Here is a 113,265-nt window from a genome sequence, read left to right as displayed (position 1 = left end):
CGCCACGTCAAGGGGAACAGAGTTGGTCGGGCTGTTCGAAGCCGTGGTGGTCATCGAGCCAACTCCTCTCGGTGTAGTCGGGAACTTCTCGTGGTGCTGGCGAAACTCAGAGTGCGGCGGGCTCGGCCTTGCCCACGTACTTCACGTAGCCGTTCTCCTCGAGCTCGTCGGCGAGCTCCTTGCCACCGGACTCGACGATGCGCCCGTCGGCGAAGACGTGCACGAAGTCCGGGGTGATGTGCCGGAGGATGCGGGTGTAGTGCGTGATCAGCATGACGCCGACCTCGCTCGAAGCCTTGTACTGGTTGACGCCCTCGGAAACCACGCGCAGCGCGTCGACGTCGAGCCCGGAGTCGGTCTCGTCGAGGATGGCGATCTTCGGCTTGAGCAGCGCCAGCTGCAGGATCTCGTGGCGCTTCTTCTCGCCGCCGGAGAAGCCCTCGTTCACGGAACGCTCGGCGAACTCCTGCGAGATCTCGAGCTTGCCCATCTCCTCCTTGACCTCCTTGACCCAGTGGCGCAGCTTGGGAGCCTCGCCACGGACCGCGGTGGCCGCGGTGCGGAGGAAGTTGGACATCGAGACGCCGGGCACCTCGACCGGGTACTGCATGGCCAGGAACAGGCCGGCGCGGGCGCGCTCGTCCACGCTCATCTCGAGCACGTTCTCGCCGTCCAGCAGCACCTCGCCGGAGGTCACCTGGTACTTCGGGTGGCCGGCGATGGCGTAGGACAGGGTGGACTTGCCCGAGCCGTTGGGGCCCATGATCGCGTGGGTCTCGCCCGACCGGATGGTCAGGTTCACGCCCTTCAGGATCTCCTTCGCACCCTCCTCGGTGTTCACCGAGGCGTGCAGGTCCTTGATTTCCAGGGTAGCCATTCTCAGTTTCCTAAAAGTCTGGTGTGGACGGACGAGGGGGCTCAGGCGCCCACGGCTTCGAGCTCGGCCTCGATGGCGGCCTCGAGGCGCTCGCGCACCTCGGGAACGTCGATCTTGACCAGGATCTCGTGGAAGAACCCGCGCACGACCAACCGGCGCGCGGAGTCCTCCGGGATCCCGCGCGACAGGAGGTAGAACAACTGCTCGTCGTCGAACCTTCCCGTCGCGCTCGCGTGGCCGGCGCCTTCGATCTCGCCGGTCTCGATCTCCAGGTTCGGCACCGAGTCGGCCCGCGCACCCGGCGTGAGCACCAGGTTCCGGTTGAGCTCGTAGGTGTCGGTGGCCTCGGCGGCCGCCCGGATCAGCACGTCCCCGATCCACACGCTGTGGGCACCGTCACCCTGCAGCGCGCCCTTGTACATCACGCGCGACTTGCAGTTGGGCACCGCGTGGTCCACGAACAGCCGGTGCTCCTGGTGCTGGCCGGCGTCGGAGAAGTACACGCCCAGCATCTCCACGTCGCCGCCGCGCTCGGCGAAGGCCGCCGTCGGCGAGACGCGGACCAGGTCGCCGCCCAGGGTGATCACGATGTGCTTCAGCGCCGCGTCGCGGCCGAGCTTGAGGTGCTGCTCGGACACGTGCACCGCGTCGTCGGCCCAGTCCTGGACGCTGACCACGGTGAGCTTCGCGGAGTCGCCCACGACGAACTCGACGTTGTCGGCGTAGGTACCGGAGCCCACGTGGTCGAGCACGATCACGGCCTGCGCGAACGCCTCGACGCGGACCTGCAGGTGCCCGTAGGCGACCTTGCCCTCGCCGGGGCCGTGGATGCGCAGCGTCGAGGGCTTCGACGCGGCGGTCTCCTTCGGCACCGTCACGACTGTGGCCTGGGTGAAGGACGAGTAGGCCTGCGCCGCGATCCGGTCGCTCGGCACGCCGGCCTCGCCGAGGCGAGCGTCGTCGCGGCCGACGGTCTCGATCTTCAGCTCGGGCGCGGCGTCCGCGTCCAGCGTGATCTCGCCGGACGCGACGGCCGTGCCGTCGTGGAGGCCGCGCAGGCGCTTCATCGGGGTGAAGCGCCAGTTCTCCTCACGGCCGCCCGGGACCTCGAAGGCCTCGACGTCGTAGGAGGTGAACCGCTCGGCGCGGGAGGCCGCCGGAATGACGGCGCCCTCCCGCATCGACTCGGCAACGTTGTTCTCGGTAACCGACATGACTAGCCGACGGACCCTTCCATCTGGAGCTCGATCAGGCGGTTCAGCTCGAGCGCGTACTCCATCGGCAGCTCACGCGCGATGGGCTCCACGAACCCGCGCACGATCATCGCCATCGCCTCGGCCTCGTCGAGACCGCGCGACATCAGGTAGAACAGCTGCTCTTCGCTGACCTTGGACACCGTGGCCTCGTGGCCCATGGACACCTCGTCGTTGCGGATGTCCACGTACGGGTAGGTGTCCGAGCGCGAGATCGTGTCGACCAGCAGGGCGTCGCAGACCACGCTGGAGCGCGAGTGGTGCGCCCGCTTCGCGACGCGGACCAGGCCCCGGTAGGAGGTCCGGCCGCCGCCGCGCGCCACCGACTTCGACACGATGGTCGAGGAGGTGTGCGGCGCGAGGTGCTCCATCTTGGCGCCCGCGTCCTGGTGCTGGCCCTCGCCCGCGAACGCGACCGAGAGGACCTCGCCCTTGGCGTGCTCGCCCATGAGGAACACCGACGGGTACTTCATGGTGACCTTGGAACCGATGTTGCCGTCGATCCACTCCATGGTCGCGCCCTCTTCGCACTTGGCGCGCTTGGTGACCAGGTTGTAGACGTTGTTCGACCAGTTCTGGATCGTCGTGTAGCGGCAGCGGCCGCCCTTCTTCACGATGATCTCCACGACCGCCGAGTGCAGCGAGTCGGACTGGTAGATCGGCGCGGTGCAGCCTTCGACGTAGTGCACGTAGGCGTCTTCGTCGACGATGATGAGCGTGCGCTCGAACTGGCCCATGTTCTCGGTGTTGATCCGGAAGTAGGCCTGCAGCGGGATGTCCACCTTCACGCCCTTGGGCACGTAGATGAACGAGCCGCCGGACCACACCGCCGTGTTCAGCGCGGAGAACTTGTTGTCACCGGCCGGGATCACGGAGCCGAAGTGCTCCTGGAAGATCTCCGGGTGCTCCTTGAGCGCGGTGTCGGTGTCCAGGAACAGCACGCCCTGCGCCTCCAGGTCCTCGCGGATCTGGTGGTAGACGACCTCGGACTCGTACTGCGCGGCGACACCGGCGACGAGACGCTGCTTCTCCGCCTCGGGGATGCCCAGCTTGTCGTAGGTGTTCTTGATGTCCTCGGGAAGTTCTTCCCAGCTGGCCGCCTGCTTCTCCGTGGAGCGCACGAAGTACTTGATGTTGTCGAAATCGATCCCGGAGAGGTCGGCCCCCCAGTTCGGCATCGGCTTCAGCTCGAAGAGCTTGAGCGCCTTCAAGCGGGCTTCGCGCATCCACTCCGGCTCGGACTTCTTCGAGGAGATGTCGGTGACGACGTCCTCGTTGAGTCCGCGGCGGGCGGTCGAGCCCGCCTCGTCGGAGTCGGCCCAGCCGAACGCGTACTTGCCAAGGGACTCGATGGTCTCTTCCTGGCTCAGTGGCGCGGTGGTGGGAGTGCGCTGCTCGGCAGCGGCAGTCATGCGGGTTTCCCTCCATTCGGGATCCGTGCTGTACGCCCCCGGTCCGCCCGCGCCGGCTGCGTCGCCGCAACCGCCTCGGTCGTCCCGGAGGGCCTGGTGCTGTCCGGCTCGGGAAGGGCCGGGATACCCGACGTGCCGACGGGTACGTGTGTGGTGCACGCGTTGTCGCCGCGTGCGATCGTCGCCAGCCGCTGCACGTGGGTGCCGAGCAGCCGGGCGAACGCCTCGGTCTCGGCCTCGCACAGCTGCGGGAACTCCGCGGCGACGTGCGCGACCGGGCAGTGGTGCTGGCAAAGCTGTTCGCCAACCCCGACCTGGCGGGTCGACGCAGCGTAGCCCTCCCTGGTCAGGGCCGTGGCCAGGGCCTCGGCGCGCTCCGCGGGATCACTCGAACCGGTGATGGCGGAGCGGTGCGGGCCCACCAGCGCGTCGACGCGGCTCTCGGCGAAGGCGCGCACGGCGTCGGGGCCGGCGTGCTCGGCGAGGAACCGGATGGCCGACACGGCGAGGTCGTCGTAGGCGTGCCCGAACCGGGCGCGGCCCGGCTCGGTGAGCAGGAAGAACTTGGCCGGGCGCCCGCGCCCGCGCGGACCGCGCCGGGGCGCGTCGCGCGTCTCGGCCTCGCCGTCGGCCACCAGCGCGTCCAGGTGCCGGCGGACGGCCGCGGGGCTGATGCCGAGCTGTTCCGCGACCACTACAGCGGTCATCGGACCCTGCTCGAGAAGCAGGCGTGCCACCTCGTGACGGGTGCGTCCTTCGGCCACATTGGCCGGGCTGACCTGCACGGGAACGCCGACGTCCGCGGTGCGCGGCTGATCGCCGAACTCCTCGCAGACCTCGTCCTCGGGCGTCCCGTTCTTTTTCACAACACAAGTGTGTCTTATTTCCGGCGCAGGAGCAAAGGCGGGGTGTCCGGCAGTGACCCGAGTCACCACGGAAGGGACTCGATACCCTTCCTGACGTGGCAGTCGGCGAGCAACCCGTGCAACGGGACCCGGAAGTGGGCACACCCGGCGACACGGCGACGGCCGTGGCGCCACCTTCGCCCGTCCGCCCGCACGAGCCGCAGCCGCTCGACCAGGCCGAACGCCGCGGCCTCGACGTCGTCCGCCGCTTCGGCACGGTCGGCTCGCTGTTCCTCGCGCTTGGCTCGCTCGGCGCCGGCGCGGCGCCGGTGATCAACCCGGTGCAGGACCTGCCGGTCCTGCGCCTGTTCACCCGCATCCCGACGGTCTCGCTCGCCACCGCGTTCTCGGGCATGGGCATCCTCGTGCTGAGCTGGCTCATGCTCGGCCGCTTCGCCCGGCCCGCGAGCGCCCGTCTGGCCGGCCAGGGCCAGATGGCCCGCACGATCGCGATGTGGGTGGCGCCGCTGCTGCTCATCCCGCCCCTGTTCTCCCGGGACGTCTACAGCTACCTCGCGCAGAGCGAGATCGTGCACCGCGGGATGGACCCGTACACCCTCGGCCCGGCCCAGGCGCTCGGCGTGGCCGACCCGCTCACCGCGGGCGTGGCCAACATGTGGCGCGAGACGCCGGCGCCGTACGGGCCGCTGCTGCTGCGCCTGGGCGGCTGGCTCGCGCCGATCGGCGGCAACAACATCGTGACGGGTGTACTGCTGCAGCGCGGCCTGGCGCTCGTCGGCGTGGTCCTCATCGTGTGGGCCGTGCCGCGGCTGGCGCGCCGCTTCGGCGTGCAACCGGTCACGGCGCTGTGGCTGGGCGCGGCCAACCCGTTGCTGATCTTCCACTTCATCGCCGGCGCCCACAACGACGCGCTGGCCATCGGGCTGATGGTCGCCGGGCTCGAGGTCGGCATCCGGCGGCTGCCGGTGCGCATCAAGGGCGACACGCCGCCACCGCTGGCCCGGGGCGAACTGCTGTGCATCGGGCTCGGTGTCGCGATCATCACGCTCGGGGCCGCGGTCAAGGTGCCGGCGCTGCTCGCGTTGCCGTTCTTCGCCGTGATGGTGGCGCGGCGCTGGCACGGGCGGATCAAGGACCTCGTGTGGGCGGGCGTGCCGATGGCGGCGCTGTTCGGCGTGGTGCTCGTGGCCGTCTGCTACGGCACCGGCCTGGGCTTCGGCTGGATCGGCGCGCTCGGCACCCCCGGCCTCGTGCGCTCGTGGATCTCCCCCACCGCCGAGCTCGCGAACCTCACCGGGGTGCTCGGCATCGCGCTGGGCCTGGGCAACCACACCGACGCGCTGGTGCCCATCGTCGGCGCGCTCGGCTACCTGGTGACGGCGTTCGTCACCGTGAAATTCCTGTGGGCCAGCTTCAAGTGGCGCTACCGGCCCATCATCGGGCTCGGGGTGGCGCTCGGCGCCGCGATGATCCTGCAGATCAACCTGCAGCCCTGGTACGTGCTGTGGGCCGTGATCCCCCTGGCCGCGGCGGCGGGCACGTCGCGGTTCCGCGTGGCCGCGACCGTGATCAGCGCCGGGCTGCCGTTCCTGCTGCCGCCCACCGGGAGCACGTTCGACGGCCACGCCTACATCCTGCCGTGGGCCTACGGCGCCGCCGTGCTCGTGACGCTCGGCGGGCTCGCGTGGGTGTACCGGCTTTCGCCGCTCCTGCTCTCCAGGACGTCCCCGGAACGGCCCGCCGTGGTGGACGTCGTATCGTGATTCGTTGTGGACAACCCCGCGGTCGAGATCACCGGCCTGGTGAAAAGCTACGGCTCCACCACTGCGGTCGACGGGCTCGACCTGCGGATGGAGCGTGGCTGCCTGCTGGCCTTGCTCGGCCCCAACGGCGCGGGCAAGACGACCACGGTGGAGATCTGCGAAGGGTTTCGCAAGCCTGACGCCGGAAACGTCCGGGTCCTCGGCCTCGATCCCGTGAAGAACAGCGCCCGGCTGCGCCCGCGCGTCGGCATCATGCCGCAGGGCGGCGGCGCCTACCCGGGTGTGCACGCGGCGGAGATGCTCGGCCTGGTGGCCTCGTGCGCGGCGAACCCGCTCGACCCCGCGTGGCTGCTCGACGTGCTCGGGCTGGCCGGCGCGAAGCGCACCCCGTTCAAACGCCTCTCGGGCGGGCAGCAGCAACGGCTTTCGCTCGCGTGCGCGCTCGTCGGGCGGCCCGAGCTGGTGTTCCTCGACGAGCCGACCGCGGGCATGGACCCACAGGCGCGGCGCCTGGTGTGGGAGCTGCTGGCCGCGCTGCGCAGCGACGGCGTGAGCGTGCTGCTCACCACGCACCTCATGGAAGAGGCCGAAGCGCTCGCCGACCAGGTCGTGATCGTGGACCACGGCAAGGTCGTCGTCCAGGGCTCGCCCCACGCGCTGACGCTGGAAGAAGGAGACGCGGCGCAGCTGCGGTTCCGCGCGCGCACGCGGCTGGACCTGTCGCTGCTCACGGCGGCATTGCCGGAGGGGTATCGCGTGACCGAGTCCTCGCCGGGTTCGTACCTCGTGGAAGGCGCGGTGGATCCGCAGGTGGTGTCTACCGTCACGTCGTGGTGTGCGCAACAGGGCGTGCTGCCCGAACAGCTGCAGGTGGGGCGGCGCACGCTGGAAGAGGTTTTCCTCGAGCTGACCGGACGGGAGCTGCGAGCGTGAGCACGACGTTCCCCGAAGGCACCTTCACCCCCGCGCCGGGCCGCGGGCCGCTGGGCCGGATGCTGCGCACGCACGCGCGCGTCGAGGCCGCGTTGACGCTGCGCCACGGCGAACAGCTGCTGCTCACGCTGATCATCCCGCTCGCGCTGCTCATCGGCCTGAGCCTGCTCGACATCCTGCCCGCGAGCCAGCTCGGCTCGACGTCCAAAGTGGACTGGATCACGCCGCGGATCCTCGCGCTGGCCGTGATGTCGTCGGCGTTCACGGGACAGGCCATCGCGCTCGGCTTCGACCGGCGCTACGGCGTGCTCAAGCGGCTTTCGGCCACCGCGCTGCCGCGCTGGCTCCTCGTGGCCGGGCGCGTGGTCGCGGCGCTCGTGGTGGTCGTGCTGCAGTCGATCGTGATCGGCGTGGTGGCGGCGTTCCTGGGCTGGTCGCCTTCGGGCGCCGGGATCGCGGCGGCGATCGTGCTGCTGGTGCTGGGCACGGCCGCGTTCGGTGCCCTGGGCGTGCTGCTGGGTGGCGCGCTGCGCGCCGAAGCGGTGCTGGCGCTGGCCAACATCGTGTGGTTCGTGCTGCTGCTCGCCGGCGGAATCCTGCTGGCGCCTTCGGCTTTGCCGACGGGCCTCGGCGTGGTCGTCTCACTGCTGCCCTCGGGCGCGCTCGCGGAAGGCATGCGTGCGGCACTGGTCGACGGCCACTTCGCCTTCGGGCCGATGGCCGCGCTGGCGGTGTGGGCGATCGTGGCCGGACTTATCGCGACACGGACCACAAAACTTACCTGAGTGCCCGTGAAACGGGTGTGAGAAAAGCGTCTCCACGCACACAGCGGGAAAGCGCGGAATTGTGCGCGAGTACGATTCCCCCGTGTCTCTTCGCAGTTTGATCGCCCGCCTGCCCTATCCGTCCGTCGCGGTCCAGGGGGCCGTCGGGATCGCCTCCGTGGTGGCGATGGGCGGCATCGGCGTCACGGGGTCCGTGGTGCGGGTGACGGGTTCGGGCCTCGGCTGCCCGACGTGGCCGCAGTGCGTGCCCGGCAGTCTCGTGCCGGTGCAGCACCCCGGGATCCACGCGGTCAACCAGTGGATCGAGTTCTCGAACCGCATGCTGACGGGCGCGGTCATCGTCGTGGCCGCCCTGGCGGTACTGACGGCGTGGCGCATCCTCATCGACCACCCGAGCCGCAAGCGCCTGCTCGTGCTGGCGTGGACGATGCCGGGCGGTGTCGTGCTGCAGGCCGTGCTCGGCGGCATCACCGTGCTGGCGAAGCTGGAATGGTGGACGGTCGCGATCCACTTCCTCGCGTCCACGCCGTTGATCTGGCTCGCCGTGCTGCTGCTGCGCGCGTTCCGCGAAGGCGACGAACCCGCGCGCCCGCTCGTGCCGCCATTGGGCCGCAAGGTGCTGGTGCTGCTGACGGTGCTGATGTGGGCCGTCCTCATCGCCGGCACGACCGTCACCGGCGCCGGCCCCCACGGCGGCGACATCCACACCCACCGCCTCGACGTTCCCATCGAGAAGCTCGCCCAGGTCCACAGCGGACTCCTGATCGTCTACCTCGTGGTGCTCGCGGTCTTCGGCCTGCAGCTGCTGCGCGTGGGCGCGCCGAAGAGCGTGTGGCAGCGCTACGCGTGGGTCTGGGCGGTGGCGCTCGCGCAGGGCGTGCTGGGAACGGTGCAGTACGCGCTCGGCGTGCCCGAGGCGATGGTGTCGTTCCACGTGCTCGGCTCGGCCCTGGTCATCGTCGTCACCGCGACGCTGTGGACCGGCACCCGCGACCGCGGCCCGGCGGTCTCGCTGGAGCCGGCACCCCCGGCCGACCTCGAACTCACCCCGGCCGGCTGACGCCCCGGACGGCCACGCCTTCGTAACTCTCCGTCGGCTCGCCGTCGGCGCAGCGGACAGAACGGGCACCTACCCTTCGGCTCGGAACCGCCATCCGAAGCGCCGCGAGGTGACGCTCATGACGTCCGTCCCGTCCAGCACCGTGAAGCCGTTGATCTCCGGACGCCGGGGTCCGGCGGAGATGGTCGTGCTCAAGACGTTTCTGCTGGTGCCGTTCGTGGCGCTGGTGGCCGCCGTCCCGCTGCTGTGGGGCTGGGGGCTCAGCTGGGTCGACGCGGCGTTGTTCGCGGTCTTCTACACGTTCGGCACGCTCGGTGTGACCGTCGGGTATCACCGTTACTTCACGCACGGTGCGTTCAAGGCGCCGCGCGCGCTGCGGATCGCGCTGGCGGTGTCGGGGAGCATGGCGGTGCAGGGCTCGGTGATCTTCTGGGTCGCGAGCCACCGCCGTCACCACGCGTTCGCCGACCGCGAGGGTGATCCGCACTCGCCGTGGCTGTTCGGGACGTCGCCGGCGGCGTTGCTGCGCGGGTTCTGGCACGCGCACATGGGCTGGATGTTCAAGCGCGAGGTGACCAACGCCGACCGCTTCGCCCCGGACCTCGTCGGCGACCGCGACCTGCGGCTGGTGAACCGGTTCTTCGCGCTGTGGATCGCGCTGAGCGTCGCCCTGCCGGCCGCGCTCGGCGGGCTGATCACGTGGTCGTGGTGGGGCGCGGTCACGGCGTTCTTCTGGGCGGGCCTGGTGCGCATCGCGTTGCTGCACCACGTGACCTGGTCGGTCAACTCCGTGTGCCACCTGATCGGCGAGCGCCCGTTCGCCAGCCGTGACAAGGCCGCCAACTTCTGGCCGCTCGCGATCCTGTCCATGGGCGAGTCGTGGCACAACTCCCACCACGCCGACCCGACCTGCGCCCGCCACGGCGTGCTGCGCGGCCAGGTCGACGTGTCGGCGCGCGTGATCTGGCTGTTCGAGCGCTTCGGCTGGGCCACCGACGTGCGGTGGCCCCGGGCCGATCGCCTGGCCGCCAAGCGGAAGCAGCCGGCCTAAGCCGCGAGCAGGCGCAGCAGGCGCGCGGTCTCCTCCTCGACGGCCGCGCGCCCGAGCCGCACGTACTTGCGCGGGTCGACGACGTCCGGCCGCTCGTCGAGGAACTGCTTGAGCGAGCGGGTGAACAGGCCGTTCAGGTGCGTCGAGATGTTGATCTTCGTCATCCCGCTCTCGACGGCGCCGCGCAGCTCCTCGTCGGACAGGCCGGACGAGCCGTGCAGCACCAGCGGCACCGCCACCGCGTCGCGCAGCCGCGAGACGAGCGCGCGGTCGACGCTGGCCGTGCGCGACACCATGGCGTGCGACGTGCCGACGGCGACCGCCAGCGCGTCGACGCCCGTGGCCTTCACGAACGCGGCGGCCTCGGCCGGGTCGGTGCGGGCGCCGGGAGCGTGGACGCCGTCCTTGCCGCCGACCTCACCCAGCTCCGCCTCCACGGCGATGCCCGCCGCGTGGCACAGGTCGGCGATCTCGCGGGTGGTGCGCACGTTCTCGTCGTAGGGCAGGCGGGACCCGTCGTACATGACGCTGTCCACGCCGAGCTCGACGCCCTCGCGCACCAGGTCCTGGTCCTCGATGTGGTCCAGGTGCACGAGCACCTCGACCTTCGCCCGCCTGGCGATCTCCAGCGACGCGAGCGCGATCGGCGCCAGCCCGCCGTGGTAGCGCACGCAGTTCTCGCTGATCTGCAGCACCACGGGCACACCGGCCTGTTCGGCACCGCTCGCGATGGCCTCGGCGTGTTCGAGCAGGATCACGTTGAACGCGCCGACCCCGGCGTTGCGCTCACGCGCCGACGCGAGGATCCGGGCGAGAGCCGGGCGGGTGATCATGCGGGTTCTCCGTTCGATTCGAGAAAACGTCGGTAGGCCTCGAGGTCGACCTCGCCCGCCACCGGCCGCAGCACGGCCGCCGCCCCGAGCGCGGCCGCGCGGCGAAGGGCTCGATCGAGCGGGACGCCGTCGACGAGCGCCTGTGCCAGGCCTGCGGTCGCAGCGTCGCCGGCTCCGGTCGGGTTTCCGGTGACGCCACGGATGGCGGGGATTTCAAGGAGTTGTTCGGCGGTGTGCGCGGCAATCCCTTCGGCGCCACGCGAAACGACCACCAGCCCGGCGCCTCGCCGCGCCAGTTCGGCGGCGCCGGCGGTTTCGTCCACAGTGGACGTCGCTTCGAGCAGCTCCGCGAGGTTCGGCTTCACCACGTCCGCCCCGGCGTTCGCCGCTTCCAGCAACGCGGGCCCGGAAACGTCGGCGAGCACCCGGACACCGGCTTCGTGCGCCGCCCGCACCCAGTCGCCGAGCAATCCCGCCCGCGCCCCTCGCGGCAACGACCCCGAGACCACCAGCAGGTCCGCGCCCGCCAGCCGCCGCCCGAGCAACTCCGCGAACGCCGCCCACTCGGCTTCGCTCGTCTCCGGCCCGGGCTCGGTGTAGACGGTCGGATGCCGCTGCCCCACGACCGTCACCGTCGTCCGCGTCTCCCCGGCCAGCGGCGAGACCTCATGCGGCACCGTCAGCTCCCCCGCGACCCACCGCCCGGCCGCACCGCCGAGCGGCAGCAGGGCCAGCACCTCGGCCCCCAGCCCCGCCAGCACCCGCGCAACGTTCAGCCCCTTACCGCCGGGCCTGCGCTGGACCTCGAGAACGCGATTCGTCTCCCCGGGCTCGTGCCGCGCCACGCGGTAGGTGACGTCCACCGCCGGGTTCGGCGTGACGACGAGGATCATCGAGCCACTCCCGCGGCGAGCATGTCCTGCGCCAGCAGCGTCGCGCCGATGACCGCCGCCGCGTCGCCGTGGTGGGCACGGACGAGGGCGGGGGCGCGGAGGATGCCGAGGCGCGCGGCGACCTCCTGGGTGAGGGGGTCGAGCAGGAGGGCGCCCGCCTCGGCCAGGCCGCCGCCGACCACGACGGTGGCGCAGCCCACGGCGGCGGTGGTCCAGGCGATGGACTCGGCGAGCACGCGGACGCACTCGCGCCAGGCGGCCAGCGCGGCGCCGTCGCCGCCGCGGACGCGTTCGGCGACGGTGAAGGCGTCGGGGGCGCCGGCGTGGCGGGCGAGGGCCGAGGCGGAAGCGACCTCCTCTACTCGGCCGCCGCCGGCCAGGAGCACCTGGCCGATTTCGCCGGCCCACGGGCTGTCGAGCACCCGGCCGTCGACCACCAGGGCGCCGGCCAGGCCCGTGCCGACGGCGGCGAACAGCACCGGTTCCGAAGACCCGGCCGCAGCACCCGTGCGGACCTCGGCGAGCGCGCCGGCGCGGACGTCCTGCCCGAACGCCACCGGCACGGCCACCGCAGCGGACACGAGCTCCCGCACCGGAACGTCGCGCCAGCCGAGGTTCACGGCCTGCAGGCACAAGCCGGCGCGTTCGTCGACGATGCCGGGCACGACGAGGCCCACCGCGTCGACCGGGTACCACTCGGTGGCGCGGCGCACGAGCCCCGCCAGCGCCTGCGGGTCGCCCGTCGGCGTGGGTTCGCGCCACTGCGCGAGCACCGCGCCGTCGTCGCCGGTGACGCGCGCCTTGACCGTGGTGCCGCCGACGTCGACACCCAGCACGGCCATCAGGTGAGGATGACCGAGCGCGTGAGCGAACGCGGGTGGTCGGGGTCGAGCCCGCGGCGCACGGCCAGCGCGACCGCGAACCGTTGCACCACAACCAAAGCCGCCATCGGGTCGAAGTCGTGGTGGACGAACGTCGCGCCGGTGCGGGCGATGTCGTCGGCCAGGCCCTCGGGCGTCGCGCCGAGCGACCACACGAGCCGGCCGGGCTGCGCGATCGCGATCGGGCCGTGGCGGTAGTCCATGGCCGGGTACGACTCCGCCCAGAACTGCGCGGCCTCGCGCGTCTTCAGCGCGGCTTCGAACGTGAGGCCCACGGCGGCGTCGCGGCCGATGAAGCTCACCTGCTCGGCGTCGAGCAGGTCGGTGATCGGCACCTGCAGCGCCTGCTCGGCCTGCGCGGCCAGTGCGTCGACGTCGTCGCCGAGCCCCGCGCGCAGCAGCGCGAGCGTGGTCGTCGCGAACCGCGTCTGCACCACGGATTCCTCGTCGGCGAAGGGAAGTTCGACGACCTCGCCGGCCACCGCAGCGGCCGGCGCGTCGCCGACGGCCGTGATCAGCACCGTGCGCTGCGAACCGAGCGCGCCGAGCAGGTCGACGATCTCGGTCGTGGTGCCGGAGCGCGAGATCGCGACCACTCGGTCGTACTGGCGCTCACGCGGGTACTCGGACCCGGCGAACGCGTCGGTCAGGCCGTGCCCGCGCTGCTCGCGCGCGACGGCGTAGCTCATGGCGATGAACCAGCTGGTGCCGCACCCGACGACGGCGACGCGTTCCCCCGGCTGCGGCAGCGCGCTCGCGACGGAGGGGAACAGCTCGGCCGCCGTACGCCACATCTGCGGTTGGGACGCGAGCTCACGGGACACGAAGGAGTCGGACATGGAGACCTTTCGAGCCAAGGGCGATCGACGTGATCGCAGACGTGAGCATAGACGATCATTCTTGATTGGAGTGAGCGATATACGTCATCTTCAATCATCCGGCTCAGTGGAGATGACCTCTAGGATGAGTCGGTCCTGCCCCTCGACCTCGAACGCGAGCCGCCCGATGACACCCCAGCAACGCCTCAACGCCCTGCTCGAGCTGGTGAGCGAACGAGGGAACGTGACGATCACGGAGATCGGCGAAACGCTCGGCATCTCCCCCGCCACCGCGCGCCGCGACCTCTCGATCCTCGCCGATCAGCGCCTGATCACCCGCACGCACGGCGGCGCGGCGGCCCTCGGCGCCGGCTACGAGCTGCCGCTCCAGTACAAGATCGCGCGCCAGGCCGAGGCCAAGACCGCGATCGCCCGTACCGCCGCCGAGCTGGTCCGGCCCGGCGAAACGGTGGGGATCAACGGCGGCACCACGACCACCGAGGTCGCCCGCGCGCTCGGCAAGAGCGAGCGGTTCATCCGCGCCGACGGCGAGACCGGCCTGACCATCGTCACCAACGCCCTGAACATCGGTTACGAGCTGTCGGTGCGCGCACACGTGAAGATCGTGGTCACCGGCGGCGTGGCCCGCCGCCAGTCCTACGAACTGGTCGGCTCACTCGTGTCCAACGCGCTCGCCGCGTTCGCCCTCGACACCGTGATCCTCGGCGTCGACGGGCTGAGCGCGCAGTACGGCGCCACCACGCTGCACGAGGGAGAAGCCGAGGTCAGCCGGCACTTCAGCCAGGTCGCGAGGCGCGTGATCGTGGTCGCCGACGCCACGAAGCTGATGAAGTCCACCTTCGCGCGCATCTGCCGCCTCGCGGAGATCGACGTGCTGGTCACGGACGCCGAAGTGCCCGCTTCGTTCGCCGCCGAGCTGGCCGCCGCGTCGGTCGAGCTCGTGGTCGCGAGCTGACCACGAGCCGGCCCCGAGCCGATCGAGGACCGGTCACGGCCCGAATAACGGTTCGCGCACGCGTCTGAGCAGACTTGTCATCGCGTGTTGTGCATTAGTGATTGGTTTGCCATCATGCAGATCAATATCACGCAGAGGTGAGGTGACCAGGTGGGAAACGGCGAAGCTGTCCGCGTGGGTGTGGTGGGAGTCGGCCAGCGGGCCGTCATCGCCCGGCACATCGCGGAGTCCGGGCTGGCCGCGACCGTGGTGGCCGCGGCGGACCCGACCGAGGCCGGCCGCGCCCGGGCCCGTGAGCTGTTCGGCGAAATCGACGTCGTCGACCAACACACGGACCTGATCGAGCGCAAACTCGTCGACGCCGCGATCGTGACCGCGCCGGACTGGACCCACGCCGAGATCGCGGTCGACCTGCTGCGCGCGGGCATCGCCGTCTACCTCGAGAAGCCGCTCGCGATCACGCTCGAAGACGCCGACGCCGTGCTGGCCGCCGCGCAGGAGTCGAACACACCGCTCTACATCGGACACAACTTCCGGCACTCGGGCGTGGCCCGGGCGCTGCGCGAAGTCGTGGCCCGCGGCGAGATCGGCGAGGTCAAAACCGTGTGGTGCCGCCACTTCGTCGGCAACGGCGGCGACTACTACTTCAAGGACTGGCACGCCGACCGCAGCAAGGTCAACTCCCTGCTGCTGCAGAAGGCCAGCCACGACCTCGACGTGATCCACATGCTCGCCGGCGGCTACACCCGCCGCGTGGTCGGCATGGGCCGGCTCGCGGTCTACGGCGACATCACCGACCGCGGCGGCCACGAGAACGAGCTGATGCAGGACTGGTTCTCCTTCGACAACTGGCCCCCCGCCACGCAGACCGGCCTCAACGAGGTGGTCGACGTCGAGGACGTCTCGATGGTGCTGATGACCCTCGACAACGGCGTGCTCGCCAGCTACGAGCAGTGCCACTTCACCCCGGACTACTGGCGCAACTACACCGTGATCGGCACCGAGGGCCGCGCCGAGAACTTCGGCGACACCGGTGGCGGCGTGGTGAAGGTCTGGAACCACCGCCGCGGCTGGTCGACCGAAGGCGACCGCGAGTACCCGATCTCGGGCGTCGAGGAAGGCCACGCCGACGCCGACCTGCTCACGATGACCGAGTTCCTGCGTTACGTGATCGACGGCGAGACCCCGACGCTCTCCCCGGTCGCCGCCCGCGAGGCCGTGGCCGCAGGCGCGCTCGCCACCCGGTCGCTGCGTACCGGCTCGGTCCCCCTCGACGTGCCCGAGCTGCCCGCCGCCGTGCGCGCGCACTTCCCCACCGGCACCCGCTGACCTCCCGATCCTCCCCCGCCCGCTGAAAGGAATCCCGATGGCCTCATTCCCCCGCCGAGCCCTGGCCGCCGTGGCCGGCACGGTGGCCGCCGCCGCCACACTCGCCGCGTGCTCGTCCACGGGTGCGTCCACAGCGTCCGATTCGGACACCCCGTACAGCCCGCCCGACGCGAACATCTCGGCGAACCTGACCTACGCGGTCTGGGACCAGACCCAGGTCAAGGCGATCAACGCCAACCTCGCCGAGTTCACCAAGAAGTACCCGAACGTCAAGGTGAACGTGGACGTCACGCCGTTCGCCAACTACTTCACCAAGCTGCAGACCGAGGCCTCCAGCGACAGCCTGCCCGACCTGTTCTGGATGAACGGCCCCAACTTCCAGCTCTACGCGAGCAACGGCAAGATCGAGCCCATCACCGGCGAGGTCAAGGCCGGCGCGATCGACCCGAAGAACTACCCGCAGTCGCTGGACCAGCTGTACACATTGGACGGTGTGCAGTACGGCGTGCCGAAGGACTTCGACACCATCGGCGTCTGGATCAACAAGGCGCTGTTCGCCGAGGCCGGCGTGCCGATCCCGAGCAAGGACTGGACGTGGGCCGACTTCCAGTCCACCGCCGCGCAGATCTCCCAGAAGCTCGCGAGCAAGGGCGTCTACGGCATCTCCGCCGGCATGGACGGCCAGACCACCTACTACAACACCATCTTCCAGTCCGGCGGCTCCGTGATCTCGCCCGACGGCAAGACCTCGACCTACGACGACCCGAAGACGCAAAAGGGCATCCAGTTCTGGACCGACCTCGTGAAGTCCAAGGCGATGCCGACCATCAAGCAGCTCACCGACACCACCGGTGACCAGTGGTTCGTCTCCGGCAAGTCGGCGATGTACCAGGGCGGCAGCTGGGCCCGTAGCGAGGTCGCGGCCGCGCCGATCGCCAAGGACGTCGCGGTGCTGCCCGTGCCGAAGGGCGACCAGCAGGCGACCGTGATCCACGGTCTGTCCAACGTGGTCGCCGCGAACAGCCCGAACAAGCAGGCCGCGCAGGCGTTGCAGGTGTTCCTGGCGAGCAAGGAAGCCCAGCAGCAGCAGGGTGACCTCGGCGCCGTGATCCCGGCCTACACCGGCACGCAGGACGCGTTCGCGAAGTCCATGCCGGGCGTGGACCTGCAGCTGTTCCTCGACGAGGTCTCCTACGCCAAGCCGCTGCCGGTGTCGAAGAACACCGCCGCGTGGAACACGCTGGAGACCAACCTGCTGCCCGACGCCTTCGACGGCACCAAGCCCGTCGACGCCGTGCTGAAAGACCTGACCTCGCAGATGAACGCGGACCTGGCCAAGGAATGAGTGCCGTGTCCGCCGACGTCTCCGAGTCCGCTCCGGCGCCCGCCGCTCCCGCCACCCGGCGGGCGCGGCGCGGCGTCCGGCGCGGGGACGGCCTGTGGCCCTGGGCGTTCGTGCTGCCGCTGCTGGCCGGGGTGCTCGTCTTCTACATCTGGCCGATCCTGCAGACGGCGTTCTACTCGTTCACCACCTGGGGCGTGTTCGGCGGCTTCAAGTGGTCCGGGCTGGACAACTACAGCCGGCTGTTCACCGACCCGCAGCTGTACCGGTCGCTGCTGAACACCCTGATCTACACGGCGGTGGTGCTGCTCGGCGTGCCGATCGCGGCCTGGCTCGCGAGCCTGCTCAACACCCCGGGCCTGCGGTTCGCGCAGTTCTACCGCGTGCTGTTCTTCCTGCCCTACGTGGCGATGCCCGCCGCCGTGGCGCTGGTGTGGCGGATCATCTTCAACGGCGACTACGGCATCCTCAACTGGGCGCTGTCGCTGATCGGGATCCCCGGCCCGTCGTGGGTCAACACGCCGGGCTTCGCGCTGGCCGCGGTGGCCGTGGTCGGCCTGTGGTCGTCGCTGGGCTTCTCGATGATCGTGCTCGGCGCGGGCCTGAAGAACATCCCGCCGGAGCTGTACGAAGCCGCCGAGCTCGACGGTGCGAGCCGCTTCCGCCAGTTCCGCTCGATCACGCTGCCGCTGCTGGCGCCCAGCGTGTTCTTCGTGGTCGTGGTGACCACCATCGCGAGCTTCCAGCTCTTCGACCTGCTGTACGCGTTGCTGGGCAACCACAACGCGGTGCTGCCGAAGACGATGTCGCTCGTCTACTACTTCTACAACGCGGGTTTCGTCGAGAACGACAAGGGTTTCGCCGCGGCGATCGCGATGGTCATCTTCGTGCTGATCGGTCTCGTCACGCTCCTGCAGTTCCGCTTGCAACGGAGGTGGGCCGGAAATGCCTAGAGCCCGACGCCGGCAGTCCCACGCCCTGATCCACCTCGTGCTCGCGGTGGGCGGCCTCATCATGGCCTTCCCGTTCCTGTGGCAGATCGTGATGTCGTTGTCCACCAACGCCGAGGTGCAGAGCGTCACCCCCACGTTCTGGCCCGCGCACCTGCAGTGGTCCAACTACGCGGTGGTGTTCCAGCGGCTGCCGTTCCTGTCGCAGCTGTGGACGTCGGTGCTCATCACGGTGATCCGCACCCTCGCCCAGATCGTGCTGTGCACCCTGGCCGGCTACGCGTTCGCCCGCATGCGCTTCCGCGGCCGCGCGGTGCTGCTGGGGCTCGTGCTGTCGATCCTGCTGGTGCCCTCGCAGGCCTACCTGATCTCGCAGTACCAGATCGTGCAGAACCTCGGCTGGCTCAACACCCTGGCCGGCATCGTCGCGCCCGGGCTGTTCAGCGCGTACGGCACCTTCCTCATGCGCACGGCCTTCCTCAACCTCCCGGCGGAGCTGGAGGAGGCGGCGCGCATCGACGGCAGCGGGCCGTTGCGGACGTTCTGGAGCGTGCTGCTGCCCGTGGTGCGCCCGAGCATCAGCGTGCTCGCCATCTCGGCCGTGCTGTGGTCGTGGAACGAGCTGCTGTGGCCGCTCGTGGTGTCCACGCGCGCCACGCAGATGCCGCTGTCGGCCGCGCTGGCCACCCTGGCCGGCGACGTGACGGTGAACTACCCCGTGCTGATGGCCGCGAGCCTGCTGGCGATGGCGCCGATCCTGATCCTGTTCATCCTGCTGCAACGCCGGGTGATCGACGGGCTGGCGTCCTCGGGCCTGAAGTAACCGGTGAACTGAACTAGGCCAGCTGCTGCCGCACCGCCGACGCGAACCTCAACGGGGCCCCCGCGTCGGCGTTGCGGAAGCCGAGTGACGGTTCGGCCAGCTCGAGCTCCAGCACGAGCGGGTGCCCGTCCTCGCCGCGCACGATGTCCGCGCGGGCGTAGAGCAGTTCGGCCCGCAGGATGCCCATGAGCGAGCACGCCGCGTCCAGGGCGTCCTCCGCGACGGCGCGCACACCGGACGCCGGGACGGCCGGCGCGAGCTTCTCCGTGAGGAACAGGCCCGACGGGTCGGTGCCGGCCCCGAGCATCGCGCCCTTCGTGAAGGCGTGCGAATAAACGCCGCCGAAGTACACGAGCGCGATCTCGCCCTGGCTGTCCACACTGGACTGGTACGGCTGGACGACGGCGGTGCGGCCGTCGGCGTGCAGCTCGCGCAGGTGCTCGGCCGCGCCCGCGGCGTCGGCGCCGAAACGGGCGGCGCCGCGCGAACCCGCGCCGACCGACGGCTTCACCACGAACGGCACCTTCGGCCACTTCGCCTGCTCACCCGGCTCGACCAGCGTGGTCGGCACCGTGGGCACGCCCGCGTCGAGCAGCTCGACGAGGTAGGCCTTGTCGGTGTTCCAGCGCACGACCGCGGCGGGATTGGCCAGCGTCGGCACGGTCTCGCACCAGTCGAGGAACTCGGCGCGGCGCTCGGGGTAGTCCCAGGTCGCGCGCAGCACCACGAGGTCGGCGGTGGAGAAGTCGGCGCCCGGGTCGTCCCAGACGGCCCAGCGGACGCCGAAGCCGAGGTCGTCGAGGGCGGCCGCGGCGGCGGTGTCGTCGCCGTCGCCCTCCGGCATCTGCGCGCAGGCGACGAAGATCGCTTCGCGGTTCACCGGCCGGCTCGCGGACCGGCCATCTTGCGGCGGTGGGCCGCGCCGATCTTGGTCGCCTTCACGGTCTCGCTGTCCCATTCGGCCGGTTCGAGGTCCTCGACCGCCTCGACGAGCGCCGTGCCCGTCTCCGGGGCCGGCACGATCACGTCGCCGAGGGCGCCGTCGGCTCCGACGAGCACCACGCGGGCGCCGATCCGGCCGATGTTCTCGACCACCGCGCGCGACGGTTTCCCGTGCCGCGCCACGAAGTCACGGGCGGCGGCCAGCTGCCGGCCGGTCGGTGCGGGGGGCGTCTGCTCGGTCTCCTCAGCCACGTCGGCGAGCTTAACCGGTCTCACCCGGTGACGCGGAACAAGCGTGGTGTCGGCCATAGTTGGCACCGGTGAGTGCCCAACCCGACGCGAGGAGGAAACATGCCGTCCGCTGTGCAGGTCAGGACGACCGGTGGTCCCGAGGTACTGGAGGTCACCGAGGTCGAGGTCGGCTCGCCCGGTGCCGGTGAGCTGCTGGTGGACGTGGCCGCGGCCGGCGTCAACTACATCGACACCTACCAGCGCCAGGGCATCTACCCGATCGAACTGCCGTTCGTGCTCGGCCTGGAGGGCGCGGGCACCGTGGCCGAGGTCGGCGACGGCGTGACGGCGTTCGCCCCGGGTGACCGCGTGGCCTGGCAGGGCTCGCTGGGCAGCTACGCGGCGCGCAAGCTGGTACCCGCGGCCGTCGCCGTGAAGGTGCCCGCCGGGGTGTCCGACGAGGTCGCCGCCGCCACGATGCTGCAGGGCATCACCGCCCACTACCTCGTGCGCTCGACGTACGAGGTCAAGCCGGGCGACGACGTGCTGGTCCACGCCGCGGCCGGCGGTGTCGGCCTGCTGCTGGTGCAGCTGGCGAAGGCGCGGGGCGCACGCGTGATCGGCACGGTGTCCACCGAAGAGAAGGCCGAGCTGGCCCGCGGCGCCGGCGCCGACCACGTGATCCGCTACGACCGCGAGGACTTCGCCGAGGTCACGCGCGAGCTGACCGACGGCGAGGGCGTGCACGTGGTCTACGACGGCGTCGGCAAGGACACCGTCGACGGCAGCCTGGCCAGCCTGCGCATCCGCGGCATGCTCGCGCTGTTCGGCGCGTCCAGCGGCCCGGTGCCGCCGATCGACCCGCAGCGCCTCAACTCGGGCGGCTCACTGTTCCTGACCCGCCCGACGTCCGGCCACTACGTCCGCACGCGCGAAGAGCTCGACTGGCGCGCGGACGAACTGTTCGCCGCCGTGACCGACGGTTCGCTCGACATCCGCATCGGCGGCCGCTACCCGCTGGCCGACGCCCGCAAGGCGCACGAAGACCTGCAGGGCCGCCGGACGACCGGGAAGCTGATCCTCGTCCCGTGACGCGATCCGCCGGGCCAGGTGGGTGCCTGGCCCGGCGGTTCAGCGCTGCTTGGGCTGCTTGGGCTTCTTGGGCTGCTTCGGGTTCTTCGGCGTCTCGGGTGGCCGTTCCGTGACGGAGACCGCCCGCCAGTGGAAGCCGTCCTGCTCGGCGCGCTCGACGGTGAACTCGACCTCGGCACCGGCGCTCAGCCGCCGGAACCCGGGCATGTCCACGTGCGAGTAGTGGGCCCAGACCTGCTCGGGCACCGTCCGCGACTCCAGCACGCCCCAGCCGTCCTCGTCGTGCCAGAGCACGACCCAGCCGCGGTGGACGGTGCGGGCCACGGCTCAGCTCTTGTCGTTCGGCACCGTGACGGCGTCGGTGACGAAAACGAGGGTCTCGTTCGGCGCGATGCCGTTGCCGCCCTGACCGTAACCGAGGTCGGGCGGGATGATCAGCAGCCGGCGCCCGCCCTGCTTGATGCCGACGAGGCCCTGGTCCCAGCCGGGGATGACCTCGCCCGCGCCGAGCGTCAGGTCGAAGGTCTGGCCGCGGTCGAACGAGCTGTCGAGCTTCTGCTTGTCCGACCAGGTGACCAGCGAGTAGTTCATCGACACTTTCTGGCCGGCCTTCGCGCCGTTACCGGTGCCCGCGACCAGGTCCTTCGTGATCAGCTTCTTCGGCGGATCGCAGTCGTCCGGGATGGTGATCGTCGGCGCCTGGCCGAAGGTCCCGGTGGTCTTGATGTCGTCCGCGGTGCACTCGCGGCCCTTGGTCCCGGCGGCCTGCGCGGCCGAGCTCGACGGCGCGGCGGGCGCGGACGGCTGGGACGGCTGCTGGGCGCTCGCGCTCGTCGAGTCGTCACCGCACGCGGACAGGCTGAACGCCGCGGCCACCGCCACGGCGCCCACGGAGGCGATCTTGCCGATTCTCTGCATGCCCGGCACCCTAGCCAAGCTCTGCCAGGGCCGGTACGACGTCACCGGTCTGGACCACGCCGAGCCGCTGGGTCGCCCGTGTGAGGGCCACGTAAAGGTCGTTGAGCCCCCGCGGTGAGGCCGCGACGACCTCGTCCGGTGCGACCAGCAGAACGGCGTCGAACTCGAGGCCCTTGGCGCGCTCGACCGTGAGCACGCTCACGCGTTCGTCAGGCGTCAGCACCGCTTCCACAGCCGCGAGCCGGGCCGCCGGTGTGAGCACGGCCACGGTGCCACCGTCCACTGCGGACAGCTCCTGCGCGACGAAGCCCGGCAGATCGGCGTCGAGGTCGCTGGTCGCCTTCGACCAGGGCGCCACCCCTGTCTCGCGCACCGACGCCGGGGCCGCGAGGTCCACGTCGAGCTCGGTCAGCACGCGCGCGGCCACGGCCATGATCTCGGCCGGGGTGCGGTAGTTCACGGTGAGCTGCTCCAGGCGCCAGCGGTCGGCGACGTAGGGCGAGAGGACCTCGTCCCACGTGCGGGCTCCCCCGGCCGCACCGGTCTGCGCGACGTCGCCCACGAGCGTCATCGAGCGGTTCGGCGAGCGGCGCATGAGCAGCCGCCAGTCCATGGCGGACAGTTCCTGGGCCTCGTCCACGATCACGTGGCCGAACGTCCACGTGCGGTCCTGCGCGGCGCGCTGGGCGGCGGTCAGCTCGCTGCGCTCCTGCTGGCGTTCGGCGAACAGCTCGGCGTCGAGGACGTCGGACACCCGCAGGATCTCCTCGTCCTGGATCTCCTCGTCCTGCTCCAGGATGTGGAGCACGCCCTCGGCGTACGCGCGCTGCACGCGGTCGCGGCGGCGGCGCTCGGCGCGTTCCTCGCTGTCGTCCTCGCCGAGCAGCTCGGCCAGCTCGTCGAGCAGCGGCACATCGGCAGGCGTCCACTTGGCGTCGCGGCCGCTCTCGAGGTGCGCGCGATCGGCCTCGGACAGCAGCTTGCCGGCGGCGCGATCGAGGTGTTCGCGCTCGGCGAACAGGTCGTCGAGCAGGCCTTCCGGGGTCAGTTTCGGCCACAGCTCGTTGACGGCGGCGGCGATGGCGGGGCTGGCGGCGAGCTCGGCGCGGATGTCCTGCACGTCCTGCGCGTCGAGCAGGTCCTCCCCCAGCTTGCGGGCGGCCTGGCGGGTGAGCGCGTCGAGCACGTCGGACACGAACAGGCGCCGCGCGAGGTTGTGGGGCCGGCGCGAGCGGCGGGCGCGGGTGCGGGCTTCGACGCAGGTCTTGCGGTCGAGCTTGAGGATCTCCCGCTCGTGCTCGATCTCCACCACGGGCTCGGGCACGCGCTGGCGGTCGCGCACGGCGTTGGCGAGCACGTCGGCCATCACCAGGCGCCCCTTGACCTCCGCGGCCTCCGGCGGCTCGACACCCTCCGCGTCGAGGCCCGGGTAGAGCTGCCCGATCGTGGCGAGGAGCACGCCGGTCTCGCCCAGCGACGGGAGGACCTGGCCGATGTAGCGCAGGAACGTGCTGTTGGGTCCGACCACGAGCACGCCGCGCGTGGTGAGCTGCTGGCGGTGCGTGTAGAGCAGGTACGCGGCCCGGTGCAGCGCGACGGCGGTCTTGCCCGTGCCCGGCGCGCCCTGCACCACCATCACCCCGCCGAGCGGCGCGCGGATGATCCGGTCCTGCTCGGCCTGGATCGTCGCGACGATGTCGCTCATCTCGCCCGTGCGCCGCCGTTCCAGCGCGGCCAGCAGCGCCGCCTCGCCCGCCAGCCCGAGGTCCTGCCCCTGGTCGGCGGCGGACAGGTCGAGGATCTCGTCGTCGAACCCCGTCACCTTGCGGCTCAGCGACCGCAGGTGCCGCCGCCGGCGCACCCCGTCCGGCGAGGCCGCCGTGGCGAGGTAGAACGGCCGCGCGACCGGCGCCCGCCAGTCCACCAGCAGCGGCTTGTAGTCGTCGTCCTCCTCGAACAACCCGAGGCGGCCGATGTAGGTCGTCTCTTCGGCGCTCTCCGGCACGAAGTCGAGGCGGCCGAAGCACAGCCCCTGCTCCACCGACCCGAGCTGCGCGAGGCGGTCGGAGTACAGCGTGGTGGCGACGTCCCGCTCGGTGCGCGCCTGCGGGGTACCGCCGGTCTGCCGCAACGTGGTGTCGAGGCGCCGCTGCGCCTCCACCCGCTCGGCGTCGAGCTTCGCGTAGAGCGTCGTGACATACGCCTGCTCACGCGCCAGCTCGGCGGCGTGCTCGGGCGTACCGTCCTCGAGGGCGCGGTCTGCTTCCCGGTCCGGGGACACGGACAAGTGAGATCCTGCTTTCGCATCGGGAGAAGGCGGCGGACAGCCGGAAAACCACAACGGCCAACCAGACTACGCCATTCCCGAGCGCGGCTCAGGCCGTTCAGGCGCCGTGGAGCGTGCGGAACAGCTCACTTTCGCGCGACTCCGGACTGACGAACACCGGCGAACTCACGTTGTAGACATCGCCCGGGTCGCCGTAGTAACCACCCGCGACGACGAGCACACTCGTGAACGACCGCGGCTGCAAGTACTCACGGATGTCGGCGTCGCTGCCGGGCCGCTCGACCAGCTCGACGCCCCGCCGCTCCAGCTCTGCGGCGACGTCGGCGAACGCCACCGGCCCGGAGAACGGCCCGTACCGCTCGACGAGCACGGGCTCGGGGGTGACGCCATGGGTGAGCCGGTGGGCCTGCACGGAGAGGTGGTGACCCGACCACGGCCGGTCCGCCGAGGCGCGGTCCCACGAGAACTCGACGAGACCGAAGTCGTACCAAAGCCGACGCGGGTGCCGGTTCTCCCCGGAGTCGTCGCCGAAGAAGGCGACGACCCGTTCGGGGGACCAGGTGACGTCGGCACCGAGCACGGCGCCGGTCTCGAGAACGTCGGCCAGGAAAGCAGCCGGACTCAGAACGGCAAGCCGAGCGTCGGCAGTCCGATCGCCGAGTCCACCGCCAGTGCGACGAACACGATCATCAGGTACGTGTTCGAGCGGTGGAACAGCGACATGGGCTTCGTCTCCTCGCCGCGGCGGACGGCGGCCTGGAGGCGGTGGGCGTAGAAGAGGAACCAGGCGCCCGCGAGGACGGCGAAGGTGGCGTACAGCCAGCTCGTCACGGGGAGCAGCAGGAGGGTCCAGGCGACCATCACCCACGAGTAGATGACGATCTGCTTGGCGACGTGCTGCGGGGTCGCCACGACCGGGAGCATCGGGACGCCCGCGCGTTCGTAGTCTTCGCGGTACTTCATGCCCAGGGCCCACGTGTGCGGGGGCGTCCAGAAGAAGATGACGCCGAACATGACGAACGCGGGCCACTGCACGGTGCCGGACACCGCGGCCCAGCCGATGACCACCGGCATGCAGCCGGCGGCGCCGCCCCAGACGACGTTCTGCGACGTGCGCCGCTTGAGGCCCAGGGTGTACACGAAGATGTAGAAGAGGATCGTCGCGATCGCGAGGATCGCCGACAGCAGGTTCACGGTGAAATACAGCACCGCGAACGAAGCGACGCCGAGCACGAGGCCGAAGATCAGCGCGTTGCGCCGCGGCACCGAGTCCTTCACCAGCGGGCGCTTCTTGGTGCGGTTCATCACCTTGTCGATGTCCGCGTCGATCACGCAGTTGAGCGCGTTGGCGCTGCCGGCCGCCATCGTGCCGCCCACGAGCGTGGCGAGCACGAGCCACGGCGACGGGATCTCGCGCCCCGCGAGGAACATCGCCGGGATCGTGGTGACGAGGAGGAGCTCGATCACCCTCGGCTTCGCGAGCGCGGCGTAAGCGCCGACCACCTGGCGGACAGTTCGCCGGGCACCACGCGGTCGTTCACCGGTCGGGTGTTCGGCGCTGGTGTTCTCACTGCGTCCGTGCGCAGCGTTCACCAACGACATTTCACTCCCAAGGTCAGTTCGGGGCCGGGTGGCGATCCGGAAGACCGCGATGGAACTGGTGAAGCTCCCGGACCAGGCCCGCGCTCGATGTTAGACGTGGCGAATCCGCCTGCGTGATCGAGGGTCCTCGACACGCCACGCCTGTCTTCTGCGTCACGCCACCGGGTTCACCCGCGACGACCACGGCGGCGCACGGTGTGTCCGGAAGGACCGGTCGTGGTGTCCGGCGGGTCCGGTCGGTCCCCTCGATCGTCCCTTTTGCACGGTCCGTGACCAGCGGCGGACGGCAAGCGACCCGCATGGGCGGGATCACCTGCCCGGTGGGGACGGGCACGGCTGTCGCGGCTGCCCGGAGCACACCCCACGCACTAGGCTGTCGCGGACGGGCCGCGTGGCACCCCGGCGCAGTGCTCCCAGCAGGAATATCGTCCCTTCGGGATCGATTGAGATTACTGGCAGTGCGCACCGGCTACACCATGACGGAAAGCAAGCGACAACCTCAGGACGGGGAGTTCGAGTTCAGTGTCCGAAACCGCCTCTACCAGCGAGAACAACCCTTTGCTCCGGCGTGACGTGCCCGCCGACTGGACCGGGACCGACTCCCGCGCCGTCGACACCGTCCGGGTCCTCGCCGCGGACGCCGTCGAGAAGGTCGGCAGCGGTCACCCGGGCACCGCGATGAGCCTCGCCCCGCTCGCCTACACGCTGTTCCAGCGGACCATGCGCCACGACCCGGCCGACCCGCACTGGCGCGGCCGCGACCGCTTCGTCCTCTCGGCCGGGCACTCCAGCCTCACCCTCTACATCCAGCTGTACCTCGCCGGCTACGGCCTCGAGCTCGAGGACCTCAAGCAGCTGCGCACGTGGGGCTCGCTGACCCCGGGCCACCCGGAGTACGGCCACACCAAGGGCGTCGAGACCACCACCGGCCCGCTGGGCCAGGGCCTGGCCAACGCGGTGGGCATGGCGATGGCCGCCCGTCGCGAGCGCGGCCTGCTCGACCCCGACGCCGCGCCCGGCGAGAGCATCTACGACCACCACATCTTCGCGATCGCCTCCGACGGCGACATCGAAGAGGGCGTGACGTCGGAGGCCTCGTCGATCGCGGGCCGCCAGGAGCTGGGCAACCTCATCGTCTTCTGGGACGACAACAAGATCTCCATCGAGGACGACACGAACATCGCGCTGTCCGAGGACACGGTCAAGCGCTACGAGGCCTACGGCTGGCACACGCAGGTCGTCGAGGGCGGCGAGAACGTCACCGCGATCGAGGAGGCCATCAAGGCCGCCAAGGCGGAGACCGGGCGCCCGTCGTTCATCGCGGTGCGGACGATCATCGGCTACCCGGCGCCCACGAAGATGAACACCGGCAAGGCCCACGGCGCCGCGCTCGGCGCCGACGAGATCAAGGCCGTCAAGGAGATCCTCGACTTCGACGTCGAGCGCACCTTCCAGGTCGACGACGAGGTCATCTCCCACACCCGCAAGGCCCTGGAGCGCGGCAAGCAGGAGCACGCCGCCTGGCAGGAGCGTTACGACGCGTGGGCCGAGGCGAACCCGGAGCGCAAGGCGCTGGCCGACCGGCTCGCCACCCGCACGCTGCCCGAGGGCTTCGCCGACAATCTGCCGCACTGGGACCCGGACCCCAAGGGCATCGCGACCCGCAAGGCCTCCGGTGAGGTCCTCAACGCGCTGCGCGACCCGCTGCCCGAGCTGTGGGGCGGCTCCGCCGACCTGGCGGAGAGCAACAACACCACGATGAAGGGCGCCGACTCGTTCGGCCCGGCGAAGGCCACCACGGCGGCCTGGAACGCCAACCCGTACGGCCGGACGCTGCACTTCGGCATCCGCGAGCACGCGATGGGCTCGATCCTCAACGGCATCGCCCTGCACGGCGGCACTCGCCCGTACGGCGCGACGTTCCTCATCTTCTCCGACTACATGCGCCCGCCGGTCCGGCTCGCGGCGCTGATGGGCCTGCCCACGCTCTACGTGTGGACGCACGACTCCATCGGCCTCGGCGAGGACGGCCCGACGCACCAGCCGATCGAGCAGCTCTCCGCGCTGCGCGCGATCCCGGGCCTCAACGTCGTCCGCCCGGCGGACGCCAACGAGACCGCCTACGCGTGGAAGGCCGTGCTGGAGGACGTGCACCACCCGTCGGGTGTCGCGCTGACCCGCCAGAACGTGCCGGTGCTCGAAGGCACGAGCGCGGAAGGCGTGAAGCGCGGCGGCTACGTGCTCGAGGACGCCTCGAACGGCGCCCCCGAGGTCGTGCTGATGGCCACCGGTTCCGAGGTCCAGCTGGCCGTCGCGGCCCGCAAGACCCTCGAGGCCGACGGCGTGCCGACCCGCGTCGTGTCGATGCCGTGCGTCGAGTGGTTCGACGCGCAGGAGCAGTCCTACCGCGACGCCGTGCTGCCGCCGGCCGTCAAGGCGCGGGTGTCCGTCGAGGCGGGGGTCGCGCAGTCGTGGCACCGCTTCACCGGTGACGCGGGGGTGAACGTTTCGATCGAGCACTTCGGTGCTTCGGCCGACGCCGCCACACTGTTCCGTGAGTTCGGGTTCACCCCGGAGCACGTCGTCGAGGCCGCCCGTCGCTCGATCGCCAACACCAAGAACTGAATTTCTGAAGGGACGGAAAAGAGTCATGAGCAGCACTGACCGGCTCGCGCAGCTTTCGGAGGCGGGCGTCTCCATCTGGCTGGACGACCTCTCCCGCGAGCGCCTCAGCACGGGCAACCTCGCCGAGCTCATCCGCGACAAGCACGTCGTGGGTGTCACGACCAACCCGACGATCTTCGCCAACGCCCTGTCCCACGGCGCGGCGTACGACGCGCAGGTCAAGGAGCTGGCCGACCGCGGCGCGGACCTCGACGGCACCGTCCGCGAGCTGACGACCACGGACGTGCGCAACGCCGCCGACCTGTTCCGCGACGTCTACAACGCCACCGACGGCGTCGACGGCCGCGTCTCCATCGAGGTCGACCCGCGCCTGGCGCGCGACACCGACAAGACGATCGCCGAGGCCAAGGACCTGTGGAAGGCCGTGGACCGGCCGAACCTGATGGTCAAGATCCCGGCCACCGACGAGGGTCTGCCCGCCATCACCGCGGCGCTGGCCGAGGGCATCAGCATCAACGTGACGCTGATCTTCTCCGTCGAGCGCTACGCCCAGGTCATCGACGCGTTCTTCGCCGGCCTGGAGCAGGCGAAGGCCAACGGCCACGACCTCAAGGGCATCCACTCGGTCGCGTCGTTCTTCGTGTCCCGTGTGGACACCGAGGTCGACAAGCGCCTGAACAAGATCGGCACCGACGAGGCCAAGGCTCTGCTCGGCGAGGCCGCGATCGCCAACACCCGGCTCGCCTACGCCAAGTTCGAGGAGCTCTTCGCGAGCGACCGCTGGAAGGCGCTGGCCGCCGCCGGCGCCAACGCGCAGCGTCCGCTGTGGGCCTCGACCGGCGTCAAGGACCCGGCGTACTCCGACACCCGCTACGTCGACCAGCTCTTGGTCCACGGCGTCGTGAACACGATGCCGGAGAAGACCATGGACGCGGTGGCCGACCACGCCGAGCTCACCGGTGACACGGTGACCGGCCGCGGTGCCGAGGCGCAGGGCGTGTTCGACAAGCTGAGCGCGGCCGGCATCGACGTGCCGGACGTGTTCGTGGTCCTCGAGACCGAGGGCGTCGAGAAGTTCGAGAAGTCCTGGCAGGAGCTGCTCGAGACGGTGACCGGCCAGCTGAACAAGGCGAAGGGCTGAAGCCAGACCATGACAGGGGACGAAACCGGCGTCGAGCTCGTCGACGCCGAACTGGCAGGCAAGGCGGCGCCGCTGGTCGAGCGCCTCGTCGCCGACCAGGCCGCGTCGAAGCTCGCCGCGCAGGACGCGACGCTGTGGGGACCGGACGCCGAGTCCGAGGCGTCGATCCGGCTCTCGTGGACGTCGCTGCACAAGTCGTCGCGGCCGCTGATCGGTGAGATCGAGGCGCTGCGCACAGAGCTGCAGTCCGAGGGCGTGGACCGCGTGGTGCTCGCCGGCATGGGCGGTTCGTCGCTCGCGCCGGAGGTCATCGCGGGCACCGCGGGTGTCGCGCTGACGGTGCTCGACACGACCGACCCGGGCCAGGTGGCCGACGCGCTCGCGGGCGACCTCGAGCGCACGGTGATCGTGGTGTCGTCGAAGTCGGGCGGCACCGTGGAGACCGACAGCCACCGGCGCATCTTCGCGAAGGCCTTCACCGAAGCGGGGATCGACGCGGCACGGCGGATCGTGGTCGTGACCGACCCGGGCTCGCCGTTCTCGGAACTGTCCGAAAAGGAGGGTTACCGCAAGACCTTCCTGGCCGACCCGCACGTCGGCGGCCGCTACTCGGCGCTGACCGCGTTCGGCCTCGTGCCGGCCGGTCTCGCGGGCGCGGACATCGCGCGCCTGCTGGACCAGGCCGCCGCGGTGGCCGAGACGCTGGGCTCCGACTCGGCCGACAACCCGGCGATCAAGCTCGCGGCCGCCTGGGCCGCCGCCCACGAGGGCGGCGCCGAGAAGGTCGTGCTGGCCGACACCGGTTCGGGCATCAAGGGCTTCCCGGACTGGGCCGAGCAGCTGATCGCGGAGTCGACCGGCAAGCTGGGCACCGGCCTGCTGCCCGTGGCCGTCGAGGGCCCCCAGGCCCCCGGCTTCGCCGACGCGAAGGCCGACGCGACCCCGGTCGCCGTCGGTGCTGCCGAAGGTGCCGCGAAGATCTCGGTGACGGGCCCGCTCGGCGCGCAGTTCCTGCTGTGGGAGTTCGCGACCGCGCTCGCCGGCCGGCTGATCGGGATCAACCCGTTCGACCAGCCCGACGTCGAGGCTGCGAAGAAGGCCGCGCGCGCGTTGCTCGACGAGCCGGAGAAGCTGTCCGGCAAGGAGACTCCGGCCACTGTGGACGGTGCCGTCGAGGTCTTCGGTTCGGAAGGCGTTGTCACGGAAGGAAAGCTGGTGGACGTGCTGCGCGCGTTCTTCGGCTCGGTCGCCGACGGCGGCTACTTCGCGGTGCAGGCGTACCTCGACCGGCTCGACGACGCGTCGACCTCGCTGCTGCGCGGCGAGATCGCCAAGCGCACCGGCGTGCAGACGACGTTCGGCTGGGGACCGCGGTTCCTGCACTCCACCGGGCAGTACCACAAGGGCGGCCACCAGAACGGCAGCTTCCTCCAGATCACCGGCGCGGTCGCCGAGGACCTGGCTGTGCCGGACCGCCCCTACACCCTGGGACAGCTGCAGCACGCGCAGGCTCTCGGCGACGGTCAGGTCCTCGCCGAGCACGGCCGCCCCGTGCTGCGGCTGCACCTGACCGACCGGGCCGCCGGGCTGGCCGAGCTCGTGCGGGCCGTACAGGAGGCCGGCGAGTGACGACCTGGCAGAACCCGCTGCGGGACCCGCGCGACAAGCGCCTCCCGCGCATCGCGGGCCCGTCGAGCCTGGTGATCTTCGGGGTCACCGGCGACCTGGCCCGCAAGAAGCTCATGCCCGCCATCTACGACCTGGCCCACCGCGGCCTGCTGCCCGCCGGCTTCTCGCTGGTCGGGTTCGCGCGCCGCGACTGGGAGCACCAGGACTTCGGCGAGCTGGTGCACGACTCGGTGCGCGAGCACGCGCGGACGCCGTTCAAGGAGTCGGTCTGGAACCGGCTCGCCGAGGGCATCCGCTTCGTGCAGGGCACGTTCGACGACGACGACGCCTTCGACCGCCTCGCCCAGACGGTCAAGGACCTCGACGCCGAACGCGGCACCGGCGGCAACACGGCGTTCTACCTCTCGATCCCGCCGGGCGCGTTCCCGGTGGTGACCAAGCAGCTGGCCCGCTCGGGCCTCGCCGACACCGACGCCACGACCTGGCGCCGCGTGGTGATCGAGAAGCCGTTCGGCCACGACCTCAAGAGCGCCAAGGAGCTCAACGGGATCGTGAACGACGTCTTCCCCGAGGAGTCGGTGTTCCGCATCGACCACTACCTCGGCAAGGAGACGGTGCAGAACCTGCTGGCGCTGCGCTTCGCCAACCAGATGTTCGAGCCGATCTGGAACGCCAACTACATCGACCACGTGCAGATCACCATGGCCGAGGACATCGGCCTCGGCGGCCGCGCGGGGTACTACGACGGGATCGGCGCCGCGCGCGACGTCATCCAGAACCACCTGCTTCAGCTGCTCGCGCTGACCGCGATGGACGAGCCGCTGTCGTTCGAGCCGAAGGCGCTGCGCGCGGAGAAGGCGAAGGTGCTGGCGGCGACCATGCCGATCCGGCCGTTCGACGAGACCACCGCGCGCGGGCAGTACGCCGGCGGCTGGCAGGGCGGCATGAAGGTGCCGGGCCTGCTGCAGGAAGCGGGCTTCGCGAAGGACTCCAAGACCGAGACCTACGCCGCGGTGACGCTGGAGGTGCAGAACCGCCGCTGGGCGGGGGTGCCGTTCTACCTGCGCACCGGCAAGCGGCTGGGCCGGCGCGTCACGGAGATCGCCGTGGTGTTCAAGCGCGCGCCGCACCTGCCGTTCGACTCCACCTCCACCGAGGAGCTGGGCCAGAACGCGCTGGTCATCCGCGTGCAGCCCGACGAGGGCATCACGCTGCGGTTCGGCTCGAAGGTGCCGGGGACCACGATGGAGGTCCGCGACGTCACCATGGACTTCGGCTACGGCCACGCCTTCACCGAGTCCTCCCCCGAGGCGTACGAGCGGCTGATCCTCGACGTGCTGCTGGGCGAGCCGTCGCTGTTCCCGGTGAACGAGGAGGTCGAGCTCTCCTGGGAGATCCTCGACCCGATCCTTGAGCACTGGGCCAAGGAAGGCGCGCCCGAGCAGTACGCGCCGGGTACTTGGGGCCCGCAGAGCGCTGACGAAATGCTCGAGCGTACGGGCCGGAACTGGAGGCGTCCGTGATCATCGACCTGCCATCCACCACGACTTCGCAGCTGAACAAGAAGCTGGTGGAGATCCGCGACCAGGGCGGTCAGGTCGCGCTGGGCCGGGTGCTGACCCTGGTCATCGTGGCGGACGACGACGCCAAGCTCGAGGAGGCCATCGAGGCCGCGAACCACGCCAGCCGGGAGCACCCGTCGCGCGTGATCGTGGTCGCGAAGGGCGTCCGCACGGCGGCTCCGCGCATCGACGGCCAGATCCGCGTGGGCGGCGACGCCGGCGCGAGCGAGGTCATCGTGCTGCGCCTCTACGGGCCGCTGGCCGCGCAGGGCCAGAGCGCGGTCGTGCCGCTGCTGCTGCCCGACGCGCCGATCGTCACCTGGTGGCCGGGCGCGGGCCCGAAGGCCCCGGCGGAGGACCCGCTGGGCCAGATCGCGCAGCGGCGCATCACCGACTCGGCCGCGGAGAAGAGCCCCATAAGGGCTCTGACCACGCGGGCCAAGGCCTACGTGGAGGGCGACACCGACCTGGCGTGGACGCGGCTGACGCACTGGCGTGCGCAGCTCGTGTCGGCGCTGGACCTGCCGCCGTACGAGAAGATCACGAGCGCGACCGTGACCGGTGAGGCCGACTCGCCGTCCACGGAGCTGCTGGCGGGCTGGCTCGCCGAGTACCTCAAGGTGCCGGTGAAGCGGATCAAGAGCTCCAGCGCGCAGGGCATCATCTCCGTCGAGCTCGAACGGCGTTCGGGCGCGGTGGAGCTGACCCGGCCCGACGGCCGCGTCGGCACGCTGACGCAGCCGGGCCAGCCCACGCGGCGCATCGCGCTGCAGCGGCGGAGCAACCCGGAGTGCCTCGTGGAGGAGCTGCGCCGGCTCGACCCGGACGAGGTCTTCGAGGCGGCGCTGCACGGGCTGCCCAAGATCGCCTCGCCGACAACGGCGGCGAAGGCGACTTCGGCTGCTTCTGCGGCGGCGAAGCCGAAGGCCGCGGCGGCCAAGGCCCCGGCGAAGAAGGCCGGCAAGGCCAAGGCGGAAAAGAGCGCTTCGTGAGCCGCACGGAGGTCGTCGTCTACGAGAACGCCGACCTCCTGGCGGCGGCCGCGGCGGCGCGGCTGGTCACCCGGATCGTCGACGTGCAGGCGGCCAAGGGCTCGGCCTCGGTCGTGCTCACCGGCGGCGGCACGGGCATCGCGGTGCTGGAGGAGCTCAACCGCTCCAGCGCGCGCGACGCGATCGACTGGTCGCGCCTGGACGTCTACTGGGGCGACGAGCGGTTCGTGCCGGCCGACTCCGACGAGCGCAACGAGAAGGGCGCGCGCGAGGCCCTGCTGGACCACGTGCCGCTCGACCCGAAGCGCGTGCACGTGATGGCGCCGTCGGACGGCGAGTTCGGTGCCGACGTGGACGCCGCGGCCGCGGCGTACGCGGAGGTGCTGGCCTCCCAGGCGGGCCCGGACGAGGGCGGCGTGCCCGCGTTCGACATCTGCCTGCTCGGCCTCGGCGGGGAGGGGCACACCGCTTCGGTGTTCCCGGACTCCCCCGCCGTGCACGAGACGCGGCTTTCGGCGGTGGCGGTGCGCGACTGCCCCAAGCCGCCGCCGACGCGCATCTCGCTCACGCTCACGGCCATCCGCCGCGCGCGTGAGGTGTGGCTGATGACCGCGGGCGAGGCGAAGGCCGAGGCCGTCTCGCTGGCTCTCGCGGGTGCGCCGGAGGTGCAGGTGCCCGTTTCGGGTGCCCGCGGCTACCGGCGGACGCTGTGGCTCCTGGACCGCACTGCGGCCGGGAAGCTGACGAAGGTGTACGAGCCGCCGACCGCGTGACGCTCGCTGGTTCTCGAAGGCCGCTCCGGGTTCGCCCGGGGCGGCCTTTTTCTGTCGCCGGGCAGCTGTTTCGCGACTGTTTCGCGGCCCTGACCGTGGGTTTCAGGGCCCGCTCGACCGGATGACGCGCGCCACCCGTAAGCGTGAAGATCATTCATCTGCCGAACGGAGCAGTGACCACTACTCCATCGAGCGGCTCACCAGTATGTGGGATCACCCGTAGGGTGAACGTAGGGTGTTGTGATCGACACGAGGTGACGTCAGACTTCTTTTCGTCACTCGAATGCCGTAGTGATGGAGATCAGACGACCAAATTTGTGGGTGCGGGTGAAACTTACCGTCGTCACACGTCTCTTCGTTAGCATCCGCACATTTGTTGCCCGCCGCGCGTCCCGATCGGGTGCCCGGCGCATCTCATCATCAAGTCCACAAGACGAATGGGGTCGCCGCATGAGCACTGAGGGACTCTCGATTCCAGGAATCTCGATGGGCAGCCCCGGCGCGGGGGCGGCCGATCGGGTCCGGCGGTTCAGCCTGCGCGGCGTGTTCGCTTCGCTGCGCCGGCCGATCGCGACGACGGTCGGGGTCGAGGCCGTCGCCGTGCTGCTGGCTGTGCTCGACGTGTGGCTGGTGATCCCGCCGAAGGCCCCGCCGTACTCGATCTACCTGTCGGCGGCCGCGTGTCTCGCGGTGGTGCTGCGGCGGAAGCTGCCGTTCCTGGCCGTGATCCTCGCGGTGCCCGGTTTCCTCGCCGGGTGGGCGCAGCTGGCGTCGATGATCACGCTCGGCACGCTCGCGACGAAGCGCCAGATCCACTGGCAGACCTGGGTGGGCGCGGGACTGGTCTTCACCTGCCGGTTCGTGCAGTGGCCGCTGGACGACTTCGCCCAGCTCAGCTGGCGCGAGCACGTGCTCGACGGCATCTACGGCGTGCTCGTGGCGGGTATGCCGATCGCGATCGGCCTGCTGATCGGCGCCCGCGCGGAGATCTCCGCCAAGCTTGCCGAGCTGGCCAAGAGCCGCGACCGGGAACGCCGCTTCCACGCCGACGCCGTGCGCGCCGAGGAGCGCGCCCGCCTGGCCCGCGAGATGCACGACGTCGTCTCCCACCAGATCACCCTCATCGCCATGCAGGCCGGCGCGCTGCAAGCCCAGGCCACCGACGGCCCGGCGCTGCAGACCGCGCAGGTCATCCGCCAGCTCTCGACCCGCACGCTCGAGGAGCTGCGTTCACTGGTGAGCGTGCTGCGCTCCGGCGCCGAGGACGACGGCCCGCGCCCCGGCATCGGCGAGCTCGACCACCTGATCCGTACCGCCGACGTCCCAGTGCACCTGACCGTGGAGCGCCTGCCGGACACCGTGCCGAGCCAGGTGTCGGCCGCCGCGTACCGCACCGTGCAGGAGTGCCTCACCAACGTCCACAAGCACGCCCCCGGCGCCACCGCCACCATCCGCATCCAGGGCGGCAGCGGCGCCCTGAACATCGAGGTCCGCAACGAACGCGCCGAGCGCGCCGGCGAACACCTCCCCTCGGGCGGCCACGGCCTCACCGGCCTCGCCGAACGCGCCCGCCTGCTGGGCGGCAGCTTCGAAACCTCGGACACCGAAGACGGCGGCTTCCGCGTGCGGGCCCGGTACCCGCTGGACCGCTGACCCACCGACCTTCCCCGGTCCCCCGTAGGCCGAAGGGGTGGCCCCGCGCGCGAGCCGCGATCCGGCTGCGGTCGGGTGCCACCCCTTCGCCGCGTCCTGGGTGCTTTGTCGCTCGCGACTTTCGTGGCTTGGGCGGCACGATCGCTGTGGCCTACCGCCTAATACTGCAACGACACTTCGTGATGGCCGCGTCGTCGGTAGTGGCTAGTACGTGCTCGGGCTTGGCTGGAGCGTCGCCATCGTGACCAGTGCATCGCATGCTGGATTGTGTGGCGGATCGGTGCGGTGACGCGGTTGAGCAGTTTGCGGATTTCGTTGGACGTGAGCGGTATCAGACCGGGTGCGGATCCCCTTTTTTCGCGGCGTCTCGGGTGATGACGAGGAATGCCGCCGCCGCCATGGAGAGGGTGATGTGCCGATACCATGCTTGGTATCGGCGGACCTGGTAGTGGTCGAGCCCTGTTTCGTTCTTCGCGGTTTGAAAACTTTCTTCGATTGCCCAGCGGGTTCCGGCGACGCGCACCAGTTCTTGGAGGTCGGTTGCGGCGGGGCCGAAGCAAATGTAGTAGGCGATCTCGGTGGGGTCGCTGACTGAGCGGCGGGCCAGCAGCCAGTGGCCGACTTCTGGTCGGCGCAGGGGGCGGATGTCGACGGCGGCCCAATCGTAGATCCGTTGCCCGTGGGCGCCATCGCCGCAGGACAGACGTTGCCAGGTGGCCGGGTCGACGTCCGCGATGACGGCGTGGACACGCCGCTGCCGCAGATCCATGGAAATCACCATCTGGGACTTGGGCACTGCGAGCACATGCGCGATGTCGTGTTCTTCCAGCCAGAGCCGTAGCCGCCCGACCTGCCCATAGGCTTCATCGGCGGTGAACCATGCAAACGGGATTCTCGCGGCGAGCGCGCGTTCCACCATCAGTTGTGCCAGTTCGGGCTTGGTCGCGAATCCGACGTCGTCGGGAATACCGGCTGCAGCGCACCTTCCCCGATCCGCGATCCACTCTTTCGGCAGGTACAACTCGCGATCGATCAAAGCCCGCCCCCGATCCGAGGCGTACGCCAAGAACACGCCGATCTGCGAATTCTCGATCCGCCCAGCCGTGCCCGAATACTGGCGCGCCACGCCGGCGGATTTCGTGCCCTTCTTCACGAATCCGGTCTCGTCGGCGATCAACACGCCACGTTCGGCGTCCCCGAGCACGTCGACCACCGCAGTGCGCACATCATCACGCATGCCCTCGGCGTCCCAGGCGTAGAAGTTCAGCAGCCGCTGCATGCCCTGCGGACCCGTCTCACCGGCCATCTCTGCCAGGGTCCAGCCGTTCTTGCGCTCGGCTTCCGCCAGCAGCCCCCGCAGGTAGGAAACCATTTGCCGCCGCGGCTCCACCCGCGAAAACCGCTCCGCGAACCGCCCCGCGAACGCAGCGAAACGCGCCGACCAGTCCGTCACCATCTCCAGCACACAAGATCAACTACACGACCGTCGAACCCGAGCCTAACCGACACGCCGGTCGATTCATAACGAAGTGTCGTTGCAGTACTAACCCGGTCGCGGCGGCGGGTTAGTGGACGCCGCGGTCCTCACCCAGCGCGAGCCGGCGAGCAACGGAACCGCCCTCGCCCATACCGCACCCACACGACCCCTACATCCGGCAACAACGCCTTCAGCGGGAACCCGCTCCACCCTGCGACGTACGGCCGGCGACGGCCTCACCCAGCCGCGGCTCGGGCGCTCCGCGGGATTTTGCCCCCAGGCCTCACATCTAGAGAAACCCCTCGCCCTCCCAAGGGGCTGCCCATGTCCGTTCTATCGAGCACTCCGACGAGAACCGACCAAAGGTCACTGAGGGCCCGATTTGTGCACAACTCGGGCATAGTGTGGATTACTGGCGCTTATGACCCAGAGGCTTTGCCTGAGAAGGGGTTCCGCCTGCTCCGCACCGGAGGCAGCCGCCCCGGACACAGGCACACCGGAACCATCCGCGCTGGACGCGACCGAACCGAAGCCAGGCGCACCGCACTCAGCCGCGGCCCGGCGCACCGCACCACCCGTCGCCGGTGTGCCGGAAAGGCCCCAGAAACGCGAAAACCACCGGCCAGAGCCGAACCGAATCGGCCTGGTCGGTGGTCTCCGACGGGGAAAAGCTAGATCAGTTCCCGGCGCTGGCGCAGACGCTCGAGGGCCTCGGCGAGGATCGCTTCGCCGTCGGCGTCGCTGCGGCGCTCCTTGACGTACGCGAGGTGCGTTTTGTAGGGCTCGGTGCGGGGCGCGGCGGGCGGGTTCTGCTCGTCCTGTCCGCCGGGCAGACCGCAGCGCGGGCAGTCCCACTCGTCGGGGATTTCGGCCTCCATCGCGAACGACGGGCGGGCCTCGTGGCCGTTTGCGCACCAGTAGGAGATCCGGCGCCGCGGCGCCGACTCACCCCGCTCCGATTCGCCCGAAGGACCGGCACCCACCCGGGTGCCTCGAATCGCGTTACCGCCAACCATGAATCCTCACACCTAGGAATCGGCGGCGCGCCCCCCAATAGGCACGCCGATGCACACGGAGCCCCTGACTCGCCGGCCCCGAGCGGGGAGTCCGGTCAGACCTTGAGCAGCAGGCCGAGGCCCACGATGCTGATCAGCCAGATGGCACCCAGCAGCAGGGTGATCCGGTCGAGGTTCTTCTCGGCCACGCTCGAGCCCGAGAGGCTGGACTGCATACCGCCGCCGAACAGCGACGACAGACCGCCACCCCGGCCGCGGTGGAGCAGCACCGCCACGACCAGCAGCACGCTGGAGACGATCAACAGAATTTGCAGGAACAGCTTCATGTCATCCTCTGTGCTCATCGGAGAATGCAGGGGTACGGCTCGAATATCACCGTACCCCTGGACTCGTCCACTGCTGTGTGACGGACCGGATACACAGGTTACCCGGTAGTGGCCTCGATCAGGGCAGGGGGCCACCCGCCGCGAGTGCGCAGAGTTTGGTGAACTCGTCACCGTCGAGACTCGCGCCACCCACGAGAGCACCGTCGATGTTCTCGCAGGCCACCAGCTCGCCCACGTTGCCCGACTTCACCGAACCGCCGTAAAGCACCCGAACGGCCGAAGCGACCTCGTCGCCGTACTTCTCCGCCAGCGCCGTGCGGATGGTCTTGCAGACCTCCTCGGCGTCGGCCGGCGTCGCCACCTTGCCGGTGCCGATGGCCCACACCGGCTCGTACGCCACGACGACGTCCTTGACCTGCTCGGCCTTGAGCCCCTTGAGGCCCTCGATGAGCTGGTTCGTCGCGTGCGCGTGGTGCTCGCCGGCCTCGCGGACCTCGAGCTTCTCGCCGACGCACAGGATCGGCGTGATCCCGTGCTTGACGGCCGCGCGCACCTTCTTGTTGACCAGCTCGTCGGTCTCGGCGTGGTATTCGCGCCGCTCCGAGTGGCCGATGGCGACGAAGGTGCAGCCCAGCTTCGCGAGCATCGGGCCCGACACCTCACCGGTGTAGGCACCGGAGTCGTGCGGGGACACGTCCTGCGCGCCGTAGGTGAGCGACAGCTTGTCGCCGTCGGTGAGGGTCTGCACGCTGCGGATGTCCGTGAACGGCGGCAGCACCGCCACGTCCACCTTCGCGTAGTACTTCTCCGGCAGCGCGAAGGCGATCTTCTGAACCAAGGCGATGGCCTCGAGGTGGTTCAGGTTCATCTTCCAGTTGCCGACGATCAACGGCTTCCGTGCCACTAGTGCTTCTCCTCCAACGCCGAGACGCCGGGCAGTTCCTTGCCCTCCAGGTACTCCAGGGAGGCGCCGCCACCCGTGGAGATGTGGGAGAAACCGTCCTCGGGCAGGCCCAGCTGCCGCACCGCGGCGGCGGAGTCGCCGCCGCCGACCACGGTGAACGCGTCGCTCTTCACGAGCGCCTCGGCCACAGCACGGGTGCCGCCCGAGAACGCCTCGAACTCGAACACGCCCATCGGGCCGTTCCAGAACACGGTGGCCGCGTCGGCCAGCTTGCTCGCGAACAGCTCGCGCGAGGCCGGGCCGATGTCGAGGCCCTGGCGGTCGGCCGGGATCGCCGTGGCCGCGACGACCTCGTTCTCGGCGTCGGCCGCGAACTCGGTGGCCGCCAGCACGTCGACCGGCAGCACGAGCTCGACGCCGCGCTTCTGCGCTTCGGCGAGGAAGCCCGACACCTGGTCGAGCTGGTCGGCCTGCAGCAGCGACTGGCCCACCTCGTGGCCCTGGGCCTTGAGGAAGGTGTAGGCCATGCCGCCGCCGATGAGCAGGCGGTCGACCTTCGTCAGCAGGTTGGCGATCACGCCGAGCTTGTCCGACACCTTCGCGCCGCCGAGCACCACCACGTAGGGGCGCTTGACGTCGTCGGTGAGCTTCTTCAGCACGTCGAGCTCGGCCAGCACGAGGCCACCGGCGTAGGCCGGCAGCACCGCGGCGATCTCGTAGACCGAGGCCTGCTTGCGGTGCACCACGCCGAACCCGTCGGACACGAACGCCCCGCCGGGGACGAGCGCGGCCAGCTCGGCGGCCAGCTCGGAGCGGTCCACGGCGTCCTTGCTGGTCTCGCGCGCGTCGAAGCGCACGTTCTCCAGCAGCGCGACGCCGCCGTCGGCGAGCCCGCCGACGAGCGCCTTGGCCGAGTCGCCCACGAGGTCACCGGCGAGCGGGACCTCGGTGCCGAGCAGCTCACCGAGCCGCTTCGCGACGGGCGCGAGCGTGTACTTCGGGTCGGGCTCGCCCTTGGGGCGGCCCAGGTGCGCCGTGACGACGACCTTGGCGCCCGCGCCGGCGAGCTTCTCGATCGTCGGCAGGGCCGCGCGGACGCGGCCGTCGTCGGTGATCCGGTCCCCGTCGAGCGGGACGTTCAGGTCGCTGCGCACGAGTACGTAGCGGCCGTGAACGCCTTCGCTCAGCAGGTTTTCGAGGTTCTTGACCGTCATCGGGTTCAGGAGAGCTTCGAACCGACGAGCTTGACCAGGTCGGCGAGGCGGTTGGAGTAGCCCCACTCGTTGTCGTACCAGCCGACGACCTTGACCTGGTTGCCGATGACCTTGGTCAGCGGCGCGTCGTAGATGCAGGACGCCGGGTCGGTGACGATGTCGGCCGACACGATCGGGTCCTCGTTGTAGCGCAGGTAACCCGACAGCGGGCCTTCGGCGGCGGCCTTGTACGCGGCGTTGACCTCTTCCAGCGTCGCCGACTTGGTCAGCGTGACGGTGAGGTCGGTGGCCGAGCCGGTCGGCACCGGGACGCGCAGCGCGTAACCGTCGAGCTTGCCCTGCAGCTCCGGCAGCACCAGGCCGATGGCCTTCGCGGCACCGGTCGAGGTCGGCACGATGTTCAGCGCGGCGGCGCGGGCGCGGCGCAGGTCCTTGTGCGGCGCGTCCTGCAGGTTCTGGTCCTGCGTGTACGCGTGGATGGTGGTCATCAGGCCCTGCTCGATGCCGAACGCGTCCTGCAGGACCTTGGCCAGCGGGCCGAGGCAGTTGGTGGTGCAGGAGGCGTTGGAGATGATGACCTGCGAGCCGTCGTACTTGTCGTCGTTGACGCCCAGCACGATGGTCAGGTCCTCACCCTTGGCGGGCGCGGAGATGATGACCTTCTTGGCGCCGCCGGCGATGTGGGCCTTCGCGGCGTCGGCGTTGGTGAAGAAGCCCGTCGACTCGACGACGACGTCCACGCCCAGGTCGCCCCACGGCAGGTTCGCCGGGTCGCGCTCCGCCAGGGCCTTGATGGTCTTGCCGTCGACGACGATGCCGTCGTCGCTCAGGCTGACCTCGCCCGGGAAGCGGCCCAGGATGGAGTCGTACTTGAGCAGGTGGGCCATCGTCGCGACGTCGCCGAGGTCGTTGAACGCGACGACCTCGATGTCGTGACCGCTCGCCTTCACGGCGCGGAAGAAGTTGCGGCCGATCCGGCCGAAGCCGTTGACACCTACGCGAACGGTCACTGCTGCCACTCCTCTTGTTTTTCGAACCGAGGCCCACGCCCCGGAAGACTTCCGGGCTCGGCGCAACCCTAGCGTGCGGGCGCGGTCGACCCTGACTGCCCCGACGAGACTTCCACCACTGCGCCGAACCGTCAAGAATCGATTAAGAAGCCAGCTCACGAGCTTGCGACAGGTAATCCGGCGGTGTCACAGGAGGGGTGCGGACCAGTCGCTTGATCGGTCTTGGTGCCGTGGTTCACGCGGCGGCCTGAGGGGTTGTGGAGTCCGGAAGGTCGGGATCGGGGTGGGGCGGGCCGGGCGCGTGGTGAGCGAGACACGCGGGGGCCGCCCCCTGGCGGTGGGTGTCAGGTGAGTGGGCGGGTCACCTAGGCACGGGTCGGCGTTGCGTCGGTCCGGAGGGCGGCGGGTCGCGCTGGAATCCGGGCGCTGCGGCCAGCCGACTCCGCCAGTGCCGACCGCCGGGCCCACCGCTCGCAGGCGCTTCGCGAGACAACCCGTCACGCCGGCGGCCATGCCCGCACACAGCGGGCCGAGCCGGGAAACCGGGCGTCGCGGCCAGCCGGCTCAACCGCCGCCGACGCCTGGGCCCCTGACTGTCCGGCACTTCACGAGGCGACCGGCCACGCCGGAGCCAATGCCCGAACACAGCCGGCCGCGCCGAAAACCCGGCGCCGACGCCCAGGAACCTGGCTGTCCGGTACTTCACGAGGCGACCCGCCTCGCCAGCGGAAAACGGCCGAACGCGGCGGGTCGCGCTGGGAATCCGGAGGCCTGCGGCCCGCCGACTCAGCAAGTGCCGATCGTCGGGCCCACCGCTCGCTGACACTTCACGAGGCGACCAGCCACGCCGGTGGCCACGCCCGCGCACAGCGGGCCGCGCCGGAAACCCGGCGTCGCGGCCAGTCGGCTCAGCAAGTGCCGACCGCCAGGCCCGCCGTCGCGGGCACGTCGCGAGACGACCCGCCGCGCCAGCGGCCACGGCCGCACACAACGGGCGCGCCGGAAACCCGGCGTCGCGGCCGGCCACGCCGGTGGCGATGCCCGAGCGGCCGGGGCTGATCGGCGGCGCGGTCAGGTGGACAGTTCGCGTTCGGCCGCGGTGCGGAACTTCGGGACCACGCGGGTCTCCCCCAGCCACGTCGTCAGCCGGGCGGCTTCGGCTTCCAGGGCGGCCGTGCGGTCGGCGCCGACGTCTTCCAGGAGGCGGAGCGCGACCTCGCCGGTGGGGCGTTGAGCCCAGGCGCCGACGACGCGGCCGTCGCACCAGGCGGTGGGGCCGATGTTGCCGCTGCGGTCGAAGAGGGCGGGGCGGTGGGGGCCGAGGTACCAGTCGCGGGTGGACCAGCCCATGGGTGTCGGGTCGAGGGCGGGCAGGAGGGCGACCCAGGGAGCCGGTTCGGGGACGGGCTCGAGGTCGTCGGCCAGTACGACGCCGGGTTCGCCGTCGAGGTCGACCTCGGCGGGGGCGACGGCGGCGAGGGCCTGTTTGGTCTGGGCGGCCGTCCAGCCGGTCCACCAGCGCAGGTCGGCGACGGGTGCCGGGCCGAAGGCGTGGAGCCAGCGTCGCGCGAGTTCGGCGCGGGCGTCGGCGGGCGGGATCGGGGGCAGGCCGCCGGGAAGCCAGCCGTCGAGCGGGGCCCAGTGGTACTGCGTGCTGAGCCAGCTGCCGCGCGGGCGCCCGCGCACGATGCGGCCGTCGACTGCGAGCTGGAAGAGCACGCGACTGGTGACGTTGCCGATCGCCGCGTACGGCTTGCCCTTGGCCATGTGAAGCTGCTGGCGCAGGCGCGGTTCGTCGTCGACCAGGTCCTGCGCCGTCGCGGATCCCCTGGCGCGCAAGGCTTTCTCGACGCTCGCGGCGACGTCGGCGAGCCAGCCCGGCGGATCCTCGACGTTGGTGGGGTGCCCGACCGTGCCGAGGTGCTGTTCGAGCAGTTTCCGTTGTTTCACCGCGATATCGCTCGCACAACCGGCCTGGACGACCGCCGCCGTGGCCACGTCGGCGACGAACATCGTGCGGCGCATGCCCAACAGCCGCACCAACGTCCGGTCCTCGTACAGCGCGCGCTCGACATCGGCCACGCCGACGTCCGGCACCCGCGCCCACGCCGCGAAGAACACCGACGCCGGGTCGGTCGCGTGCAGGGCGACGACCCCGGCGGCGGCCTCCTCGACGGTGGCCGCGGGCGCGGCGAGGTGGTGGCGCACGCCGAGCCGGGCGCGGCGCTGCGCGAGGGAGATCTTCACGGGTTCGTTGTACCAGCGGGGTCCGACAAAAACGTCTCGTCCCGGCCCGGCAGCGCGTTCTACGCTCGGGAGATGGTCACGCCTGCGCACTTCGCGGCCTTCGCCGCCCTGACGTTCCTCATGGTCGTGGTCCCCGGGCCCAGCGTGCTGTTCACCATCAGCCGCGCGCTCACCGTGGGCCGCCGCGACGCGCTGCTCACGGTGCTCGGCAACGCCACCGGCGTCTACACGCAGGTGGTGGCCATCGCATTCGGGCTCGGCGCGGTCGTCACGACGTCCGCCACCGTGTTCACCGCGATCAAGCTCGCGGGCGCGCTCTACCTCGTCTACCTGGGCGTGCAGGCGATCCGCAAGCGCCGCAAGCTCGCCGACGCCATGGCCGCCGCCGTGCGCACCACCCCGGGCCGCACCCTGACCGTGCTGCGCGACGGCTTCATCGTCGGCTTCGCGAACCCCAAGTCCATCGTCTTCCTGGCAGCGCTGCTCCCCCAGTTCGTCGACCCGGCCGCCGGCTCCGTGCCCGCGCAGATGCTGCTGCTCGGCCTTTGCCTGCCGGTGATCGCGCTCGCGTCGGACACCGCGTGGGCCCTGGTCGCCGGCACGGCCCGCACGTGGTTCGCCCGCTCGCCCCGCCGCCTCGAACTCGTCGGCGGCACCGGCGGCCTGGTGATGATCGGCCTCGGCGCGACGCTCGCGTTCACCGGCCGCAGGGACTAACCCAGCGCGGCCACCAGGTCGCCGTGCCACGAGGTGGGCAGGCCGTCCGGCGAGACCACCACCTGGTCGGCACCCGCGGCCAGGTATTCGCGCAGGCGGGTCACCACCGTGTCGAAAGAGCCGTGGACGGTGACGCCGTCGACGAGGCGGTCGGAGAGGTCGGTGACGTCCGCGTCGGTGAAGCCCATGCGGCGGAAGTTGGCGGCGTAGCAGGGGACGCCTGCCAGGAAGCGCAGTGAGCCGCCGCGCAGGGTGTCGCGGGCGCGGGCCGGGTCGGGATCCGCGGTGACGGTGACCAGCACCGCCAGGCGGGTGCCGGCGCCGAGGAGTTCGCGTGCCGAGGCGACGTAGTCCGGCGTGACGAGGAACGGGTACGCGGCCGAGGCGCGGTCGCGGGCCAGTTCGAGCATGCGGGGGCCCAGGGCGGACAGCACGCGCTGCGAGGCGGGGACCGCGGGGTCCAGCTCGTCGAGGTACGCCGAGAGCGTCGCGAGGGGGCGGGGGCCGTGGGCGCCGCCGAGGCCGGGGAGCCAGCGGCCGGGGTGTGTGGCCGCCAGTGAGCGGTAGGTCGCGGCCACGTCGGCGGCCGGGACGCGGTCCACCGAGAGGATCCCGTTGACGACGGTGATCCGCCGCGTCGCGCGGACGAGGTCGGGGACGAGCGCCAGGTTGTCGCCTTGGCCGCCCGGCACCCACAAGGTGGCGTAGCCGAGTTCCTCCAGCCGCACGGCCGCGTCGACCGCGGCGGCCGAGTCCGTGGTGTCGAACGCGGGTATCGCGGCGCCCAGTGGGCCCAGTTCGCTCATGCCGGGGGCAACTCCCGCGCCCCCGGCGGTGTTCCGCGTCACGCGGGCTGTTCGTCCACAGCGGAATCCTCGGCCGGCTCCGCGGCGGCCTCGACCTTCGCGAACATCCGCGTCGCCGAGAGCCGGGCGACGCCGTCCGGCTCGCCGAGGTCCTCCAGGGAGTTGCGGATGGTCGAGTCCACCGACAGGTACTTGCGCCCGGCGCGCAGATCGGCGTCGTTGCGCAGGCGGACGATCAGCGGGAACTCCGCGAGCGCGCCGGCGTCGAACAGGCCCGTCGTGTAGATCAGCTGCACGCCCAGCGCCTCCGCGACGGCACGCTGCAGCTCCAGGAGGTAACCCGCCGACGCGCGGCCGATCGGGTTGTCCAGGAACAGCACGCCGGAGTGGCGGTTGCGGGCCTTGCCGCGGTTGTTCGCGCGCAGCGCCGCGAGCGTGCAGTACAGGATGATCGCGGCGGTCAGCTGCTGGCCGCCGGAGAACACGTCGCGGATCTCGGACACGCGCTGGCGTTCGGTGCGCAGCACGGAGTCGGGCTTGAGCATGTCGACGCGGAACCCCTTGGGCGCGGCCACCTGCACGCCGCGCAGCACCAGGGAAAGGCCGTCGCGCTTCACGTCGCGGCCGTCGGCCGTCTTGCCCACCGCGGCCTCGTCCACGACCTCGCCGAGCTTCTCGGCCAGCACGTTGTCCTCGAGCTCGGTGAAGCGGATGCGCAGGAACTCCTGGCCCGACCAGTCGCCGAGGCCGTCGGGCAGCCGTGACACGCGCTGGGCCGAGCGCAGGGTGCGCAGCGCGCCGTCGACCATGCCCTGCAGGCGCGTGATGATGCCGCCGCGGTGCCGGTCGATCTGGGCGAGGTCGTCGGTCAGCGTGCGCAGCCGCGGCCGCAGCGCCTCGGCCCACTCGGCCGCGTGGCCGGGCAGCTGGTCGCGTTTCACCGCGATCACCTGCTGGCGCACGGGCGTGCTCAGCTTCTCGAACCGCTTCTCCGTGGCGTACTGCGCCAGCTGGTCGGCCGCCGCACGCACCCGGCGGTCGCCCGCGTCGGCGGCTTCCTGCGCGGTCGTCAGCACGGTGTTGAGCTGAGAATGCTTGCTGCGGGCCGATTCCACGTCACCGTCGTAGGCCTCGGCCGGGTCCTCCGGCAGCAGGTGCGCGAGCGATTCGCCGAGCAGCCCGAAGCCGGAGGCCGACGCCTTCGCCGCGTCCAGCGTCGCCTCCGCCGCCGCGCGCCGCTCCTGCAGTTCTTCCCACGTGCGGGCCGCCGCCGAGACCTCCAGCGAAGCGGCGTCGATCAGCTCCAGGCCGTGCTCGATGTCGCGCGGCCGCTCGGCGGGCGAGGCCGCGCCCGTCTGCAGCGGCAGCACGTCCAGCTCCGCCCGCCGCGTGGACACCTGCCCGATCGCCTCGGTGCGGTCCTCCTCCACGGCGTCGACGACGCGGCGCGCGCGGGCCAACGCGGCCGCGCGAGCCGAAGCGTCGGAGCCGTCCGGCGTCTCCAGCAGCTCCGCCGCCCGCGTGCGCACGGCTTCGTCCAGCGCCTCGAGCGCCGAGCCCGCCGCGGCTTCCGCCGACTCGGCCTGTTCCAGCTCTGCGCGCAGGTCGCTGCCGACTTCCACCTTCGCGTAGGCCTCCGAGGCCGACGCGAAGGTCCGCCGCAACGCGTCCACGGGTTCGGCCGGCGCCTCGGCGTCCTCGGTCACCTCCGCCGCGCCCGGGACCTCGGCCAGCTCGGAGCGTGCGGTGGTCGCCGTGCGGCGGTGCCCGTCGGCGGTCCGCTGCTCCTCCCCCGCCTGCTCGCGCAGCCGCGCCGCGCGAGCCGCCGCGTCGGCCGCCGTGGTCCCCGCGCGCTCGGCGATCTCCGTGGCCCGCTCCACTTCTTCGGTCCACTCGGCGACCCGCGTGGCCCGGGTCGTGAGCTCGCCCAGCTTGCGCGCCTTCTCCTCGGCCTCCGTCACGGCCACGCGCAGCGCCGGCACGCGCTCGCGCAGCGTCGCGGCCTTTTCGCTCAGCCGCGTGAACTCCGCCTCCGCCTGCCGCAGCGCCGTCTGCGCGGTTTCCCTTGCCACACGGGCACTTTCGGCCTGCTCCGCGAGCGTGGCGATCGCGCCGGCCGGGTAGTCCTCGCGCCAGGTCGTGAGCTTCCACGTGAGCGCGCCGTCGGTGGCGAGCGCACCGGCCAGCTGTTCCAGCCGCCGCTGGCGTTCGGCGTGCCGCAGCGCCACGGCCTCGCGTTCGGTGTCGGCCGCTTCCTCGTCGTACATCGCCGGGTTCGGCGGCACGAGGAACTCCACGCCCGCCGCGGCCTCGCCGTCGTCGCGCTGGAACGCCTCGGTGGTGCCCACCGCGATCACCGCGCTGGGCAGCAACCGCCCGGCCGCCAGCACCTCACGCGCCCGCGGCACCTGCGCGGCGTCGTTCAGCAGCACGCCCGCGACGAGCTGCGGCAGGCGCTCCAGCACGTCGGCGCGGCGGCCGGCGTCCAGTTTGGACAGGTAACGCCAGCCGGACCACGCCGTGATCCCGGCTTCCTCCAAGGCGTCCAGGGCCGCCTGAACGTCGTGCGGCGGCGGGAGCAGGCCGCCGGAGCCGAGCGCCGCCAACGCGCGCTCGTCGGCCGACTCCTCCATCCGCAGCGCCGTCTGCTCCTTCTCGACGGCCGCGCTCGCCTCTCGAAGGCGTTGCAGCAGCACGGGAAGGTCGCTTTCGAGGCGCACGTCGTCGGCGCCGAGCAGCTCGACGAGCCGGGGTTCCACCGCGAGCGCGTCCGTCCGCCGGTGCGCCCGGTCGAGGTCTTCCGCAGCGCGCACCAGACGGTCCTGAGTGGACCCGGCGAGCTGGTTGGCCTCGTTCACGGCCCGTTGCGCCGCCTGCAGATCCTCGGCCGCGCGGTCGAGCTCCTGCTCACGGCGGCCCAGCTCCGCGGCCGACTCGTCGGCGTGAGCTCGGGCCGCGCGCGAAGCCTCCGCGACGTCCGCGCCGGCCGTCAACAGTCCACTTCGGACGGACGTCGAGATTTCCTCACGCAGCTCCGCGATCCGCGACGACAGCCCCCGCGCCTCGGCCCGGCGAGACGCCGCCAGGTTCGCGGCCTCGTCCCGATCGGCCTGCGCCTTCTCCGCCTCCGCGCGCAACGCGTCCGCGTGAGCCTCGGCCTTGTCCGCCTGCCGTTGCGCGTCGCGGGCCAGCGCCGTGAGACCACGCGCCAGCGCCGACGCGGCGGAGTTGCGAGCCGCCAGCGCGGGCTTCGCCTTCTCCTCGCGGTTGCCGACGAGCTCACGCAGGTCCTTCGCCTTGCGGGAGGCGTTCAGCTGGTTCAGGACGGTCGCGGTCTCGCGCCACGCCTCGGCCGCCGTCTTCGCGTCGGCCAGCTCGGCGTCCACGCGCTGGCGCGCTTCCTGCGCCTCCTCCAGCCGCAGCACGGCGACGAGCCGGCGCAGCTCCGTGACCCCCGCGGCGAGCCGGCGGTGGTCACCCTCGGCCAGCTTCTCCGCCGACTTCACCTCGTCGACGTGTTCTTCGAGCCCCGAAAGCCGCGCGTTCTCCAGCTCGTTGCGCGCGTGGATGCGGCCGGCGAGCTCACGCAGATCCGCGCGGGCCGACTCGGCGATCCGGCGCGACGCGGCGGCCACGCCCTCCTCGTCGGCGAGCGGGCCGAGCAGTTCGAGGGCGCCCTCCACGAAGTCCTTCTCCGCCAGCAGGTCGCCGCGCTGCGCGAGGTTGTGCGCATACGTCGACACGACCTCGGCGAGGTCCTTCGGCTCGTCCTCCGACAGCACGGCGCGCAGCAGGAACTCCACGAACGCCTCGTCGGTGGAGAACTGGAACGCGTCGGCCGCCTCGCCCTCGCCCGCGTTCATCGCGCGCTGGTAGCGGAACAGCTCCGTGTCGAGGCCGAGCGAGTCGAGCCGGCCGGTCCACTCGTGGTGGCGGCGCGTCCACGACAGCTCCAGCTCCGGCTCGGCCATCGCGGCCGCGGCGATCCGGTCGTGGAAGCCGGACATCGTGAGCAGCCGGCCGTCCTCGGTCAGCGGCAGCGAGTCGAGGCCCAGCTCCTGCGTGGGACGGAAGCAGTACCAGGAGTCCACGAGGTTCTCCGAGTCCGCCGACGTCACGTGCCCGCGCCACTCCGAGACCTTGCCGGTGATCACGCGGTGCCCGGTCTCCACGTGCAGCCACTCCAGGGCCACGTGCGAGACGTCCTTGGCCGCCACGAACTTCTCCAGCACCTTCGTGCTCGTGGTCCCGACCACCTGGCGGCGGCCGGGCAGCATCACCGAGAAGATCAGCTTGATCAGCACCGACTTGCCGCCGCCGTTCTCCAGGAACAGCACGCTCGCGGGCGAAGGCCGGCGCACCGGTCCCCCGGCGTGGATGCCGGCGCTGAACAACGCGTCCTGCTTCGGCGCGGTGATGGTGGCGCCGACGCCGCTGAAGTCCAGCACCACGTCCTGGTAGCGGGCGCCCGCGGGGCCCACCGAGTGCAGGCGGACCCGCGAAAGCTCGTACATCGAATCCCCTCTACTGCAACGTGTCCGAAGAGGCCGCGCGCAGCGTTCCCCCCGCGCTCGCGACCGCGACGACGTCGAGCGCGAGCAGGTCGTCGAACGCCGCGTCGGCGGCCAGCTCGCGCACCTGGATCTGGTACCGCGGCGTGGTGCGGTAGGTGCCGCCCTGCTCGTCGCTCACCGGCACCAGGAAGCCCTGGTCGGCCAGGAACCGCAGGGCGCGCGCGACCATGCCCCGGGTGGTGTCGGCGGCCATGCGGCCGTCCTTCGTGGCCGCCGCGGCCGGGCGCCGGGCGTAGGCGCGCCACGCCTGCTCCAGCTCCGGCGCGTCGGCCAGCGGGTCGTTGTTGGCCTCGGCCTGCTGCGCGCGCTCGTCGAGCATGCGCGCGGCCTCGCGGACCATCGCGTCGACCTGCTCCACGCTCACGCGGCCGATGTAGGTGTCGTTGGCGAGGTCGTCGGGCCGCGGGTAGGCCAGCGCGGCGGCGGCGAGGTGGATGAGGCCGTGGATGACCTTCTCCGTCTCGCGGCGTTCGCGGATCTTGGCCTGGCGCGCGTAGCTGTCCATTTTGATCTCGAAGATCGACTCGTCCACGGCGGCCAGCACCGCGCCCGCCTGCTGGTTGACCTCCAGCACCATCAGCCCCAGGCCCGACGCGACGGCGTGGGTCAGGGCCTTGAACGCGTTGTCCTCGGCGTAGCGGCGCACCAGCTCGCCGTAGACGACGTCGCGGGCGGGCAGCTGCTTCGGGCGCATGCCGAACGCGACGAGGCGCGCGGCGGCCTCGGCGTCGACGCTCGTGTGGGTCACGGGCATCAGGCGACCTCCTCGCTCTCTTCGGCAGGTTCTTCGGCGCGCTCGACCTCGGCGGTGGACAGCAGCAGGTCGGCACCGCCGAACTCGGGGTCGTCCAGCAGCGTGCCGTCGTCGACGGCCAGCAGCACGTGGCGTTCCCCCTGGCGGCGCGCGGCGCCGATCTCGGGACTGTAGGCGTGCAGGGCGCGCAGCGCGACCAGGGTGGCCAGACCGGGTTGCTTCGTGCGGCGCGCGTCCTCCAGCAGACCCGACAGGCGGCGCGGCACGTCGGGCAGGTCGAGCAGGTCGTCGGCGAGGCGCCACACGTCGTCGCCGAAGCGGTCGGTGTCCTCGGCCGGCATCAGCTCGGGCTCGGGGATCTCGCCGACGAGCTGGTCGCGTTCCGGCGCGGGCCGCAGCAGCAGCGAGACGAGCGAGGACAACGCGGGCACCACCGGCGGCGTGATGCCGGCGACCGCGTGGAAGAAGTGCTCGGCGGGCGCGACGGCGTCGGCCAGTGGCAGGCCGAGCGTCGGGACGAGCAGCTGGCCGAACAGGTCGATCGTCGCGCGCTGCGGCGGACCCGAGAACTGCTGGCGGTCCTGCTCGGCGCGGAACACGGCGCCGGCGGCGGCCAGGCGCGACTGCAGCCGCGTGTGGCGGCGGATGCAGTCGGCGACGATGTCGACGAGCTCGGCCGCGCGCCGCTTGTGGTCGGGCTCTTCGGATTCATCTCGTGCGGTGGTGATGTTCTTGAGGATCGCGTTCTCCGCGCGGAAGCGGGATTCGATGTGCCCGAGCGCCGAGTCGATCAGGTCCGGCACCTCGAGCTCCCAGTCGACGGCGCGCACGTCGCGGCGCGTGGCGTCGAGCTTGGCGCGCAGGGTCTCGCCGTACTGCACGGTGCGGTAGCGCGCCTGCTCGGCCGCGAGCTTCGCGTCGGCGAGCCGGCCGCGGTTGATCAGGTTCTCGAGCTTCACCTCGGCCGCGATCTGGGCCGACTCGACGTCGGTGTCCAGCGCTCCGACGAGCACGTTGATGGCCTCGTCGGTGGCGCGCAGGTAGACCTCGCCGTCGGGCGCGGCCAGCTCGACGAGCAGCTTGAAGTCGAACTGGCGGCGCTGGTAGCCGCCGGGGCCCATCGAGCCGTAGACGCGCCGGAAGCCGCGGTCGGTGGTGCCGACGTTGATGAGGTTGTCCAGCACCCACTTCGCGACGCGCACGTGCTCCTCGGGCGTGCGCGAAGGCGCCTGCTGCGCGATGAACGGCAGCAAGCGGTCGATGACCCGGTCGTGGCCCGCGCCGGTGTCGAAGTCCATCGCGATGGTGACCTGGTCGATCGTGTGCAGCGCGATCTCGGCCATCTGGTAGATCGTCGCGTCGGCCCAGTCGAGCTTGGCCTTGCGCGCGTCGAGGTCGTGCAGCGGCGCGGTGCACGCGAGCGCCTTCAGCCGGCGGGTCAGCCCCTCGTCGGCCAGGCCCGCGAACCCCATGTCGTCGTCTCGCACAGCAGGCCAGGCTAGTCGGCCTGCTCAGGCGCCCGCACACGCGGACGGCTAGCGTGACCCACATGCGTGAGATGAGCAGGGCCGAGTGGTGGGCGTTCGCGACCGAGGGCACGCGGACGGGGATGCTGGGGATCGTGCGCGCCAACGGTGCCCCGATCGTCACGCCGATCTGGTTTCTGCTGAACGAGGGCCCCGACGGTGACGAAATCGTGTTCACCACGGGCACGGACACGCTGAAGGGCAAGGCACTGCGGCGCGACCCGCGGCTGTCGCTGGCGGTCGACGACCAGAAGCCGCCGTATTCCTACGTGCAGTTCACCGCCGAGGCGACGCTGCACCACGACCTCGACGAGATGCTCGACTGGGCGACCCGGCTCGGCGGCCGTTACATGGGCGCGGACCAGGCCGAGGCGTACGGCAAGCGCAACGCCGTGCCGGAGGAATCGCTCGTTCGGGCGAAGATCACGAAGGTGATCGCGCGGGCGGACATCGCGGGCTGAACGAGTCCGCGCCGCGCGGCGAGCCGAATGTCGTCCTGGTGCCGGACGTGACCCGGGAGTCGGTCGCGCGCCGGTGGTCGGCTCGCACGCCCCGGTGACCTGGACTGGTTGCTGTGGTTCGACCCCGGTGTGCGCCGGCCGAGCCACACTGCGCCGGCCGGACGTGGATCGGCGAGCGAGCGGGCGGTGGCGGAACCGGGCCGTCGCGGAGATTCGCCTGGCTGCTCGGCTGATCCCGGCGCTGGGGAGCTGCCGCGGTTGACGGACGGTGATCGAGCGGTCCGGTATTGACACCACCCCGTCCGGGATGGTGTCATTTCCGTAATAGATAGGAAAGTTTCCTAACTATCAACCTCGATCAGTCCACGACCCCGCCCCCGGCACCTCTCCGCTCCGCCCTCCCGGCCGCACTGCCGCCGCCGGATCCCCTGTCCCGCAGGGGTTCCCCCCGGCGCGACGGCCTTCGGCGGCGCGTGCTCGTGCCGGAACCCAGGACTGCGCCCGGGGGTGACCGGAGCGGCGCCGGTCACCCCCGGGCGCACACCAGCGCCGTCGCCTTCCCGGCGGCGCGCACCCCGGACCGCGGCCGGGACGACCGGAGCGGCGCCGGTCGTCCCGGCCGCGCCGGCGTTTCGAGCACGTATGTCCACAGCGGACACTTCACCAGCCGAAGAGCACCGCCATCATGCGCGCGCAGCGGTCGGTCATCGCCACGGCGGTCTCGGCCGGGCGGTCGATCCACCAGCTGATGAGCGAGTCCACGACACCGGTCCAGACGTGGGCGAGGGCCTCCACGTCCAGCGCGTCCGACAGCCCGTGCGAGCCCAGCAGCTGGCCGGCACCGACGAGGGCGAACGCGTCGAGCCGTTCACGATAGTCGCCGGCCGCGGCGGCGATGTCGCCCGCCGCGGGGACCGTCGGGTCGCGCAGGAGCTTCCAGGCGTAGCGGTCGTGGTCGAAGGTCGCGAAGATCGCCGCCAGGACCGCGAGCGGCATGCGCTCCGGGTCGCCGCCGGCCGCCATGGTCTCGGCCACGCCCTCCGTCAGCCGGTCGCCCGCGCGGTGCAGGCACGCGAGGTACAGCCCTTCCTTCGAACCGAAGTACTGGTACAGCAAGGGTTTCGTGACGCCCACGCGGCGCGCGATCTCCACCATCGACGCGCCCGCGTACCCCGCCCGGCCGAACTCTTCGGTGCCCGCCGCGAGGATCTGCGACTCGCGCTCGCCGCGCGGCACGCCCTTCGTCCCGACGGCCCTTGACCCTGTCACGGCGTTGAGCCTACCGTAAGTGACCCTTGGGTAAGTTACCTCGGAGTTAGTTCCGCGGGAGGAGACGACGTGGCCGACTTCCTGGCGCACCTGCGTGACCCGGTGCTCTACGCGATCCCGGTGTTCCTGCTGTTCGTGGCCGTCGAGATCGTGGCCGTGCACGTGCTCGGCCACGACGACGACGTGGTCGGCTACAGCCCGGCCGACACCCGGACGAGCATGCTGATGGGCACTGTCGCGCTCGGCGTGAACGCGCTGTTCCGGCTCGTGATGCTCGTGGTCTTCGCCGTGTTCTTCGAGCTGGCGCCGGTGAAGTTCGACCCACGCGACTGGTGGACGTGGGTGCTCATGCTGCTGGGCCAGGAGCTCGTGTTCTACGCCTACCACCGCGCGAGCCACCGCGTGCGGCTGCTGTGGGCCGGGCACCAGGTGCACCACTCCAGCGAGCACTACAACTTCTCGACGGCGCTGCGGCAGAAGTGGACCCCGTACTTCCAGCTGCCGTTCTGGTCCGTGCTCGCGCTGTGCGGGATCCCGCCGTGGATGATCCTCACCGGCCTGTCGATCGACCTCGTGTACCAGTTCTTCGTGCACACGGAGAAGGTGCGGAAGCTGCCGCGCTGGTTCGAGTACGTCTTCAACACCCCCTCGCACCACCGCGTCCACCACGGCAGCGACGCCGAGTACCTCGACGCGAACTACGGCGGCATCCTGATCGTCTGGGATCGGCTGTTCCGCAGCTTCGTCCCCGAGGGCAAGCGGCCGACCTACGGGCTGACCACCAACATCGGGACCTACAACCTGCTGAAGGTCGGCTTCCACGAGTACGGCTCGATCCTGCGGGACCTTCGCGGTGCGGCTTCGTGGCGGGACCGGGTGGGGTATGTGTTCGGCCCGCCGGGCTGGTCACCCGAGCAACTTCGCGACGAGCCGCGCAAGCCCCAGGGCACCCGCCGCGTCGTCGGCCCGGCGGGCAATGACGAACAGCGGACCGGTCCGGTCCAGGGCCACGCCGTCGCTGGTCAGTAGGTGATCGGCGACGAGCATCGCCAACCGGCCGTTGCCGTCGGCAAACGGGTGGAAGAAGCACACGTCGAGGTACGCCCGCGCGACCCGGCCCGGCAGCGGAGTGTGGTCGTGGGCTTCGGCGAGACGGGCTTCGAACTCCGCGGGTGTGGTGGGCCCGTAGCGTTCCCGGCCGCCCTTGGCGAACGCCGCCGTGGTGCGGAACGCGGTCGGCTCGCCGAGCACGATTTCCTGCCAGGCAGCCAGAATCTCGACGGTGAGGCGCCGTCCGACGTCCGCCCGCGACCTCGCGAGCGCGGCTGCCAACCGCTCGGCGCGCTCCTCGCTCCGGCGACGAACGGTGGTGCCGACGAACTCGGCCACGCCGTCCCGGCCGCCGGTTTTCGGTGACGCGCCGGGAACCTCGGCCCACGGGACGTTCGCGCGGACGGTGAGCCAGGTCCGCAGATCGTCACGCACCGGGCTCGGCCGCGGCGATCCGCCGCGCGAGCGCGGCGACCTCGCTTTCGGCCGGCGCGCACCAGCTCTCGAACCGGCCGCCGAGGGCGTGCTCGACGAGCTGCGGGTCGGCGATCCCCTGGTCGGCCAGGAACCAGTCCAGGACCTGCGCGCAGTGCCGGTACCACGCGTCGCCGGCTTCGGTGCGGTCCACGACTTCCTCCACGAGCGCGGGCACCGCCCGTTCCCACGCGGCGAGCCGCTCTCCGGCGGGACCGGCCGGCAGCGCGTGCGTGGCGAACAGGTCGACGAGCCGTTCGAGCCAGTCGCGCCATTCCCTCAGCGCGGTGAGGGCGCGGGTGGCCGTCTCGGCCGGGGTGGTCACGGAATCCGTGACACAGCACCAAGAAGCCACCGGGCCGCCGCCGAAGTCGCTTTCGCCGCGGCCCCAGGCCCAGCCGCGCGTCCACGGGCCGATGCGGCGGTCGAGCGCGGCCAGGACGCCTTCGGTCCAGTCGTCGTCCCAGGGGACGGCGGCGATGACCGCGGCGGCCGCGGCGGCGTCGAAGGGGTGCGCTCGGGGGTCCACCTCGGCCCAGGTGAGGCCGGCGGGAAAGTAGTCGTACAGCGACATGAGGAGTCGAGCATCGCGCACGGTCGTGGTGTGCCGCAACCGAATTACGCAGGTCAAATCGGTTGCGCCGCATGGTGTTCTGGAAGGGTGACCGAACCGAACCGCCCGCATCGCTGGGATCTCGTGCGCCCCGACCAGCTCGGGAGTCTGCCCACCGGGGCGCCCGTGCTGTGGTTCCTGGACGAGCTCACGGCGTGTGCGGCGAAGGTGCTGGCGCGCAGTGAGGACGGGGACCTCTTCTTCGTCGGGCGGTCGGCCGACAGCGTGTACGACCTGTTGAGCGGGGCGCTCACCGACCGCAGCCGGCTGCGGTTGCTGCCGTTGTCATTGGGCATGGTCGGTGACACGGATCCGCTCGCGGGTGCGGAAGCGGCGCAGCTGCGGGCGAACCTCACCGACGCCGGGCTCTCCCCCGCCGCGCTCGCGGGTGGCGGGGCGCCGGTGGTGTTCACCGACCTGGTGCACTCGGGCAGCACGTTCCGGACGCTCGTGCACCTGCTGCGAACCTGGGCCGCGGATGAAGACGTCGCGTGGGTGGAAGTTCGGCGCAGGATGCGGTTCCTCAGCATCACGTGGCGTTACGACACGAGCCCCAAGACCTGGCGCTGGCACCAGCACGCGGACTGGACCGCCGAGCTGCCCGCGAGCGCCGTCCGCAACGTCTCCCTCGACGGCGACGTCTGGGCGTACTTCGGCAATACGCAACCGAAGCTCACGCGGTCGTTCTCGCGCGAGAAGTGGGGCGCCGAGGACGCCCGCGCGCCCCGCCACGACGACAAGACCCGCGAGGCCCTCGCCGAAGCACTGGCCGTCGTCGCGGCCGGTCGCACACCCGAAGTGCGCGACCGGCTGGTGCACGGCATCGTGAAGGAACCGGCGATCGCGCGGCCGTGGCTGCGCGCGCTCGTCACCGAGCTGAAACTGCCGGCCCCGAGAAGGCCTTAAGCCTCCTCGTCCTCCAGCATCTCCGGCGTCACCGCGGACTCCGTGTCCGGGATGTTCAGGTCCTTCGCCCGCTTGTCCGCCATCGCGAGCAGACGCCGGATGCGGCCGGCGACCGCGTCCTTCGTCATCTGCGGGTCGGACAGCTGGCCGAGCTCCTCCAGCGACGCCTGCCGGTTGGACAGCCGCAGCTTGCCGGCCGCCAGCAGGTGATCGGGCGCGGTGTCGCCGAGGATGTCGAGGGCCCGTTCGACCCGGGCGGCCGCCGCGACGGCCGCGCGGGCAGAGCGGCGGAGGTTGGCGTCGTCGAAGTTGGCGAGGCGGTTGGCGGTCGCGCGGACCTCGCGGCGCATCCGCCGTTCCTCCCACTGCAGCACGCTCGCGTGAGCGCCGAGGCGCGTCAGCAGCGCGCCGATGGCGTCGCCGTCGCGCACCACGACCCGGTCGGCGCCGCGGACCTCGCGCGACTTCGCCTGGATGCCCATGCGCCGGGCCGCGCCGACGAGAGCCAGCGCCGCTTCCGGGCCCGGGCACGTGACTTCCAACGACGACGAGCGGCCGGGTTCCGTCAGCGAACCGTGGGCCAGGAACGCACCGCGCCAGGCGGCTTCCGCGTCGGCGACGCCGCCGGACACCACGGCCGCGGGCAGGCCGCGCACCGGCCGCCCGCGCTGGTCGATCAGCCCGGTCTGGCGGGCGAGGCCTTCGCCGTCCTTCACCACGCGCACGACGTACCGCGTGCCCTTGCGCAGGCCGCCGCTGGCGGTGATCACGTGCACGTCGGACTGGTGGCCGTAGAGCTCGTGGATCTCCTTGCGCAGCCGCCGGGCCACGGAACCCGTGTCGAGCTCGGCCTCCACCACCACGCGGCCGGCCACGATGTGCAGCCCGCCGGCGAAGCGAAGCAGTGACGCGACCTCCGCCCGGCGTGGCCCGATCTTCGTGATCTCGAGCCTGCTCAGTTCGTCCTTCACCGCGGCGGTCATCGCCATGTACTGCCCCTCCTGCCTTCCGCTGCGCGCCCGCCGTCAGCCACGGTGCCCGCTGTGTCCCCCATCGAGGCCGAGAGCCTCTCGCATGCACCGGGCGAGCGCATCAGGATCATGCCGTCCCTCCACGACCGGGTCGGCCACCGCCCCCAAATGGGCGCGGCCACCCAGCCGCTGCGCCGCCCGGCGCAGACTTGCCGGGTCCGGCACGGAATCGCGGTCCGCGATCACGGCGTCGACCCGCAGCGCGGGGGCGTGCTCGAAGAGTACGTCCAGATGCCGCTCCGGGGAGAACCCGGCAGTTTCCCCCGGCTGGGGGACAAGGTTGAGGACCACCACCTTGGTGGCCTTCGTGCGCACGAGCGCGTCGTACAGATCCGGCACGAGCACGTGGGGCAGCACGCTGGTGAACCACGAGCCCGGCCCCAGGAACACCACGTCGGCGCCGAGCACGGCGTCGATGGCCTCCGGACAGCCCTGTGGCGGCCGCGCCTGACGTCCGACCGGGTGCAGGCTGATGCGGTGCACCTGGCCCGGGGTGCTCGCCACGGCGACCTGGCCGCGGATCCGGCGGACGGCGCCCGGGTCCTCGCTGTCGAGGCCGCTCACCTCGGCCTCGATCTCCAGCGGCTCCGGGGACATCGGCAGCACCCGTCCGGAAATCCCCGTCAGGCGGCTCGCCTCGTCGAGCGCCGCCACGGGATCACCGAGCACCTCGAACAGGCCGGCCAGCAGCAGGTTGCCCACCGCGTGGCCGGCCAGCGCGCCGTCGCCCCCGAAGCGGTGCTGGAAGACCTCGGCCCAGAGCGTGCCGCCGTCTTCGGCCGCGAACGCCGCGAAGGCCTGTCGCAGGTCGCCCGGCGGCAGGAGACCCAGCTCGCGCCGCAGCCGCCCGGACGAGCCACCGTCGTCGGCGACGGTGACCACCGCCGTGACCTCCCGGGTGACCCGCCGCAACGCGGTGAGCGTCGCGTGCAGGCCGTGTCCACCGCCGAGCGCGACCGCGCGCACGTCACTCACGGCCAAGGTCGCGGTGCACCACCTTCACGGCCATTCCGTCCTCCTTGGACAGTCGGTGCGCGAGCTCTTCCGAGATCGCGACGCTGCGGTGCTTCCCGCCCGTGCAGCCGACGGCGAGGGTGAGGTACCGCTTGCCCTCGCGCTTGTAGCCGGCGCCGATGAGCCGCAGCAGCTGGTGGTAGCGGTCGAGGAATTCCTCCGCGCCTTCCTGCGACAGCACGTAGTTGCGGACCTCGCCGTCGAGGCCGGTGTGCTCACGCAGCTCCGGGATCCAGAACGGGTTCGGCAGGAACCGCACGTCCATCACCAGGTCGGAGTCCATCGGCAGGCCGTACTTGTAGCCGAACGACAGCACGGTCACCCGCGTCTGCGTGCTCGCCTCGGAGCCGAAGGCGTCCTCGATCTTCGCCCGCAGGTCGTGCACCGACAGCGCCGACGTGTCGAGCACCAGGTCGGCTTCCTCGCGCAGCGGCGCGAGCAGCTTGCGTTCGGCGGTGATGCCGTCGGCGAGCCGCCCGTCGCCCTGCATCGGGTGGCCGCGGCGGACGGCCTCGAAGCGGCGCACCAGCACCGCGTCGGTGGCCTCCAGGAACAGCACGCGCGGCTTGTACCCGCGCGCGTCGAGGTCCTTGATCACCGAGGCCAGGTCGTCGGTGAACGCGCGCGAACGCACGTCCATCACCACGGCCACCTTGGTGATCGCGCCGCGCGCCTGCGCGCCCAGCTCGACCATGGTGGCGATGAGCTCCGGCGGCAGGTTGTCCACGACGAACCAGCCCAGGTCCTCCAGGCACTTCGCCGCGGTGGAGCGGCCCGCTCCCGAGAGGCCGCTGACGACGGCGACCTCCATCCCGGTTCCCCGGTTGTCCTCTTGCGCACTCACGATGGTTCCTTCCCCGATCACGACCCCTTGTCCCCTCCCGAGCCGGCACCGGTCTCCCCGGCCAGTGCCGCCACCACGGCCTCCGCGGTGCGCCTGCCGAAGCCGGGCACCGCCTCGATCTCCTCGACCCTGGCTTGCTTGAGCTTCTTCACCGAGCCGAAGTGCTTGATCAGCGCGGTGCGCCGAGCCTGCCCCAGCCCGGGCACACTGTCCAATTCGGACGCCGACAGCCGCTTGGACCGCTTCTCGCGGTGGTAGCGGATGGCGAAGCGGTGGGCCTCGTCGCGCAGGCGCTGCAACAGGTACAGCGCTTCGGACGTGCGCGGCAGGATCACCGGGTCGGGGTCGGCGGGCAGCCAGACCTCCTCCAGCCGCTTCGCGAGCCCCACCACCGCGATGTCGGTGATCCCCAGCTCCGCCAGCACGTCGGCCGCCGCCGTGGCCTGCGGGCCGGCGCCGTCGACCACGAGCAGGTTGGGCGGGTAGGCGAACTTGCGCGGCCGGCCCGTCTCCGGGTCGATGCCCGGGCGGGCGGGTTCGATCGCCTCGCCGTTCGGTTCGCCGCCATCGCCGTCACCGCTGACGGTTTCGGCCGGGCCGTCCTCGGCGGTTTCCTTGAGGTAGCGGTGGAACCGGCGGCGCACGACCTCCGCGATCGACGCGACGTCGCCCTCTTCCGCCGCCTCGCGCAAGGCGAACCGGCGGTACTCGGACTTGCGCGCGAGCCCGTCTTCGAAGACCACGAGCGACGCGACCACGTCGCTGCCCTGGATGTGGCTGATGTCGATGCACTCGATGCGCAGCGGCGCGCTGTCGAGCGCGAGGAAGTCCTGCAGTTCCTGCAACGCCGCCGACCGCGCGGTGAGGTCGCCGGCGCGGCGCAGCTTGTGCTGGGTGAACGCTTCGGCCGCGTTGCGCTCCACCGTCTCGGCGAGCGCCTTCTTGTCGCCGCGCTGGGCCACGCGCACCCGCACCCGCGAGCCGCGCATCCCCGAGAGCCACTCCCCCAGCGCTTCCGCGTCCGCAGGCAGTTCGGGCACGAGCACCTCGCGCGGCACGACCGGGCCGCTGTCGACGCCGTCGCGCGCCGCGCGGTCGGACTCCTCGCCGTAGAACTGCGTGATGAACTGGTCGACGAGGTCCGGCACGGCCATTTCCTCGGCCTTGTCGATGACCCAGCCGCGCTGCCCGCGCACGCGCCCGCCGCGCACGTGGAAGACCTGCACGGCGGCTTCCAGCTCGTCGTGGGCGAAGGCGACGACGTCGGCGTCGGTCCCGTCGCCGAACACCACCGCCTGCTTCTCCATCGCGCGGCGAAGCGCGCCCAGGTCGTCTCGCAGCCGCGCCGCGCGTTCGAACTCCAGCTCCTCCGACGCCGCGGACATCTCCTGTTCGAGGCGCCGGATCATCGCGTCGGTGCGGCCGGCGAGGAAGTCGCAGAAGTCCTCGACGATCCCGCGGTGCTCGTCGGCGCTGACCCGCCCGACGCACGGCGCCGAGCACTTGTCGATGTAGCCGAGCAGGCACGGCCGCCCGATCTGGCCGTGGCGGCGGAACACTCCGGCGGAGCACGTGCGCGCCGGGAAGACGCGCAGCAGCAGGTCGAGCGTCTCGCGGATCGCCCACGCGTGGGAGTACGGCCCGAAGTAGCGCACGCCCTTCTTGCGCGCCCCGCGGTAGACGTGCAGGCGCGGGAACTCCTCGTTCAACGTCACCGCGAGCACCGGGTAGCTCTTGTCGTCGCGGTAGCGGACGTTGAACCGCGGGTCGAACTCCTTGATCCAGTTGTACTCGAGCTGCAGCGCCTCGACCTCGGTGGTGACCACGGTCCACTCGACGCTCGCGGCCGTGGTGACCATCTGGCGCGTGCGCGGGTGCAGGCCCATGAGGTCGGCGAAGTAGGAGTTCAGCCTGCTGCGCAGGCTCTTGGCCTTGCCGACGTAGATGACCCGCTTGGCGGCGTCGCGGAACTTGTACACGCCAGGGGCGTCCGGGATGCTCCCCGGCGAGGGACGGTAGGTGGTCGGGTCAGCCACGTCCCAAGCCTATGGCGCGGCCCCGACAAGTTTGCGAGGCCCCGGTGCACAGGGGACGTCGAGTGCCCGGCCAGTGCCCCGAACCCGACGGAAGTCGGGTGATCCGGGCAGAAGCGACGTTCGTCGGTTCCCGGCCGGGTGACGCGCTGATTACCGTCCGTTCCAGCCGAAACCCGGCTCTTCCGGTCCCCACCGAGAGGAACATCCCGTGAGCAGAACCCGAATCGCCGGCGCCGTCACCGCCGTCGCGGTCGCGTGCACCCTGGCCGGCGGTACCGCTGCCACCGCGCAGACGAACATCGTGGGCGGCAGCACCGCGCCCGCCGTCAGCTGGGGCGCCCAGGTCTACGTCAATACCCCGGGCCGCGACTTCCAGGGCTTCAACTGCTCGGGCACGGTCGTCGCGTCGCGCTGGGTGATGACGGCCGTGCACTGCCTCGACGAAGACGGCAGCGGCATGTACGTGCGCGTGGGCACCAACACGCTCTTCGGCGGCACCAAGATCGCCGTCGACCGCGAGGAGGAGTCACCCAACGGCGACATCGCCCTCCTGCACCTCGCCCAGGCCACCTCCGCCACGCCGATCACCCTCGGCAGCGCCGACCCGGCCACCGGCAGCACCAACCAGCTCTACGGCTGGGGCCGCACGACCCCGACCGGCCCGCCGGCGTCCGCGCTTAAGGTGACGAACGTGCAGGTCACCGGCCGCTCCACCGACGCGTTCGGCGGCCGCGCGATCCAGAGCGTCGGGATCAACGGCTCGGCCTGGAAGGGCGACTCGGGCGGGCCCGAGGTCTCCAACGGCGTGCAGGTCGGCGTCGCGTCGACCGTGCAGAACCAGAGCGGCACGAACACCCGCGGCACCAACAACTACGCGAGCGTCGCCACCAGCCGCTCGTGGATCCGCAGCACCGCGGGCGTCTGATCCGCGCCGGCCCCACCGAGCCGGGGGTGCGTGGCCGGGTGCCCCGGGCCACGCACCCCTATCCTGGCGGTCGTGAGGATCGCGACCTGGAACGTCAACTCGATCGTGCCGCGGCTGCCGCGCGTGCTCGACTGGCTCGAGCACTCGGCACCCGACGTGCTGTGCCTGCAGGAGCTGAAGAACACCACCGCAGCGTTCCCGGCCAACGAGGTGAAGGCGCTCGGCTACGACGTCGCCGCCTACGGCCTCGGCCGGTGGAACGGGGTCGCGATCGTCTCGCGGGTGGGTCTCGACGACGTGGTCCGCGGCCTCACGGGTGAACCGCAGTTCGAGGGCGCCACGGATGCGCGCGCCGTCGGCGCCACCTGCGGCGGTGCGCGGGTGTGGTCGGTGTACGTACCCAACGGCCGGGAGCCCGACAACCCGCACTACGCGTACAAACTCGAATGGCTCGAAGCCTTGCGGACGACCGCCGCGGCCGAGCTGGCAGGGCTTTCCGGGACACCGTTCGCCGTGCTCGGCGACTTCAACGTCGCCCCTACCGACGCCGACGTGTGGGACCGCTCGCTGTTCGACGGTTCCACCCACGTCACCGAACCCGAGCGCGCGGCGCTGGCCCGCCTGCGCGGCCTCGGGCTGGCCGACGTGTTCCCGCGCCCGCTGAAGTACGACGACCCTTTCACGTACTGGGACTACCGCGCCGGGAACTTCCCCAACAACCGCGGCATGCGCATCGACCTCGTGTACGGCAACGAGCCGTTCGCCAAGGCCGTGCGCGATTCCTATGTGGACCGTGAGGCCCGCAAGGGCAAGGGCCCGTCGGACCACGCGCCGATCGTCGTCGACCTGGAGCTGTGACGCACCAACCGTAAAGCCGCCCGGACCACGGTCGTCCGGGCGGCTTTCTCGTTTTGAAGATCAGGAAGCCGTGGCTGCCTTGTGCAGCTTGCGCAGCGCGCGCACCGCGGCGACCGCGCGGTCGCGGTCCACGGCCTGCACGGCCATCACGGAGAAGTACTCGTCCTCGGGCAGCTCCAGCCGGGCCCACGAAGCGCCGTCGGGAAAGCTGACCGACAGCACGTCGCTCCACAGGAACCGGCGGGTCGTGATCACGTTGCGGACCTCGATGCCGGTCGCGTCCGCGCGCACACGGGCGTTGGCGAACAGCATCGTGCCGAGCGCGAGCAGCACGCCGATGCCGATCATCGCGACCTGGTCCGACTTCTCGAACACGACACCGGTGTGGGAGTTGCGCAGCAGGATCGCCACGACGATGAACACGGCGAGCAGCAGCACGGCCAGCACGCTGCACATCACCAGAGCCCGCCGGGGGCGGATCACCAGGGTGGTCTCCTGCTGCTCGCTCACGGCCGGGCTCACACGAATCCCCGCTCGGTCCACGGCTGACGCAGGCCGCGCAGCACGTGGGCGGTGTCGAGCGCCGCGACCGTGGCCTCGTAGCCCTTGTCTTCCTTCGAACCCGGCAGGCCGGAACGATCGAGCGCCTGCTGCTCGTCGTTGACCGTCAGCACGCCGTTGCCGACGGGCGTGCTCTCGTCGAGCGCCACGCGCGTGAGGCCGGCCGTGACCGAGTCGCACACGTAGTCGAAGTGCGGGGTCTCGCCGCGGATGACCACGCCGAGCGCCACGACCGCGTCGTGGTGGCGGGCCAGGGCCTGCGCGACCACCGGCAGCTCGACGGCGCCGGCGACGTGCACGACGGTCGGCTCCTCTTCGAGCTCGGCCGCCTTCGCCGCGGCCAGGGCCCGCTCCAGGAGCGTGTCGGTGATGTTCGCGTTCCACCGCGTCGCCACGATGCCGAGCTTCAGCGCCTTGCAGTCACTCAGGTCGAGCTCGAACTCGGGCCGTCCCTCACCGCTCATCGGGTGCTGTCCCCTTCTCCGCCTGGTCGGCGGCACCCACCTGTTCGTAGTGCTCCAGCTGCGCGAGGTCGTGGCCCATGCGGTCGCGCTTGGTGCGCAGGTACCGCAGGTTCTCGGGATTGGGCGAGATGGGCAGCGGCACGCGGCCGGTGACCCGCAGGCCGTACCCCTCGAGACCGACGCGCTTGGCTGGGTTGTTCGTGAGCAGCCGCATCGACCGCACGCCGAGGTCGCACAGGATCTGCGCGCCGGTACCATAGTCGCGGGCGTCGGCCGGGACGCCGAGCGCGAGGTTGGCGTCGACGGTGTCCGCGCCGGCGTCCTGCAGCTGGTAGGCCTGCAGCTTGTGCAGCAGCCCGATGCCGCGGCCCTCGTGGCCGCGGATGTAGAGGACGACACCGCGGCCCTCGTCGGCCACGGCCTGCAGCGCGGCTTCGAGCTGGGGGCCGCAGTCGCAGCGCAGGGAGCCGAAGACGTCGCCGGTCAGGCACTCCGAGTGCACCCGCACCAGGATGTCCTCACCGTCGCCGATCTCGCCGTACACGAACGCGATGTGCTCAATGCCGTCCAGCAGACTGTCATACCCCACCGCGCGGAACGTGCCCGCCGCCAGCGGGATCCGGGCCTCGGCGACCCGCTCCACCTGCTTCTCGGTACGGCGGCGGTAGGCGATCAGGTCGGCGATCGTGATCACGCGCAGGTCGTGATCGGCGGCGAACACCTCCAGCTCGTCACGCCGCGCCATGTCGCCCTCGTCCTTCTGCGACACGATCTCACACAGCACACCGGCGGGGTTGAGCCCGGCCATGCGGGCCAGGTCCACCGCGGCTTCGGTGTGCCCGGGACGCCGCAGCACACCACCCTCCTTCGCCCGCAGCGGCACCACATGGCCGGGGCGGCGGAAGTCCTTGGCCGAGGCGGCCGGATCGGCCAGCAACCGCATCGTGTGCGCCCGGTCGGCCGCGGAGATCCCGGTGGTGATGCCTTCGGCGGCGTCGACCGTGACGCTGTACGCAGTCCCGCGCACGTCCTGGTTCGTGTGATACATCGGCGGCAGATCCAGCCGATCAGCCTCAGCCTCGGTCAACGCGACACACACATACCCCGAGGTGTAACGGACCATGAACGCCAGCAGCTCGGGCGTCGCCTTCTCGGCCGCGAAAATGAGGTCACCCTCGTTCTCCCGGTCCTCGTCATCGACCACCACCACGGCCTTGCCCGCCGCGATGTCCGCGACCGCCGCCTCGATGGCGTCCGCGTCGAACACCGTGCCGGTACCGCAGGGCGTCCAGCCCGTCCGCGGCTCGGCCGCCTTAGTCTCGCTCACGGCTGCTCCTTCGTACCGTCCGACCGAACGTCACACATTGTGCGCGCTCGCGGCCAGATGTGGGGTCGCCAGCTTCTCGACGTACTTCGCGACCACGTCCACTTCGAGGTTCACGAGATCGCCCGCTTCGCGGCGGCCGAGCGTCGTGGCCTCGAGCGTGGTGGGGATCAACGCGACGGAGAACTGCTCGTCGGTGATCGACGCCACGGTCAGCGAAACGCCGTCGACGGCGATCGAGCCCTTCTCGACGACGTACTTCGCCAGGCCCGTGGGCAGGGCGAACGTGGTCACACCCGTGTCGTCGCGGGACAGGAAGACACCCGTGCCGTCGACGTGGCCCTGCATGATGTGCCCGCCGAGCCGGCCGCCCGCGGGGGTGGCGCGCTCGAGGTTCACGGCGTCGCCCACGGCCACCTTGGCGAGGCTGGAGCGCGCGAGTGTCTCGTTCACCACATCGACGGTGAACCCACCATCCGAGACGTCCACGACCGTCAGGCACACCCCGCTGACGGCGATCGAGTCGCCGTGGTTCGCGTCGGACGTGACCAGGGGGCCACGCACCGTGAGCCGCGCCATGTTCGTGCCCTGCTCGACCGCGGTGACTTCGCCGATTTCCTCGACAATCCCGGTGAACACTGCTGCTGCCTCCTCGCCGCCGTCACCGTCCGAACCCGGTGATCCCTCCATCCAACACCCGCCCGTACCCCGATGTTTCCCGGGGCGCGGGGTCAGTTCGCACGGTGGCGCGCGGCCTGTTCACGCAGGGCCGCGACCGCCCGGCCGGGGTCGTCCGCACCGTAGACGGCGGACCCGGCGACGAAGCAGTCGACACCGGCTTCGGCGGCCTGCTCGATGGTCTCGGCGTTGATCCCGCCGTCGATCTCCACCACGAGCTTGAGGTGGCCGGTGTCGACCAGCCGGCGCGCGGTGCGCACCTTCTCCAGCACGTCGGGCATGAACGACTGGCCCCCGAACCCGGGCTCGACGGACATCACGAGCAGCGTGTCGTAGTGCTTGAGGGTCTCGACGTAGGGCTCGAGCGGGGTGCCGGGCTTCACCGACAGGCCCGCCTTCGCCCCGGCGGCGCGCAGGTTCTTCGCGAGCTTCACCGGGTCGTTCGCGGCTTCCACGTGGACGGTGACGTTGTAGGCGCCGGCCTCGGCGTAGCCGATCGCCCAGCGGTCCGGGTCGTCGATCATCAGGTGGCAGTCGAGCGGCACGTCGGTGGACTTCAGCAGCGCCTCGACCACGGGCAGGCCGAGCGTCAGGTTGGGCACGAAGTGCGCGTCCATCACGTCCACGTGGACCCAGTCGGCGCGGGTCTCCCCCGGGTGCGCGATCGCCGCGATCTCCTCGCCGAGCCGGGCGAAGTCCGCGGACAGGATGCTGGGTGCGATGAGGGGTCGATCGGCCACGCCCCGAGTCTAGGTCGGGCCGGTTAACCGTCGTGAACCGGCTGCGGCCGTCCGCTGTTCGCCTTTCGGACACACCGTGATCATCGGGATGACTCGTGTGGAACACATGCACACGGACTAATGGGGCGACCCGGAAGTTCCGGATTAATCCCCATCCGAGGAGAAACTGCATGAGAACGCTCTTCGCCGGCCGCCGCAAGTGGCTGACCGCGGGCGCGCTCGGCGCCGCGCTGATCGCCGCGGCCCCGGTCGCCTTGGCGACTTCGGACACCGCGACGTCGCGCACCGCCTCCGCGGGTGACCGCACGCAGGACGTCCGCAACGCGATCCAGGGCGGCACCGCGCGCAACGTGATCCTGTTCATCGGCGACGGCATGGGCCAGTCGGAGATCACGGCGGCACGCAACTACGAGCGCGGCGCGGCCGGGCGGCTCGCGATGGACGAGCTGCCGCTGACCGGCGACTACACCACGTACGCCGTGGAGCAGAACAACCCCGGCAAGCCGAACTACGTGACCGACTCGGCCGCGTCCGGCACCGGCTGGGCCACCGGCACCAAGACCTACAACGGCGCGATCTCGGTCGACGCGTACGGCAACGTCGTGCCGACCATCCTCGAGCTGGCCAAGCGCGGCGGCCTGCGCACCGGTGACGTCACGACCTCCGAGGTCCAGGACGCGACCCCGGCCGTGCTCGGCTCCCACGTCGTCAGCCGCGACTGCAAGGGCCCGGTCGAGACGACCGCCAAGTGCGCGCAGAACGCCAAGGAGAACGGCGGCGCCGGCTCGATCTCCGAGCAGCTGGTGCAGACCCGCCCCGACGTGCTGCTGGGCGGCGGCGCGGCGTTCTTCGCCCAGAAGGTGACGGCCGGCAAGTTCAAGGGCAAGACCGTGCTGGACCAGGCGAAGGCCGCCGGTTACAACGTCGTCAACACCGCCGCCGACCTGGCGAAGGCGAAGAACGGCAAGCCGGTCCTCGGCCTGTTCGCCGCGAACAACATGCCGGTGAACTGGACCGGCCCGGCCGCGGTCCACGGCGGCACCCAGCCGGCCCGCTGCACGCCGAACCCGGCGCTGCCGAAGACCCAGCCGAAGCTCGCCGACCAGACCCGCAAGGCGATCGAGCTGCTCGACGACCGTCACAGCGACAAGGGCTTCTTCCTCCAGGTCGAGGGCGCCAGCATCGACAAGCAGGACCACGCCGCCGACCCGTGCGGCCAGATCGGCGAGACGGTCGACTTCGACTCCGCGATCGCCGCGGGCCTCGCCTATGCCCGCAGCCACCGCGACACCCTCGTGCTCGTGACGGCCGACCACGGCCACAGCAGCCAGATCGTGGAGCCCACCGCCACCCCGGGCCTCACCGCGACGCTGGTCACCAACGAGGGCTCGAACATGACGATCGCCTACGGCACCGCGGAGCCGGGCGGCTCGCAGTCGCACACCGGCACCCAGGTCCGCATCGCGGGCTACGGACCGCAGGCCGCGAACGTTGTCGGGCTGACCAACCAGACCGACCTGTTCTCGACGCTCAAGCGCGCTCTGCACCTGCGCTGACGTTCGGCTGACGGGTGTGTCCTCGGGTTCCGGGGGCACACCCGTTTCTCATGTGCCGGGCAGCAGGTCCAGGACTTCCGACCAGGGCCGCCGGGGATCCAGGCGGTGCAGCCGCACGCCCGCCGACTTCAGCGTGTCCAGGTGGCGCTGCCAGGCCGGGTGGTACACCCGGGTGTCCTGGATCTGGTACGCCACCACGATCGTGATCCCGGGTGCGCCGAGGACGTCGCCGAGCAGCGTCAGCGCCTGGTTGTCGGCGATGCCCAGGGCGAGCTTGGCCAGCGAGTTGGCCGACGCGGGAGCGAAGAGGAACACCGCCGGATCCGGGTGCGGGCGCGGCTCGCCGGGCAGGCGCGAGACGCTGCGCACCGGCAGGTCGGTGGTGGCGGCCAGCTCGGTCAGCCCGCCCGTCGCCTCCAGCCAGCGGTGGGCGACGGGGGTCAGCGTGACCGCGAGGCGCCAGCCCCGCGCGGCGGCGGGACGGGCGAGCTCGGCGGTGAACCGGGTGTCCAGCCCACCGCACGAGCTCGCGACCAGGCCGAGGTCCCTCACGGCTTGCGCAGGGTGGCGCAGAACATCGCGTCGGTGCCGTGGCGATGCGGCCACAGCTGCACGTACGGGCCGTCGCCGAGCTGCGGCACGCCCGGGAAGACCTCGCGCGCGTCGAGGACTTCGGCCTTGGTGCGGCGGGCGATCTCGCCCACCACGCCCTCGGTCTCGGCCAGGTGCGGCGAGCACACGACGTAGGTGACCACACCGCCCGGCCGGACCAGGTCCAGCGCGGCGGTGAGCAGCTCGCCCTGCAGCTTCGTCAGGTCGGAGACGTCGCTGGGCTTGCGGCGCCAGCGCGCTTCCGGGCGCCGCCGCAGGGCGCCGAGGCCGCTGCACGGCGCGTCGACGAGCACGCGGTCGTAGCCCGGTTCGAGGCCGGACTCGCGGCCGTCGGCGACGCGCACGGTCACGGGCAGGCCGCGGGTGGCGTTCTCCACGAGCTTGGCGCGGTGCGGGGCCTTCTCGACGGCGTCGACGGTCGCACCGCTGATCGCCGCGAGGGCGCCGAGCAGCGCGGCCTTGCCGCCGGGGCCGGCGCACAGGTCGAGCCAGCGTTCGTCGGAACCCTCGAGCGGCACCTTCGTGGCGGCGATCGCGCACAGCTGGCTGCCCTCGTCCTGCACGGCGGCGAGGCGTTCGCGCACGGGCTCGGCGTCGGCCGGGTCACCGGCGCCGGCGGGCAGCCGGACACCGTACGGCGAGTACGGGGCGACGTCGCCGCCCGTGATCGCGGCCAGCTCGTCGGCGCTGATCTCGCCGGGCCGCGCGACCAGGTGCACCTCGGGGCGGGCGTCGTCGGCTTCCAGCGCCGCCTTCAGCTCCGCGCCCTTGTCGCCCAGCGCTTCCGCGAAGGAACGCGCCACCCAGCGCGGGTGCGCCGTGCGCATCGCGTACGAGCCGATCGGGTCGGTCGCCTCGTCGGGGGCCAGCTCGTCGAGCCAGGTCTGTTCGTCCTTTGCGGACACCGAACGCAGGATCGCGTTGGCGAACCCCGTTGCCCACGAACCGGCTTCGGCGCGCACGAGGTCCACAGTGGACCCGACGGCCGCGTGCTCCGGGATGCGCGTGCGCAGCAGCTGGTAGACGCCGAGGCGCAGCGCGTCGAGCACCACCGGGTCCGTCTTCTCGATCGGCCGCTCCGCGCAGGCGCCGATCACGGCGTCGAGCAGGCCCTGGGCGCGCGAAGCGCCGTAGGTGAGCTCCGTGGCCAGCGCTGCGTCGCGACCGGTGATGCGACGTTCGCGAAGCAGTTGCGGCAGCACGAGGTTCGCGTACGCGTCCTTCTCGCGCACCGCGCGCAGCACGTCGAACGCGACCTGGCGGGCCGGGTCGACCTCCGGCGGACGGCGCGGTCCCTCTTTGCGCGGAGCCGGCCGGCCCCGCTGCGGCCTGGACGGCCGCCGTTCCCCACGCTCGTTCACCGCAGGCGCTCTCCCTCTTCGATCCGTGTACCGCGCGCCCAGTCGGTGGCCGCCATCCGTTTCTTGCCCGATGCCTGGACCTCGCCCAGCCGCACCGGTTTCGTCGCCGTGCCCACGAGCACCCGCTTGCGCTCGACCACGAGCTCGCCCGGCGGCGGGCCCGGTTCGTCGACCACCGTGACGGGCCCCAGCTTGAAGCGCTCGCCGCGGAACTCCGCCCACGCGCCCGGCTCCGGCGTCACCGCGCGGATCTGGCGGTCGACGGCCGCAGCCGGGTCCGCGAACGATACGCGAGCGTCTTCGACCGTCACCTTCGGCGCGTAGGTCATGCCTTCGGCGGACTGCTCGACGGCCCGCAGCGTGCCGTCCTCGATGCCGTCCATGGTGGACAGCAGCAGGTGCGCACCCGACTCGGCGAGCCGGCCCAGCAGCGCGCCCGAGGTGTCGGCCGGGCCGATCTTCTCGGTGACGACACCGAACACGGGCCCCGCGTCGAGCTCCTTGACGATGCGGAACGTGGTGGCGCCGGTGATCTCGTCGCCGGCGCGGATCGCCGCCTGCACCGGCGCGGCGCCGCGCCACGCGGGCAGCAGCGAGAAGTGCAGGTTCACCCAGCCGTGGACCGGGATGTCGAGCGCGGACTGCGGCAGCAGCGCCCCGTACGCGACGACGGGGCACGCGTCGGGCGCCAGCTCCGTGAGGCGCGCGAGGAACGCGGGGTCGCCGGCGCGCGCGGGCGTGAGCACCTCGATGCCGTGCTCGTCGGCGAGCGCCCCGACGGGCGAGCGCACGACGTGGCGGCCGCGCCCGGCCTGGGCGTCGGGGCGCGTCACCACCGCGACGACCTCGTGGCGACCGGATTCGAGCAGAGCGCGCAGCGAGGGCACCGCGGGTTCGGGGGTGCCGGCGAAAACGAGCCTCATCACCGCACCTCCGGAAGCGATTCGTACTGGTTGGACATCACGGTCGAGTCTAGAAGACCCGCGCGTCGCCGCGGCGGTGGTGCCAGGATCAGGGGATGACCACGCTCAAGCAGACCCTCCACGACGACCTCACCACCGCCATCAAGGCGCGCGACCAGCTCCGCTCCGCGACCCTGCGGCTCACGCTCTCGGCCATCGGCTACGAGGAAACCGCGGGCGACACCCACCGCGAGCTCTCGGACGACGACGTGCGCAAGATCATCACCCGCGAAGTGAAAAAGCGCCGCGACGCCGCCGAAGCCTTCGCGGGCGCCGGGCGCGCCGAATCGGCCGACCGCGAACGCGCCGAGGCGGAGGTCCTCACCGGCTACCTGCCGGCGCAGCTCTCGGACGAGGAGCTGGCCGCCCTGGTGACGGACGCCGTGGCGAGCACCGGCGCGTCCGGGATGGCGGGCATGGGCGCGGTGATGAAGGCCGTACAGCCGAAAGTCGCGGGGCGCGCGGAGGGCGGCCGCGTGGCGGCGGAGGTGAAGAAGCAGCTGGCCGGTTGAGCGAGGTCGTCGAGCGGGTTCCTGCGCCGAAAAGAGAAAACCCGGTCCCCGCCAGGTGCGGGACCGGGTTCCCGGCCGCCCGGGAATCGTGGTGGGGCAAGGAGAACGCGGACGGCCTACCGGAGGGCGAGAACGGCCAGCGTCGTGAGTCCGCCGAGGCCGCCGACCGCCATGACGACGCCGGCCAGCGCCGCGGCCGACGCGGCCGTCTTCACGACGAAGCCGACGATCCGCCGCACGATCCGGACGGCGACGACGAACACGACGAGGGCAACCACCAGCACGACCGTCGACGGGTCCGGGCCGCTCCCGGTGGCGGCGGCCGCCAGCGCGTTCATCGGCGGCCTCGCCCGGCACCGATCCGTTCGGCCGGCGGGATTTCGCGTGCGGCATCGCGCCAGGCCTCGAACTCGCGGCGGGTTTCGAGCGCGCGGCGGCGTTCGGAACCCAGGCGCCAGGCCCAGCGCCAGCCGACGGCGAGCGAGACCACCGAGCCGAGCACGAGCACCAGAACCGCTTGCGCGACAAGGCCGCTCAAATCGGCGACGCTCAGGAGCACGAGCAGCGCCCACACCTGCGTCACGGTGAACGGGATGACCAACGCGGCCGCGTAGACCCCGCGGCGCCAGCGAATCGGTTGCGGGGCGGGAAGAAACGGGTCCATGGCTGCCTCCGTCGTGAGTGTGTACCACCAGGATTCCGCTGTGGCGCAGGGAAATCTGTGTCTGCAGACACGTTCGGGGAAACTCGCGGGCCTGATTTTCCGGTTTCAACCGGCGTTGAAAGCACAGGAATGCCCACTGCGCCGGGAAATCCACAGCCGCGCGCCCCCGAACCGGCCGTGGTGCAGGGAAATCCCCGCCGGTTGCGACGACTCAGCGCGCGAGCCGGCCGAGTTCCGCGAACTGGTGCACGACCACTTGGCCCCGCGAGGTACTGACCACTCCGAGCCGCCGCAGCTCCCGCGTGACCCGCGCCCACGACTCCCGCGAAATCGCCGCCGTGGTGGCGAGTTCGGCCTGCGTGCCGGGGATCGCGATGACGATGTCGTCCCCGCGGCGCACCCCGTGCTGCACGGCCAGCTGCATCAGCAACGCGGCGACGCGGCGGGTGATGGTGCCGCCGCCGACGTCGAGGCGCTGGCGGCCGGCGTCGCGCAGGCGTTCGGCCAGGACCAGCAGCAGCGCCCACGAGATGGTGGGCTCGCGCCGCGCCAGCGCGGCGAACCGGGGAGCCGGCACGACGAGCGCGTCGAGGTCGTCGAGCGCCGCGACGGTCGCCGAGCGCGGGCCGCCGTCGATGGCGCCGAGCTCGCCGACCACGTCGCCCGCGCCGCGCACGGCGATCACGACCTCGCGGCCGTCGGAGGTGGCGATGGTGATCCGGACGTGGCCGGCCAGCAGGAGCACCACCACGGCGGCGTGATCCCCCTCGCGGCACACCACGTCGCCACGGCGGTAGCTGCGCCGGACCGCGAGCTCCGCGACCTTGTCGCGCTCGGTGGCGCCGAGCGCGCGCCAGAATCCGGTCGTGTCCACGGGGTCACCTCCCGGGTCGTCAGGCGGTGAGCCCCGTTCTGGGGCTGCCGGCCCCGGCCCAGTCGGCGGTGCGGAGCCAGCCCCGCATCCGCCGGCCGCCCACTCGCACGTGGAACGCGTCGGTGAACGCGGCCCGGTCAATGCCGTCGTAGTCGTGGCGGACCACCGACCAGTGGATGGCCTCGGAGACCGCCAGCGCGAGCGGCGCGTCGGTGGTGCGCAGCCGGCGCCGCAGGTCGGCGGCGTCGAGCAGCCGGCAGGCGAGGTCGACGTCCTCGCCGTAGGGGCCGTGCAGGTCGTAGTGCACCTCGCCGGCGTGGATCGCCACCCGGAGCCGGAAGGCCTCGTCGGGCCCCTCGGCGTTGTGGCGCGCGAGGAGCTCCGCCAGCGCGGGCACCACCTCGGCGAGCAGGACCGTCTTCGGCGCCTCGTCGACCGGCCGGACCAGGCACAACGCGCCATCCCCGCGATCCACGAACGGGTCCCGGAACCCCTCCGCGATGCCGCCGGCGCGGAACGCCTCGTCGAGCAGGTCGAACAGAATCGCGCGCAGCCGCGCCCGAGCGGGGTTGGTGCGGGTGGTCGACCCCTCGATGTCGACCACCACGATCGCTCGATGCAGTGGCACGTGCAGAACGCTGGTGTCCATGGCCGACCCCCTGTTCAGGTGGTTCCTGAAATCCAGTAGACTTCCATAGATCGAACTATAAAGGCTGCGACTGAACCTGAACAGGGCCTTAGACTTAAGTTCTCCCTAAGAGTTTTGCCGATCCGCGAACTGAACAACCCCTCAATTCTCCGCCGGAGACGTCCCGACGAGCCTCCCACGCCGTTCCAGTACTCTCCGTGTACAATCTTCGTCACTCGCGTTCCAGTGGACTTCACTGAAAGGTCTGAAGTCGTGTCCCAGCCGAGCCCCGCCCTCGCCGGACGCCTCCGCGCGCTGCGGAAGGAGACCTGGCCCGGGGTGCAGATCACCCAACGCCAGCTCGCCGACGTGTTCGGGGTGAGCAACACGCTGCTCTCGTCCTGGGAGAACACCGGCAACCCGGTGTCGCCGCCGATGCTGCGGCTCGACGCGTACGCCACGTTCTTCGCCACCCGCCGGTCGGTCGAGGGGCCGTCCTTCCGCCTGCTGCAGGCTGAGCAGCTCACCGAAGACGAGCAACGCGGGCGCGAGGACCTGCTCGCCGAGCTGACCGAGCTGCGCGGCGGTTCCCACGAGGCGACGGGCTCGGCCGAGTTCGCGCCGGGCAACGTCTGGCGGTTCCCGCCGAACGAAGACGTCGTGATCGTCGACGCCCAGCTGCCCGAGGACATGCGGATCGGCTACGCGGATCCCGCCAGTCCCGACTACTCCCGGCTCTTCAGCTACGCCGACCCGGACGCGCTGATCGAGCTGTACGGCCACATCCGGGCCTGCAACCCCACCAGCAACGTCTCCTTCCGCACCGCGAACCCCCGTGTCCCCCTGCGGCCCAAGGACTACACGGCGCACCTCGTGCTGCTCGGCGGCGTCGACTTCAACCCGCAGACCCGTGAGCTGCTCAACCTGATCGACGCGCCGGTGCGACAGATCGGCCGCGGCGGCCCCGGCGAGGACGTGCCGGGCAGCTTCGAGGTGACGCACCCGGACGGTACGACCGAACGTTTCAACGCCCAGACGTCCCTCGACGACACCCTCGTCGCGGACGTCGCGCTCTTCTACCACGGAGTCAACCCGCTCAACCGCAAACGCACCGTCACCGTGTGCAACGGGATGTACGGCCGGGGAACCCTCGGAGCCGTGCGAGCGCTGACCGACCCGCGTTTCCGCGATCGCAACCAGGCCCACCTGGACGCGCGATTCGCCCACGCGGACTCCTTCAGCATCATCAGCCGCGTGCCCATCTTCAACAACCAGGGGCTCACCCCCGACTGGACGCTGGCGGAGCACCGGCTGCACGAATGGCCAGAAACGAGCTGAGATGACCACTGCCGTCGGAGCGCCGGCGCAGCACACCACCCACCGGCGCCTGCTGGCCGAGGTCGGTGCCGGGAGGACTCCCCAGGCCGAGCTGGACGCGATCGTGGTGCCTAACGGCCGTGACGAGCACGCGCTGGTCCACGTCTGGGACATCGCCCGCGAGCTCGATGTGCCGGTCCTCCTGCTGTGCAGCCACGCGGCAAAGGCCGACCAGGTCGTGCTGGCGGCGAAAAAGGCCGGCGTGCGGGCCTTCGCGATCGACACCGACGACCTCCCCGCGAAGGTCATGCCCCAGTTCGCCACGACTGAGCTGCTGCGGCGCCACGAGCTGCTCCGCGGCGCCGACACGAGCCTCAAGCGCAACCTGGGGCTGCTCGTCGCGGGCCTCGCGCGCTGGGACCGGGTGCTGTTCCTCGACGACGACATCACGCTGCCCCGTCCGGCCGACCTGCGTGAGGCCGCGGGCCTTCTGGGCGAGTACGCGGCCGTGGGCCTGAACAACATCGGCATGCCGGACAACTCCGTGGTCTGCCACGCCTATCGCGAGTCCGGCGGGTGGCAGGACACCTTCGTCGGCGGCGGGGCGCTGGTCGTGGGCGAGCAGTGCCTCGACTCGTTCTTCCCGGACATCTACAACGAAGACTGGTTCTTCCTGCTGGGCGACAACGGGTTGCGGCGCACGGCGCTCACCGGAAGCGCGTTCCAGGCGGACTACGACCCGTACAACCTGATCCGTGCCGAGAACGAGGAACTGGGCGACACCCTCGCGGAAGGCGTCTACGCCCTGCTCGACCGGGGTCTCGGCCTCCCCGACGCGACCGAGGACTACTGGGCCGAGTTCCTCGTCCAGCGCCGGAACTTCATCCGCAAGGCGATGCTGCAGGTGCAGGAAGCGACCGGGCTGGAACCCACCCGGCGCGACAACATGAGCGAAGCGCTGCGCACTGCCTTGCACCAGAGCGAGAACGTGCTCGAGGCCGAGTTGTGCGCGAGCTACCTGCGGGCTTGGCAGGAGGACCGGGCGACCTGGTGCGCGCACGTGACCGAGCTCCACGAGCAGCACGAGGCCGACGGCATCGGCGGCGCGTTCCGCACCCTGCGCATCACCGGGCTGGTGCAGCAGAGCTAGAGGTTCTTCACCAGCACGTGGCACACCTCGGCTTCGGACACGGTGCGGCCGTCGGCGGCCGTGCGCTCGGCGTAGCAGACGACGGTGCCGTGGCCCCAGTCCCGATAGCCGAGGCGGCGGTACAGGCGGGCCGCGTCGGTGTTGTCCGTTCGCACGGCCAAGGCGCCGCGGTGGTGGCCGAGCTCGGCCAGCCGGTCCTCGGCCGCGAGCATGAGCGCGCGGCCGACCCCTCGGTTGCGCACGGCCGGCAGCACCTCCAGGTGCATCAGCAACGGCACCCCCGGCAGGCGGCGCCGGATCTCGCGTTCCTCGGCGTCCTCGAGCCACACGTACAGGTCCCCGACCGGCCGGCCCGCCCACCACGCGGTGAACAGCACCCCCAGCCCCTCGGCCTGCCGCCCGAGCCGGTCCGCGAAGTACTTCGGCTCCCCCAGTGCGGCGCCAAGCGCCTCGACGTCCGCCGGATCGGCCTCCCGGATCGAGGGCGCGGTCGCCCCTTCACCGGCCGGGCAGCCGTCGGCGTCGCGCGGATCGGTCCTGAACATCGCGCCTCCAGCGTAAAGGGACCCGGAGGAAGCGTGCAGCCAGCGAACGCAGCAGTCCCGGAGCGCACACGGAGCAACGGAACCAAGGTCCGGGGCCCGATGGGCGTGGTTCGGCCGAGTCCTCCCCCCGACCGTTGTCCACATGCCCGATCAAGGCCGAAACGAAACGGTCCGAGCCCGCAATGGTCCGGACAACCCGCTTCCGGCGCTAGATCAGCTCCAGTGGGTCGAGCTGGATCCGGATCGGTTCGGACGCCTTGCGGGCGTCGCGGCGGGCGGCGGCGTCGTGGAGGAGGGCGGCCAAAGTCTTGCCCTCTGGGCGGGCGACACGGACCAAGGCGCGTTCGCGGGAGGCGTTGCCGTCAGGGTCGAGGTCGCCGAGGGGGACGGGGCCGAGGACTTCGCCGGTGTCGGGGAGGGGCAGGTCGTCGAGGACGGAGGCGACGGCGTCGGGCGTGCCTTCGACGCTGGCCATGCGCATGGCGGGCGGGAAGCCCAGTTCGCGGCGCTGGCCGAGCTCCAGGGCGGCGTGCCAGGCCGGGTCCCAGCGGACCAGGGCCTGGACCACGGACAGGCCGGCCTCGGCGCCCACCACGATGCGGCCGCCGGAAGAGGCCGGGCGGACCAGGGCGCCGGCGGCCATCCAGCGGCGCAGGGTCTCCTCGGCGGCCCGCAGGTCCTGGCGGCCGAGCAGGGCCCAGCCGTCGAGGAGCAGCGCGGCGCCGTAGCCGCCCTCGGCGACCGGTTCGGCGCCGGGGGTGCAGACCACCAGTGCGGGGCGGCCCGGCACCGTCGCCAAGACTTCCGCGGCGCCGGAAGTGCGCACGGGAACGCCCGGGAAGGCCCGGCCCAGTTCCTCAGCCGTCCGTTTCGCGCCCACGATCACCGCGCGCAGCCGCACGGAACCGCAAGCCTGGCAACGGAACGCGGTCTCCGGCACGCCGCACCAGCGGCACGCGGGCGGCTTCGGCGCGCCGTCCACCGAGCCGCCGGGCAGCGCCAGCGGGCCGGCGCAACGGCGGCAGTGCGCGGGCGTGCGGCAGTTGCCACAGGCCAGGCCCGGGACGTAGCCGCGCCGGGGCACCTGGACCAGGGCCGGGAGGCCCGCGGCGAACGCCTGGCGCGCCGCTTCGAACGCGACAGCGGGCAGGCGGGCCACGCGCGCAGCCTCGTCGCGGGCGACGTCGAAGTCCTCCCCCACCGGCGTCACGCGCGGGGCGGCCGCGCGCAGCTCGGCGCGGTCGGCCAGCACGGCCTGCGCCCAGCCCGACTCCACGAGCAGCTGCGCCTCCGCCGTCCGCGCGAAGCCGCCGACGAGCAGCGACGATTTCGTGGCGTGCGCGCGGTCCATGAGCACGTCGCGCACGTGCGGGTAGGGCGCGTGCGGGTCGAGGTGCAGGTCGTCGCCGTCGTCCCACACCACGAACAGGCCCGGGTCGGCCACCGGCGCGAACATCGCCGCGCGCGTGCCCACCACGACCCGGACACTGCCGCGCAGCACGGCGAGCCACCGCCGGTACCGCTCCGCCGGCCCCAGCCCGGCGATCAACGCCACCACCGACGAATCGCCCATCAACGCGACACAAGCCTCGTGCACCCGAGTGAGGTCCCGATGATCCGGCACCACGAGCACCGCACCCCGGCCGCACGACGCCGCCACCGCCGCGGCCTCCGCGAGCCGGCGCGGCCAGTCCTCGCCCGGCAGGGCCTGCCACACCGCGTTGGCCGGCTTGCCGTCGGCCACGGCGTCCAGGAACGCCGGACCCCGCTGGTACTTCGCCCACGCCGACACGTCCGGCACCTCCGGCGGCGGCGCCGGTTCGGCCGCAGGCTCGGCTTCGGCTTTGGCGTGGCGCGGCGGCAAAGCCAGGCGCAGCACGTCGGACAGGGTGCCGCCGTAGCGGTCGGCCACCGACCGGCACACGGCGTGCAGCGAAGGCGGCAACACGGGCTCACTCGACGTGACGCGCTCCAGGTACGCCAGCTTCCGCTCGTACTCCGTGGTGTCCGTGCGCTCCACGAGGTAGCCGTCCACGAGCTGCCCCGCGAACCGCACCCGCACCCGGCAGCCCGGCACCGCGGCCTCGTGCAGCTTGTCGGGCACCTGGTAGTCGAACGTCCGGTCCAGGTGCGCCAGCGGGATGTCCACCACGATCTTCGCCACGGGCAGCTCGGGCGCCGGCTGCTGCGCCCCCTTGCGCGGCCCGGCTTTCCGCGCTGCCGCGGCCTTCCCGGCACCCGCGGCCGGCTTCCTGGCGCGCGGCGCCGACGCCTTCGGCTCCGAGGCGGAGCGCGAAGGCTCCGGAAGGTCCCACAGCGGGGCGGGTTCGGAGCTGCTCACCCCGAGATCTCTACCAGACCCCACCGACGGTCCCACCGCCAGAACTCCCCAATGCCGCTTTCGGTGCGCGCACCGCCCCCAATGTGGCGTTGGGTGCGCTCAACGCACCCAACGCGGCGCTCGGTGCGTACCGCCCCCAACACGGCGCTCGGTGCACCCAACGCAACGAACGCGGCGTTCGGCGCCCAACGCACCCAACGCGGCATTCGGTGCGCACCGCACCCAACGCGGCATTCGGTGCGTCGAACGCAACGAACGCCACATTGGGGTGCGCTGCGCAAGAGCGGCGCCGCAGCCGGAAAGCCGTGAAGGGCCCCGCGAAGGAATCCGATTCCTTCACAGGGCCCTTCACGAACGGCAGAACAGGCGGAAACTCAGGCACCCGCGAGCGAACGCAGCGCGTCGGCGCGTGCGGTGCTCTCCCAGGGCAGGTCGAGGTCCGTGCGGCCGAAGTGGCCGTACGCGGCGGTCGGCGCGTAGATCGGGCGCAGCAGGTCGAGGTCGCGGATGATCGCGGCCGGGCGGAGGTCGAAGACCTCGCTGATGGCGTCCTGGATCTTCGTCGGGTCGACCGTCTCGGTGCCGAACGTCTCCACGAACAGGCCCACCGGCGCGGCCTTGCCGATCGCGTAGGCCACCTGCACCTCGACGCGCCCGGCCAGCCCGGCGGCGACGACGTTCTTCGCCACCCAGCGCATCGCGTACGCGGCGGAGCGGTCGACCTTGGACGGGTCCTTGCCCGAGAAGGCGCCACCGCCGTGGCGGGCCATGCCGCCGTAGGTGTCGACGATGATCTTGCGGCCGGTCAGGCCGGCGTCGCCCATCGGGCCGCCGATCACGAAGCGGCCGGTCGGGTTGACCAGCAGGCGGGTGCCGGAGGTGTCGAGGCCCAGTTCGGCCAGCTCCGGCTCCACCACGTGCTGCTTCACGTCGACGCCGAGCATCTGCTCGAGGTCGATGCCGTCGGCGTGCTGCGTGGACACGACGACCGTGTCGAGGCGCACGGGCTGCTCACCCGCGTACTCGATGGTGACCTGGGTCTTGCCGTCCGGGCGCAGGTACGGCAGCACGCCGTCCTTGCGGACCGCGGTCAGCCGGCGCGACAGGCGGTGGGCCAGCGCGATCGGCAGCGGCATCAGCTCGGGCGTGTCCGAGCAGGCGTAGCCGAACATCAGGCCCTGGTCGCCGGCGCCCTGGCGGTTGATCTCGTCCTCGTCGGATTCCACGCGCGACTCGTACGCGGTGTCGACGCCCTGCGCGATGTCCGGCGACTGGGAGCCGATCGCCACGTTGACGCCGCACGAGTTGCCGTCGAAGCCCTTGGCCGACGAGTCGTAGCCGATCCGCAGGATCACGTCCCGCACGATCGTGGGGATGTCGGCGTAGGCCTCGGTGGTCACCTCACCGGCCACGTGCACCTGGCCCGTGGTGATGAGCGTCTCCACGGCGACCCGGCTGCGCGGGTCCTTGGTGAGCAGGCCGTCGAGGATCGAGTCGCTGATGGCGTCACAGATCTTGTCGGGATGGCCCTCGGTCACCGATTCCGACGTGAACAGCCTTTTGGTGGACGCAGTCACGACCTCGTCACTTCCCTCGGTTTCGGCTCGGTACCCGCGAACTTAGGTACCCCTTACACGGCCCTACATTACCCAGAAGGCCTAGTGCTGGAGTCGACGTTCGCGCAAGCTTGTTACAGCGTCCCACACTGTGGCCGCGAGCCGCGCCTTCGCGCCGAGCGGGATCGCCTGCTCGGTGCCGTCGGCGGCCAGCAGCCAGCCGGAGTTGTCCTCCGTGCCGAACGCCTTGCCGTCGCCCACCGCGTTGACCACCAGCAGGTCGGCACCCTTGCGCCGCAGCTTCGTGCGCGCGTGGTCCAGCACGCTGCCGTGCTCGTCGCCCGTCTCGGCGGCGAACCCGACCACCGTCTGGCCCTCGCGCCGGCCCTGGACCAGCTCGGCGAGGATGTCGGCGTTGCGGTCGAGGGTGATCACCGGGTCGGGCGAGTCATCGGACTTCTTGATCTTGTAGTCGGCCCGGGTCGCCGGCCGGAAGTCGGCGACGGCGGCGGCCATCACGACCACGTCGGCGTCCGCGGCGGCCGCGTGCACCGCCTTGCGCAGCTCCTCCGCGCTCGACACGCGCTCCACGCGCGCACCGGTGGGTTGGGGCAGCTCCACGGTGTGGGCGGCGATCAACGTCACGTCGGCACCGCGCTGGGCAGCCACGCGCGCGAGCGCGAAACCCTGCTTGCCCGACGAACGGTTGCCCAGGTAGCGGACGGGGTCCAGCGGCTCCCGCGTGCCGCCCGCGGAGACGACCACGCGCAGGCCCTCGAGGTCGCGCGGCAGCGCGCGGGGCTCGTCGAGGAGCAGGCGGGCCAGGTCCACGATCTCGGCCGGGTCGGCCAGCCGGCCCTTGCCGGTGTCGACGCCCGTGAGGCGGCCGGCGGCGGGCTCGGTCACGACCATGCCGCGCGACCGCAGCAATGCGACGTTGTCCTGCGTGGCCTGGTGCTCCCACATCTCCGTGTGCATCGCCGGGAAGAAGGCGACCGGGCACCGGGCGGTGAGCAGGGTCGTGGTGAGGAGGTCGTCGGCGATGCCGTGCGCGGCCTTGGCCAGCAGGTTGGCGGTCGCCGGGACGATCAGCACGAGGTCGGCTTCCTTGCCGACGCGCACGTGCTGCACCTCGGGCACCTCCGTGAACACCCCGGTGTGCACCGGGTGTCCCGAGAGGGCCTCGAAGGTGGCCGCGCCGACGAAGTTCAGCGCGGCCTCGGTGGGCACCACGCGGACGTCGTGCCCGGACTCGGTGAGGCCTCGCAGGACCTCACAGGCCTTGTAGGCGGCGATGCCGCCGCCCACGCCCAGGACGATCCTGGGCTTGGTGTCACTCACCCTCGGTGTGCTCGAGCAGGCCACCGTGGATCTCGCGCAGCGCGATCGACAGCGGCTTCTCGCGGGGGCCCGGCTCCACGAGGGGGCCGACGTACTCCAGCAGACCCTCGCCCAGCTGGGCGTAGTAGTCGTTGATCTGACGCGCGCGCTTGGCCGAGTAGATCACCAGCGCGTACTTCGAGGAGACCTTTTCGAGCAGGTCGTCGATCGGCGGGTTGGTGATGCCCTCGAGCTCTTCAAGCATCGCCTGTTGAACAGCCACTCGTGCTACTCCGTCTCGTCCAGGATATCGGCGGCAGAGGAATCGCCACCGGTAATCAAGTCTAGCAACCGCGCCGCGGCGGTCCCCACGTCGGCGTTCACGAGCCGGTGGTCGAACTCGCCCGCGGCCGCCAGTTCGCGTTCCGCCTCGGCGAGCCGGGCCTGCACGGCGGCCTCCGACTCGGTGCCGCGCCCGGTGAGCCTGCCGACCAGCTCGTCCCACGACGGCGGCATCAGCATCACCAGCCGGGCCTCCGGCATGGCCGCCCGGACCTGCCGCGCGCCCTGCAGTTCGATCTCCAGCACGGCGGGCCGGCCCTCGGCCAGGGCCCGCTCCACGGGCTCGCGCGGCGTGCCGTAGCAGTTGCCCGCGAACTCCGCCCACTCCAGCAGCCGCCCCTCGGCGACCATCCGGTCGAACTCCGCCCGCTCCACGAAGTGGTAGTGGCTCCCGTCGACCTCTCCGGGCCTCGGCTTCCGCGTCGTGACCGAAACGCTGAAGTAGATGTCCGGTTCGAGCTTGCGCAGCTCCCCCACCACGCTCGACTTCCCGACTCCGGAAGGCCCCGAGACGACGGTGAGCCGGTGGCGGGAGGTGTCCCCCGCCACCGGCTCACCGTCGCGGTCGGTGCCCCGGATCACCGGGTAGTCCTGACCGACGCCGCTCACTCTCCGCTGAACTCGGCCAGCAGCGCCTTGCGCTGCCGGTCGCCGAGCCCGCGGAGCCTGCGGCTGGGCGCGATCTCCAGTCGTTCCATGGTCTGCTGGGCACGAACCTTGCCGACGCCGGGGAGAGCCTCGAGCAGGGCCGAAACCTTCATCTTGCCGAGGACTTCGTTCTCCTCGGCCTGCTTCAGCACGTCGACCAGAGTGGTACCGCCCCGCTTCAGCCGCTCCTTCAGCTCAGCACGGATGCGGCGGGCGGCGGCGGCCTTCTCCAGCGCCGCAGCACGCTGTTCCTCTGTCAGCTGGGGAAGTGCCACGTTTTCCTCCGGTAGTTCTCAAATCTGGGTGGGTGACGCGACGGTACCCACCCTTGAGCAGGCGCCACAATGCGGGGGTGGCTGGTGGAGGCCGATTCCGGGGCCTGCTATTGGTCTTTTTCGGCTGTGTGGCCCAGCAGCGCGGCGACCCGCGCGACCTCGCGGCGCATGGCCTCGGGGTCCGGACCGTGGCGCAGCAGGTCGCGCGAAGACGCCGGCAGCACCCCCGGCAGACCGGGCCCGAAGACTGCCCTTAAGTCCGCCACAGTTGCCCCCTGGGCGCCGAAACCGGGCGCCAGCACCGGTCCGTTGAGCCGCGAAAGGTCCAGCTCACCGGGGCTGATCGTGGCTCCCACGACCACGCCGACGTCGCCGAGGGGCTCGGCACCGGCGTTGTGGTCCGCGGCCGCGTCGACGATGCTCTGGGCCACCGTGCGGCCGTCCGCGAGCCGCGCGCTCTGCAGCGCGTGGGCCTCCGGGTTCGACGTGCGCGCGAGCACGAACAAGCCGTTGCCCGCCGCCGTGGCGGCCACCACGGCGGGATCGAGCGCGCCGAACCCGAGATACGGCGAAACGGTGGCCGCGTCGGCCGTGAACGCGGCCTTGTCGGCCACATACGCGGCCGTGTAGGCCGCCATCGTGGAGCCGATGTCGCCGCGCTTCACGTCCAGCAGCACGAGCGCACCGGCGTCGTGGGCCGCGTCCACGACGCGTTCGAGCACCGCCACGCCGGGCGGGCCGAACGCCTCGAAGAACGCCGACTGCGGCTTCACGATCGCAGTGACGGCCGCCAGGGCCTCCGTGGCGGCCAGCGCGAACCGTTCCAGACCACTCACGTCCAGGGGCAGGCCCCACGACTCGATCAGGCCCGGATGCGGGTCGATCCCGGCGCACAGCGGCCCGCGGGCCGCCACCGCTCTCGCCAGGCGCGCGCCGAACCGCTCGGGCCCGCTCACGACGTGGCCTTCAGCGCCGCCTGGAGGCTCTGAAGGCTCCGCACCCCGATGTCACCCCGGATGAGCGCCTCGATGCCGTGCACGGCCGCCGCGGCGCCCTGCACGGTGGTGATGCACGGGATGTCGCGCGACACCGCCGCGGTGCGGATCTCGTAGCCGTCGATGCGCGGGCCGCTGTTGCCGTACGGCGTGTTGATGACCATCTCGACGCCGCCGGCGAGGATCACGTCCACGATGTTCGGCTCGGCTTCGGTCGAGCCTTCGTAGTGCTTGCGCACGACCGTGCAGTCGACTCCGTTGCGCCGCAACACTTCCGCGGTGCCCGAGGTCGCCAGGATCTCGAACCCGAGGTCCGCCAGCCGCTTCACCGGGAAGACCATCGAGCGCTTGTCGCGGTTGGCCACCGAGACGAACACGCGCCCGGACGTCGGCAGCGAGCCGTACGCGCCGCTCTGGGACTTCGCGAACGCCTTCCCGAAGGACACGTCCACGCCCATCACCTCGCCCGTGGACTTCATCTCCGGGCCCAGCAAGGAATCCACCCCGTGGCCCTCCGGCGTGCGGAAGCGGTGGAACGGCAGGACGGCCTCCTTGACCGCCACCGGCGAGTCGGCCGGCATCCGGCCGCCGTCGCCCTCGGCGGGCAGCACGCCCGAGGCGCGCAGGTCCTTGATCGTCGAGCCGGTCATGACCAGCGCCGCCGCCTTCGCGAGCGGCACCGCGGTGGCCTTCGAGACGAACGGCACCGTGCGCGAGGCACGCGGGTTCGCCTCCAGCACGTACAGCACGTCGTCCTTGAGCGCGTACTGCACGTTCAGCAGGCCGCGCACGCCGACACCGCGGGCGATCGCCTCGGTGGAGCGGCGCACCTCTTCGAGGTCAGTGGCGCCGAGCGTGATCGGCGGCAGCGCGCACGAGGAGTCGCCGGAGTGGATGCCGGCCTCCTCGATGTGCTCCATCACGCCGCCGAGGTAGAGCTCCTCGCCGTCGAACAGCGCGTCGACGTCGATCTCGATGGCGTCGTCGAGGAAGCGGTCGACGAGCACCGGGTGCTCGGGCGTGACCTCGGTGGCGCGGCGGATGTAGCCGGCGAGGGACTCCTCGTCGTAGACGATCTCCATGCCGCGCCCGCCGAGCACGTAGGACGGGCGCACGAGCACCGGGTAGCCGATCTCGTCGGCGATCCGCTTGGCGCCCTCGAACGACGTCGCCGTGCCGTACTTCGGCGCGGGCAGCCCGGCGTCGCCGAGCACCTCGCCGAACGCGCCGCGGTCCTCGGCCAGGTTGATGGCCTCCGGCGGCGTGCCGACCACCGGCACCCCGGCGTCGGCCAGGCGCTTCGCGAGACCCAGCGGGGTCTGGCCGCCGAGCTGCACGATCACGCCCGCGACGGTGCCCGACTGCTGCTCCGCGTGCACGACCTCGAGCACGTCCTCGAAGGACAGCGGCTCGAAGTACAGGCGGTCGGAGGTGTCGTAGTCGGTGGAGACGGTCTCGGGGTTGCAGTTGACCATCACGGCCTCGAACCCGGCCTCGCGCAGCGCGATCGCCGCGTGCACGCAGGAGTAGTCGAACTCGATGCCCTGCCCGATCCGGTTCGGGCCGGAGCCGAGGATGAGCACCTTCAGCTTGTCACCCTGCGCCACGACCTCCGACTGCGCCGCGGGATCGGTCTCGTAGGCCGAGTAGTGGTACGGCGTGTCCGCCTTGAACTCGGCCGCGCAGGTGTCCACGGTCTTGAACACCGGCCGCACGCCGAGGCGGTGGCGCAGCGAGCGCACGCCGTCCTCCCCCGCCAGTTCGGGGCGCAGCGCGGCGATCTGGCGGTCGGACAGGCCCGTGCGCTTGGCGCGGCGCAGCAGCTCGCCGTCGAGCACCGGCGCGTCGCGCACCTCGGAACCGACCTCGCCGATCAGCGCGATCTGGTCCACGAACCACGGGTCGATGCCGCTGGCCTCGTGCACCTGCTCGACGGTGGCGCCCAGGCGCAGCGCCCGCTCCACCTCGTACAGCCGGCCCTCGTGCGGCACGCGCAGGGCGTCCAAAGTGGACTCCATGGTCGCGCCCTCGGGGTCCGGCAGGGTCCAGAACCCGGTCGCCTTGGTCTCGATCGACCGCATGGCCTTGCCGAGCGCCTCGGGGAAGCTGCGGCCGAAGGACATCGCCTCGCCGACGCTCTTCATCGTCGTCGTGAGCGTCGGGTCCGCGCCCGGGAACTTCTCGAACGCGAAGCGCGGGATCTTCACCACGACGTAGTCCAGCGTCGGCTCGAAGGCCGCCGGGGTCTCGCCGGTGATGTCGTTCTGGATCTCGTCGAGCGTGTAGCCGATGGCGAGCTTCGCGGCGATCTTGGCGATCGGGAACCCGGTGGCCTTCGACGCGAGCGCCGAGGAACGCGATACACGCGGGTTCATCTCGATCACGACCATGCGCCCGTCGTCGGGGTTGATCGCGAACTGGATGTTGCAGCCACCGGTGTCCACGCCGACCTCGCGCAGCACGGCGATGCCGACGTCGCGCATCACCTGGTACTCGCGGTCGGTGAGCGTCATCGTGGGCGCGACGGTGACGGAGTCGCCCGTGTGGACGCCCATCGCGTCGACGTTCTCGATCGAGCAGACGACCACGACGTTGTCGTGCTTGTCGCGCATCAGCTCGAGCTCGTACTCCTTCCAGCCGAGCACGCTCTCCTCGATGAGCACCTCGGTGACCGGCGACTCGCTCAGGCCGGTGGACGCCAGGCGCTCCAGCTCCTCGGGCGTGTAGGCCAGGCCGGAGCCCAGGCCGCCCATGGTGAACGACGGCCGGATCACCACCGGCAGGCCGAGCTCGGCGACCGTGGCGCGCACGTCCTCCATCGTGTTGCAGACGCGGCTGCGCGGGACCTCGGCGCCGATCGTGCGCACGATGTCCTTGAACTTCTGCCGGTCCTCGCCGCGCTGGATGGCGTCGATGTCGGCGCCGATCAGCTCCACGCCGTACTTCTCGAGCACGCCGCGCTCGTGCAGCGCGACCGCGCAGTTGAGCGCGGTCTGGCCACCGAGGGTCGCGAGGATCGCGTCCGGCCGCTCCACCGCGATGACCTTCTCCACGAAGTCCGGCGTGACCGGTTCGATGTAGGTGGCGTCGGCGAACTCGGGGTCGGTCATGATGGTGGCCGGGTTCGAGTTCACCAGGCTCACGCGCAGGCCCTCGGCCCGCAGCACCCGGCAGGCCTGCGTGCCCGAGTAGTCGAACTCGGCGGCCTGCCCGATCACGATCGGCCCGGAGCCGATCACCAGCACGTGCTGGATGTCCGTCCTCTTCGGCATCAGGCCTTCTTCTCCATCAACTCAACGAACTCGTCGAACAGGGGCGCCGCGTCGTGCGGTCCGGCCGCGGCTTCGGGGTGGTACTGCACCGAGAACGCCGGCACGTCGAAGGCGCGCACGCCCTCGACGGTGTCGTCGTTGGGGCAGTAGTGGCTGATCTGCGCCGCGCCGTAGGGCGACTCGAACCGCTGGCCGGGCTCGCCTTCGAGCGCGAAGCCGTGGTTCTGCGCCGTGATCGCGACACGGCCGGTGGCCACGTCGATCACCGGGATGTTGATGCCGCGGTGGCCGTAGCGCATCTTGTAGGTGCCCAGCCCCAGCGCGCGGCCGAGGATCTGGTTGCCGAAGCAGATGCCGAACAGCGGGATCTCGCGCTCCAGCACGGCCTTCGTCAGCGCGGTGGCGTGCGTGGTGGTCGCGGGGTCGCCCGGGCCGTTGGAGAGGAAGACGCCGTCGGCCTCGACCGCGAGCAGCTCCTCGACCGTGGTCGCGGCGGGCAGCACGTGGACCTCGATGCCCCGCTGCGTCATCAGGCGCGGGGTGTTGGACTTGATGCCCAGGTCGAGCGCGGCGACGCGGAACCGCCGTTCGCCCTGCGCCTCGACGACGTAGGGCTTGTCCGTGGAGACCTCGCCCGCGAGGTCGGCGCCCTTCATCTGCGGGCTCGCCAGGACCTCGGCCACCATCTGCTCGTCGCTGCCCAGCGCGTCGCCGGAGAACACGCCGGCGCGCATCGCGCCCTGCTCGCGCAGGTGGCGGGTGAGCGTGCGCGTGTCGACCTCGGAGATGCCGACGATGCCCTGGCGGGCCAGCTCTTCGTCGAGGCCGCGCTTGCTGCGCCAGTTGGACGGCGTGCGGGCCGGGTCGCGGACCACGTAACCCGAGACCCAGATGCGGGCCGATTCGTCGTCCTCGTCGTTCCAGCCGGTGTTGCCGATCTGCGGCGCGGTCTGCACCACGATCTGCCGGTGGTAGGACGGGTCGGTCAGCGTCTCCTGGTAGCCGGTCATGCCGGTGCAGAACACCGCCTCGCCGAGCGTCCGCCCGCGCGCGCCGTAGGCCGCGCCGCGGAAGACCCGGCCGTCCTCCAGAACCAGGGCGGCGGGGACGCGGGTGCCGTTCGCGGTGCTCACTGGGCACCTCCCTTGATGTCGTGATCCGAGTTGTCGGGGGAAAGCTGGTCGATCCACTGTGGATAGTCGTCGAGGTCGTCGCCGCGGAAGCCGGTGTCCAGGTCCGCGTCTCCCAGGCGCCAGGTGACGACGAGCAGCGCGTCGGTGCCCATCACCTTCCCGGCGATCTTCGAGTCGCGGCGGATCCCGGTGACCGCGTCGCGCGGGATCCAGAAGTCGGGCGCACCACCGCGTTCCACCGCGATGCCGCCCGGGTGCAGGCGCCAGACCGCGCCGGTGCGCAGCCCCGCGCCCCGGGTGACGACCCGGTCCTGCCAGTTGCCCGCGGTGGTGGTGCTGACGTAGAGCCCGGTCGACTCCAGCAGGATCTCACCGGGTTCCCCGGGAATTCCCGGGAACGGCGGCACCTGCGCGCTCTGCGAGCGCGACTTGCGCCGCCAGCCCACCCACATGCCCCACAGGCACAGGAGGAAGAAGACGACGATCCCCAGTGTGAGGAGGAACCGGTCCATCAGCAGATCTTCCCTTCGCGCGCGGTGATCCGCCCGCGCAGCACGGTGGCCGTCACCACGGCGGGCAGCCGCATTCCCTCGTACGGGGTGTTCGCGGAGATGCTGGCGAGCTCCGCGCCACGCACCGTCCACTCCGCACCCGGGTCCACGAGGGTCAGGTTCGCGGGTTCGCCGACCTCGAGCGGGCGGCCGTGGTCGGGCAGGTTGCCGATCGCGGCGGGCCGCTCGCTCATCACGCGGGCGACGCCGCGCCAGTCGAGCAGGCCCGGCTCCACCATCGCGCGGACGACGACCGACAGCGCGGTCTGCAGGCCCAGCATGCCCGGGCGCGCAGCGCTCCACTCCGTGTCCTTGTCCTGCACGGCGTGCGGCGCGTGGTCGGTGGCGACGCAGTCGATCACGCCCTCGGCCAGCGCCGCGCGCAGCTTCTCGACGTCGCCGCCCGTGCGCAGCGGTGGGTTCACCTTGTTGACCGGGTCGTAGGTCTCGAGGCGCTCGTCGGTGAGCAGCAGGTGGTGCGGCGTGACCTCCGCCGACACCTTGGTGCCGCGGTCCTTCGCCCACTTCAGCACGTCGACGGTGCCCGAAGTGGACACGTGGCAGACGTGCAGCCGCGCCTTCGCGTGCAGCGCGAGCAGGCAGTCGCGCGCGACGATCGACTCCTCGGCCGAAGCCGGCCAGCCCGGGTAGCCCAGGCGCGCGGAGTTCTCGCCCTCGTTGGCCTGCGCGCCGACCGTGAGCCGCGGCTCCTCGGCGTGCTGGGCGATCACGGCGTCGAGCGCGGTCGAGTATTCGAGCGCACGGCGCATCAGCAGCGGGTCGGCCACGCACACGCCGTCGTCGGAGAACACGCGCACGGCGGCGGTGCCCTTGGCCATCGTGCCGAGCTCGGCGAGCTTCTCGCCCTTGAGCCCCACCGTGACGGCGCCGACCGGGTGCACGTCGACCAGCCCGGCCTCCTGCCCGCGGCGCCACACGTGGTCGGTCACGAGCGCGTTGTCGGCCACCGGGTCGGTGTTGGCCATGGCGAACACGGCCGTGTAGCCGCCCAGCGCCGCGGCGGCCGAGCCGGTCTCGATCGTCTCGGTGTCCTCGCGGCCGGGCTCGCGCAGGTGGGTGTGCAGGTCGACGAACCCGGGCAGCAGCACCTGTCCCCCGGCGTCGAGGACCTCGGCGTCTTCCGGGACCTCGACGGCACCGATCGCGGTGATCACGCCGTCCTCGACGAGGACGTCCACCGGTTCGCCCTCCCCGTACGGACGGGCGCCCTTGATCACGAGGCTCACGCAGCGGCTCCTGTGTCTTGCGGGACACCCGCACCCGGTCGGCAACCGCGACCGGTAAGGCATCGATTGTCAGTCACGGTTGCCTCCTTCACTGGCCAGCAAGTGGTAGAGGACCGCCATGCGCACGTGGACGCCGTTGCGGACCTGTTCGGTGATGGCCGACGCCGGGGAGTCGGCGACCGCCGAGGCGATCTCCATCCCGCGCAGCATCGGACCGGGGTGCAGCACCACGGCGTGGTCCGGCAGCAGCCGCTGGCGCCGCTCGGACAGGCCGTAGGAGATCGAGTACTCGCGTGAGGACGGGAAGAACCCGCCGTGCATGCGTTCCGCCTGGACGCGCAGCATCATCACGGCGTCGACGGCCGGCAGTTCGGCGTCGAGGTCGTGCGAGACCGTGACCGGCAGCGTCTCCACGCCGACCGGCAGCAGCGTCGGCGGTGCGACGAGCACTACCTCCGCGCCGAGGGTGCTCAGCAGGTGGATGTTCGACCGGGCGACGCGGCTGTGCAGCACGTCGCCGACGATCGCCACCCGGCGGTCCTTCAGCGACCCGAGCCGTTCGCGCAGGGTCGCCGCGTCGAGCAGCGCTTGCGTGGGGTGCTCGTGGGTGCCGTCGCCCGCGTTGACCACTGCGGTGCCGGCCTCGGCGAGCCAGCCCGACAGCCGGTGCGCGGCGCCCGAGGCGGGGTGCCGGACGATCACGCAGTCGGCACCCGCGGCGGCGAGCGTCAGCGCGGTGTCCCGCAGCGACTCGCCCTTGTTCACCGAGGAGCTCGACGCCGAGACGTTGATCACGTCGGCGCTCATCCACTTTCCGGCGATCTCGAACGACACGCGCGTGCGGGTGGAGTTCTCGTAGAACAGGGTGATCACCGTGCGGCCGCGCAGCGTCGGCAGCTTGCGGACCTCCCGGCCGAGCAGCGTGTGCTTCAGCTCGTCGGCGGTGTCGAGGACGGCCGTGGCGGTGTCGGCGTCCAGACCGTCGGTGGCGAGCAGGTGCTTCACCGGGACTCTCCTTCCGGCGCACGGAGCAGGACCGCGTCGCGCCCGTCCGTTTCGGACAACAGCACGGACACGCCCTCGGCCCGCGCGGTGGGCACGTTCTTGCCGACGTAGTCGGCGCGGATCGGCAGCTCGCGGTGGCCGCGGTCGACGAGCACGGCCAGCTGCACGGCGCGCGGGCGGCCGTGGTCGCGCAGGGCGTCGAGCGCGGCGCGGATGGTGCGGCCGGAGAACAGCACGTCGTCGACCAGGATCACCACCCGGTCGTCGATGCCGCCGGGCGGCAGCTGCGTCTGCTCCAGCGCGCGCGGCGGGCGGCGGCGCAGGTCGTCGCGGTACAGGGTGACGTCGAGGGCCCCCGTCGGGGGGACGACCCCGGAGAACTCGCCGATCTTCCCGGCGAGCCGGGTGGCCAGCGGAGTACCGCGGGTGGGGATGCCCAGCAGCACCGGCGGGGCTTGATCACCGGGTGAGCCGGGGTCACCGGAAGCGCTCGCACCGAGTGCGGTCTTCTCGATGACCTGATGGGCCATCCGGGCTATCGTGCGCGCGACATCGCCGGCCGAAAGAAGCTCGCGCTCCCCGGCCGGTTCCGCCGCGCCACGCGGACGTGACGACAAGGCGGACCTCCTTCCCCGCCTCTCTGGACGGGTCCTTAAAGGACGTCGACTCCCAGCTCGTGCGGGGAAATCGCACCGACAGTAGCAGGAGCGGTCAATCAGCCTTCCGGGTGGTGTGCCCACGTCCGCGACCAGGTACGGAGACCTACTGCTTGACCTGGTGACAACTATGCGTAACCATTACTCTGAGTATTCGACTCGAGGAGTCCCCTGACCGGTCACCCCGACCGGCGTGGGGGTGAGGAAACGGAGAACCACCAGATGGGCGATTACGCCAAGGCGCTCGGGGCCAAGCTCCGCGGGATCCGCCAGCAGCAGGGCCTCTCCCTGCACGGGGTCGAGCAGAAGTCGGGCGGCCGCTGGAAGGCCGTCGTCGTCGGCTCGTACGAGCGTGGCGACCGCGCCGTCACCGTCCAGAAGCTGGCCGAGCTGGCCGACTTCTACGGTGTACCGGTGGTCGAACTGCTGCCGGAGGGCCGTGTGCCCTCGGGTGCCGAGCCCGCCACGAAGATCGTGATCAACCTCGAGCGGCTCCAGCAGCTGCCCGCGGAGAAGGTCGGCCCGCTCGCGCGGTACGCGGCCACGATCCAGAGCCAGCGCGGCGACTACAACGGCAAGGTGCTCTCCATCCGCACCGAGGACCTGCGCTCGCTCGCGATCATCTACGACATGACCCCCGGTGAGCTCACCGAACAGCTCATCGACTGGGGTGTCCTGCCGCCCGAGGCCCGTCCGTCCAAAGAAGACTGATGGGCGGCGGTTGCCCGACGCGGTGGGTGTTTTCGGCGGGGCACCGGAAACACCCACCGAGCTTCGGACACCGCCGGACCGGCTGCGGACGGTGATCAACATCGCTCCGGCCGTCCCCTCGCACCCGCGTCCGCCGTTCCGGCACGTGACCCGTTCGGGCTAGCGCTTCCGATTTGCGGTGACGGTGAACCCGGTTCACCGGGCGACGCCCGGGCGGGCCCGAGCACGGCCCCGAACCGGCCGGAGAACGCTGGGTGTGACGAAGACCTCTTCCGGACCCCACTCGTGAGGCTTCCTGGGGGCACCAGCACAACGCCGAAGGCCGCGGCTCCTTCACGGAGCTCGCGGCCTTCGGCGGTTTTCGCTTGTTTTCGGCTGTCTTCGAGACTGCGGCCGTCAGCGGGTCAGAGCACGGCCCGCAGGCGGTCGGCGATCGTCCCGATGCGCCCGAGCACGCCGTTGACGAACCGCGGCGAGTCGTCGGTCGAGAGCTCCTTCGCCAGTCCCACGGCCTCGTCGATTGCGACGGGGTCGGGCACGTCGGAAGACCAGAGCATCTCGTAGACGCCCACGCGCAGGACCGCCAGGTCGACCGGCGGCATGCGGTCCAGGGTCCAGCCCTGCGCGTGCTCGGCCAGCAGCTCGTCGACCTGCTCGCGGTGGGTCGTGACGCCCTCCACGACGGTGATCGTGTAGTCGGCGACCGGGTCGACGTCGGTGGACCCGACCCGGTCGGCCAGCAGCGTGACCGGGTCGGTGCCGCGTTGCGACGCTTCGTACAGCATCTCGACGGCACGCCGGCGGGCCTGCCGCCTGCTGATCGCACCGCCGCGGTTCGGGTGCGGCTTCTGTTTGTCCGCCATCAGCCGGAGACGCGGCCGAGGTACCGGCCGTCACGCGTGTCGACCTTGATCTTCTCGCCGGTCGAGACGAACAGCGGCACCTGGATCTCGGCGCCGGTCTCGAGCGTCGCCGGCTTGGTGCCACCGGTGGAGCGGTCGCCCTGCAGGCCGGGGTCGGTGTGCTGGATGAGGATCTCGACCGAGGTCGGGAGCTCGACGTACAGCGGCTCGTTCTCGTGCACCGCGACCTGGACCTCGGTGTTCTCGAGCATGTAGTTGGCGTTGTCCGACACGACCTCGGCCGGAACCGTGATCTGGTCGTAGGTGTCGCCGTCCATGAACACGAAGTCCTGGCCGTCCTTGTACAGGTAGGTCATGTTCCGGCGGTCCACGGTGGCCGTTTCGACCTTCGTGCCGGCGTTGAAGGTCTTGTCGACGACCTTCCCCGTCAGCACGTGCTTGAGCGTGGTGCGCACGAAGGCGCCGCCCTTGCCCGGCTTGACGTGCTGGAACGCGGTGACGGTCCAGAGCTGGCCCTCGAGGTTGAGGACGAGCCCGTTCTTCAGGTCGTTGGTGGTGGCCACGAGCTTTCGGTCTCCTGTGTCGATCTCTTCGTCCGCGGCCCGTCTCAGACGGCCACGAGGTCCTTGGTGCTCAGGGTGAGGAGTTCGGGCCCGGAGTCCCGCACGACGAGCGTGTCCTCGATGCGCACGCCACCGCGCCCCGCGAGGTAGACGCCGGGCTCGACGGTGACCGCCATACCGGCGGACAGTGTACCGACGCCCGTGGTAGCGAGGCTGGGCGCCTCGTGCACCTCGAGCCCGACGCCGTGGCCGAGGCCGTGCGCGAACTCCTCCGCGCGGCCCGCCTCGGCGATCACGGAGCGGGCCGCGGCGTCCACTTCGGACACGTCGGCGCCCGGGAACACCGCCGCCGTACCGGCCGCCTGGGCGCGGTGGACCAGGTCGTAGAGCTCGCGCTGCCAGTCGGCGGCCTTGCCGAGCACGAACGTGCGGGTCATGTCGGAGTGGTAGCCGTCGACCGTCGCGCCGAAGTCGAGCTTCACGAAGTCGCCTTCGCGCAGCTCGGCTCCAGTGGGCTGGTGGTGCGGGATCGCCGAGTTGGGCCCGGCGGCCACGATCGTGGCGAAGGACGGCTCCGACGAGCCGTGCTCCAGCATGCGATTCTCCAGGTCGCGCGCCACTTCCAGCTCGGTGCGCCCGGCGCGCAGGCCGCCGGCCGCCACCAGGTCGGCGAGCGCGCGGTCGGCCGCCGCGCAGGCCGAGCGCAGGGCCGCGACCTCGACCTCGTCCTTCACCGCGCGCAGCTGCTCGATCAGCCCGGGCGTGCGGACCAGCGTCACCTTGTCGAAGCACACCTTGAGCACCTCGTGGTCTTCCACGCTCACGTGCTGGCTCTCGAACCCGGTACGCCCGTAGGTCGAGTGGGCGCGGGCCGCGAAATCGGCGAGCACGCGGTCGCTGGCGCGGCCCATCACGCGTTCGAGGTCGGGCACCTCGGACGCCGACTGGGTCGTGTAGCGGCCGTCGGTGCAGAACACGGTCTGCGCCTCTCCGCCGGCGTGCACGAGCAGCGCGGCGTTCGACCCGGTGAACCCGGTGAGGTAGCGGATGTTGAGCAGGTCGGTGACCAGCAGCGCGTCGACCCCGGACTCGGTGATCAGGGACCGCAGCGCGCCGCGACGGTGAGCATGGGTTTCAGGCACCCGGCCAGCTTAGCCACGCGGATCGCCCGGTCCGGGGACGCTCGCGGTGGTCGCGGACCGCAGCCGGCCGGGCACGCGGGGCCGCTGATCCGGACGGACCACACGGCGTTCACCCGGTGGCACCTACACTCCGTCCATGCTGGGTGCCTGGTTGACTCGCGGGCTGGTCATGGCCGTCGTCCACGCCGCCGCCATGACGCTGCTCGCCAAGTGGTCCGTGTTCCACCCGACCGACCAGACGGTGATCACGTCCGTCACCCTCGCCGTGCTGGTGGGCGTCGCGGCGCTGTGGAGCGCGATCGACGGCTGGCGCGGCAAGCCGGACCGCGGCCGGGCCTGGTTCATCGCCTCGCTGGTGGCCGGCGTCGTCTCCGGCATCCTGTACGTGATCGGCCGCGCGGTGTTCGTCGACCAGACCGGAACCTCCGAGCTGGGCGCGGCGCTCACGGGAGGCGCGGCGTTCTCGGCGCTGCTGGTGCTGGTGCCGGCCGGGCTGGGGCTGTTCGTCGGCTCGCGCGTGCGGCGGCCCGCACCCGTGGACGAGGAGCCGGAGCCCGAGGAGTACGACGACAACGATGGTTCGGGCAGCCAGTCGGGTCAGCTGGAGCTGCCGGAACCCGAGGCCGAGCCGGCCGGCGCGCCGCGGCCGAAGCCGTCGCCCGTCAGCCGCCCAGCGGGAGCCCGGGGGCGTAGGCGTCCCACTGTCGCGGGTCGATCTCCGTCACCTCGGCCCCGTTGAGACCCACGATCGTGGTGTCGGGCAGGCCGTAGAGCTCGTTGCCGAGCACCACGCCGTACCCGAGGCCGTACGAGTGGACCACGTTCGTGCCCGACTTCAGCGTCGCCTTCACCGGCAGCCCGGCGACGGGCGCGAGCGGCCGGTCCACGACCTCGCCCGCGAGGGCGGCGGCGACCGAGCGGCGGTCGACGCGGATGCGCACGCCGCGGCGGAACAGGTCCATCCGGCGGTCCGGTGACGGCATCGCGACGCCGTCGAACGTCGTGGTCACGCGATCGGGGCTCGAACAGCCGCCGGCGCCCTGGACGTCGAGCCCGAAGTGCTTCAGGCCCGTCGGCGCGCCCGCGGAACCGATCTCCGTCGCGCGCACGACGTCGAACGAGACGGTGTCGCACGGGTCGGTGACCGACGTCGGGGCGTGGCCGTCCGGGCGCCGGACGAGGCCGGGCCCTTCCTTCCACGCGCCGGGGATCACCAGCGGTGTGTAGGGCTGGAGCGTGAAGTCCTTGTCCCAGAAGGTGAGCGAGGTGCCCGCCGCGGTCTCGTGGGCGATCACGAACGCGTCGAGCGCGCCGACCCATTCGAGGTCGGCACTGAAGCCGTCGACTACCGAGCGCTCACGTGGTGCCGAGGTGCTCGATACGGGTGCGAAACCCTGCTCCCCCAACGCTTCCACGCCGCTGCGGAACGCCGGGTCGTGGGAGCGGATCACGAACTGGCCGGCGCCGTTCCAGCCGGCGGCGCGGCCGGTGGTGTCGGTGAACATGAGGTAGTACCAGCCGTCGAGGAACACGACCGAGGGCTGGCCGGCGCCGTAGACGTTGTCGCGGTGCACGTCGTGCGAAGGCCCGAGGATCGGTTTCCCGCCCGCCGCGCGGGTCCAGTGGATGCCGTCGGCGCTCGTCGCGAGGCCGATGGCGTTGCCGAGCGCGTGGTCGCCCGCCGCGCCGGTGTAGTACAGGTAGTAGGTGCCGCCGACGCGCAGCACGGACGGGTCGCACGTGTGCACGCCGTCGAACGCGCCGGGTGAACCGGACAGGACCGCGATCGGCGCGCCGCCACCCGGTCCGGTGAAGGGACCGTCGGCCGAAGGCGCTTCGGCGTAGAGGATGTCGTCGCCGGGCGGCGCCGCGCTGCCGTACTGGCTGCACCACCACAGGCGGGTCTTGCCGTTTTCGACCATCGCGGTGGGGCCGTAGTTGTAGACCGCGTCGGCAGCGCCGGCGGCGACCACTCCGTTGCTCTGACGACCTTTCGCGGTCTCCAGCGGGACGTTCGCCACGCGCGGGGGTTTGGCCGGAGCCGGCTTGCCGCCCGCGATGCCGCCGTGGCCGGGACCGTCGGCCTGGGTCTGCGCGTAGCTGTCGCTGCAGCCCGCCACCACGACCCCCGACAACGCCAGGGCGAAGAGGGCTCGCGCGGGTCGCCGAACCCCGCCACGAAACGGGTGCATGATGGCCGAGTCTAACCAGTCCTAACCCGGTTGGGTGAACGTGTCCCCGTCTGGTGGGTGTTCGAGGGCAACAAGCTCGACCTCGAAGCCGTCGTCGTTCTCGAGGTAGGCCGCGTAGTGCGGTTTCCCGCCCGCGTAGGGGAAACGGTCCGCGAACAGCGGCCGCCAGCCGTGCCCGCCGGCCGCGAGTTCGTCGACCTCGGCGCGGGTGGCGACGTGCAGGGCGAGGTGGTTGAGGCCGGGGCGCAGGCGCTCGTGCGGCCCCGTCGCCATCGCGGGCGAGGCTTCCACCACGAGGTAGGTGGGGCCGAGGCGCCAGCTGACGCCGTCGGGCCAGCGCTGGAACTCGCGCCAGCCCAGCCGCTGAAGCAGCCAGCCCCAGCTGCGTTCGGCGCGCGCGAGGTCGGGCACCCAGAGCTCGATGTGGTGCGCCCGCCCGTGCGCGGTGGGCAGCGCGACGAGCACGCGGTGCACGTCGCCGTAGTGCACGCCGGAGCCGACGTCGAGGAAGCCGAGCCGGCGGGTGATCGCGAGGCTGGCCGCGTTGTCCTCGTGGACGAGCGCCCACACGGCGGGCACGCCGAGCGTGGTGAGGCCGTGGTCCACGAGCGCGCGGCCGGCTTCGGTGGCGAAGCCCTTCCCCGCGTGCTTCGCGGCGATGTAGTAGCCCAGCTCGGCGACGTCGCCGGGCAGCTCGGACGACGGGCGCAGGTGGGCGACGCCGACGACTTCGCCCTCGTGCTCGACCACCCAGTGGCCTTGGCCTTCGGGCCCGTCGTAGGCGAGGCGGCGGGCCACCATGGCGCGGGCCTGGGCGGGGTCGGAGAAGTCGGCGGCGAAGAACCGGCTCATCTCCGGGTCGGTGAACACCGCCACCACGGCGTCGGTGTCGGCTTCGGTCAGGGCCCGCAGCCGCAGGCGATCGGTGGTGAGCTCCGGGGTCACTTCGCGTTGGCCGCGACCCAGTGCAGCGCGAGGCCGTAGCCGTCGACGCCGAGGCCCACGATGACGCCGGTGGCGATGTCGGAGAGCACGCTGTGGTGGCGGAACTGCTCGCGCTTGTGGACGTTGCTGATGTGCAGCTCGATCAGCGGCGCGGACAGCTGCGCGGCGGCGTCGCGCACGGCGATCGAGTAGTGCGTCCAGGCGCCGGCGTTGAGCACGACCGGGTTTCCGCCGTCGGCGGCCTCGTGGAGCCAGCCGACGAGCTCGCCCTCGTGGTCGGTCTGGCGCACCTCGACGTCGAGGCCGAGCTCGGTGCCCGTCTTCACGCAGAGGGCTGCGAGGTCGTCGTGCGTCGTGGAACCGTAGACGGCGGGCTCGCGCTTGCCGAGGCGGCCGAGGTTGGGGCCGTTGAAGACGAAGACCTTCACAGCAGCACGCTCCCGCCGTTCTTGGGGGCGTCGGCCGCGACCGCCGAGTACGCGGCGGCCAGCAGCGCCGGGTCCGGGCCTTCGAGGCGGCCGGGCTTGGCGAGCGCGTCGAGGACCACGAACCGGAGCACACCAGAGCGGGTTTTCTTGTCGCCCTTCATGCTTTCGATGAGCTGCCCCAGCGCGTCGGGGTCGTAGGTGGTCGGCAGGCCGATCAGCTTCAGCACGGACGCGTGGCGCGCGGCGGTCTCGTCGTCGAGGCGCCCGGCGAGGCGGGCGAGCTCGGCCGCGAACACCAGGCCCACGCTCACGGCCGCGCCGTGGCGCCAGCGGTAGCGCTCGCGGCGCTCGATGGCGTGGCCGAGGGTGTGGCCGTAGTTGAGGATCTCGCGCAGGTCGGACTCGCGCAGGTCGGCGGCGACGACGTCGGCCTTGACCTGGATCGAGCGGCGGACCAGCTCGGCCAGCACGTCTCCGGTCGGGTCGAGGGCGGCTTCGGGATCCTGCTCGATGAGCTCCAGGATGCGCGGGTCGGCGATGAAGCCCGTCTTCACGACCTCGGCCATGCCGGCGACGAGTTCGTTGCGGGGCAAGGTTTCCAGCGTCGCGAGGTCGACGAGCACGGCGCTCGGCTCGTGGAACACGCCCACGAGGTTCTTGCCGGCCTCGGTGTTGATGCCCGTCTTACCGCCGACGGCCGCGTCGACCATGCCGAGCAGCGTGGTCGGCACGTTGACCAGGCGCACGCCGCGCATCCAGGTGGCGGCGACGAAGCCGGCCAGGTCCGTCACGGCGCCGCCGCCCAGACCCACGACCACGCCGCGGCGGTCGAGCCCGATCCGGCCGAGGACCTCCCAGCAGAAACTGGCGACGGAGAAGGCCTTGCCGTCCTCGGCGTCCGGGATCTCCACGCGGTGGGCGTCGAGGCCCGCTTCGGCGAGCTCGTCGCGCACGGCCTCGGCGGTGGCGGTGAGCGTGGGCGGGTGGATCAGCGCGATCTTCGACGCGTCGGCGAGCTGCGCGGTGAGCTCGGCGAGCAGGCCGCGGCCCACGAGCACGTCGTACGGGTGCGCGGTCGCGACGCGGATCCGGACGGGTTGGGACACGGGCTTCCTCACTACTCCTGGTTCTGCCGGTCTTACTGCTCGCGCGCCTCGGCGGGCTCGATCGCGGCGACCGCGGCGGCCACCACCTCGGCGGGTGACCGGTGGTCGGTCTCGATCTCGATCGTCGCCACCTCGCGGTACACGGGCAGGCGCGCGTCGAGCAGGGACTTGAACGTGGCGCGCGGGTTCACGCCCGCGAGCAGCGGGCGCGCGCTCGACAGGCCGGTGCGCTGCACGCCGGCGGCGAGGCCGACGTTCAGGAACACCACGGTGTGCTTCGCCAGCAACGCCCGGGTCTCGGGGGTCAGCGGAGCGCCGCCGCCGAGGGAGAGGACGCCGTCGTGCTCGTCGAGGGCGGTGGACACGGCCTGCGCTTCGAGCGCGCGGAACGCCGGCTCGCCGTCGTCGGCGAAGATGTCGGAGATCGCGCGGCCGGCGCGTTCGACGATGTCGTCGTCGGTGTCGCGGAACGCCACCCCGAGCGCCTCGGCGAGCAGCGGGCCCACCGTGCTCTTGCCCGAGCCCGGCGGTCCCACGACCACGGCGCGGGGGCTCACCAGCGCTCCTCGAGCGCCTTCAGGTAGCCCTCGGCGTTGCGCTTGCTCTCGGCCAGCGAGTCGCCGCCGAACTTCTCCAGCGCGGCGTCGGCCAGCACCAGCGCCACCACGGACTCGAGCACGACGCCCGCCCGCGGCACGGCGCACACGTCGGAGCGCTGGTGGATCGCGACGGCCGGCTCGCCGGTGCGCACGTCCACCGTGGACAGCGCCTTCGGCACGGTCGAGATCGGCTTCATCGCCACGCGCACGCGCAGGGGCTCGCCGTTGGTGATGCCGCCTTCGAGGCCGCCCGCGCGGTTGGAGCGGCGCGTGACACCGACCGGGCCGGTGCCGCGGTCGATCTCGTCGTGGGCCTGGCTGCCCCAGCGGCGCGCGGTGGTGAAGCCGTCGCCGACCTCGACGCCCTTCATGGCCTGCACGCCCATGAGCGCCCCCGCGAGGCGCGCGTCGAGGCGGCGGTCCCAGTGCACGTGGGAGCCGAGGCCCGGCGGCAGCCCGTAGGCGAGCACCTCGATCACGCCGCCGACGGTGTCGCCCGCCTTCCGCACGGCGTCGACCTCGGCGATCATCGCCTCGGTGCCCTCGGCCGAGAACGCCCGCACGGGGCTCTCGTCGATCGCGGCCAGGTCACCCGGCTGCGGCAGCGGCCCCTCGGGCGCGTCGGCGCCACCGATCGACACGACGTGGCTCAGCACCTCCACGCCCAGCAGCTGGCGCAGGAAGTTGCGCGCCACCGTGCCCAGCGCCGTGCGCGACGCCGTCTCGCGGGCGCTCGCGCGCTCCAGCACCGGACGGGCCTCGTCGAAGCCGTACTTCTGCATGCCGGGCAGATCGGCGTGTCCCGGGCGCGGCCGCGTGAGCGGCTCGTTGCGCGCCAGGCCGGCGAGCACCTCGGGGTCCACGGGGTCGGCCGCCATGACCTGCTCCCACTTGGGCCACTCGGCGTTCTCGATCTGCACCGCGATGGGGCCACCCTGCGAGATCCCGTGGCGGACTCCGCCCAGGATCTGCACGTGGTCGGTCTCGAACCCCATGCGCGGGCTGCGACCGAACCCGAGCCGCCGCCGCGCAAGCTGCGCGGTGAGGTCTCCGGTGGTCACCTCCACACCAGCGGGCAGGCCCTCGAGCACAGCGGCGAGGGCGGGTCCGTGCGATTCTCCTGCGGTGATCCAGCGCAACACCGGCTAATCCTGTCACGTGTTACGGCGTCACCTGTGACAGGCCCTCAGCTGGGCACCACCCCCGAACCCACCCCGGGGAACACCGCGCACGTCCAGGCCGCGACCACCAACGCCGGCCCGTGGGGCACGCGGTGGCGAATGGCTCGGTGGAGGCGAGGGCTTGCCCGGGGTTGCGGTGGGTGTGTCGGCGAGGCGGGGGACGGCGGAGGCGCGCCTGATGCGGTTTTCCGTGAGGTGGCGGGTGCCGCAAGCCCGCCTGATGCCGTCTTCCGCGAGGTGGCGGGTGCCACAAGGCCGCCTGATGCCGTCTTCCGCGAGGTGGTCGGCGGGGGAAGCCCGCCTGCTGGTTCGGCGCGGCGCACCCGCTTGGCGATGACCGGCACCTGCGCTCCCACGGCCACGACGGCGCTCACCCCAGCCGCTACCACTGCCGCGACTGCCACCGACGCCCATCCCAGCGCACCCAGCACCGCACCCAGCACGCCGGCGAGCTTCACGTCTCCGGCCCCGAGCTGCGCGGGCTTGAGCCGGTGGACAACGAGGTGGACACCGCCGAACACAAGCACGCCCTCCACCGCGCCCGCGAGAAGCGTCGCCCCACCCCCATTCGCCGCCGCCACTCCGAGGGCGATCGCCATCGCGGGATACGCCGGCAATGTCACCACATCCGGCAACCTCCGATACCGGACGTCCGCCAGACACAACGGCACCCCGACCACCGTGAGCACCCACGGCACCGGCCACCACCACTCCGCCCAGCGCCCCTCCCGCCACCGCCACCCGACGACAAGCAGCGCCGCCACCACCACGACAACAGCCACAACCGCCGACACGGGCGCACCCGCCCGCCTCAGCAACCACACGAGGAGGGGCACCACCGCCCCACCTGCCACGACCAATCCCCAGGACATGCACCCACGTTGACAGCGCCCGCCCACCCCGCCAAGCCGCGCCGGTCGCGAGTGGACCCCTCGCGCCGAAAACCGCCCCGATTCACCCGACCGGGCAACCCAAACCGGCCGCACAGCACCCCCAAACCGCCGCCGGCTCAGGCCACCCGAGCCGGCCTTCCGGCACGCGCGCACAACCCGAGCCAGCCGCTCGCGGCACCTGGAGGCCGCGCCAAGCACCCATAGCCCAGGCCGGCCGCGCGGCAAACCAAAACACCACTGCTGCCGACCATCCCGGGCCGCTCGGCACCACAGCGGGCCGGCGGCCGCGGGCGCAACGCGCAGCCCCGTGAACGCCGCGGCGAGCCATCGCGCTGCCACGACCGGCGAGCGAACGGGCCGCCCGAAACCGCCGTGCATCAGCTTGGCGGAACCCGAACCAAGCCAAGGCACACAACGACCGAGCCCGCCCGGCCCTGCGGGCACGCGCCCACGACCCGAACCGGCCGGCCACCGCGCGCCACAATCCGAGCCGGCCGCTCGCCGCACCCGGAGGCCGCGCCAAGCACCCCAATGCGGCGTACGTTGCACCCAACGCACCCAATGCGGCGTTCGTTGCGCTGAACGCAACCAACGCCACATTGGGGCGGGCCGAAGCCGGTTCGCGAGTCAGTGCGTCATGGATAAACCAGGCGCATCAAGGGTTTCCCCGTTCGCACGCTCCGGATTTCCAGCGAGGCGATCTCCTGGGACTTCATCGGTGTGCCCACCACGACCTTGGCCGTGTTCTCCGGCAGGGCCTTCCAGGTGGCGAGCTGGGTCTCGGTGCCGTCGCGGCCGAGGGCGACGAGGGAGTAGTCCCCGCCCTTGCCGCCGCGGTAGCTGCAGGACATTTCGACCTCGGTGCCCCACGACTGGGGGTCGATGCGGGCCGCGGCCTGGATCGGGTATTCGCCGAGGGCCGACATCGCAAGCTCGGGCGGCGACACAGGCGCCGCGACAGCGGGCGCAGCGGGCGGCGGCGACACGTCCGGCAGCGAAAGCGACACCGCCAGAGCCACCCCGGCCGCGACGGCCAGCGCGGCCACGCCCCCGGTCACCCCGTTCCGGATCCACCGACGGCGGCGGACCTTCCGCATCAGCACCGGCAGCAAGTCCGGCATCGCCTGAGAGCCCGGCATCGGCGGCGCCGCTGACGGGTCGAGTCCCGGAACCGAGTCCGAGCCCAACAGCGGCGGCACAGCCGACAGGTCCGGCACCGAGCGCGAGCCTGCCGGATCCGCGGCCGGCCTCTGCGAACCTGGCACATCCGGCCACGGCACATTCCTCGCCGGCACATCGGAACCCGGCTTGAGCTCCGAACCCGGCGGCGCGCCCAGCCCTGCTCCCGGCACCGGCAAACCCGGCACATCCGGCCCCGGCGAAGCCGGCATCGCCAACCGGTCAGGCAGCGACCGCGAGCCTGCCGGATCCGCGACCGGCAAATCCGCGCCAGGCACCGACCGCGACCCCGCCGCATCTGGCGACTGCGAGCCTGACACCGGCAAATCCGCCCCAGGCACCGACCACGAACCCGGCACCGGCGAACCCGCAGGCAAGTCCGGCCCCGGCTTCGGCGAGCCCGCCACATCCGGCCCCAACCCAGGCACATCCCTCGCCGGCAAATCCGGCAGATCCGCACCCGCCACGATCACCAGATCGGGCACCGGCCCCGGATCCCGCGGTGGCTCCGCACCGTCCCCCTCACCGTTGCCGGGCCCGAGGGCTCCCCCCGGTGAACCACCCCTGGTCTGGGCGAGCAAACCCGGCAGCCCGGCCAGTTCGCGGACCGCGGCGGCGCAGCGGTCGCACTCCTGCAGGTGCTGTTCGAATGCCTGCCGGTCTTCCGGTGACAGGGCTCCGAGGACGTACGCGGCGTCGTAGGTCGCGAACTCGTCGGCGGTCATTGCGTCACCCCCCGCTCTTCCAAAGCCAGGCGAAGCGCCCGTAGTGCGTAGTGCGTGCGGGACTTCACGGTTCCCTCGGCGATGCCCAGGCGGTGGGCGGCGTCGGCCACCGAGTACCCCTGGAAGTAGCACAGTTCGAGCACCTCGCGGTGGCGGGCCGAGAGCTCGCCCAGCGCCTCGGCCACCAGCCAGCCCTGCACGGCGCGCTCGGTGCCGTCGGCCACCGCTCGCTCGGGGGGAGCGTCGGTGACGACCTCCGAGCGCGAGGTCGCCGACCGCCACCCGTCGATGGCGATGCGGCGGGCGACCGTGAACAGCCACGCGCGGGCCGAGCCCTGTGACTGGTCCAGCACGTCGGTGTGGCGCCACGCCCGGAGCAGCGTCTCCTGCACCACGTCCTCCGCGTGGTTCCGGTTGCCGCCCGTCAGGTGCAGGGCGTAGGACCAGAGCGCGGCCGCGTGTTCCTCGTGCAGCGCGCGCATCAGCTGGTCCTCGACGTCGCTCCTCCCCACGGCGAGCCCCGGTCAGCGTCCGGCCGGCACCGCGTGCCCGCCGGAAGACTGCCGGGCGCGCACCTCCTGCACCAGCAGCACCAGGCCGCAGATCACGCACAGCGCCTCGGTGATCACGCCCCAGTACTCGAACTGGCTGTTGAACTGGTCGTGCACGCCGTACAGCCCCACGGTCACCGACAGCAGGTACGCGAGCAACGTCACGCCGCCGAAGCCGAACGTGAAGAACGGCGGCACCCAGTGGTGCCAGAACAGCAGTGCGACGGCGATCACGATCCCGGCGATCCCGTTCACCAGGAACAGCGGACCGACCACGGCGATGTCCGAGTAGCCGCTGCCGAAGTACAGGTAGAAGTGGACCGCGGCGGACCCGACCAGCCCGATCGCGCCCAACCCTCGCATCCAGTTGGCCAGCATGATGTTCTCCTTCACCCGTCCGAATCCCTCTCCCCCACTACACGGAAACACAGGCGATCCGGTTCACCGGGCAACGCTTTGCGGTGAACGGGTGAACCACACGGACGATCATCTCGTTAGTAGGGCATGACTGCCGAACTGTTTTCCCGCCGCTCCGTCCTCACCACCGGGGCCACCGTCGCCGGCGTCGCCGCGGGCACCGTCGCCCTCGCGGCCTGTGGCGCCGGCTCGGACTCGGGCTCCTCGGGCGGCGACGCCCCCAAGCCCGGCGGGAAGGTGATCGCGCTGGCCGACGTGCCCGTCGGCCAGGCGAAGTCCGCCAAGACCCCCGACGGCCAGGACGTGATCGTGGCCCAGCCCACCGCCGGAACCGTGAACTGCTTCAGCGCCATCTGCACCCACCAGGGCTGCACCGTGAACCCGCCGCAGGGCGCCGAGATCCACTGCCCCTGCCACGGTTCGGTGTACGACTCGCTCACCGGCGCGGTGAAGAACGGCCCGGCCGAGAAGCCGCTGCCGAAGATCAACGTGAAGGTCGACAACGGAGAGGTCGTCACCGCCTGACGACGTGAACCGCCCAACGCACGCGAAGGGCCCCTTGTGGACGATCACCGTCCACAAGGGGCCCTTCGGCGTCGAAAGCCCGGAAAAGCTCAGCCGTTCCAGCCGAACAGCGGGTCGCCCGCCGCGACCGTGCGCCCGGGCTCGAGGCCCGTGAGCACGTCGGCCTGGGCGTCGAGCCCGACCACGGGCACGATCGGCGAGTAGCCGGCGGCCGCCACGGCCTCGGGGTCCCAGCCGATCACCGGCTGGCCGGCGCGCACCGACTCGCCCTTGACCACGTGGAGGGTGAAGCCCTCGCCCTTCTCCTTCACCGTGTCGATGCCGAGGTGCACGAGCACGGCGCGCCCGTCCTCGGTCGCCACCACGAAGGCGTGCGGGTGCAGGGTCACGACGGTGCCGTCGACCGGCGCGACGGCGTCGGAGCGTCCGCCGCTCGGCTTCACGGCGATGCCGGGGCCGACCATCGCCTCGGCGAACACCGGGTCGGGCACCTCGGTGATCGCGACGACCTCGCCCGCGACGGGGCTCAGGATCTCGAGGCTCACATCAGGTCCTCGATGTCACTGGCGATCGTGTCCGCCTCGGGGCCGACGATCACCTGCACCGCGGAGCCCATCTTCACCACGCCCATCGCGCCGGCGGCCTTGAGCGCCGCCTCGTCGACGAGGCTGGTGTCCTCCAGCTCGCAGCGAAGGCGCGTGATGCAGCCTTCGATCTCGACGACGTTGTCCACGCCGCCGAGCGCCGCGAGAATCTTTTCAGGCCTGTCATCCGCCATCGCGGCCTCCTCGTTTCCCGTTGGTTCCCCACGTGAGCCAGTGCGCTCCACCACTACTACGCCGTTCGTCGGCATGCACGTCGCCGCAGGCCACGAACGCATAACGGTGGTTGACACCCGCTCGCGAGGCGGAGCATCCTGCCCCATCGGAATTATTGGTCTAGACCGGAACGTACCAATCTTCCGGCGAAGACGCGAGCACCGGTCGCCCGGTGCGACGACAGAAGGAGGGTGACACCGATGAGCGCTGCCGCGCACGTCCCGCCGCCCGACGGCGTCGACCGGGTGGACCGGGTGATCAACGGGCCCACGCCCAAGCACGCCCAGCTGCGCGAGATCCTGCGCCGGTCCGTGGAGCGCGAGCTCCCGCCCGGTTCGCCGATCCCGTCGGAGCGGGAGCTCGCCCAGCGCTACGGTGTCTCGCGCCTCACGGTCCGCTCGGCGATCGGCAAGCTCGTCGAAGAGGGCCTGCTGGCCCGGGTGCGCGGCAAGGGCACGTTCACCGCCGCGCGCCGCATGGAGTTGCAGCTCTACCTGATGTCCTTCACTGACGACATGCGCCGGCGCGGGCTCACCCCCACCACGGAGGTGGTGTCCACGTCGCTCGAGGTCCCGCCGGTGACCTCGGCGCACGCACTCGGCCTCGCCGAGGGCGTGGCGGCTCACCGGCTGGTGCGGCTGCGGCGAGCGGACGGCGTGCCGCTGGCCGTGGAACGCGGCTGGTACCACGCGGGCCGTACGCCCGGACTGCTCGACCTCGACCTCACCCGTTCCCTGTACGCCCAGCTGGCCGAGGCCTACGACCTGCGGCCGGACCAGGCGTACCAGACGGTGTGGGCCGAGTCCGCGGATCGCGAGACGGCGCGCCTGCTCGGCATGCGCACCGGCACTCCGCTCCTCGTCTTCCGCCGGGTCTCCAGCGCAGGCGGAGAGCCGGTGGAGGACATGACGTCCTGGTACCGGGGAGATCACTACCAGGTGACCATGCAGTTGGACCGGAACACCCCGGATTCCGGCCACCAACCCCACTACGGAGGTACCCGACGATGAGCGCCACCACCACAGAGGGGGCGAAGGGCAAGAAGAGCGGCGGCGGGCTCGCGGGGCTGCAGCGCTTCGGTCGCAGCCTGATGCTCCCCATCGCCGTCTTGCCCGCTGCCGGTCTTCTCAACCGGCTGGGCCAGGACGACGTTTTCGGCAAGACCGGCCTCGGCTGGGACAAGGTCGCGGCCGTGATCGGCGCCGCGGGCGGTGGCCTGTTCGACTGGCTGCCCCTGCTGTTCGCCATCGGTATCGCGGTCGGTTTCGCGCGCAAGGGCGACGGTTCGACGGCCGTGGCCGCGGTCGTCGGCTGGGTCGTGTTCAACAAGGTCATCCAGGCCATCGCGCCGATCAGCAGCCAGGAGGGCTACAAGCCCGGCTGGGACGGGGCGCCGATCCACTGGCCCTACAGCGTGCTGACCGGTGTGATCAGCGGTATCGTCGCCGCCCTGCTGTGGCAGCGCTACTACCGGATCAAGCTGCCGAGCTGGCTCGCCTTCTTCGGCGGCCGCCGGTTCGTGCCGATCATCACCGCGTTCTCGATGATCATCCTCGGCGTGATCTTCGGCCTGGTCTTCAAGTACGTCGACCACGGCATCAACGCGATCGGCCAGGCCGTCGTGGGCTCGCCGGTGATCGGTGGCGGCATCTACGGCGTGCTCAACCGCCTGCTCATCCCGATCGGCCTGCACCAGCTGCTCAACGTGCCGGTGTGGTTCATCTTCGGCGGCGGTGACCTCAACAACTTCTTCACCCACGTGCAGGGTTCCGGCTCGTTCATGACCGGCTTCTTCCCGATCTTCATGTTCGCCCTGCCCGCCGCGGCGCTGGCGATCTGGCAGACCGCGAAGCCGGGCCAGAAGAAGATCGTGGGCTCGATCATGATCTCGGCGGCGCTGACCTCGTTCATCACGGGTGTCACGGAGCCGATCGAGTTCGCGTTCATGTTCGTCGCGTGGCCGCTGTACATCTTCCACGCGATCATGACCGGTGTCTCGCTGGCCGTCTGCAACGCGCTGGGCATCCACCTCGGCTTCTCGTTCTCGGGCGGCGCGATCGACTTCGCCCTGAACTCGTCGCTGGACACCGCGCACAAGGCGTGGCTGCTGATCCCGATCGGCCTGGTCTTCGCCGTCATCTACTACGTGGTGTTCCGCTTCGTGATCACGAAGTGGAACATGCGCACCCCGGGCCGCGAGGACGACACGATCGAGGCCGACCTCGACCGCACGGCCGCTAAGTAAGCTCGACCACAAGGAAAACCGAGAGAGGACGATCATGCCGGAGAAACGAGTCACCGTGGCCAGCAAGGTGGGCCTGCACGCCAGGCCGGCCGCGCTGGTCGCCAAGGCGGCCGCGGCGCAACCCGTCGCGGTGACCATCGCCAAGGCCGGCGGCGACCCGGTGGCCGCCGGCAGCGTGCTCAACCTGATGACGCTCGCCGCCGCGTTCGGCGACGAGGTCGTCATCAGCGCCGAGGGCGAGGGCGCCGACGCCGCGATCGACGCGGTGGCGGAGCTCGTCGCCACGGATCTCGACGCTCAGTAGGTACCGCTCCAGGGGCAGTCGGAGGGGCCACCCTGCACCGGGAATTCCGGTGCAGGGTGGCCCCTTCGCACGTTTCCCGGCCGCTTGCCGATCCGGACACCCTGACCGGCGGTCACCGCGCGAGTGAACGGTTTCCGCCGCGACTGCGGTCGGATCGGCACCAAGCAGCACAGTTAAGCTGGCGGGTATGGACAGCCTGCGCCTGATCGACGAGTGGCCGGTGGACAACGCCGCGGCCGGAGTGGTTTCCGCCGGCGGCGAGGTGCGCGACCGCCACGGCGATTCCGCCCGCGTGTTCCGCCTGGCGTCGGTGACCAAGCTGCTCACCGCGTACACGGCGCACATCGCGCTCGAGGAGGGCGTGGTCGAGCTGGACACCCCCGCCGGCCCCGAGGGCTCGACCGTGCGCCACCTGCTCGCCCACACCTCCGGCCTGGCCTTCGACGCGCACAAGGAGATGGCCCCGCCCGGCACCCGCCGCCTGTACTCCAACGCCGGCTTCGAGGTCCTGGCGGAGACCCTCACCGAACACTCGGGCATCCCCTTCGCCGACTACCAGCGCGAAGCCCTGCTCGACCCGCTGGGCATGACCGCCACCGTCCTGGACGGCTCCCCCGCCTCCGGCGCCGCGTCCACTGTGGACGATTTGCTCGTGTTCGCCGCCGAACTCCAGTCCCCGAAACTCCTCGCGCCCGCCACCCTCGCCGCCGCCACCGACGTCGCCTTCCCCGGACTGAACGGCGTCCTCCCCGGCTTCGGCTACCAGAAACCCAACGACTGGGGCCTCGGCTTCGAACTGCGCGACCACAAGTCCCCCCACTGGACCGGCTCCGCGAGCTCCCCACGCACCTTCGGCCACTTCGGCCAGTCCGGCACCTTCCTCTGGGTCGACCCCGACTCCGGCCACGCCTGCGTCGCCCTCTCGGACCGCTCCTTCGGCCCCTGGGCCGCCGACGCCTGGCCCCCCTTCACGGACGCGGTACTGGTCGAACTGAAGGGCTGAGCACTCACCGCCTCAACGCACCCGAGGTGAAGCCCTGTTTGGTTGCATGAGTGTTACCCAGCACTGGTGGGACGGGTGGGTGTCGAGCACGTGACTCACTGTCCCCCGTCGGGGCAGGTGCAGATGGCCTTCCAGCAGGAGAAACGTCGATGGGACGGGTTGTCGCGAACCCGTCCCATTAAGAAACTCACCTAACCTCATGCTCTGACACAAGGGCGGTGAGATTGGCTCATGCGGCGTGACAGTTCAGGTTTACGGCGCAGACCTGAACTGCGACCTGTGACGCGAAGAAAAGAATAGAAAATAGGCGATTGCAAGATTGGCAGTAACACCGAGAGCCGCAATTGCTGGAAGTAATATGTAGAGTGCGATCGTCGCCGTGAAGTGCAGCTGCTCTTGGTTCGAGTAGTTGCCCGATGTTATCACCGACAGAGCGTACCAAGGCACGAATACGATGGTCGCCAACCAGGCTGGAATAAATGCGCTCAGTTGCACTCCGATTACGGTGTACTCTTTTCTCTGTTCAAGGTATCCAGTTGACACGTACGAGCGCGCCACAATTAAGCCGATCCCCGACATCAGCAAACAGCAAGCAGTTATAACTCCCAATCCTACGGTAAGCACGGTAGCGGGATCGTAGGACGTGGGAAGGCTGTAGCCGAAAATAGGTATAGAAATGATCAACAGTAGTCCGAGGATGATGCCAATAGAACCCCATCGGATTGAGATTGCTTCAATCTTCCTGACCAGATCGGGGGAAATCCAACGATTGGGCGACATTGCAGATGCGTAGGGGTTAGTCATTACCGAACTCGCCAATCCGACGAATTCGACATAGCTCCCGTGTCGGATACGGACCACGTGGAGCCAAGTGCATTGACTTTGTCCTTGCGCATCGGCTCGGCGTCCATGACGTACCCGCCGCCTGCGGCCGCGGCGTTGGCTGCTGCGTCTTCTTGCTGGCGCTGCTGGTAGACCTTGACACCAGCGGAGTTCATGCCCTCGTCGTACCAGTCGTCCCGGGCCTGCCGCTTCGCCTGCTCTTCCGGCATGAGGTATCCGGCACGGCCGGATGGTTGGGCCTGCGGTAGAGGCCGGCTACCCCCGCCGTCTGCTGGCTGCCGCTCGCTCCCCACGGTGTCCTCCCCTTGGCCCCTCCGTCGATCAACCTGCATGACCAACACTGATAGTAGTCAACTGGCAACAATGTGCCCGGCGAACCGTGCAACTACGCCGGTCGAT

Annotated in this window: 111 protein-coding genes and 1 pseudogene (1 of these 112 running past the window's edge); 35 read left to right on the top strand and 77 right to left on the bottom strand. The window is 71.3% G+C overall.

All coding sequences use genetic code 11. The features are described 5' to 3' along the window. The 5 genes in view from ACQPXB_RS15055 to ACQPXB_RS15035 are tightly spaced (at most 52 nt apart) and all read right to left on the bottom strand, a layout consistent with a single transcriptional unit that may run on beyond the window. Positions 1-54, bottom strand: partial view of a cysteine desulfurase gene (locus tag ACQPXB_RS15055; protein WP_366583307.1) — the 5' end (the start) only. It extends 1,260 nt beyond the left edge of the window; 54 of the gene's 1,314 nt are visible here — the first part of the coding sequence; it begins with the start codon at positions 52-54; the stop codon falls past the left edge of the window. Between the two features lie 52 nt (positions 55-106). Further along, positions 107-877, bottom strand: coding sequence for a Fe-S cluster assembly ATPase SufC (sufC, locus tag ACQPXB_RS15050; RefSeq protein ID WP_354882361.1), 771 nt, complete (start codon positions 875-877; stop codon positions 107-109). Between the two features lie 41 nt (positions 878-918). Continuing rightward, positions 919-2,091, bottom strand: coding sequence for a Fe-S cluster assembly protein SufD (gene sufD / locus ACQPXB_RS15045; protein ID WP_366583306.1), 1,173 nt, complete (start codon positions 2,089-2,091; stop codon positions 919-921). Positions 2,092-2,093: 2 nt separating this feature from the next. Further along, the gene (gene sufB / locus ACQPXB_RS15040) at positions 2,094-3,542 is read right to left on the bottom strand and encodes a Fe-S cluster assembly protein SufB (protein WP_364047737.1); all 1,449 of its coding nucleotides are present in this window, start codon (positions 3,540-3,542) and stop codon (positions 2,094-2,096) included. Further along, positions 3,539-4,408 carry a helix-turn-helix transcriptional regulator gene (locus tag ACQPXB_RS15035; protein ID WP_386951501.1) on the bottom strand — a complete coding sequence of 290 codons (870 nt, stop codon included), beginning with the start codon at positions 4,406-4,408 and terminating at the stop codon, positions 3,539-3,541. Before ACQPXB_RS15035 ends, sufB begins: the two co-directional genes overlap by 4 nt. Positions 4,409-4,542: 134 nt before the next feature. Between ACQPXB_RS15035 and mptB the strand changes: the two genes are divergently transcribed. The 5 genes from mptB (at position 4,543) to ACQPXB_RS15010 (ending at position 10,000) form a co-directional block, all read left to right on the top strand. After that, complete coding sequence (gene mptB / locus ACQPXB_RS15030) at positions 4,543-6,171, top strand: polyprenol phosphomannose-dependent alpha 1,6 mannosyltransferase MptB (protein WP_432856641.1); 1,629 nt, start codon at positions 4,543-4,545, stop codon at positions 6,169-6,171. A gap of 6 nt (positions 6,172-6,177) precedes the next feature. Next, complete coding sequence (locus tag ACQPXB_RS15025) at positions 6,178-7,104, top strand: ABC transporter ATP-binding protein (RefSeq protein ID WP_366583305.1); 927 nt, start codon at positions 6,178-6,180, stop codon at positions 7,102-7,104. A 59-nt stretch (positions 7,105-7,163) separates the two neighbouring features. Then, positions 7,164-7,889, top strand: coding sequence for an ABC transporter permease (locus ACQPXB_RS15020; protein WP_432856638.1), 726 nt, complete (start codon positions 7,164-7,166; stop codon positions 7,887-7,889). Positions 7,890-7,971: 82 nt separating this feature from the next. Further along, positions 7,972-8,949, top strand: coding sequence for a COX15/CtaA family protein (locus ACQPXB_RS15015; protein WP_386951497.1), 978 nt, complete (start codon positions 7,972-7,974; stop codon positions 8,947-8,949). A gap of 118 nt (positions 8,950-9,067) precedes the next feature. Further along, entirely contained in the window at positions 9,068-10,000 is a 933-nt protein-coding gene (locus ACQPXB_RS15010; RefSeq protein WP_366583303.1) for an acyl-CoA desaturase, read from the top strand. Here the strand turns inward: ACQPXB_RS15010 and ACQPXB_RS15005 are convergent. The 4 genes from ACQPXB_RS15005 to ACQPXB_RS14990 are packed head-to-tail and all read right to left on the bottom strand — an operon-like array spanning position 9,997 to position 13,446. Further along, positions 9,997-10,833, bottom strand: a complete 837-nt coding sequence (locus ACQPXB_RS15005) for a class II fructose-bisphosphate aldolase (RefSeq protein WP_366583302.1) — start codon at positions 10,831-10,833, stop codon at positions 9,997-9,999. The genes ACQPXB_RS15010 and ACQPXB_RS15005 overlap by 4 nt on opposite strands. Next, positions 10,830-11,726: a 1-phosphofructokinase family hexose kinase gene (locus ACQPXB_RS15000; RefSeq protein ID WP_432852344.1), complete on the bottom strand. Its 897-nt coding sequence runs from the start codon at positions 11,724-11,726 to the stop codon at positions 10,830-10,832. Before ACQPXB_RS15000 ends, ACQPXB_RS15005 begins: the two co-directional genes overlap by 4 nt. Next, a complete protein-coding gene (locus tag ACQPXB_RS14995) occupies positions 11,723-12,568 on the bottom strand; it encodes an ROK family protein (RefSeq protein WP_432852341.1) in 846 nt (281 codons plus the stop codon). The genes ACQPXB_RS15000 and ACQPXB_RS14995 overlap by 4 nt, the downstream gene beginning before the upstream one ends. Beyond that, a complete protein-coding gene (locus ACQPXB_RS14990; protein WP_366583299.1) occupies positions 12,568-13,446 on the bottom strand; it encodes an SIS domain-containing protein in 879 nt (292 codons plus the stop codon). Before ACQPXB_RS14990 ends, ACQPXB_RS14995 begins: the two co-directional genes overlap by 1 nt. A gap of 166 nt (positions 13,447-13,612) precedes the next feature. Here ACQPXB_RS14990 and ACQPXB_RS14985 point away from each other — a divergent pair, with 166 nt between their 5' ends. The 5 genes from ACQPXB_RS14985 (at position 13,613) to ACQPXB_RS14965 (ending at position 18,845) form a co-directional block, all read left to right on the top strand. Then, positions 13,613-14,401, top strand: coding sequence for a DeoR/GlpR family DNA-binding transcription regulator (locus tag ACQPXB_RS14985; RefSeq protein ID WP_220238717.1), 789 nt, complete (start codon positions 13,613-13,615; stop codon positions 14,399-14,401). A gap of 174 nt (positions 14,402-14,575) precedes the next feature. Next, positions 14,576-15,730, top strand: coding sequence for a Gfo/Idh/MocA family protein (locus ACQPXB_RS14980; protein ID WP_432852337.1), 1,155 nt, complete (start codon positions 14,576-14,578; stop codon positions 15,728-15,730). A 37-nt stretch (positions 15,731-15,767) separates the two neighbouring features. Beyond that, on the top strand, positions 15,768-17,075 hold the full coding sequence (locus ACQPXB_RS14975; RefSeq protein ID WP_386951486.1) for an ABC transporter substrate-binding protein: 1,308 nt from the start codon (positions 15,768-15,770) through the stop codon (positions 17,073-17,075). 5 nt (positions 17,076-17,080) lie between these two features. Next, positions 17,081-18,025 carry a carbohydrate ABC transporter permease gene (locus ACQPXB_RS14970; protein ID WP_366583295.1) on the top strand — a complete coding sequence of 315 codons (945 nt, stop codon included), beginning with the start codon at positions 17,081-17,083 and terminating at the stop codon, positions 18,023-18,025. Beyond that, positions 18,018-18,845 carry a carbohydrate ABC transporter permease gene (locus tag ACQPXB_RS14965; RefSeq protein WP_432852333.1) on the top strand — a complete coding sequence of 276 codons (828 nt, stop codon included), beginning with the start codon at positions 18,018-18,020 and terminating at the stop codon, positions 18,843-18,845. The genes ACQPXB_RS14970 and ACQPXB_RS14965 overlap by 8 nt, the downstream gene beginning before the upstream one ends. 13 nt (positions 18,846-18,858) lie before the next feature. Here ACQPXB_RS14965 and ACQPXB_RS14960 read toward each other — a convergent pair whose 3' ends face one another. Further along, positions 18,859-19,725 (bottom strand): ATP-grasp domain-containing protein, encoded by an 867-nt coding sequence (locus tag ACQPXB_RS14960; protein WP_366583293.1) that lies wholly within the window; start codon positions 19,723-19,725, stop codon positions 18,859-18,861. Then, a complete protein-coding gene (locus tag ACQPXB_RS14955) occupies positions 19,722-20,039 on the bottom strand; it encodes a hypothetical protein (RefSeq protein ID WP_285968808.1) in 318 nt (105 codons plus the stop codon). The genes ACQPXB_RS14960 and ACQPXB_RS14955 overlap by 4 nt, the downstream gene beginning before the upstream one ends. Before the next feature lie 99 nt (positions 20,040-20,138). On the opposite strand from ACQPXB_RS14955, the gene ACQPXB_RS14950 reads away from it, so the two are divergent. Next, positions 20,139-21,110 carry a quinone oxidoreductase family protein gene (locus ACQPXB_RS14950; protein ID WP_432852328.1) on the top strand — a complete coding sequence of 324 codons (972 nt, stop codon included), beginning with the start codon at positions 20,139-20,141 and terminating at the stop codon, positions 21,108-21,110. Between the two features lie 39 nt (positions 21,111-21,149). Here ACQPXB_RS14950 and ACQPXB_RS14945 read toward each other — a convergent pair whose 3' ends face one another. From ACQPXB_RS14945 to ACQPXB_RS14925, 5 genes are all read right to left on the bottom strand, one after another. Then, positions 21,150-21,434: a cold shock domain-containing protein gene (locus tag ACQPXB_RS14945; protein ID WP_432852325.1), complete on the bottom strand. Its 285-nt coding sequence runs from the start codon at positions 21,432-21,434 to the stop codon at positions 21,150-21,152. A gap of 3 nt (positions 21,435-21,437) precedes the next feature. Next, complete coding sequence (locus ACQPXB_RS14940; protein WP_432852322.1) at positions 21,438-22,028, bottom strand: FKBP-type peptidyl-prolyl cis-trans isomerase; 591 nt, start codon at positions 22,026-22,028, stop codon at positions 21,438-21,440. 10 nt (positions 22,029-22,038) lie between these two features. After that, entirely contained in the window at positions 22,039-24,309 is a 2,271-nt protein-coding gene (locus ACQPXB_RS14935) for a HelD family protein (protein ID WP_432856635.1), read from the bottom strand. Positions 24,310-24,412: 103 nt separating this feature from the next. Continuing rightward, complete coding sequence (locus ACQPXB_RS14930; RefSeq protein ID WP_432852319.1) at positions 24,413-24,895, bottom strand: hypothetical protein; 483 nt, start codon at positions 24,893-24,895, stop codon at positions 24,413-24,415. Positions 24,896-24,936: 41 nt separating this feature from the next. Beyond that, the gene (locus ACQPXB_RS14925) at positions 24,937-25,917 is read right to left on the bottom strand and encodes a heme o synthase (protein ID WP_360596563.1); all 981 of its coding nucleotides are present in this window, start codon (positions 25,915-25,917) and stop codon (positions 24,937-24,939) included. Between the two features lie 522 nt (positions 25,918-26,439). Between ACQPXB_RS14925 and tkt the strand changes: the two genes are divergently transcribed. From tkt to ACQPXB_RS14890, 7 genes are all read left to right on the top strand, one after another. Continuing rightward, positions 26,440-28,542, top strand: a complete 2,103-nt coding sequence (gene tkt / locus ACQPXB_RS14920; RefSeq protein ID WP_366583287.1) for a transketolase — start codon at positions 26,440-26,442, stop codon at positions 28,540-28,542. 25 nt (positions 28,543-28,567) lie between these two features. Further along, positions 28,568-29,683, top strand: a complete 1,116-nt coding sequence (gene tal / locus ACQPXB_RS14915; RefSeq protein ID WP_366583286.1) for a transaldolase — start codon at positions 28,568-28,570, stop codon at positions 29,681-29,683. Between the two features lie 9 nt (positions 29,684-29,692). Then, on the top strand, positions 29,693-31,312 hold the full coding sequence (locus ACQPXB_RS14910) for a glucose-6-phosphate isomerase (protein WP_386951471.1): 1,620 nt from the start codon (positions 29,693-29,695) through the stop codon (positions 31,310-31,312). Continuing rightward, complete coding sequence (gene zwf / locus ACQPXB_RS14905) at positions 31,309-32,835, top strand: glucose-6-phosphate dehydrogenase (RefSeq protein WP_364047691.1); 1,527 nt, start codon at positions 31,309-31,311, stop codon at positions 32,833-32,835. Before ACQPXB_RS14910 ends, zwf begins: the two co-directional genes overlap by 4 nt. Further along, positions 32,832-33,866 carry a glucose-6-phosphate dehydrogenase assembly protein OpcA gene (gene opcA / locus ACQPXB_RS14900; protein WP_366583284.1) on the top strand — a complete coding sequence of 345 codons (1,035 nt, stop codon included), beginning with the start codon at positions 32,832-32,834 and terminating at the stop codon, positions 33,864-33,866. The genes zwf and opcA overlap by 4 nt, the downstream gene beginning before the upstream one ends. Next, positions 33,863-34,639, top strand: coding sequence for a 6-phosphogluconolactonase (pgl, locus tag ACQPXB_RS14895; protein WP_366583283.1), 777 nt, complete (start codon positions 33,863-33,865; stop codon positions 34,637-34,639). Before opcA ends, pgl begins: the two co-directional genes overlap by 4 nt. Positions 34,640-35,089: 450 nt before the next feature. Beyond that, a complete protein-coding gene (locus tag ACQPXB_RS14890; RefSeq protein WP_386951465.1) occupies positions 35,090-36,292 on the top strand; it encodes a sensor histidine kinase in 1,203 nt (400 codons plus the stop codon). A gap of 331 nt (positions 36,293-36,623) precedes the next feature. Here the strand turns inward: ACQPXB_RS14890 and ACQPXB_RS14885 are convergent, their stop codons facing one another. The 7 genes from ACQPXB_RS14885 to ACQPXB_RS14855 all read right to left on the bottom strand — a co-directional run bounded on the left by ACQPXB_RS14885 (position 36,624) and on the right by ACQPXB_RS14855 (position 44,486). Beyond that, positions 36,624-37,748, bottom strand: a complete 1,125-nt coding sequence (locus ACQPXB_RS14885) for an IS701 family transposase (RefSeq protein WP_432856633.1) — start codon at positions 37,746-37,748, stop codon at positions 36,624-36,626. Between the two features lie 692 nt (positions 37,749-38,440). Then, positions 38,441-38,785 carry an RNA polymerase-binding protein RbpA gene (locus tag ACQPXB_RS14880; protein ID WP_220238699.1) on the bottom strand — a complete coding sequence of 115 codons (345 nt, stop codon included), beginning with the start codon at positions 38,783-38,785 and terminating at the stop codon, positions 38,441-38,443. Positions 38,786-38,880: 95 nt separating this feature from the next. Continuing rightward, a complete protein-coding gene (gene secG, locus ACQPXB_RS14875; protein ID WP_220238698.1) occupies positions 38,881-39,111 on the bottom strand; it encodes a preprotein translocase subunit SecG in 231 nt (76 codons plus the stop codon). A 118-nt stretch (positions 39,112-39,229) separates the two neighbouring features. Next, positions 39,230-40,015 (bottom strand): triose-phosphate isomerase, encoded by a 786-nt coding sequence (tpiA, locus tag ACQPXB_RS14870; RefSeq protein WP_432852311.1) that lies wholly within the window; start codon positions 40,013-40,015, stop codon positions 39,230-39,232. Then, positions 40,015-41,229 (bottom strand): phosphoglycerate kinase, encoded by a 1,215-nt coding sequence (locus ACQPXB_RS14865; protein WP_432852308.1) that lies wholly within the window; start codon positions 41,227-41,229, stop codon positions 40,015-40,017. Before ACQPXB_RS14865 ends, tpiA begins: the two co-directional genes overlap by 1 nt. Positions 41,230-41,234: 5 nt before the next feature. Beyond that, positions 41,235-42,239 carry a type I glyceraldehyde-3-phosphate dehydrogenase gene (gene gap / locus ACQPXB_RS14860; RefSeq protein WP_326833958.1) on the bottom strand — a complete coding sequence of 335 codons (1,005 nt, stop codon included), beginning with the start codon at positions 42,237-42,239 and terminating at the stop codon, positions 41,235-41,237. Between the two features lie 1,071 nt (positions 42,240-43,310). Further along, positions 43,311-44,486, bottom strand: a complete 1,176-nt coding sequence (locus tag ACQPXB_RS14855) for a winged helix DNA-binding domain-containing protein (protein WP_432852304.1) — start codon at positions 44,484-44,486, stop codon at positions 43,311-43,313. 72 nt (positions 44,487-44,558) lie between these two features. Here ACQPXB_RS14855 and ACQPXB_RS14850 point away from each other — a divergent pair, with 72 nt between their 5' ends. After that, on the top strand, positions 44,559-45,203 hold the full coding sequence (locus ACQPXB_RS14850; protein WP_366583279.1) for a LysE family translocator: 645 nt from the start codon (positions 44,559-44,561) through the stop codon (positions 45,201-45,203). On the opposite strand, the gene ACQPXB_RS14845 is transcribed toward ACQPXB_RS14850, so the two are convergent. The 4 genes from ACQPXB_RS14845 to ACQPXB_RS14830 are packed head-to-tail and all read right to left on the bottom strand — an operon-like array spanning position 45,200 to position 52,809. After that, positions 45,200-46,009, bottom strand: coding sequence for a TIGR03620 family F420-dependent LLM class oxidoreductase (locus ACQPXB_RS14845; protein WP_432852300.1), 810 nt, complete (start codon positions 46,007-46,009; stop codon positions 45,200-45,202). The two genes, ACQPXB_RS14850 and ACQPXB_RS14845, sit on opposite strands and share 4 nt — an antisense overlap. A 38-nt stretch (positions 46,010-46,047) precedes the next feature. Continuing rightward, positions 46,048-50,523 carry a hypothetical protein gene (locus tag ACQPXB_RS14840; protein ID WP_432852297.1) on the bottom strand — a complete coding sequence of 1,492 codons (4,476 nt, stop codon included), beginning with the start codon at positions 50,521-50,523 and terminating at the stop codon, positions 46,048-46,050. 10 nt (positions 50,524-50,533) lie between these two features. Continuing rightward, positions 50,534-51,337 carry a hypothetical protein gene (locus ACQPXB_RS14835; protein WP_220238690.1) on the bottom strand — a complete coding sequence of 268 codons (804 nt, stop codon included), beginning with the start codon at positions 51,335-51,337 and terminating at the stop codon, positions 50,534-50,536. After that, positions 51,337-52,809: a hypothetical protein gene (locus ACQPXB_RS14830; protein WP_366583339.1), complete on the bottom strand. Its 1,473-nt coding sequence runs from the start codon at positions 52,807-52,809 to the stop codon at positions 51,337-51,339. The genes ACQPXB_RS14835 and ACQPXB_RS14830 overlap by 1 nt, the downstream gene beginning before the upstream one ends. Before the next feature lie 77 nt (positions 52,810-52,886). Between ACQPXB_RS14830 and ACQPXB_RS14825 the strand changes: the two genes are divergently transcribed. Next, positions 52,887-53,324, top strand: coding sequence for a PPOX class F420-dependent oxidoreductase (locus ACQPXB_RS14825; protein ID WP_366583276.1), 438 nt, complete (start codon positions 52,887-52,889; stop codon positions 53,322-53,324). A gap of 660 nt (positions 53,325-53,984) precedes the next feature. Here the strand turns inward: ACQPXB_RS14825 and ACQPXB_RS14820 are convergent. Further along, positions 53,985-54,593, bottom strand: a complete 609-nt coding sequence (locus tag ACQPXB_RS14820; protein ID WP_432852292.1) for a TetR/AcrR family transcriptional regulator — start codon at positions 54,591-54,593, stop codon at positions 53,985-53,987. A 69-nt stretch (positions 54,594-54,662) separates the two neighbouring features. Between ACQPXB_RS14820 and ACQPXB_RS14815 the strand changes: the two genes are divergently transcribed. Further along, positions 54,663-55,622: a sterol desaturase family protein gene (locus ACQPXB_RS14815; protein WP_366583274.1), complete on the top strand. Its 960-nt coding sequence runs from the start codon at positions 54,663-54,665 to the stop codon at positions 55,620-55,622. A 54-nt stretch (positions 55,623-55,676) separates the two neighbouring features. Here ACQPXB_RS14815 and ACQPXB_RS14810 read toward each other — a convergent pair. Both ACQPXB_RS14810 and ACQPXB_RS14805 read right to left on the bottom strand, forming a co-directional pair. Then, positions 55,677-55,844: pseudogene (locus ACQPXB_RS14810) on the bottom strand (hypothetical protein); the annotation flags it as partial. A gap of 226 nt (positions 55,845-56,070) precedes the next feature. Then, positions 56,071-56,712 (bottom strand): hypothetical protein, encoded by a 642-nt coding sequence (locus ACQPXB_RS14805; RefSeq protein WP_432852289.1) that lies wholly within the window; start codon positions 56,710-56,712, stop codon positions 56,071-56,073. Between the two features lie 66 nt (positions 56,713-56,778). Between ACQPXB_RS14805 and ACQPXB_RS14800 the strand changes: the two genes are divergently transcribed. Continuing rightward, entirely contained in the window at positions 56,779-57,636 is an 858-nt protein-coding gene (locus tag ACQPXB_RS14800; RefSeq protein WP_432852286.1) for a hypothetical protein, read from the top strand. On the opposite strand, the gene whiA is transcribed toward ACQPXB_RS14800, so the two are convergent. The 4 genes from whiA to uvrC are packed head-to-tail and all read right to left on the bottom strand — an operon-like array spanning position 57,633 to position 62,561. Continuing rightward, positions 57,633-58,625, bottom strand: a complete 993-nt coding sequence (gene whiA / locus ACQPXB_RS14795; protein ID WP_285968830.1) for a DNA-binding protein WhiA — start codon at positions 58,623-58,625, stop codon at positions 57,633-57,635. The two genes, ACQPXB_RS14800 and whiA, sit on opposite strands and share 4 nt — an antisense overlap. A 36-nt stretch (positions 58,626-58,661) precedes the next feature. Continuing rightward, the gene (locus ACQPXB_RS14790) at positions 58,662-59,633 is read right to left on the bottom strand and encodes a gluconeogenesis factor YvcK family protein (RefSeq protein WP_432856629.1); all 972 of its coding nucleotides are present in this window, start codon (positions 59,631-59,633) and stop codon (positions 58,662-58,664) included. Position 59,634: 1 nt separating this feature from the next. Beyond that, on the bottom strand, positions 59,635-60,492 hold the full coding sequence (gene rapZ / locus ACQPXB_RS14785) for an RNase adapter RapZ (RefSeq protein WP_285974707.1): 858 nt from the start codon (positions 60,490-60,492) through the stop codon (positions 59,635-59,637). A gap of 50 nt (positions 60,493-60,542) precedes the next feature. Then, positions 60,543-62,561 (bottom strand): excinuclease ABC subunit UvrC, encoded by a 2,019-nt coding sequence (gene uvrC / locus ACQPXB_RS14780; protein WP_386951435.1) that lies wholly within the window; start codon positions 62,559-62,561, stop codon positions 60,543-60,545. 208 nt (positions 62,562-62,769) lie between these two features. Here uvrC and ACQPXB_RS14775 point away from each other — a divergent pair, with 208 nt between their 5' ends. Both ACQPXB_RS14775 and ACQPXB_RS14770 read left to right on the top strand, forming a co-directional pair. Further along, positions 62,770-63,486 (top strand): S1 family peptidase, encoded by a 717-nt coding sequence (locus ACQPXB_RS14775; RefSeq protein WP_366583270.1) that lies wholly within the window; start codon positions 62,770-62,772, stop codon positions 63,484-63,486. A gap of 72 nt (positions 63,487-63,558) precedes the next feature. Next, positions 63,559-64,344, top strand: coding sequence for an exodeoxyribonuclease III (locus ACQPXB_RS14770; RefSeq protein ID WP_432852281.1), 786 nt, complete (start codon positions 63,559-63,561; stop codon positions 64,342-64,344). A gap of 60 nt (positions 64,345-64,404) precedes the next feature. On the opposite strand, the gene ACQPXB_RS14765 is transcribed toward ACQPXB_RS14770, so the two are convergent. The 5 genes from ACQPXB_RS14765 to rpe all read right to left on the bottom strand — a co-directional run bounded on the left by ACQPXB_RS14765 (position 64,405) and on the right by rpe (position 68,111). Further along, positions 64,405-64,800: a PH domain-containing protein gene (locus tag ACQPXB_RS14765; RefSeq protein WP_366583337.1), complete on the bottom strand. Its 396-nt coding sequence runs from the start codon at positions 64,798-64,800 to the stop codon at positions 64,405-64,407. Positions 64,801-64,862: 62 nt separating this feature from the next. Beyond that, on the bottom strand, positions 64,863-65,369 hold the full coding sequence (gene ribH, locus ACQPXB_RS14760; protein WP_364047649.1) for a 6,7-dimethyl-8-ribityllumazine synthase: 507 nt from the start codon (positions 65,367-65,369) through the stop codon (positions 64,863-64,865). Then, the gene (locus tag ACQPXB_RS14755; RefSeq protein ID WP_220247524.1) at positions 65,359-66,636 is read right to left on the bottom strand and encodes a bifunctional 3,4-dihydroxy-2-butanone-4-phosphate synthase/GTP cyclohydrolase II; all 1,278 of its coding nucleotides are present in this window, start codon (positions 66,634-66,636) and stop codon (positions 65,359-65,361) included. The genes ribH and ACQPXB_RS14755 overlap by 11 nt, the downstream gene beginning before the upstream one ends. A gap of 90 nt (positions 66,637-66,726) precedes the next feature. Then, entirely contained in the window at positions 66,727-67,332 is a 606-nt protein-coding gene (locus ACQPXB_RS14750; RefSeq protein WP_366583268.1) for a riboflavin synthase, read from the bottom strand. 92 nt (positions 67,333-67,424) lie between these two features. Continuing rightward, entirely contained in the window at positions 67,425-68,111 is a 687-nt protein-coding gene (gene rpe, locus ACQPXB_RS14745; RefSeq protein ID WP_432852276.1) for a ribulose-phosphate 3-epimerase, read from the bottom strand. Between the two features lie 170 nt (positions 68,112-68,281). Here rpe and phoA point away from each other — a divergent pair, with 170 nt between their 5' ends. After that, a complete protein-coding gene (gene phoA, locus ACQPXB_RS14740) occupies positions 68,282-69,667 on the top strand; it encodes an alkaline phosphatase (protein ID WP_432852273.1) in 1,386 nt (461 codons plus the stop codon). Positions 69,668-69,715: 48 nt separating this feature from the next. Here phoA and ACQPXB_RS14735 read toward each other — a convergent pair whose 3' ends face one another. The 3 genes from ACQPXB_RS14735 to fmt are packed head-to-tail and all read right to left on the bottom strand — an operon-like array spanning position 69,716 to position 72,563. Then, a complete protein-coding gene (locus tag ACQPXB_RS14735; protein WP_432852270.1) occupies positions 69,716-70,219 on the bottom strand; it encodes a flavoprotein in 504 nt (167 codons plus the stop codon). Beyond that, positions 70,216-71,640, bottom strand: coding sequence for an RsmB/NOP family class I SAM-dependent RNA methyltransferase (locus ACQPXB_RS14730; protein WP_432852267.1), 1,425 nt, complete (start codon positions 71,638-71,640; stop codon positions 70,216-70,218). Before ACQPXB_RS14730 ends, ACQPXB_RS14735 begins: the two co-directional genes overlap by 4 nt. Further along, complete coding sequence (fmt, locus tag ACQPXB_RS14725) at positions 71,637-72,563, bottom strand: methionyl-tRNA formyltransferase (RefSeq protein WP_366583263.1); 927 nt, start codon at positions 72,561-72,563, stop codon at positions 71,637-71,639. The genes ACQPXB_RS14730 and fmt overlap by 4 nt, the downstream gene beginning before the upstream one ends. Before the next feature lie 95 nt (positions 72,564-72,658). Here fmt and ACQPXB_RS14720 point away from each other — a divergent pair, with 95 nt between their 5' ends. Then, the gene (locus tag ACQPXB_RS14720; RefSeq protein ID WP_366583262.1) at positions 72,659-73,114 is read left to right on the top strand and encodes a GatB/YqeY domain-containing protein; all 456 of its coding nucleotides are present in this window, start codon (positions 72,659-72,661) and stop codon (positions 73,112-73,114) included. Between the two features lie 116 nt (positions 73,115-73,230). Here the strand turns inward: ACQPXB_RS14720 and ACQPXB_RS14715 are convergent, their stop codons facing one another. The 4 genes from ACQPXB_RS14715 to ACQPXB_RS14700 form a co-directional block, all read right to left on the bottom strand. Beyond that, positions 73,231-73,452, bottom strand: coding sequence for a hypothetical protein (locus tag ACQPXB_RS14715; RefSeq protein ID WP_432852263.1), 222 nt, complete (start codon positions 73,450-73,452; stop codon positions 73,231-73,233). Next, the gene (locus tag ACQPXB_RS14710) at positions 73,449-73,778 is read right to left on the bottom strand and encodes a hypothetical protein (protein WP_432852260.1); all 330 of its coding nucleotides are present in this window, start codon (positions 73,776-73,778) and stop codon (positions 73,449-73,451) included. The genes ACQPXB_RS14715 and ACQPXB_RS14710 overlap by 4 nt, the downstream gene beginning before the upstream one ends. Before the next feature lie 211 nt (positions 73,779-73,989). Further along, positions 73,990-74,652 (bottom strand): Crp/Fnr family transcriptional regulator, encoded by a 663-nt coding sequence (locus ACQPXB_RS14705; RefSeq protein WP_386951418.1) that lies wholly within the window; start codon positions 74,650-74,652, stop codon positions 73,990-73,992. 19 nt (positions 74,653-74,671) lie between these two features. After that, positions 74,672-75,301: a hypothetical protein gene (locus tag ACQPXB_RS14700; RefSeq protein WP_386951415.1), complete on the bottom strand. Its 630-nt coding sequence runs from the start codon at positions 75,299-75,301 to the stop codon at positions 74,672-74,674. A gap of 252 nt (positions 75,302-75,553) precedes the next feature. Between ACQPXB_RS14700 and ACQPXB_RS14695 the strand changes: the two genes are divergently transcribed. Beyond that, positions 75,554-76,618 (top strand): helix-turn-helix domain-containing protein, encoded by a 1,065-nt coding sequence (locus ACQPXB_RS14695; RefSeq protein WP_432852256.1) that lies wholly within the window; start codon positions 75,554-75,556, stop codon positions 76,616-76,618. 1 nt (position 76,619) lies between these two features. After that, the gene (locus tag ACQPXB_RS14690; RefSeq protein WP_366583256.1) at positions 76,620-77,747 is read left to right on the top strand and encodes a hypothetical protein; all 1,128 of its coding nucleotides are present in this window, start codon (positions 76,620-76,622) and stop codon (positions 77,745-77,747) included. On the opposite strand, the gene ACQPXB_RS14685 is transcribed toward ACQPXB_RS14690, so the two are convergent. The 14 genes from ACQPXB_RS14685 to pyrR all read right to left on the bottom strand — a co-directional run bounded on the left by ACQPXB_RS14685 (position 77,744) and on the right by pyrR (position 93,594). Next, positions 77,744-78,292, bottom strand: coding sequence for a GNAT family N-acetyltransferase (locus ACQPXB_RS14685; protein WP_366583255.1), 549 nt, complete (start codon positions 78,290-78,292; stop codon positions 77,744-77,746). The genes ACQPXB_RS14690 and ACQPXB_RS14685 overlap by 4 nt on opposite strands. A 208-nt stretch (positions 78,293-78,500) precedes the next feature. Further along, the gene (locus ACQPXB_RS14680) at positions 78,501-80,633 is read right to left on the bottom strand and encodes a primosomal protein N' (RefSeq protein ID WP_432852252.1); all 2,133 of its coding nucleotides are present in this window, start codon (positions 80,631-80,633) and stop codon (positions 78,501-78,503) included. A 374-nt stretch (positions 80,634-81,007) separates the two neighbouring features. After that, on the bottom strand, positions 81,008-82,210 hold the full coding sequence (gene metK / locus ACQPXB_RS14675) for a methionine adenosyltransferase (RefSeq protein ID WP_360596632.1): 1,203 nt from the start codon (positions 82,208-82,210) through the stop codon (positions 81,008-81,010). A gap of 81 nt (positions 82,211-82,291) precedes the next feature. After that, entirely contained in the window at positions 82,292-83,530 is a 1,239-nt protein-coding gene (coaBC, locus tag ACQPXB_RS14670; protein ID WP_432852248.1) for a bifunctional phosphopantothenoylcysteine decarboxylase/phosphopantothenate--cysteine ligase CoaBC, read from the bottom strand. Then, entirely contained in the window at positions 83,523-83,774 is a 252-nt protein-coding gene (gene rpoZ, locus ACQPXB_RS14665; protein ID WP_220247522.1) for a DNA-directed RNA polymerase subunit omega, read from the bottom strand. The genes coaBC and rpoZ overlap by 8 nt, the downstream gene beginning before the upstream one ends. Positions 83,775-83,797: 23 nt before the next feature. After that, entirely contained in the window at positions 83,798-84,460 is a 663-nt protein-coding gene (gmk, locus tag ACQPXB_RS14660) for a guanylate kinase (RefSeq protein WP_366583252.1), read from the bottom strand. Continuing rightward, positions 84,457-84,774, bottom strand: coding sequence for an integration host factor, actinobacterial type (mihF, locus tag ACQPXB_RS14655; RefSeq protein WP_003096398.1), 318 nt, complete (start codon positions 84,772-84,774; stop codon positions 84,457-84,459). The genes gmk and mihF overlap by 4 nt, the downstream gene beginning before the upstream one ends. A gap of 107 nt (positions 84,775-84,881) precedes the next feature. Beyond that, the gene (gene pyrF / locus ACQPXB_RS14650; RefSeq protein ID WP_366583251.1) at positions 84,882-85,730 is read right to left on the bottom strand and encodes an orotidine-5'-phosphate decarboxylase; all 849 of its coding nucleotides are present in this window, start codon (positions 85,728-85,730) and stop codon (positions 84,882-84,884) included. Then, positions 85,727-89,041, bottom strand: a complete 3,315-nt coding sequence (carB, locus tag ACQPXB_RS14645; RefSeq protein ID WP_432852243.1) for a carbamoyl-phosphate synthase large subunit — start codon at positions 89,039-89,041, stop codon at positions 85,727-85,729. The genes pyrF and carB overlap by 4 nt, the downstream gene beginning before the upstream one ends. After that, a complete protein-coding gene (gene carA, locus ACQPXB_RS14640; protein WP_432852240.1) occupies positions 89,041-90,174 on the bottom strand; it encodes a glutamine-hydrolyzing carbamoyl-phosphate synthase small subunit in 1,134 nt (377 codons plus the stop codon). The genes carB and carA overlap by 1 nt, the downstream gene beginning before the upstream one ends. Further along, positions 90,171-90,686 (bottom strand): transporter, encoded by a 516-nt coding sequence (locus ACQPXB_RS14635; RefSeq protein WP_366583248.1) that lies wholly within the window; start codon positions 90,684-90,686, stop codon positions 90,171-90,173. The genes carA and ACQPXB_RS14635 overlap by 4 nt, the downstream gene beginning before the upstream one ends. Continuing rightward, the gene (locus tag ACQPXB_RS14630; RefSeq protein ID WP_366583247.1) at positions 90,686-91,972 is read right to left on the bottom strand and encodes a dihydroorotase; all 1,287 of its coding nucleotides are present in this window, start codon (positions 91,970-91,972) and stop codon (positions 90,686-90,688) included. The genes ACQPXB_RS14635 and ACQPXB_RS14630 overlap by 1 nt, the downstream gene beginning before the upstream one ends. A 69-nt stretch (positions 91,973-92,041) precedes the next feature. Further along, a complete protein-coding gene (locus ACQPXB_RS14625) occupies positions 92,042-92,977 on the bottom strand; it encodes an aspartate carbamoyltransferase catalytic subunit (protein ID WP_366583246.1) in 936 nt (311 codons plus the stop codon). After that, positions 92,974-93,594 (bottom strand): bifunctional pyr operon transcriptional regulator/uracil phosphoribosyltransferase PyrR, encoded by a 621-nt coding sequence (gene pyrR, locus ACQPXB_RS14620; RefSeq protein WP_366583245.1) that lies wholly within the window; start codon positions 93,592-93,594, stop codon positions 92,974-92,976. Before pyrR ends, ACQPXB_RS14625 begins: the two co-directional genes overlap by 4 nt. 261 nt (positions 93,595-93,855) lie before the next feature. On the opposite strand from pyrR, the gene bldD reads away from it, so the two are divergent. Beyond that, a complete protein-coding gene (gene bldD, locus ACQPXB_RS14615) occupies positions 93,856-94,344 on the top strand; it encodes a transcriptional regulator BldD (protein ID WP_003096372.1) in 489 nt (162 codons plus the stop codon). A 404-nt stretch (positions 94,345-94,748) separates the two neighbouring features. Here the strand turns inward: bldD and nusB are convergent, their stop codons facing one another. From nusB to ACQPXB_RS14600, 3 genes are read right to left on the bottom strand one after another with little or no spacing between them, the layout of a single operon-like run. Continuing rightward, entirely contained in the window at positions 94,749-95,207 is a 459-nt protein-coding gene (gene nusB / locus ACQPXB_RS14610; RefSeq protein WP_366583244.1) for a transcription antitermination factor NusB, read from the bottom strand. Further along, positions 95,207-95,770 carry an elongation factor P gene (efp, locus tag ACQPXB_RS14605; protein ID WP_360596650.1) on the bottom strand — a complete coding sequence of 188 codons (564 nt, stop codon included), beginning with the start codon at positions 95,768-95,770 and terminating at the stop codon, positions 95,207-95,209. The genes nusB and efp overlap by 1 nt, the downstream gene beginning before the upstream one ends. A gap of 44 nt (positions 95,771-95,814) precedes the next feature. Then, positions 95,815-96,912 carry a M24 family metallopeptidase gene (locus tag ACQPXB_RS14600; protein WP_432852227.1) on the bottom strand — a complete coding sequence of 366 codons (1,098 nt, stop codon included), beginning with the start codon at positions 96,910-96,912 and terminating at the stop codon, positions 95,815-95,817. 136 nt (positions 96,913-97,048) lie between these two features. Here ACQPXB_RS14600 and ACQPXB_RS14595 point away from each other — a divergent pair, with 136 nt between their 5' ends. Further along, positions 97,049-97,651, top strand: a complete 603-nt coding sequence (locus ACQPXB_RS14595; RefSeq protein WP_432852224.1) for a B-4DMT family transporter — start codon at positions 97,049-97,051, stop codon at positions 97,649-97,651. Here ACQPXB_RS14595 and ACQPXB_RS14590 read toward each other — a convergent pair. The 10 genes from ACQPXB_RS14590 to ACQPXB_RS14545 form a co-directional block, all read right to left on the bottom strand. Beyond that, complete coding sequence (locus tag ACQPXB_RS14590; RefSeq protein ID WP_432852221.1) at positions 97,575-99,104, bottom strand: beta-xylosidase; 1,530 nt, start codon at positions 99,102-99,104, stop codon at positions 97,575-97,577. The genes ACQPXB_RS14595 and ACQPXB_RS14590 overlap by 77 nt on opposite strands. 21 nt (positions 99,105-99,125) lie before the next feature. Then, complete coding sequence (locus ACQPXB_RS14585; RefSeq protein WP_432852218.1) at positions 99,126-100,049, bottom strand: GNAT family N-acetyltransferase; 924 nt, start codon at positions 100,047-100,049, stop codon at positions 99,126-99,128. Beyond that, positions 100,046-100,477, bottom strand: coding sequence for a type II 3-dehydroquinate dehydratase (gene aroQ / locus ACQPXB_RS14580; RefSeq protein ID WP_432852215.1), 432 nt, complete (start codon positions 100,475-100,477; stop codon positions 100,046-100,048). Before aroQ ends, ACQPXB_RS14585 begins: the two co-directional genes overlap by 4 nt. Continuing rightward, positions 100,474-101,583, bottom strand: coding sequence for a 3-dehydroquinate synthase (gene aroB, locus ACQPXB_RS14575; protein ID WP_366583239.1), 1,110 nt, complete (start codon positions 101,581-101,583; stop codon positions 100,474-100,476). Before aroB ends, aroQ begins: the two co-directional genes overlap by 4 nt. Positions 101,584-101,615: 32 nt before the next feature. Beyond that, complete coding sequence (locus tag ACQPXB_RS14570; protein ID WP_432852211.1) at positions 101,616-102,140, bottom strand: shikimate kinase; 525 nt, start codon at positions 102,138-102,140, stop codon at positions 101,616-101,618. Continuing rightward, positions 102,137-103,324 carry a chorismate synthase gene (gene aroC, locus ACQPXB_RS14565; protein WP_366583237.1) on the bottom strand — a complete coding sequence of 396 codons (1,188 nt, stop codon included), beginning with the start codon at positions 103,322-103,324 and terminating at the stop codon, positions 102,137-102,139. The genes ACQPXB_RS14570 and aroC overlap by 4 nt, the downstream gene beginning before the upstream one ends. Before the next feature lie 44 nt (positions 103,325-103,368). Continuing rightward, positions 103,369-104,235: a prepilin peptidase gene (locus ACQPXB_RS14560; protein ID WP_432852208.1), complete on the bottom strand. Its 867-nt coding sequence runs from the start codon at positions 104,233-104,235 to the stop codon at positions 103,369-103,371. Between the two features lie 656 nt (positions 104,236-104,891). Further along, positions 104,892-106,160, bottom strand: coding sequence for a zf-HC2 domain-containing protein (locus ACQPXB_RS14555; protein WP_432852205.1), 1,269 nt, complete (start codon positions 106,158-106,160; stop codon positions 104,892-104,894). Next, positions 106,157-106,642 carry a sigma-70 family RNA polymerase sigma factor gene (locus ACQPXB_RS14550; RefSeq protein ID WP_364047983.1) on the bottom strand — a complete coding sequence of 162 codons (486 nt, stop codon included), beginning with the start codon at positions 106,640-106,642 and terminating at the stop codon, positions 106,157-106,159. Before ACQPXB_RS14550 ends, ACQPXB_RS14555 begins: the two co-directional genes overlap by 4 nt. Before the next feature lie 42 nt (positions 106,643-106,684). Next, positions 106,685-107,086, bottom strand: coding sequence for a hypothetical protein (locus tag ACQPXB_RS14545; protein ID WP_432856623.1), 402 nt, complete (start codon positions 107,084-107,086; stop codon positions 106,685-106,687). A gap of 129 nt (positions 107,087-107,215) precedes the next feature. Here ACQPXB_RS14545 and ACQPXB_RS14540 point away from each other — a divergent pair, with 129 nt between their 5' ends. Further along, positions 107,216-107,653, top strand: coding sequence for a Rieske (2Fe-2S) protein (locus ACQPXB_RS14540; RefSeq protein WP_366583235.1), 438 nt, complete (start codon positions 107,216-107,218; stop codon positions 107,651-107,653). 89 nt (positions 107,654-107,742) lie between these two features. On the opposite strand, the gene ACQPXB_RS14535 is transcribed toward ACQPXB_RS14540, so the two are convergent. Then, positions 107,743-108,198 carry a PTS sugar transporter subunit IIA gene (locus ACQPXB_RS14535; RefSeq protein ID WP_366583234.1) on the bottom strand — a complete coding sequence of 152 codons (456 nt, stop codon included), beginning with the start codon at positions 108,196-108,198 and terminating at the stop codon, positions 107,743-107,745. Further along, positions 108,195-108,506 (bottom strand): PTS glucose/sucrose transporter subunit IIB, encoded by a 312-nt coding sequence (locus ACQPXB_RS14530; RefSeq protein ID WP_364047580.1) that lies wholly within the window; start codon positions 108,504-108,506, stop codon positions 108,195-108,197. The genes ACQPXB_RS14535 and ACQPXB_RS14530 overlap by 4 nt, the downstream gene beginning before the upstream one ends. A 165-nt stretch (positions 108,507-108,671) precedes the next feature. On the opposite strand from ACQPXB_RS14530, the gene ACQPXB_RS14525 reads away from it, so the two are divergent. The 4 genes from ACQPXB_RS14525 (at position 108,672) to ACQPXB_RS14510 (ending at position 112,023) form a co-directional block, all read left to right on the top strand. Beyond that, positions 108,672-109,481, top strand: coding sequence for a GntR family transcriptional regulator (locus ACQPXB_RS14525; protein ID WP_354882768.1), 810 nt, complete (start codon positions 108,672-108,674; stop codon positions 109,479-109,481). After that, a complete protein-coding gene (locus ACQPXB_RS14520; protein ID WP_366583233.1) occupies positions 109,478-110,716 on the top strand; it encodes a PTS transporter subunit EIIC in 1,239 nt (412 codons plus the stop codon). Before ACQPXB_RS14525 ends, ACQPXB_RS14520 begins: the two co-directional genes overlap by 4 nt. Before the next feature lie 34 nt (positions 110,717-110,750). Beyond that, positions 110,751-111,020 (top strand): HPr family phosphocarrier protein, encoded by a 270-nt coding sequence (locus ACQPXB_RS14515; RefSeq protein ID WP_432852199.1) that lies wholly within the window; start codon positions 110,751-110,753, stop codon positions 111,018-111,020. A 187-nt stretch (positions 111,021-111,207) separates the two neighbouring features. Then, positions 111,208-112,023: a serine hydrolase domain-containing protein gene (locus ACQPXB_RS14510; protein WP_386956373.1), complete on the top strand. Its 816-nt coding sequence runs from the start codon at positions 111,208-111,210 to the stop codon at positions 112,021-112,023. Between the two features lie 252 nt (positions 112,024-112,275). Here ACQPXB_RS14510 and ACQPXB_RS14505 read toward each other — a convergent pair whose 3' ends face one another. Together ACQPXB_RS14505 and ACQPXB_RS14500 are read right to left on the bottom strand one after the other, a co-directional pair. Further along, positions 112,276-112,827 carry a hypothetical protein gene (locus ACQPXB_RS14505; protein WP_432852196.1) on the bottom strand — a complete coding sequence of 184 codons (552 nt, stop codon included), beginning with the start codon at positions 112,825-112,827 and terminating at the stop codon, positions 112,276-112,278. Continuing rightward, positions 112,827-113,075 (bottom strand): hypothetical protein, encoded by a 249-nt coding sequence (locus ACQPXB_RS14500; RefSeq protein WP_432852193.1) that lies wholly within the window; start codon positions 113,073-113,075, stop codon positions 112,827-112,829. Before ACQPXB_RS14500 ends, ACQPXB_RS14505 begins: the two co-directional genes overlap by 1 nt. Between the last annotated feature and the right edge of the window lie 190 nt (positions 113,076-113,265).

This window comes from Amycolatopsis sp. CA-161197 (genome assembly GCF_050942255.1).
In the GTDB taxonomy this organism is placed as follows: Bacteria; Actinomycetota; Actinomycetes; order Mycobacteriales; family Pseudonocardiaceae; genus Amycolatopsis.
The sequence above is the reverse complement of the archived record's forward strand: the minus strand, read 5'-3'. Positions and strand labels throughout refer to the sequence as shown.

Coding starts and splice junctions, on each gene's coding strand:
- sufC (WP_354882361.1), bottom strand. CDS start 877: ATGGCTACCCTGGAAATCAAGGACCTGCACGCCTCGGTGAACACCGAG.
- sufD (WP_366583306.1), bottom strand. CDS start 2,091: ATGTCGGTTACCGAGAACAACGTTGCCGAGTCGATGCGGGAGGGCGCC.
- sufB (WP_364047737.1), bottom strand. CDS start 3,542: ATGACTGCCGCTGCCGAGCAGCGCACTCCCACCACCGCGCCACTGAGC.
- ACQPXB_RS15020 (WP_432856638.1), top strand. CDS start 7,164: ATGCTGCGCACGCACGCGCGCGTCGAGGCCGCGTTGACGCTGCGCCAC.
- ACQPXB_RS15010 (WP_366583303.1), top strand. CDS start 9,068: ATGACGTCCGTCCCGTCCAGCACCGTGAAGCCGTTGATCTCCGGACGC.
- ACQPXB_RS15005 (WP_366583302.1), bottom strand. CDS start 10,833: ATGATCACCCGCCCGGCTCTCGCCCGGATCCTCGCGTCGGCGCGTGAG.
- ACQPXB_RS15000 (WP_432852344.1), bottom strand. CDS start 11,726: ATGATCCTCGTCGTCACGCCGAACCCGGCGGTGGACGTCACCTACCGC.
- ACQPXB_RS14995 (WP_432852341.1), bottom strand. CDS start 12,568: ATGGCCGTGCTGGGTGTCGACGTCGGCGGCACCACGGTCAAGGCGCGC.
- ACQPXB_RS14990 (WP_366583299.1), bottom strand. CDS start 13,446: ATGTCCGACTCCTTCGTGTCCCGTGAGCTCGCGTCCCAACCGCAGATG.
- ACQPXB_RS14985 (WP_220238717.1), top strand. CDS start 13,613: ATGACACCCCAGCAACGCCTCAACGCCCTGCTCGAGCTGGTGAGCGAA.
- ACQPXB_RS14975 (WP_386951486.1), top strand. CDS start 15,768: ATGGCCTCATTCCCCCGCCGAGCCCTGGCCGCCGTGGCCGGCACGGTG.
- ACQPXB_RS14965 (WP_432852333.1), top strand. CDS start 18,018: ATGCCTAGAGCCCGACGCCGGCAGTCCCACGCCCTGATCCACCTCGTG.
- ACQPXB_RS14950 (WP_432852328.1), top strand. CDS start 20,139: ATGCCGTCCGCTGTGCAGGTCAGGACGACCGGTGGTCCCGAGGTACTG.
- ACQPXB_RS14940 (WP_432852322.1), bottom strand. CDS start 22,028: ATGCAGAGAATCGGCAAGATCGCCTCCGTGGGCGCCGTGGCGGTGGCC.
- ACQPXB_RS14925 (WP_360596563.1), bottom strand. CDS start 25,917: ATGTCGTTGGTGAACGCTGCGCACGGACGCAGTGAGAACACCAGCGCC.
- tal (WP_366583286.1), top strand. CDS start 28,568: ATGAGCAGCACTGACCGGCTCGCGCAGCTTTCGGAGGCGGGCGTCTCC.
- ACQPXB_RS14910 (WP_386951471.1), top strand. CDS start 29,693: ATGACAGGGGACGAAACCGGCGTCGAGCTCGTCGACGCCGAACTGGCA.
- ACQPXB_RS14890 (WP_386951465.1), top strand. CDS start 35,090: ATGAGCACTGAGGGACTCTCGATTCCAGGAATCTCGATGGGCAGCCCC.
- ACQPXB_RS14885 (WP_432856633.1), bottom strand. CDS start 37,748: ATGGTGACGGACTGGTCGGCGCGTTTCGCTGCGTTCGCGGGGCGGTTC.
- ACQPXB_RS14880 (WP_220238699.1), bottom strand. CDS start 38,785: ATGGTTGGCGGTAACGCGATTCGAGGCACCCGGGTGGGTGCCGGTCCT.
- secG (WP_220238698.1), bottom strand. CDS start 39,111: ATGAAGCTGTTCCTGCAAATTCTGTTGATCGTCTCCAGCGTGCTGCTG.
- ACQPXB_RS14865 (WP_432852308.1), bottom strand. CDS start 41,229: ATGACGGTCAAGAACCTCGAAAACCTGCTGAGCGAAGGCGTTCACGGC.
- ACQPXB_RS14850 (WP_366583279.1), top strand. CDS start 44,559: ATGGTCACGCCTGCGCACTTCGCGGCCTTCGCCGCCCTGACGTTCCTC.
- ACQPXB_RS14845 (WP_432852300.1), bottom strand. CDS start 46,009: ATGAGCGAACTGGGCCCACTGGGCGCCGCGATACCCGCGTTCGACACC.
- ACQPXB_RS14840 (WP_432852297.1), bottom strand. CDS start 50,523: ATGTACGAGCTTTCGCGGGTCCGCCTGCACTCGGTGGGCCCCGCGGGC.
- ACQPXB_RS14835 (WP_220238690.1), bottom strand. CDS start 51,337: ATGCCCGTGACCCACACGAGCGTCGACGCCGAGGCCGCCGCGCGCCTC.
- ACQPXB_RS14830 (WP_366583339.1), bottom strand. CDS start 52,809: ATGGGGTTCGCGGGCCTGGCCGACGAGGGGCTGACCCGCCGGCTGAAG.
- ACQPXB_RS14825 (WP_366583276.1), top strand. CDS start 52,887: ATGCGTGAGATGAGCAGGGCCGAGTGGTGGGCGTTCGCGACCGAGGGC.
- whiA (WP_285968830.1), bottom strand. CDS start 58,625: ATGGCGATGACCGCCGCGGTGAAGGACGAACTGAGCAGGCTCGAGATC.
- rapZ (WP_285974707.1), bottom strand. CDS start 60,492: ATGGAGGTCGCCGTCGTCAGCGGCCTCTCGGGAGCGGGCCGCTCCACC.
- ACQPXB_RS14765 (WP_366583337.1), bottom strand. CDS start 64,800: ATGTGCAGCGTGCTGGCCGTGCTGCTGCTCGCCGTGTTCATCGTCGTG.
- ribH (WP_364047649.1), bottom strand. CDS start 65,369: ATGAGCGGTGAGGGACGGCCCGAGTTCGAGCTCGACCTGAGTGACTGC.
- phoA (WP_432852273.1), top strand. CDS start 68,282: ATGAGAACGCTCTTCGCCGGCCGCCGCAAGTGGCTGACCGCGGGCGCG.
- fmt (WP_366583263.1), bottom strand. CDS start 72,563: ATGAGGCTCGTTTTCGCCGGCACCCCCGAACCCGCGGTGCCCTCGCTG.
- ACQPXB_RS14720 (WP_366583262.1), top strand. CDS start 72,659: ATGACCACGCTCAAGCAGACCCTCCACGACGACCTCACCACCGCCATC.
- ACQPXB_RS14715 (WP_432852263.1), bottom strand. CDS start 73,452: ATGAACGCGCTGGCGGCCGCCGCCACCGGGAGCGGCCCGGACCCGTCG.
- ACQPXB_RS14710 (WP_432852260.1), bottom strand. CDS start 73,778: ATGGACCCGTTTCTTCCCGCCCCGCAACCGATTCGCTGGCGCCGCGGG.
- ACQPXB_RS14700 (WP_386951415.1), bottom strand. CDS start 75,301: ATGGACACCAGCGTTCTGCACGTGCCACTGCATCGAGCGATCGTGGTG.
- ACQPXB_RS14690 (WP_366583256.1), top strand. CDS start 76,620: ATGACCACTGCCGTCGGAGCGCCGGCGCAGCACACCACCCACCGGCGC.
- ACQPXB_RS14685 (WP_366583255.1), bottom strand. CDS start 78,292: ATGTTCAGGACCGATCCGCGCGACGCCGACGGCTGCCCGGCCGGTGAA.
- rpoZ (WP_220247522.1), bottom strand. CDS start 83,774: ATGCTTGAAGAGCTCGAGGGCATCACCAACCCGCCGATCGACGACCTG.
- carB (WP_432852243.1), bottom strand. CDS start 89,041: ATGCCGAAGAGGACGGACATCCAGCACGTGCTGGTGATCGGCTCCGGG.
- ACQPXB_RS14635 (WP_366583248.1), bottom strand. CDS start 90,686: ATGGACCGGTTCCTCCTCACACTGGGGATCGTCGTCTTCTTCCTCCTG.
- bldD (WP_003096372.1), top strand. CDS start 93,856: ATGGGCGATTACGCCAAGGCGCTCGGGGCCAAGCTCCGCGGGATCCGC.
- nusB (WP_366583244.1), bottom strand. CDS start 95,207: ATGGCGGACAAACAGAAGCCGCACCCGAACCGCGGCGGTGCGATCAGC.
- ACQPXB_RS14595 (WP_432852224.1), top strand. CDS start 97,049: ATGCTGGGTGCCTGGTTGACTCGCGGGCTGGTCATGGCCGTCGTCCAC.
- ACQPXB_RS14590 (WP_432852221.1), bottom strand. CDS start 99,104: ATGCACCCGTTTCGTGGCGGGGTTCGGCGACCCGCGCGAGCCCTCTTC.
- ACQPXB_RS14560 (WP_432852208.1), bottom strand. CDS start 104,235: ATGTCCTGGGGATTGGTCGTGGCAGGTGGGGCGGTGGTGCCCCTCCTC.
- ACQPXB_RS14555 (WP_432852205.1), bottom strand. CDS start 106,160: ATGACCGCCGACGAGTTCGCGACCTACGACGCCGCGTACGTCCTCGGA.
- ACQPXB_RS14550 (WP_364047983.1), bottom strand. CDS start 106,642: ATGCGCGCGCTGCACGAGGAACACGCGGCCGCGCTCTGGTCCTACGCC.
- ACQPXB_RS14540 (WP_366583235.1), top strand. CDS start 107,216: ATGACTGCCGAACTGTTTTCCCGCCGCTCCGTCCTCACCACCGGGGCC.
- ACQPXB_RS14530 (WP_364047580.1), bottom strand. CDS start 108,506: ATGCCGACGAACGGCGTAGTAGTGGTGGAGCGCACTGGCTCACGTGGG.
- ACQPXB_RS14525 (WP_354882768.1), top strand. CDS start 108,672: ATGAGCGCTGCCGCGCACGTCCCGCCGCCCGACGGCGTCGACCGGGTG.
- ACQPXB_RS14520 (WP_366583233.1), top strand. CDS start 109,478: ATGAGCGCCACCACCACAGAGGGGGCGAAGGGCAAGAAGAGCGGCGGC.
- ACQPXB_RS14515 (WP_432852199.1), top strand. CDS start 110,751: ATGCCGGAGAAACGAGTCACCGTGGCCAGCAAGGTGGGCCTGCACGCC.
- ACQPXB_RS14510 (WP_386956373.1), top strand. CDS start 111,208: ATGGACAGCCTGCGCCTGATCGACGAGTGGCCGGTGGACAACGCCGCG.
- ACQPXB_RS14505 (WP_432852196.1), bottom strand. CDS start 112,827: ATGACTAACCCCTACGCATCTGCAATGTCGCCCAATCGTTGGATTTCC.
- ACQPXB_RS14500 (WP_432852193.1), bottom strand. CDS start 113,075: ATGCCGGAAGAGCAGGCGAAGCGGCAGGCCCGGGACGACTGGTACGAC.